This is a genomic window from Microbacterium saperdae (genome assembly GCF_006716345.1).
GTDB classification, from domain to species: Bacteria; Actinomycetota; Actinomycetes; order Actinomycetales; family Microbacteriaceae; genus Microbacterium; species Microbacterium saperdae.
Window position 1 is genome coordinate 452384 of the sequence record NZ_VFOX01000001.1, and the last position, 111864, is coordinate 564247.

Genomic DNA, 111864 nt, shown 5'->3' on the forward strand with positions numbered 1-111864 from the left:
GTTTGATGTCCATGATCTCGGCGTAATCGGGGCTCGTGATGAGTGTCGCCATCTGGCTGGCGAGCTGCGCGCCGGCCGAGTCTCCCGCGAGCACGATCTGGGTGGGGTCGACGCCCAGTTCCGCGGCGTGCGCATCGATGTAGGCGAGGGCGTCGTTGAGCTGGTGCACCGCGAGCGGGTACACGCCCTCCGGTCCGATCGTGTAGTTGACCCCGATCGTCGTGTAGCCCTCGGCGGCGAGGATGCGCAGGTAGGGGTCGACGTTCTCCTTCGCACCGGAGATCCATGCACCGCCGTGGATCCACACGATCGTGGGCAGGGGGCCGGTGGCGGATGCCGGGGAGAAGACGTCCATCGTCGTGTCCGCGCCGTCGTCCCGATACGCGACGTCGAGCTTCTCGGTCAGTTTCGTGTCGGGCACATGCTTGTCCATCTCGGCGGCGGTCTCGTCGCCGCCCTTCGTGAAGACCGCACGGATCAGCATGGCCGAGGGCCAGGGGGTGATCGAGCCGACGATCGCGACCACCGCGGCGACTCCGACGACGCAGGCGATGGCGACCTTGGCGCGGTGCCAGGGACGGCGGACCTTCTTCGTCCGGTCCGGTTCTGCCTCGTTCTCGCGCGCGGTCATGCAACCCCTCTCCGCGCCTCAGTGTGCCAGTATTCCGGTCGCCGGGGGGAAGCCCTGCTCCTGGTCGGCCGACGAATCGCTGAGGCGATGACGGATCGCGGAGTCATCGCTGGGGTTTCCTCCGCAGATCGTCATCGGCTCCGTGATCCGTCGCCCCGACGGTCGCGGTCGCACCCTCTGAACCGTGGTGACCGGAAACGTCAGCCCTCGATCGCGACGTTCGTCGCCGGTGCCGTGCGCATCAGCCCGCGCGTGGCACCCGTGCGGTCGAGACGCTTCGCGACGATACGGGCGATCCAGGTGGTGGCCACGGCGCTCGCCGCCGCCATCGGGTAGACCGCGAGGCGGATGCCGTCCGGGGTGTCTGCGGCGAAGATCGCCTGCGCCGGGAAGGCATAGGCGAGGCCGATCAGCCCGTTCGCGACGTAGAAGAGCCAGGTCGGCCACTTCCGGTACAGGGTCGCGAGGAACGGCAGCTCCTGACACAGCCCGACGGTGGCGGTCGACAGCACGGTCGAGAAGCCGTACGGCGTGAACGGGCCGATCACGAGTCCGGCGATGAACGTGGTCAGCAGGGCGACACCCGGCCGGTGCGTGAGCGTCTGCATGAGCACTCCGCCGAAGAACCAGAAGCCCAGGAGCACGGTGTAGAGGAGGGGAGCGGCGGCGATCGCGGCACCGGAGAAGATGCCGAAGACCGGCAGCAGGAGGATGCCGTTCGCGACGCCGATCGCGGCGCAGGTGAGCAGGATGCGGGTACTGGTGTTCTTCATGTGTGGTGCCTGAGGCCTCAGCCCGTGGCCTTCCCTTCGATCCAGTAGAACTGCGTGAAATGGTGGCCCCGGTCGAGGCCGAGATGCTCGCGGAGGACGCCGCGCACGTTCTTGACGAGTGTCTTCTCGCCGGCGCCCCACGCGTAGAGCCCGTCCTGCGCCGTGACGGATGAGCGGATGGCGCGGGCGAGAGCGGTGCCGCGGTCGCCCTCCCGCACCACCCATTCCCAGGTGCCTCGTTCGCGCTCGACTCGGGGCAGCCCCTCGCGGTCGGGGTGCTCCTCCTCCAGGAACACCCGCGTCTCGATCTCCGCCGGCACGGCCTCGAGCCAGGTGTTGATGGCGGGCAGGGCCGTCGCGTCTCCCGCGAGTACCAGGGTCGTCGTCCCCGCGGGGATGTCGATGCGCGCGGGTGTCAACGCGACCTCGAGTCGGTCGCCGACGGCCGCGCGCTTCGCCCAGTCCCCGGCTGGTCCGGAGACTTCGTGCAGCACGAAGTCGAGGCTGAACGTCTGCGCGGCGGCATCCACGTGCACGAACGTGTATCCGCGCTGCACGAGGAAGCCCTCGCCCTTTGCCGGATGCGGCACCCACAGGCGCAGCCAGAGCGTGGGGAACACGTCGAGGGATGATGTCAGGCTCGGTGCGCGGAACACGATGCGCCGGTACCAGGGGGTGAAGTCGCGGACCTCCACGACCTCGGTCGGATGATTCGCGATGCGCATCAGGCGCATCATTCCGCGCTGCCAGTTGGCGGCCATCAGCGTGCGCCCTCTCCGGCGGGCACGAGGTGCCAACCCGACGCCCGGGAGCGCTCGTTCCAGAAGTCGGCGTAGCGACCGTCGGCGGCGAGCAGCTCATCGTGCGTGCCGCGCTCGACGATGCGACCCTGGTCGAGGAACAGGATCTGATCGGCGTGCTGGATCGTGGACAGGCGATGCGCGACCACCATGACGGTCTTGTCGCGCGTGAGTTCGTGGATGCCGCGGACGACTGCCGCCTCGTTCTGCGGGTCGAGCGCGCTGGTGGCCTCGTCGAGCAGCACGATGGGGGCATCCTTCAGCAGTGCACGGGCGATCGAGACGCGCTGGCGCTCGCCGCCGGACAGCGAGGTGCCGCCTTCGCCGACGTTCGTATCCCAGCCGTCGGGGAGCCGGTCGACGATCTCGTCGACGCGGGCGACCTCTGCCGCACGGGCGAGATCGTCTGCGGAGGCATCGGGCCGCCCGATCCGCACGTTCTCGGCGATCGACTGGTGGAACAGGTAGACGTCCTGGAACACGAGGGAGAACTGCTCCATCAGAGTGGTCGAAGAGTACGCCGAGATGGCGTGGCCGCCGACCTCGATCCGGCCGTGGTCGACGTCGTAGAAGCGCGAGGCGAGACGCAGGAGCGTGGTCTTGCCGCTGCCGCTCGGGCCGACCAGCGCGGTCGTCGTGCCCGCCGGCACCGTGAAGGAGACGCCATCGATCACGGGCTCTCCGGTGTCGTAGGCGAAGCGGACGTCGTCGAAGCGGACCCCCGCGTCTGCCGGCTGTAGCGGGCTGTCCGATTCGGGCAGGGGCGGAGTGTCGAGCAGCTCGGTGATGCGGTCGGCCGCGTTGGCGGCACCGCGCACCGCGGTGGACAGCTCGGCCGCCTGGTTCAGCGGATCGATGAAGCGCGAGCTCACCGCGATCAGGGCGATCGCGGCCGGGGCCGAGAGCGTGCCGCCCGAGGCGAACGAGACCACGAGGTACGCCAGCACGATGAACGTGAGCTGCACCAGGAAGGAGAAGACGACGAGGCCGGGCACGGAAGCGTAGACGAGTCCGCGTCCGACCCGCCGCTGCGCCGTGAGCGCGTTCTGCAGGCCGCGGTTCCCTGTGGTCGCGGCGCCGAAGGCACGCAGCACGGGTTGAGCCTGGGCGAACTCGATCACTCGGGAGTTCGACTCCTCGGCCGCGGTGTGCGCGTTCGTCTCGGCACGCGAGTACAGACCCTGGCCCCAACGGTTCACGAGGTACAGCAACGGGGCGCTCACGAGCATCGCGAGCGAGACCCGGGCATCGAGGAACAACATTCCGACAGCGACCCCCGCCGGTACCAGCACGCCGGTCAGGAGCGGGCTCAGCAGGTGGGCGAACACCCCCATCGCATCCTTCACGCTGCTGCTGATGAGGCGTGAGACCCGTCCGGCCGTGGCAGTGCCGAACCACCCCAGCGGCAGGGTCGCGATGTGGTCGCCGAGTCGCGTCTGCAGCGAGTGCATCATGCCCGTGCCGATGCGCAGACCCAGCACCGACTGTCGGTATCCGCAGACGAAGACCACGATGACGGCGCCGGCCACGCCGGCCGTCCAGCCCCAGGCCGCGCCGAGGTCGCCGCGGAACAGCGCTTCCAGCAACGGCATGAGCAGCACGTACGCGGTGGACTGCGCGAGCGCGAACACCACGATCGCGGCGAGGTAGAGCGGGATCATCCCGCGGTAGGGATCGGGCACCAGGCGCAGCACCTTGCAGATCATGCGCGCACCTCCAGGTTCTGAGTAGGTACGGATGCGGTCTCCGCGGTCCGTTCAAGCCGGTCGACCTCGGTGAGGGCGCGTTCGTTCGCGGCCCAGAGGCGAGAGAAGAGTCCGTCAGCGGAGCGGAGCTCGTCGGGGGTGCCGCGTTCGACGATGCGCCCGTCGTCGAGCACGACGATCTGATCCACGTCGATGATGGTGTGCAGGCGATGTGCGATCACCAGCACGGTCCGATCGGCGACCAGTACGGCCAGCGCGTCCTGGATCGCCGCTTCGGACTCCGGATCAGCGAACGCCGTCGCCTCGTCGAGGACGAGCACCGGCGCATCGGCGAGCAGCGCGCGGGCGATTGAGAGGCGCTGCGCCTCTCCGCCGGAGAGCCGGGCATCCCTGCCGATCTCGGAGTCATAGCCGCGGGGGAGTTCGAGGATGCGCTCGTGGATCTGCGCCGCTCGGCACACCCGCTCCAGTGCGGCGTCATCTGCGTCGGGCCGTGCGAGCAGCAGGTTCTCGCGCACTGTTTCGGCGATCAACTGCACATCCTGCAGCACGAATCCGACAGCACGGTAGAGGTCCGCCGACCGCAGCGAGCGGATGTCGTCTCCATCCAGCGTGATGCGCCCGCCGGTCACGTCGTAGAACCGGGGGACCAGGCGGGCGAGTGTCGACTTGCCCGATCCGCTCGGTCCCACCAGTGCCGTGATCGTGCCGGGGTGCAGCTCCAGATCGACGCCGTGGAGCACAGGGTGGCCCTCCCGGTAGCCGAACGTCACGTTCTCGAAGCGCACGAGTCCGGATACCGGCACCGGGCCCTCGGCCGGATCCACCAGCTCGGGGGTCTCGACCAGATCGAGCAGTCGGACGGATGCCGACGACGCCTGCCGAAGGGCTTGGAGGCCGTAGCCGAACGTGAGCACTGTGCTGCCGATACCGAGCCCGAGCAGGATGAAGGGCACCAGAGCCGAGGGCTCCATGGCGTCACCGCCGATCAGGCCGAGCGCGGCGAGGAGTACGAGCAGCAGCACGACGACCGGGTTCAGCAGTTGGCTGCCGATCCCCTCCAGACGGGTGATCGGACCGACCCAGGCGGTGAAGAAGGTGGCGTAGCCGTCGATCGCCTCCTGGTAGCGGTGGTGTCCCTTGCGGGGTTGGCCGAACGCGCGCACGACCTGGATGCCGTCGACGAACTCGATCGTGGTCTCGCTGACCCTGCTCCGCCAGGACTCGAAGGTCGTGAGCTTCGCGGCGTATCCGGGGCCCATGATGCGCGACATCACGAAGCCGTACAGTGCGATCGGCACGAGCAGCAGGAGTCCGAGGCGCCAGTCGACCAGCAGCAGGTAGACGAAGGTCGCGAGCGGTAGCGTGAGGGCGCCGACGAACTCGAGTCTGGCGTGCGCGACGAGGTAGTGCAGCGCGTCGACGTCGTTCTGCAGCAGCTTCTTGACCTCGCCGGAGCTGCGCTCGGTGAACCAGCCCAGAGGGACGCGTGAGAGCTTCGCGGCCAGCAGCTGGCGCAGCGTGTACTGGTGCTCGGCGTCGATCAGGTGCGACCAGAGCATCGCGCCCGACTGCAGCAGACCGCGGACGCCCAGGATGCCGAGGGCCGTGAGAAGCAGCGTCCAGACGCGGTTCCAGTCGGGCGTCGTGGCGAGCAGTTCACGGCAGACCTCGGCGATCAGGATGAACGGCACCACCGCGCAGAGGGAGGCGATCGCGACGATGATGCTCGCGATGGTGAGGCGGGAGGCGACAGGACCGAGGATCTGCCGGTCCGCGAGGCGCTGTCGTTCTTTGGCGGTGCGACGCGCGCTCTTCGCAGCGGCGCGCTCGACAGTATCTGGCATCGGGACCTCTCTTTTGCAATCATCTATTGCAAAACAGGTCGAGCGTATACCGTGGAGATCCTTTTAGGCAAGGCTAGCCTTAGTGGATGGTGTTTCCGAGGGAGATCTTGGCCGATCGGTACGATGGGGCGATGGCCGATCGACCCCGCCGAGGACGCCCTCCGCTCACCTCCCGGGAGGCCATCCTCGACGCCGTCCTCGAGCTCGGCCTCGACCGCGCGACCACCACTTCGGTCGCCGCGCATCTCGGCGTCGATCAGTCCACGCTCTACCGGCACATCGGCGGCGTGGAGGACATGCTCGACGGTGCCGCCGCTGTCGCCATCACTCGGGGGGACTGGCCGGAGCCCGACGACGACTGGGCAGAATACCTGCGCGCCTGTGCCCGGGCGATGTGGGCGATGTTCCGCGCAAACCCGGGACTCGCGCAGCGTCTGCGGCTGATGTCGACCGTGCCCGCTGAGCTCGTGACGCAGTCGTACCTGGTCGTGGAGCATCTGACGGCCCGTCTCGGCTTCGAGCTGCGCGAGGCGGCGCTCATCGTCGACACGATCGGCGACATGACGGCGGATTCCTACCTGACGCTCGAGGCGCTGCATCGGCCGACCGCAGAAGGGGGCAGTTACAGCGAGCGGGTGCTCGAGCGGATGGCCGAGGCCGGCGAGGTGCTCGGCGACCCGGTTGTCTCGAGGGAGTACCTCGATGCGATGCGCTACGCGATGGGCGAGCCGGGAGCGCCGAGCTCCTGGTGGCTCGACAAGGTGGATCTCGTGATCGACGGGGTGCGGCACCGGCTCGATCGGCGCACCACGTGAGTGCCGCGGCTCTCGACGCCGACGCGCCGCGGGTGCCGCCCGGCTATCTGCTCACCACGTTCGAATACGACGTCGACGATCCGATCGTCTGGCCGGAGCACGTGCACGACGAGCACGAACTCCTGTGGTCGGCCGGGGGGATGGCGCGGCTCGAGGCGGAGGGACGGGTGTGGGCGATCCCGCCGGCGCTCGCGGTGTGGGTGCCGTCGCGCGTCGCTCATCAGGCGTCCGCGGAACGTGGTGCTCGCGTGCGGGCGACCTACTTCCTCGGAGGGGGACCGCACACCGAGGCGATGCCGGGAATCGTCACCGGAGTCGCGATGACCGAGCCGCTGCGCGTGCTGCTCGACCACAATCTGCAGGGCACGCTGGATGAGGCCGCGCGACGCCGGCTGCAGCGCGTGATCCTCGACCTGCTCGTGCCGGCGCCGCGGGAGTCGTTCGAGCTCGTGATGCCGCGCAGCCCGCACCTGCATATGGTCGCGAGCGCGATCCTCGCGGATCCGGGAGACAAGCGCACGACCGCGGATTGGGCCTACGAGTGCGGCCTGCACGGGCGCACCCTCGCCAGGCAGTTCGAGGCCGAGACCGGCATGTCCTTCACACAGTGGCGCATCCTCGCCCGGTTGCAGCTGGCGATCCGCGAGCTTACGCACGGCCGCTCGATCGTGTCGGTCGCCCGCCGGGTCGGGTACCGCAACCCCTCGACCTTCATCGGCCATTTCCGATCGCTCACCGGGCAGACCCCGGCCGAGTACGTGCGGGGATCCCGGGCGGATCGACCCACGAGCGACTGACGCGGTGTACCGAAACCGGTACAAGTCGTCCCCTCTTCAGCATGGGTGATCAGTTAGCTTAGGTCAGGCAACCCTTACCAACGCCGGGCGGTCATCTCGCCCGGCGTTTTCGCTGCGAATCACAGGAGTCCCATGTCCCTCTTCGCCTCCGCGCACCCGAACCGCAGAGCGCGCCGTCTCGTCGGCATCCTCACCGCCTCCACCGCCGTGTTCGCGCTCGCCGCCTGCGGCACCCCGGCCGACGGCGACACCGCGAGCGCGACCCGCGTCTACGAGAACGCGTTCGGCACGGTCGAGCTGCCCGAGAAGATCGAGCGCATCGTGTCGATCGACTTCTACACCCCCGCCGCGCTGGTCGACCTCGGCATCATGCCGGTCGGCGTCGTGAACAGCTACTTCACAGACACGGAGGGGATGGCCATCCCCACCCAGTACTCCGCCGCGGTGGCCGAGTCCGGTGCCGAGTCGATCGGCGAGTACTACGAGCTCAACCTCGAAGCGGTGGCCAAGGCCGACCCCGACCTCATCATCGCGACCAGCGACTTCCTGCCGATGGACGACCCGCTGCGTGCGGAGCTCGAGAAGGTCGCCCCGATCATCACCTTCGAGGCGCGTGACGGCGAGAGCTGGCGCACGCGTGCGACCGACCTCGCCGAGATCCTCGACAAGGAGGACGAGCTGCAGCCGCTCATCGACGAGTACGACGCCCGCCGCGACGCGATCAAGGAGGAGTACGCCGACATCCTCGCCGATCAGGCGGTCACGGTGTTCGTCCCCGTGGCCGACGAATGGGGCACGTACGCCGACACGCACTTCTCGACCCCGATCCTGCGCGATCTCGGCGCGACCTTCCGCGAGCAGGCGGACGACGAGGTCAACGAGGCGAAGTTCCCGAACTGGTTCTCCTACGAGAACCTGGACCGGCTCTCCAATGCGGATGCCGTGTTCGTGATGCCCGGCACCGACGAGGGCCGCGCGGCGCTCGACACCAACACGATCTGGCAGAACCTGCCCGCCGTGCAGAACGACATGGTCTTCGACTACATCCCGCTGTCGCCGACGGGCTCCTTCGGCTGGGCGCTGGAGAACCTCGACGACCTCGAGGATCTGCTCGCCCAGGTGCAGGCGAAGGTCGACGCGCAGGGCTGATGAACGCCTTGCATGTCGCAGAGGTGAGGCGCACCACCCGGCTGACGCCGGGCATGGTGCGCGTCACCTTCGGTGGTGCGGGACTGGAGGAGTTCCGCACCACCGGAATCGGTGATGAGTTCGTGCGCGTGCACTTCCCTGCATCGGATGGCGTGCTGCATCTGCCCCGCGTCGATGACGAGGGCGTCTGGCACTACCCGGAGGGCGTCGACGATCACGTCGAGCCGTACACGATCCGTCGACACGATGCGGTGACCGGGGAGGTCGACATCGACCTGGTCGTGCACGGCCACGGTCGCGCCGGCACCTGGGCGGCGGGCGCGCAGCCGGGGGATCGGGTCGCCTTCGGTGATCCGCGGGGTCTCTACGAGCCACCAGCCGGCGCTGTCGAGCAGATCTTCGTGACGGACGCCACGGGCCTCCCCGCACTTGCGCGACTGAGCGAACAGCTCCCCGCCGGGGTGCGCGCGGTCGCCGCCGTCGAGGTCGCGGAGGATTCGCATCGCCTGGAGATCGGCGACGGATCGCTCTCGGTGCGCTGGATCGTCGGGCGCGGCAACGGCGTCGGTCCAAGCGCGATCACAGAGGTGCTCCGGGCGTTGCCGATCACGGATCAGTCCTACGTCTGGGTCGCCGGGGAAGCCGGCGAGCTCAGGGACGCGCGCCGGTATCTGCGGCACGAACGCGGACTCTCCGCCGATCGCTACGCCGTGATCGGCTACTGGCGCGAGCGTCAGGAGGAGTGGCTGGAACGCTACGACAGCCTCGACGACGAGACGGTGGCCGGACTCCAGGCCATCTGGGAATCGACGGATGCCGACCACGAGGTGCTCCGCGACCGCTACGACGCCCGCCTCGCGCAGCTCGGACTCTGATCGCATGACCGTCACCGACACCGCTGCCTCCGCGGCAACATCCGCCTCCGCCGCCGATGCGATCTCCGCCGACACGGGCGCCGACGACGCGTCGGCGCGACCTCCGCGCGTCGCGCTGACGCGCACGCTGTTCCTCGGGGGTGCTGCCGTGCTGCTCGCCGGTGTCTTCCTGCTGAGTCTGTGGGTCGGCGCCCGCGGCATCGCGTTCGCGGAGATCTGGGAGGCGCTCTGGCATGCGGACGGCGGCGAGACCTCGTACATCGTCCACGAGATGCGCCTGCCACGGGCCGGTCTCGCGCTGCTCGTCGGCGCCGCCCTGGGTGTCGCCGGCGCGCTGATCCAGGCGCTCACGCGCAACCCGCTCGCCGACACCGGCATCCTCGGAGTGGGGGCGGGAGCGAATGTGGCGGTCGTGGTCGCGATCGGCCTGTTCGGCATCACCGCGATCTCGCAGTACATGTGGTTCGCGTTCTTCGGTGCCGTGGTCGTCACCGTGATCGTCTACGCGCTCGGGTCGATCGGCGCAGCGGGCGCGACCCCGGTGCGGCTCACGCTCGTGGGTATCGCGGTCGGCGCGGTGCTCGGCGGCTTCGCCTCGGCGATCACCATGCTCCATCCCACGTCCTTCGACGACATGCTGCGCTGGAGCGCCGGCTCGCTCGCCGGACGCGGATGGTCGACGCTCGCGACCGTCGCGATCCCCATCGTGATCGGACTGCTGATCGGTGCGATCGCCGGACGCCCGCTCAATGCGATCTCGCTCGGCGACGATGTCGCGCGCTCCCTGGGGGCGAACGTGATGCGCACGCGCGTGCTGGTCATCATCGCTGTGACCCTGCTCGCGGGGGCGGCGACGGCGGCGGCCGGTCCCATCGGCTTCGTGGGGCTCATGGTGCCGCACGTCGTGCGCTGGTTCACGGGACCGGATCAGCGCTGGATCATCCCGTTCTCGGCGGTCGGTGCCGCACTGCTGCTGCTCGCATCCGATGTCGTGGGTCGCGTCATCCTCGCGCCCCAGGAGCTCGAGGTGGGCATCGTGACCGCCTTCGTCGGAGCTCCCGTGCTGATCATCCTCGCGCGCCGGAGAAAGGTGAGCACGCTGTGACCTCGACTTCCTCGACCTCTCCGATCGTCGCGGTCGCCCGGGCATCCTCGGCCGTCGACTTCGGCTACCGTCGCGTGGAACTCCAGCGGCCGCGATGGTCGGGTGCCGCCTCGCTGCGCGCGATCCTCGTGACACTCGTGCTCGCCGTCGTCACGATCGCCGGGGTGATCCTGTCGATCTCGACCGGCACCTACGACATCCCGATCGGCGAGGTGATCGGCGGTCTGCTCGGCACGGCTGACGGCGGCACCGTGCTGGTCGTGCGGGAGTGGCGGATGCCGCGAGCGCTCCTCGCCGCCCTGTTCGGCATCGCGCTGGGCATGTCGGGGGCGATCTTCCAGTCGCTCACCCGCAACCCGCTCGGCTCTCCCGACATCATCGGGTTCTCCTCCGGTTCGTACACGGGGGCACTGGTCGTGCTGCTCGTGACCGGTGGCGGCTACTACGCCGTCGCCGTCGGAGCGCTGGCGGGCGGCATCGTCACCGCGCTCGTCGTCTTCGTGCTCGCGTACCGGCGCGGGGTGCAGGGCTTCCGCCTCATCATCGTCGGCATCGGCGTCTCGGCTCTGCTGGCGGCGCTGAACACCTATCTGATGCTGAAGGCGTCCCCGGAGCAGCAGCTCACCGCCGGCGTGTGGGGGAGTGGCTCGCTCAACGGCGTCTCGGTCGACCAGCTCGTGCCCGTGGTGGTCGTGCTCGCGGTGCTGGTGCCGTCCGTGCTCGCCCTCTCGCCGGCGCTGCGCGTGCTGGAGCTCGGCGACGACGCGGCGGGGTCGCTCGGATCACGGCCCACCGGCATCCGTTTCGCCACGATCGTGCTCGGCGTCGCGCTGGTCGCCCTCGTCACCGCGGCGGCCGGACCCATCGCGTTCATCGCGCTGGTCGCTCCGCAGATCGCCCGCCGCCTGACCCGCTCCGCCGGAGTGGGCCTCGTCGCCGCCGGCATCACGGGCGCTCTGCTGCTGGTGCTCAGCGACTTCCTCGCCCAGCGCTTGTTCGCACCGCTCCAGCTCCCCGTCGGCATCGTGACGGTGTCGGTCGGTGGCCTCTACTTCGTCTGGCTCCTGATCCGCGAGACCCGACGCCGATGACCGCCTCGTCCAAGGAACCGCCCGCCATGACCGCATCCGCTCTTCCTGCATCCTCCGCTCCCGCATCCGCCGCTCCTGAGCCCACCCGGCTGCACGCCGCGGATGTCACGATCGGCTACGACCGCCGGGTCATCTCCGAAGGGCTCGACGTGCGCATTCCCGACGGTTCGTTCACAGTGATCGTCGGCCCCAACGCGTGCGGCAAGTCGACGCTTCTGCGCAGTCTTGCCCGACTGCTCAAGCCCGCGCACGGTGAGGTGCTGCTCGACGGCCGATCCATCGCGGGGATGCCGGCCAAGGCCCTCGCGCGTGAGGTCGGGCTCCTACCGCAGACCTCGCTCGCCCCCGACGGCATCGTCGTCGCCGACCTGGTCTCGCGCGGACGCTATCCGCATCAGAAGCTCATCAAGCAGTGGTCGGCGGAGGATGCCCGCGCCGTGGCCGATGCGCTCGCCGCGACCAACACGACCGCGTTGTCGACCCGCCTGGTCGATGAGCTCTCCGGAGGTCAGCGCCAGCGCGTGTGGGTGGCGATGGCGCTCGCGCAGGAGACGCCGATCGTGCTGCTCGACGAGCCGACGACCTTCCTCGACATCGCGCACCAGATCGAGCTGCTCGAGCTGTTCCGGCGTCTGCACCACGAAGGCCGTACGCTCGTTGCTGTGTTGCACGACCTGAACCACGCCGCCCGCTACGCCACGCATATCATCGCGATGAAGGACGGCCAGGTCGTCGCCGAGGGCGCGCCGCGCGAGATCGTGACGGCCGAGCTCGTGCAGGAGGTCTTCGGACTGGAGTGCCTGGTGATCGTGGATCCCGTCGCGGGGAGCCCGCTGGTCGTGCCGCTGGGCTCGGCGACGCTCCCGTGACGACCGCCGGCGGGGTGTTCCGCGAAGGCGTCTGGGGTGCGGGCCGCCGCGCCAGGGCCGCGTTGTCGATCGTGGGCTTCTGCGGCCACCAGCTCGCCGAGGTGATGGTGCCGGTCGCGGTCGGCGTCGTGATCGATCGTGCCATCGCACCGGGGGATCCGGTCGCGCTCGCGTGGGCTCTGGCGTTCCTGGTGGTGGTGTTCGCGGTGCTCATCGTCGCCTGGCAGCTGGGCGACCGGGCGGGGACGCGGGTCTATGCGCAGGGCGAGCATGCGCTGCGCCAGAGCGTGCTCGGACTCGCTCTGCGTCGGCGCACGCGTCGTCCGGCCGGAGAGGTGCTCACGATCTCGTCGTCGGATGCCGGGGAGACGGCCGGGTTCTTCTGGGTCATCGCCGAACAGGCGGCCGCGGCGACCGCCGTTCTGGTCGCCTGCATCACGCTGCTGCTGATCGCCTGGCCGCTCGCCCTCGCAGTCGTGATCGGCACGCTCGCGCAGGCGCTCGTGGTGCACGCGGTCAGCGGCGGCCTGCGTCGGCGCGGCTACGAGGCGCAGCGTCACGCCGCGCGACTGGATGCAGTCAGCACCGACTTCGCAACCGGCATCCGGGTGCTCGGCGCCCTCGGCGGTGCCTCGCGCGCGGCCGATCGCTATGTCGCCGAGAGCACGGTCGCCGCCGACGCCGCCTACCGCGCCGAGAAGGCGGCGGCCGGGCTGACCGCCCTGAACCTGCTGGTCAGCGGCCTCGCCTTCACCGGTGTCGCCGTGCTCGGCGGCTGGCTCGCGCTCGAGGGCGCGATCACGGTCGGGGGCTTCGTCACCGCGATGGGACTCGCCCAGACGATCCGCGGTCCGCTGCAGTCGCTCGGCTATCTGCCCGCGCAGATCGCGGCGAAGCACGGCTCGGCGACCCGCATCGCGGAGTTCGCGACCGAGGCGGCAGGAGCCGGAGTTGCGGCAGCAGCCGTGATCCCCACCCTCTCCGCGGAAGGGATCGTGGCGCGCGTGCGCGTCGGAGGGCGGCGGCTCGACATCGCGCACGGCGAGGTCACCGGCATCCGGGCCGACCCCGAGCACATCGTCGACCTCGCGCACCTGTTCGGCGGACGGCGGGAGGCCGTGCCGGGTGAACTGCTCGTCGACGACATCGACGCCGTGCACCTGGGGCGTGAGGGGCTGCGCGCCACGGTGTTCGCACCGCTGCACGACGCGGCCGTGTTCAGCGGGACGGCGGCCGAGAACATCGCCGAGACGATCGAGGACGCGCACCTGACGGCATCCGCCTTCGACGAGGTCGTGCGGCGACTGCCCGCAGGACTCGATGAGCGCGTGGGCGAGCGCGGGCTCCGGCTGTCCGGCGGGCAGCGACAGCGGCTGCTGCTCGCCAGGGCGCTGCATCAGCCGCAGCGGCTGATCGTGCTGCATGAGCCGACCACGGCGATCGACCCCATCACCGAGGCGCAGGTCGCGGCGGGGCTCGCCGAGGAGGGACGCACGATCCTGCTGCTTACCGATCGCCCATCGCTGCTCTCTGCCTGCCACCGGGTGCACGATCTGCGGGAGGCGACTCGTGACTGACGTCCACGCGACGGGCCTGAAGCTGCCGATCGCCTCGCGCCGCGACACGGTCCGCGGTCTTCTGGCGACCCTGCGCCGTCGCCGCGGTCTGGTGGTGCTCGCCCTGCTCACCCTCTGCGCGGGGGTCGGCGCGGCGCTGGCGGCTCCATGGATCATCGGTCGGATGGTCGACGACATCGTCGCCGGCGGGGGATCCCTGCTCGGCTCCGGGCTCGCCCTCGCCGGCTCCCTCACCCTCGGCGCTCTGCTCACCTGGGGCGGACGTGTGCTCCTCGCCCGACTCGGACAGGCGACGGTCCGCGAAGTGCGCGAATCGGCGTTCCGCACTGCGCTCGCTCAGCCGACCGCGCGGATCGAGGCGGCGGGCACCGGAGATCTCGTGGCGCGACTCTCGGGAGACGTCCGCGCGGTCGGGCAGGTCGTCGAAGAGGCGCTGCCCGCGTTCCTCACCGCGCTCTTCGGCATCGCCCTGAGCCTCGCCGGGATGGGGCTGCTGGACTGGCGGTTCGCGGTCGCGGCGCTGGTCGCGGCGCCGCTGCAGTCCTTCTCGCTCCGGTGGTTCCTGCGTCGATCCGCCCCGGTCTACCGTGCGCACCGGGTCGTCGTGGCTGAACGCAGCCAGCGGACGATCGAGGCCGTGCGGGGTGTCGACACGGTGCTGGCACTTCGCACCGAGGAGAAGCACCTGGAGCGCATCGCCGAGGCGAGCGAGGAGGGCATCGCGCTCGAAGTGCGGGCGACGCAGGTGCGCAACGACTTCAACGTGTTCCTCAACGCCGCCGAACTGCTCGGTCTCGCCGCCGTCCTGATGGTCGGCTATGTACTCGTGACCCGGGGCGACGTCGAGCTGGGAGCCGCGTCGGCGGCCGCCCTGTACTTCCTCGGGCTGTTCGGCCCGATGGGGACCTTGCTGTTCCGCATCGACGATCTGCAGGATGCCGGGGCGAGCCTCGCCCGCCTGTTCGGAGTGATCGGGATGCCCTCGCCGCAGGAGCGGGAGCATGTCGCGACGCCTCGGCGTGGGGCGATCGACGTGCACGGTCTCGGCTTCAGCCACCGACCGGCGCAGCGCGACCTCGACGCGGTGTCGCTGTCGGCCGCGCCGGGGGAGAAGATCGCGGTGGTAGGTGCCAGTGGGGCGGGCAAGACCACGCTCGCCCGCGTGCTCGCCGGGGCGCTGCCCGTGCAGGAGGGGCTCGTGCGGCACGACGGGGTCGGCATCGAGGACTGGCATCCGCACGACCTGCGCGACACCGTGGCGATGCTGAGCCAGGAACCGCACGTGTTCGCCGGTACGGTGCGTGACGACCTGTGCCTGTTCAGCGACGCGGATGATGACCGCCTCCAGCTCGCGATCGAGCAGGTCGGCGCCGGCTGGATTCTGCGCCTGCCCGACGGTCTCGACACTGTGATCGGCGAGGCGGGGCATCCGCTCACTCCGGGGCAGGCGCAGCATCTGGCCCTCGTGCGGGTCGCCCTGTCGGAGGCATCGGTCGTGATCCTCGACGAGGCCACGGCCGAAGCCGGGTCGGTAGACGCCGCGTTGCTCGACGGGGCGGCGCTCGCCGCGATCGGTGCGCGGACGGGTGTCGTGATCGCCCACCGGCTGAGCCAGGCCGTCACGGCGGACCGGATCCTCGTGATGCGCGACGGCCGGGTCGTGCAGTCCGGCACGCACGAAGGACTCGCCGCGATGCCGGGGCCGTATGCCGAGCTGTGGGCCGCCTGGACCAGGTGGTGAGCGGCGGTCGCGGTTGATGGAGTCGTCGCCGGCTGACGGATCGCGGAGTTCGTGACGGATCGCGGCGTGCGTGACGGGAATCCCTCCGTAGAGTGTCACCGCCTCCGTGATCTCTCGCCTCGTCGCGCCTCCGGTTTCAGCGTGTCAGCCCGGCGATGAGGCGCTGCAGCCCGTAGTCGAAGGCGCGGTCGACGTCGCCGCCGAGACGGAAGGCACCGGAGAGCTCCATCTGCAGGAACCCGGTCGCCCACGCCGTGAAGAGGCGCGCGGCATCGAGCGCCTCCTCTTCGCCGACCAGAGCGGATGCCGCGCGGATGAGCGGTGCCGCCGAGCGTTCGAGGGCATCGTGCGGGGAGGCCGCCGTGAACATGATCCGGAAGCCTTCCGGATGGTCCTGCGCGAAGGACCGGTAGGTGTGCGCCAGGTCGGTGAGGTCATCGCCCGCCGCCTCGAGCCGGGCGGTGAGTGCGTCGATGGATGCCGTGGCGACGGCGGCATGCAGGGCATCGCGGTCGCGCACGCGCTTGTACAGCGAGGGTGCGCGCACGCCGACGCGGTCGGCTACCGCCTGCATCGTGAGTCCGGCGGGGCCGGTGGCCTCGAGGATCTCGCGCCCTGCCGCGACGATCGCTGCGGTGGATGTGCGTTCGGGTGTCGGCATGCGGTGCTCCTCGAAGGCTATTGACAATAGCCATGATAGCTACGTAACGTAGCCATCGCAATCATCCTGAGAGGATCCGCCATGAAGCTCGCACCGCATCTGCACCGGCTCGGCAACGACATCGTTGCCTCCTACCTGGTCGACCTGCCGGACGGCATCACCCTGATCGACGCCGGCCTGCCGGGTCACTGGCACGATCTGCAGCGCGAGCTCGAGGAGATCGGACGTCCGCTGTCCGACATCCGTGGACTCGTGTTGACCCACGGCGACGGCGACCATATCGGCTTCGCGGAGCGCCTGCGCAAAGAGGCCGGGGTCCCGGTGTTCATCCACGCCGCGGACGCCCATCGGGTGCGCACAGGGGAGAAGCCCAAGACCCCGATGGGACCCGCGCGCCTGGGCCCGACGCTCGGCTTCTTCGCCTACGGCATCCGCAAGAACGCCCTGCGCACCCACCACGTGACCTCGGTGACGGAGGTGACGGACGGGACCGTGCTCGATCTGCCCGGAGCGCCGGTCGTGATCGGGATGCCTGGCCACTCCCCGGGAAGCATCGCGGTGCACGTGCCCGCCGCCGACGCGGTGTTCGTGGGTGACGCGCTCACCACGCGGCATGTGCTCACCGGACGGACCGGAGCACAGCCCGCGCCGTTCACGGACGAACCGGACGAGGCGCTGGCATCGCTCGACCGGTTGGCCGGAGTATCGGCATCGTGGGTGCTGCCAGGGCACGGGGCGCCCTGGCACGGATCACCCGCCGACATCGCCGCGGCCGTGCGCGCGGCGGGCTGAGCGGAGTACGCCGCTCAGCGGGTGGCGAGCACCGTCGCCGAGTCGCTGATCGTGATCTGCGGCGGGTAGAGGCCCATGACCTGCATGGCTGCCGCATGGTTCTCCGCCGTCGACCCCGCGCACGCATCCGTGGCGACGGTCACGTGCGCGCCGGCATCCGCGGCCGCCAGGGCGGTCGAGATCACGCAGCAGTCGGTGGAGACCCCGGTGAGCACGACGTGCGCGCCGCGTCCGACGATCGCCTCGATCTCGGCACCCCACTTGCCGAAGGTCGGCAGGTCCAGTGTCGGATGCTCGGACAGCTCTGCGGCCTCGGGCACGAGGGCGAACAGCGCGTCGCTCGGCGGCTGGTCGGCGAAGGGCCAGGCGGCGAAGTAGTCACCCCACGAGGTCGAGCGGTCGGCGGTCGGCATCCAGCGCGTCACGAGCACGCGCTGGCCGAAGGATGCCGCCAGCTCCCGGATGCGCGGCATCGCCTCGGCGAAGAATGGAGAGCCCCACGCGGAGTCGGGCGACGCGAAGATCGCCTGCGGGTCGATCACGATCAGCCAGGCGGCATCCGGCGCCTGCTCTTCTCGGATCCCCGAACTCGTCGAAGGAACCGTCACGCCCGCTCCTGCCGACGGATCTTCCCCGCCCGGGCGAAGTAGGTCACGAGGAACGACAGCACGAGTGCGAAGAAGACGCCGAGGTTCGCGTAGGCCCATTCGCCGTCCTTGCCGCCGATCAGGAACAGCAGGTAGCCCTGCCAGTTGTTCCACGCCGCATCCTCGGCGAAGTTGTTCACGACCAGGCCCCAGCCGATCACGCTGGTGATGACCATGGTGCCGATCGAGGTCCAGTCCCAGGCGCCGTAGCGGCCGTTGGCGTCGAACAGCGCGTCGTCGTCGTAGTCCTTCTTGCGGCGCAGGATGTCGGCGATCAGGATGCCGGCCCACGACGCGAGCGGGACGCCGAGGGTGATCAGGAAGCTCTGGAACGGGCCGAGGAAGTCCGTCGCGAAGAACACGACGAAGATCGTGCCGATCGTGAGGATGACGCCGTCGATCGCGGCCGCGGAGGGCCGGGGGATGCGGATGCCGAGGCTGAGCAGCGTCAGGCCCGAGGAGTAGATGCCCAGAACCGCGCCGGAGACCAGTGCGAGCACGGCGGTCAGCAGGAAGGGCACGAGCACCCACACCGGCAGGATGGTCGCGAGGGCACCGACAGGGTCGGCCTGCACCGCGTTGAAGAGGTCTTCGTTGGAGCCGGCGAGCAGCAGACCGAACACGACCAGGATGATCGGGGCGACCGACCCGCCGATCGTGTTCCACGCGACGATCGCTCCGTCGGACGCGGTGCGCTTCTGGTAGCGGGACCAGTCGGCGGCGATGTTGATCCACCCGAGACCGAAGCCGGTCATCACCATGACGAGGGCGCCGATGACCTGACCGATGCCGCCGTTCGGCCGTGCCAGGACGGCCGCGATGTCGATGCTCGGCGCGGCGAGGATGATGTACAGCACCGTGACGACACCGGTGACCCAGGTGAGCACCGACTGCAGCTTCATGATCGTGTGATATCCGAGCACGGAGGCCGCGACGATGAGGGCCGCGACGATCACGGTTGCGATGATCTTCAGGGCGATGCTGTCTCCGTCGCCGCCGAGCTGCGTGATGACGGTCGCGGTGGCGAGCACGGCGAGGATCGCGAGGAAGGTCTCCCATCCGATCGAGGTCAGCCAGGAGACGATGCCCGGCACTTTCTGCCCGTGCACGCCGAATGCGGCGCGCGACAGGACCATGGTCGGTGCGGAACCGCGTTTGCCGGCGATGGCGATCAGTCCGCACAGCAGGAACGACACCACGATGCCGATGACGGACACGATGGTCGCCTGCCAGAACGAGATGCCGAAGCCCAGCACGAAGGACCCGTACGACATGCCGAACACCGACACGTTCGCCGCGAACCACGGCCAGAAGAGGTCGCGCGGCTTCGCGGTGCGGTCGGATTCAGGGATGATCTCGATGCCGACGCGCTCGATCAGAGCCGGCTTGATGTCCGTCATGGCAACATCCTGGCACTGCCGGGGGCCTCTGCGGCGCGTGAGGCGCCAGAAATCACCGGTGGATCGTGGGCAGTGTCGGCGTGCGGTCCGGTGCTTCGGTCGGAGCCGCCCGGGCTCCCACTCCGGTTGCTCGCCTCCGCTGCCCGTGTGCGTTGCGGGTCAGCCTGCGAAGAACGCCTGTGCCGTGCGGGTCAGGTCGTGCAGGTCGGAGACACCGGCGAGCTCCCGTGCGGAGTGCATCGAGAGGATCGGGATGCCCACGTCGACCGTGCGGATGCCGAGACGCGTGGCCGTGATCGGGCCGATCGTCGATCCGCACGGGACCGCGTTGTTCGACACGAACTCCTGCGTGCGCACCCCGGCGCGCTCGCACCATGCCTGCCAGGACGCGCTGCCGACGGCATCCGTCGCGTAGCGCTGGTTGGCGTTGAGCTTGAGGATGGGTCCGGAGCCGAGCACCGGCTGGACGACCGGGTCGTGCTTGGCGACATAGTTGGGGTGCACCGAGTGCCCGACGTCGCTGGAGAGGCACCACGACGAGGCATAGGCCTGGCGTCGTGCGGAGGAGTCGGCGCCGAGCTCGGCGTAGACGCGCTCGAGGACGTCTTCGAGGAACGGGCCAGCGGCGCCCGAGCGGGATGCCGACCCGAGCTCTTCGTGATCGAAGGCGGCGAGCACGGCGATCGGAGCCCCGGCGGCCGGGTCGTACGTCTCGAGGGCGACGAGTCCGGCGTGCACAGAAGCGAGGTCATCGAGTCGCCCTGCGGCGAAGAACGCGTCGTCCTTGCCGAACACGGCGCCGCGTGCCGTGTCGGCGATCAGGACGTCGTAGCCGCGGATATCGGATGCCGCGACGTCGGCCGAGCGTGCGAGCTCGGCGAGGATGTCGGCCTGGGTCGGATCCCCGAGGCCCCACACGGGCTGCGTCTCGACCTGCTTGTCGAGCGCGAGCCCGGAGTTCGCGGAGCGGTCGAGATGGATCGCGAGCTGAGGCAGTCGCAGCAGCGCCCCGGTGGCGGCGAGCACGACCCGGCCGTCGGCGAGGGCCAGGCGTCCGGCGAGGCGCAGCTCCCGGTCGAGCCAGGAGTTCAGCAGCGGGCCGCCGTACACTTCGACGGCTGCCTGCAGCCATCCACGTGTTCCGGTCGTGGGCTGCGGCTTGAGCTTGAAACCGGGGGAGTCGGTGTGTGCGCCGAAGATCTGCGCGGGCGCGGTCGCGGCGGCGTCGGTGGGGACGACCCAGGCGATCGCCGCACCATCGCGCACGACCACGTAACGTCCGCCGGGCTGAGACGGCCAGGCATCCTCCTCGTTCAGACGCGTGAAGCCGATGGCTTCGAGGCGGCGAGCGACCTCGGCAGCGGCGTGGTAGCTCGACGGCGAGGCGGCGATGAAGTCGGCGAGATCCTCGGCGTGAGAGAGGGCGACCGGGGTGACGGGCATGTTGTGCCTTCCTGAAGACGGGCGTGCTTCGAGCGTAGTCGCGGTGGCGACGTGGTCCTCGCCCGCGGCGCTTCGAGGGGGCCCACCGGGGTCGAGAGGTGCGTTGTTTGCCGGCCGTTCATCCGGTGGGGTTAACGTGAACGCGATAGCGCCTAGGGTTCCGGGGTTCGCGCCCGTCTGGTCCGAGCGGCGCCACGGTTCCCCTCCGCAGGGGAGCCGTCATCTGACAGGACAAAAGCCCGGAGGACCCTGTTCGTCGCGCCCGCGCCGGACGGAAGGGTCTCGTCATGTCCCCCCTCGCCTTCTTGCTGGTGATCGGCGCCGCCGTGTCGCACGCTGCGTGGAACATCGTCGCCCACGGGGTCAGTCGTGCAGGCGCACCATTCCTGTGGTGGGGTGCCGTCGGCAGCACCGTGGTGTGGATGGGAGCCGTCCCTTTCACCGGAGGTCTCGGGACGGACGACCTCGGATCCTTCGCACTCGGAGTGAGCGTCTCGGCGCTGTTGCACGTCGGATACATGGCAGTGCTGCAGCGCGGGTATCAGGAGGGGAACCTCTCGACCGTCTACGCCACCGCTCGCGGCACCGGCCCCTTCCTGTCGGTCATCATCGCGATGGTCGTGCTGGGGGAGCGGCCCTCGCCGCTCGCGCTCGTCGGCGTCGCCGCGGTGATCGCTGGCGTGGTCGCGATCGGATTTGTCGACCGTGGGCGCGGTGTGGCCGGCGTGCGACGCGGGGTCGACCTCGGACTCGTCTTCGGGTTGCTGACCGGTGTGATGATCGCGATCTACACGATCTGGGATGCGCATGTCATCCGCACGTGGAACCTGTCCCCGGTCGCCTTCATGGTCGGCACGACGCTGCTGCAGGTGCCCTTCTACTCGGTGGCGGTGCGTCGCCGATGGCAGGCGGTCTGGGCGTTGGGGCGCGCGCAGTGGCGTCGCATCGTCGCTTTCGGGGTCCTCTCTCCGCTGTCGTACATCCTCGTGCTGACGGCGATCCAGATCGCACCGGTCGCGCTCGTGGCGCCGCTGCGTGAGGTGAGCGTCGTGCTCGTGAGCTTGTTCGGGGTGTTCGTGCTGCGGGAGTCGCGGCCGGGATGGCGGATCGCGGCGTCGCTCGTCGTGGTCGGGGGGATCGTGCTGCTGGCGGTGTGAGGCGGGAAGAGGGCGCTGTCTCGAGGTGCATGCAGACGACTGTGGACCCTTCTCGCGGGGCGCATGTCCGCGTTCGTCCGGAATCTTCGATGCCTGTGGAGAAGTCCGTCTCGCATACCTCCGTGGAGGGGAAGCGCGCGGAGAGTATGCTGGAATATTGCTCTTGACCTGGGGTAAACAGTCGGCCAATGTCGGTGGCCCCGAGTTGAATGAGCGGTATGAAGAACGCCGAGGAGTTCCTGGAGCAGGTCGTCAGCGACCTGAAACAGGTGCTCGGCGCGTACTCCTTCGAAACGCTGTCCGACGACGCCAAGATGCAGTTGCTGCGGCTCGTGGGAGAGGTGCAACGCACGGCCGATGCCATCGCGGTAGAGACCGTGGCCTCGGTGCCCGCTCGGTCGGCGGGGGCGGGTGATCCGGCGTTCTGCGGCTTGTTCGGATGCCGCACGATGCAGGAGCTTCTGCAGCGAGTGCTGCAGGTCGACGCAGCCGGCGCGACCCGTGTGATCCAGGCCTCGAAGGCGATCCGCCGTGAGATCAGCATCTCGTCGGGCGGGATGCAGCCCGCGCGCTGGCCCGCCTTGAGAGAGGCACTACTCGACGGCTCGATCGGTATCGCCGGCTTGCTCGCGGCGACCGGGCCTATCGAGAAGGCAAAGGGCCGGATCCCGGATGAGGCACGGCGGCACGCGGATGCGCAGCTCGCTCGATTGGCGCGCGGCGTCGACGTTGCCGACGATGAGGGCGAGGCGGGCGGTGCTGTGGAATCTGCTGATGCCGCACCGGTGGTGACGCCGGAGGACCTCCGAGTGTTCGCCCGCGTGATCCTGACGTATCTCGACCCGGATGGGGCGGAGCCGGCGGAGGAGATCGCGATGCGCGGCCGTGGAGTGATTCTCGGGCGGGTGAGGAACGGGCTCATCCCGATCCATGGGGACTTGTTGCCGGAGACGGCGGGGCAGTTGCAGCGCATCTGGGATGCGTATCTGAACCCGAAGGTGGACGGGTCCCCGGTACTGGGGGTGCGGTTCGTGCTGTCCGAAGAGGGTGAGGGGTGTGACACCCGACAGGGGCAGGGTTCCCCGGATGCCCACGACGCCCGTGACGCGCAGGACCAGGCGGATCGGGATGGTGGTGTGTTGCCGTCGGGGGATCCGGGTGGGCAGGTTGACCCGCGGTCGCGTGCGCAGAAGCAGCATGATGCGTTCGCGGCGATGCTCGGGATCGCGGCCCGGCATGAGGAGATGCCGAAACTGGGTGGGGCGGCGCCGACGCTGATCGTGTCCGTCGCGGCGCAGGACTATGCGACCGGGCGCGGGTGGGCGCACATCGACGGGATCGACACTCCCACCACGATCGCCGCCGCCCGCCACACCGCCTGCGGCGGGACGATCCAACGGGTGCTGTTCGACCCCGAAGGCCGCATCATCGGCATCGGGAACACCGACCGCATCTTCACCACCCACCAACGCCGTGCGATCACCCTCCGCGACACGGAGTGCCTGATCCCGGGATGTCACGTCCCCGCAGCCTGGTGCGAGATCCACCACGTGCAGGAACACTCCCGCGGCGGGCCGACGCATACCGACAACGGCGTCACCCTGTGCTGGCACCACCACCGCACCCTGGAAACCTCGGGGTGGGAGATCCGCATGGACAACGGCACGCCCACCGTCCGCGGACCCGCGTGGTGGGACCCCGCACGACGCTGGCGCACACCACGACCACCGCTCCCCGGGTCGGCTGCCGTCGGGCGCAGGCGGGACGTGCAGCGGGTGTGAGCGCAGTGCATGTGAGTGCAGTGCATGTGAGTGCAGAGCTGAAAGCTCGGCGGGTGCGAGTGGAGCGCGCGTGCAGGGGATCTGAATGCAGCAGTGCACGTGCAGTGGATCTGAACGCAGAGGCGCTGCGTGCAGGAGCGCGACGTCCAGGGGTGGCACATGCGGCCCCGCCAGCGAGGTCCTCGCGTGAGTGGGGGAGTGGTTCGTTGTGTCAGAAGATGCTGATCACCAGGTGGTGACCCTCATCGGCTGCTCTGCGGTGCACGGACGCCACGGCGTCCCACGCATCGGTGAGCTCACGGCGAAGGATCTCGGGGTCGTCGTCCCAGATGTTCGGATAGATTCCGGCCTTCGCGAACGCCGTGAAGTCGGCGGCACCGATCACCTCGTCGCGATCCAGCGAATCCAGCGCCTCGATGATCGTCTGCAGCTCGTCGTTCTCGGTGCAACCCACGAAGTCCTCGCCGCCGAAGACATGCACGCCCACGACCGACTCGCTCAGGGGATCATCATCGCGCGGGGAAGCGGCCGAGACACCGGTCAGCAGGAAGTGCAGGCCGTCCCACATCTTGTCGAGATAGACCGTGGGAGAGCCGCCCGATTCGAGATCCTCCAGCGTCGACACGAGCACCTCGGGTGCCAACGACACCAGTCGGTCGAGCGTCAGTTCATCCACGAGTGTGTAGGCGGCGCGCATCCCCATCAGAGTCCCTCCGAATGCGTATCGAGTCCTTCGACTCTACGTCGAGGAGCCCACGCCGACGCGCCAGCTGTGGAGAAACGGCATCCGCGTACGACCGGAACGCCTCAAGCATGCCCAGCCGCTCACGCCCGTGCCCCGCCGACTTGCGCCGACGCCCGCCCGCTCACGCCCGCGCCCAGCCGCTCACGCCCGCGCCCAGCCGCCTCCCGCCCGCTCACGCTCACGCCCGACCGCATCGAGCGCGCCTACCCGCCCACCGCGCGCATGTAGTGACCGTCGGTCGAGATGCCGGATGCGGCGACCGTGAACCGCACGACCTCGCTGAGGTACCGATCCTCAGACGCCTCGAAGATCCGTCCCTCCGCATCGCGGGAGGTGCGGCTGAGCCGCAGGATCGGCGTGCCCTGCGGCACGCGCAGCAGCGCAGCATCCTGGTCATCCGCCGCCACGGCGTCGATCACGTGCTGCAGCCCCACGATCGGATGCCCCTGTGAGGCGAGGTGCTCGGTGATCGACACCTCGTCGAGATCGACCTCGAACAGCCGTCGCCCTGCAGCCTCGGTGTAGAACAGTCGCTCCAGCATCGTCGGCCGCCCGTCGAGCAACCGGAGGCGCACGACGCTCACGATCGTGTCATCCGCCTCCACGCCCAGTGCTGCCGCGTGGGCGCCCGCTCGGCGCAGGCTCAGCTCCTGTGTCTGCGCGCCGGGCGTGACGCCCAGATCCCGCGCCCACCGCGTGAACGGCACCGAGACGTCGACGGCCTGATTCGCCTTGCGGGCGACCACGCGCGCCGGGCGCCCACGACTCGTCTCTATGAGGCCCTCGCCGCGCAGGGCGGCCAGGGCGTTGCGGATCGGCCCCCGCGATGTGCTCCACCGCGCGGCGAGCTCCGCCTCGGTCGGCACGTCGTCTCCAGGGCGCAAAGCGCCGGCGGCGATCTGCGCGCGCAGCTCCTCGGCGATCTGGGTGTACACAGCTTCGGTCACATAGGTACATTACTTGACCATGTCCGCGCGCCCGCCGGCATTCGTGCAGAGTTCACCCAGGGAAATGCTCGGTGAACGCGGACTGAACTCTTCCGAGATAGGTATATTTCTCTGCGCTCGGGCTGAGAGAGTCTTCCGTGGATCACCCCTCCCACCCCTGAAAGGTCCTCATGAAGCTTCGTGCTCTCCCCGCCCTCGTCGGTGTCGCGGCACTCGCGCTCGGTCTCGCCGCCTGCTCCGGTTCGGCCGAGGCGACCGGCACCCCCGGCGCTGACGAGACGTCTGCCGGCAGCGGATTCGCCGTCGACGAGAACACTCTCGTCTTCGGTGTCGTGCCCGACTCGGTCGACACCGAGACCAACTACCAGCCGCTCATGGACTACATCGCCGAGATCACCGGCAAGACCGTCGATTACCACGAGTCCACGGACTACGCCGCGCTGATCGAGGCCGCCGTCGCCGGCAAGGTCGACGTCGCCTCGTTCTCCGGCTTCACCTACGTGACCGCCACCAACAACGGCGCCAAGCTCACCCCGATCTCCTCGATCGTCACGGAGGAGGGTCAGGAGCCCGGGTACTTCTCGCAGGCGATCGTCCCGGTCGACAGTGACATCTCGAGCATCGACGACTTCAAGGGCAAGAAGGTCTGCTTCGTCGACCCGTCGTCGACCTCGGGCTACCTGTTCCCGTCGTACAACCTGCTCGAGGCGGGCATCGACCCCAAGACCGATATCACCCCGGTCTTCGCGGGCAAGCACGACGTGAGCGTGCAGAAGGTCGGCGAAGGCGTCGAGTGCGAGGTCGGCTTCGCGGAGGACTCCGAGGTCGAGAAGTCCGACAAGGTGAAGGTCATCGCCGAGACGATGGTCCCCGGTGCACCGCTGGTCTACTCGTCGACCCTTCCGGATGACGTCTCGAAGAAGCTCATCGACGGTCTGTCCGAGATCACGATCGACGACATCATCGCCGCCGGCATCGACGGTGCGGACACCGACGCCTTCCGCAGCGTCTTCTACGCCACGAAGCCCGTGGATGACGCGTACTACGACCTGATCCGCGACATCTGCAAGGAAACCGAAGCGGAGCAGTGCAAGGCCTGACCGCCTGACCGCCCGTCGCGCCCTTCGTCTCGCTGCGCTCGCTCAGGAACCGGGAACCTCCGGCCCTGGGCGGGTGCGGCGGGACGAAGGGCGACACCCACATCCACGACCCCGATATCGACATGCAGGAGCCCCGCGCCATGACCGCCCCCGCCACGACCGGCCCCGCCCCCGACGCCCTCATCCGCCTGTCCGGTGTGACGAAGACCTTCGGGTCGACCACCGCGCTGAAGGATGCCTCCCTCCAGGTCTCGCGCGGCGAGATCGTCGTGCTGCTCGGACTCTCCGGGTCCGGCAAGTCGACGCTGCTGCGGCACCTCGACGGCCTCGAGATCCCCACCTCCGGCGACGTCGAGGTTCTCGGCGCTGCGGTGCCGAGTCTGCGCGGCAAGGCGCTGCGCGCGCTGCGCAGCCGGGTGGGCTTCATCTTCCAGCAGTTCGAGCTGGTGCCTTCGCTCACGGTCCTCGAGAACGTGCTCACCGGATCCCTCTCACGCGTGCGCGGACCGCGCCTCGGACTGTGGGGGTACGCCAAGACCGCCAAGATCCAGGCTCTCGAGCACCTCGATCGGGTCGGCCTCCTCGACCGTGCGTACCAGCGCAGCGACACGCTCTCGGGCGGACAGCAGCAGCGCGTGGCCATCGCGCGCGCCCTCATGCAGAAGCCCGACATCCTGCTCGCCGACGAGCCGGTCGCGTCCCTCGACCCGGAATCCAGTGACCAGGTCATGGCGCTGATCCGCGAGATCGCCGCCGACGAGGGCCTCACGGTCGTCTGCAGCCTGCACCAGGTCGATCTGGCGATCAACTGGGCCGATCGCATCGTCGGCCTGCGCCATGGCGAGATCGTGCTCGACACCCCCACGACCGACCTCACCAAGTCCGAGGTCATGGAGATCTACGGCCGCGTCGCCACCACGACGGCCGAGCTCAGGGCCGTGCAGGTGGAGCTGACGGATGCCGCGATCGATGCGGCATCGGCCGCGACGGATGCGCCGGCGAAGGCGCCCGTCGCATGACCCTGCTCGCTGCGCGCGCGGCGACTCCGGGCGGTCCGGCATCGCCCGTCTCCGAACGCGCTCCGAAAGCCCCGATCTCTCCGGAGCGGATCGCCGCCTCGCTGACGCTGCTCGCCCTCGTGGTGCTCGGCGTGCTCGCGGTGAACGAGGTCGGCATCTCGATCCCCGCGATGGTGCAGAGCTGGGGCAACGCCGAGAACTTCCTGGCGCGCGTCGGCGGACTCTCGTTCCCGGAACCGGGCGATCTCGTCTGGCTGATCGCACTGACCGTCGGCCTCGTGCTGGTCGGCACCCTGCTGGCCGCCGTGCTCTCCGTCCCGATCGCCTACCTCGCCGCCTCCAACACGACGCCGGGCAACGGATGGCGGGCCGCGGCGCGTTTCATCGGCGTGCTCACCCGCGCGCTGCCCGATGTGGTGCTCGCGATGGCGTTCGTGCTGATGTTCTCCCTGGGCACGCTGCCGGGAATCCTCGCGATCGGCATCCACTCGATCGGCATGATCTCGAAGATGTTCGCGGATGCGATCGAGCAGATCGACGAAGGTCCCCGCCTGGCGATCCGCGCCGCAGGCGGTTCGAAGATGCAGGAGTTCAGCGCCGGCATCCTGCCGCAGGTGCTGCCGAGCTGGGTCGCCACGGCGCTGCACCGCAATGACATCAACCTGCGGGGCAGCGTCGTGCTCGGCTACGTCGGCGTCGCGGGCCTGGGGCTCGAGATGTCGTACGCCTTCAAGGCGCTCAACTACGGCAAGGGCCTCGGCATCGCGCTGGTCATCTTCCTGCTGTGTGTCGCGATGGAGATCATCTCCAGCCTGGTCCGCGGGGCGATGCTCGGCCAGGAGCGCCAGACCCGTTCCTGGATCGACCGACTCCTCCACCCGCGTCTCGGCGCGACGACGACGGCGGCATCCACCGGCCGTCCCGCGTGGGCGGCGAACCCGCGCACGGCGGTGCGTCGGCCCTGGACGCCGGAGCGCGCGCGGAACACCATCGCGGGAGTCCTGGCCGTCCTTGTCGTGCTCGGCAGCGTGATCGTCAGCGACATCAACTGGCTCGACTTCGTCACGTTCTGGGCGAAGCTGCCCGAGGTCGCGGCGAAGTTCTGGCCGCCGTCCTTCGGCAACTACGACGCCTCCGCCATGATCGACGCGATGCGCGACACCGTGGCGATCGCGCTCGCCGCGACCGTGCTGACGCTGCTGCCCTCGCTCGTGCTGGGGTCGCTCGCCGCCCGCAACGTCGCCCCGGGGGCGGGTGTGCGCGGCACCGCGCGTTTCCTGCTCGTGGGCATCCGCGGCATCCCCGAGCTGATCCTCGCGATCGTGCTGGTCGTGATCACGGGACTCGGCCCGCAGGCCGGTGTGATCGCGCTCGCGATCGGCGGCATCGGTCTGCTCGGCAAGCTGATCGCCGACTCGTTCGAAGAGGTCGATCGCGGCCCCGAGCGCGCGCTGCGTGCGGTCGGCGCCACCCGGCTGCAGACGTACACCTCTGCCACGGTGCCCCAGGGGATGCAGGCGTTGATCGGGCACAGCTTCTACATGCTCGACACCAACATCCGCGCCGCGACCATCCTCGGCATCGTCGGAGGCGGTGGGGTGGGCTACTACCTGCTCAATGCCAGTCAGGGGTCGCGCTACGAGACCGTGACGGCGATCGTGCTGATGATCCTGGTCACCGTGCTGGTGGTCGAAGGACTCGCGATGTGGATGCGGAAGGTGTTCCGATGAACGGTCGGGCGATGACTCCCGGGAACAGCGGTGCGGATGTCGTGGTCGTCGGCTCCGGCATCGTCGGACTCGGCGCCGCCTATGCCGCGGCACGGCGCGGTCTGCGCGTGCTCGTGGTCGACCGCACCGAATCACCGGTGGGGGCGACGATCCGCAACTTCGGTCACCTCTGCATCGGCGCGCAGAGCGGGGAGGCGCGTCGCTACGCGGATGCATCGCGCGACCTGTGGCTGCGCCTGTCCCGCGACGCCGGATTCTGGCTGCGGGAGTCGGGCACCCTCGTCGCGGCGCGCAACGACGAGGAGATCGCGGTGCTCGCCGCTGCCGCGAACGATGACGACGGCATCCGGATGCTCGAGGCGGAGGAACTCCTGCGCTATGCGCCGCTGCGCCCCGGCGCGATCCTCGGCGGCGCGCACATCGAGACCGATCTGCAGACCGACCCGCGCGCGGCGGCCGAGGCGATCGTCCGCCACCTGGCCGCCCTCGGGGTGGAGTTCCGGTTCCGCACCGCGGTGACCGGGCTCGGCGCCGGGCGCGTCGACACGAGCCGGGGCGCGATCACCGCCGGGCACGTGGTCGTCGCCGTGAACCACGACCTCGACCAGCTGCTGCCCGAGGTCGCCGAGCGGAACGGCATCGTCCGCTGTGCTCTCGACATGATGCGCGCGGCCGTGTCGGTGCCGCGTCCGCTCGCGGCGCCGCTCCTGACCGGGTGGTCGCTCGTGCGGTACGGCCGGTTCGCGGGGACTCCGCAGGCGGATCGGCTCCGCGAACGCCTGCACGCCGAACGCCCGGACCTCGCGGCGCTCGACCTGAACCAGATGTACACGCAGCTGCCCGACGGCACGCTGATCATCGGCGACTCGCACGCCTCGGCCGTGCAGCCTGCGCCGTTCCAGCCCGAGGTCGCGTTCTCGGCGTTCCTCGCCGAGGCCGAAGCGCTGTTCGACATGCCGGCGCCGCGTGTGGTGGAGCGCTGGCAGGGCGTCTACGCCAAGGGGCCGACCGAGTTCCTGATCGAACGCGGCGACCAGGGAGCACTCGTGCTCGCTGCGACGACCGGCATCGGCATGACCACGGGTCTGGGGCTCGCTGAAGAGAATCTCGCCGCCGCCTTCGGGTGGGCACCCGCAATGGAAGGAACATCATGACCACTCCTCTCGAACTCGTCGTCCTCGACATGGCCGGAACCACAGTGCTCGACGACGGCGTCGTCGAGCAGGCGTTCCAACGTGCAGCCGAACGCACCGGCGTCGCCGACCGGATGCCGTGGGCCGAGGCCCTCGACTACGTGCGGGTGACGATGGGGCAATCGAAGCTCGACGTCTTCACGCACCTCGCCGCGGGAGACGTCGCCGCCGCGCGCGCCACCGCCGCCTTCGAGGGTGCCTACGCCGAGATCCTCGAGGAGCAGGGGGTCACCGAGATCCCGGGCGCCGCGGATGCGATCCGATCGCTCAAGGATGCGGGACTGCGGGTGGTGCTGACCACCGGTTTCGCCCCCGTCACGCGGGACGCACTGCTCGACGGCCTCGGCTGGCACGGCCTGGTCGACCTCGCCCTCTCGCCCGTGGATGCGGGGCGCGGACGTCCCGCTCCCGACCTGGTGCTCACGGCGCTGCTGCGTACGCAGACCTCCTCCGTCGCGGCGGTGGCCGTGGCGGGCGACACCGTGAGCGATGTCGAATCCGGGCGCCGGGCCGGAGCGGGTTTCGTCGCGGGTGTGCTCACGGGCGCGCACGACCGCGGGGCGCTCGACGCCGCGGGCGCGGATGCGGTGCTGCGCGATGTCACCGGACTCCGCGGAGCGCTCGCCGAGCGCGGTCTGCTGCCCCTCGTCGCGACCTCGTGAGCGGGAGCACCCCATGGGCACGCTGCTGATCAGACCACCCGGCCACCACAGGGATGTCGCACTGCGCCCCGCCGCCACCGCGATGGTGTGGATCGGCGAGGGGCATCCGCACGAGATGATCGCGGTCCCCGGTGTCTCCCTCGGTGATGCCGACGTGCTGGTCGCGGTGGAGATGTCGACGATCTGCGGATCCGATGTGCACACCGTGCAGGGCCGACGTTCCGCACCGACACCGCTGGTACTCGGTCATGAGAGCGTTGGGCGGGTGATCGCGATCGGCGACGACGGCGCGCTCGCCGTCGACGGCACGCCGCTGCGCATCGGGGACCGCGTGGTGTGGTCGGTGACCGTCTCCTGCGCGCGCTGCGACCGGTGCCTGCGAGGACTCCCGCAGAAGTGTCGGGACCTCGGCAAGTACGGCCACGACCGCATCGGCGTGCACGGCGACCTCACTGGGGCGTTCGGCAGCCACGTGCAGCTGCGGGCGGGGACCGCGATCGTGCGGGTGCCGGAAGCGCTGCCTGCTGCCGTGCTCGCCCCGGCCGGGTGCGCGACCGCGACCGCCTGGGCTGCGGTCGCCAGGGCGGCGCAGGGCAGGGACCTCGAGGGAGTGACCGTGCGGATCCACGGCGCCGGGCTGGTCGGCCTCTCGGCGGCGGCGATCGCCGCGGATCAGGGGGCGCTGGTCGAGGTGCTCGACCCGAATCCCGAACGCCGCGCGCTCGCCGCACGGTTCGGCGCGACGGCTCTCGACCGGGAACCGGATGTCGTGATCGAAGCTTCGGGTCATGCTGTGGCAGAAGCGCTCGCCGGCGTCACGGTCGGCGGCATCGTGGTGCTGGTCGGCAGCGTCTTCCCGGCCGATCCGGTGCCGCTGGATGCCGAGAGCATCGTGCGTCGTCTGGTGACGGTCGCGGGTGTCCACAACTACACCGGGGCCGAGCTGGCCGCGGCGGTCGGATTCCTCGCCGGACGCGGCCGCGCCTATCCGTTCGCTGATGCGGTGGGAGCGGTGCGGGCCCTGGCCGAGATCGATGAGGCACTCCTCGCCGCGGCGGCACCGGGGGCACCCCTGCGGATCGCGCTCGTCCCCGGTCGTTGAGCGCGGGCGTTCTCCGACGTCGGCAGAGCCGCGATATGGTCGCATCGACCCGGAAGTCGCGGTCGGCTGTGTGTGGTTGTCACATATCCCTCCGGCAGCCGCGCTGAGAAGCTGGGCGGACGGCCGTACCCGCCGCTCCACCGTCGACGCCGGAGCGCGCGTCGCAGAAGGGACCACACGATGATCGACGACGAGCTCCGCGCACGACTGGAATCTCTCGGAGGACTGGATGCCGGTCCCGGCTCCCTGGCCGGGGTGGTCGTGATCGACGTGACTCGTGTCGTCGCCGGCCCGTACTGCTCCATGATCCTCGCCGACCTCGGCGCCACCGTGATCAAGGTCGAGCATCCGGACGACCCCGACTACACGCGCACCTTCCCGCCGATGCTGGAACGGGATGGTGCCGATGCCTTCAGCGGCTTCTTCGCCCAGTACAACCGCAACAAGCTCGGCGTCACGCTGAACCTGCGCCATCCGGAGGGCAAGGTCGCTCTGGAGCGGCTGGTCGCGCAGGCCGACGTGCTGGTCGAGAACTTCCGCCCCGGCACGATGGATCGCCTCGGGCTGGGCCATGAGCGGCTGCGCGAGGTCAATCCGCGTCTCGTCTACGCGGCGCTCAGCGGTTACGGCCAGTCCGGTCCCTATCGCGGCCGCCCCGCCTACGACAACAGCGCGCAGGCCACCGGCGGCCTCTGGTCGATGAACGGCCCGGCGGGGGGCCCGCCCACCCGCGTCGGCACGATCATCGGCGACCTCGCCGCGAGCCTGTACGGCGTCATCGGGGTGCTCGCCGCGGTGCGGCATGCCGAGCGCACCGGCGAGGGTCAGCTCGTCGACGTGTCCCAGCAGGACTCCGTGCTCACCCTCACCGAGAACGCCGTCGTCTCGTACACGACCGAGGGGATCGTGCCGGAGCCTCTGGGCAACCAGCATCCGTTCGTGCGCCCCTACGAGCTGTTCGCGTGCCAGGACGGGTTCGTCTTCTTCGGGGGCTACACCGACAAGTTCTGGAAGATCTCCTGCGAGATCTTCGGCGCCCCCGGCGAGTTCGACGACAATCCCGACCTGCAGACGATGGGTGCGCGGTTCGACGACGCCGTCTATGCGGAACGGGTCAAGCCCATGGTCGAGCGCTGGTTCTCCGGCCGCACCAAGGCGGAGCTCGAGGCGCTCGCGGGAGATCTCGTGCCGTTGAGCGGGGTCAAGGACATCGCCGAGGTGGTGGCCGACCCGCAGATCGCGGCGCGCGACATGGTGGTGGATGCCGAGTACGCGGGGTACGGGTCGCTGCGCACCTTCGGCTCCCCGGTCAAGCTCGACCGCACGCCGCCACGCGCCCGCGGCATCGCCCCGGACACCGGCGAGCACACCGCCGCGATCTTCCGCGACCTCCTGGGCTACACGCCCGAGGAGATCGAGGAGCTCCGCGCCGCCGGGACGATCTGATGGGCCGCGTCCGCCTCGACCGTGACGGCGCGCTCGCCGTCATCACGATCGATCGCCCCGAGAAGCTCAACGCCCTCACCCTCGCGATGTACGAGCAGCTGGGGGAGGCGTTCTCCGAGGTGCGCGACGACGACCGCATCGGCGCGGCGATCCTCACGGGGGCGGGAGAGCGGGCCTTCTGCGTCGGCGCCGATCTCGGCGAATCGATTCCCGCCCTCACGGAGGGGCGTTTCGACATCAGCGAGTGGGACGCCGCGCATCAGAAGCACACGACGCTCGACAAGCCGGTGATCGCCGCCGTCAACGGACTGTGCCTCGGAGGGGGGTTCGAGATCCTGCTCTCGACCGACATCCGGCTCGCATCGGAGGACGCGCAGTTCGCGCTGCCGGAGACCGGCGTCGGCGTCGTCCCCGCGGGCGGAACGCTCGTGCGGCTGATCCGTCAGATCCCCTACGCCTGGGCCATGGACCTGATGCTCCGCGGCACGAAGATCGATGCCGCGACGGCTCTGCGCTACGGCATCCTCAACCAGGTCGTCCCGGCAGGCGACCTGCAGTCCTCGGCACTCGCCGTGGCCGAGGATCTGCTCTCGCGCAGCCGCACCGCGGTCGCGACGATCAAGAGTGCCGTGCGTGCGCTCGCCGACCTCCCCGAGGACGAGGCATTCCGTCAGGAAGCCGTGCTCGGGCAGGCGGCGTTCACGAGCGCGGATGCGCGTGAGGGCCTCGCCGCGTTCGCCGAGCGCCGTCCCGCCGCATTCCCGTCGCACGAGGCGTAGGCCGACGGAAGACCGCCGAGCCCGGCTCAGGTCGTGCGGTCGTCCGCTGCGCTCGCGTCATCGCTGTAGTCGGGACGCGGCGGCTGCAGCTCCTGGTCGTCGTACTCGCCGCCCTTGCGTCCGCCGAACGGGCGTCCGTGGTCGGCGAACTCCTCGCGGGCGAACACGAAGGTCCAGGGGCCGGCGCTGAACTGCGCTCCGGTGCGCAGCGTCTGCGAATCCTCGCCCTGGTGCGTGCCGTCCGTGCCGGCGCTCGCGCTCGTGTCGCCTTCGCCGTGCAGCGTCAGCACGTACTCGTCGCGGTCGTCGTGCGTGATGGTCGCGTGCACCGGGTCGGTGTCGGCGAGCCGCAGCTCGTTCCCCTCGGCGGAACCGATGCGCACGACATCCGCGTCGAGCAGATATTCGGTGCGCTCCTCGTCGCGGGTGATGCGCAGGCGCGGCTCTCCCGCGCCCCACTCCGCGTGGGTCGTGGTCGGGGTGTATCCCTGTTCGGGTGTCTGCGGGTCGCTCATCCTCGTGGCCTCCTCGGCTGGTGGATCACCGACTCTAGGCGCGAACGCCACGAGGATGGAGGGGGTTGACTTCGCGCCACGAGGGCTCCACTGTCGATCGAGTGCAGCGCGCTACCGCGCGGACACAGCGCGGGCGCGACGCGCGCGATTCCCCGCGCGTAGTGCAGCAGGGCCCGACAGGACTTACGCTACGCATAAGGGGAAAGTGTCCGACCGGCCGAAACCGCCCTGGCAGAGAAAGAGATCATTCCGCATGGGCAAGTTCATCTACGAAGGCGGCGTGAAGACCGAGATCGAGGATCGCGCTCTCACGCATCTGCAGCTCGTGATCACGGCAAAGCTCCGCCGCGGTGAGCCGTTCCCGTTCAGCTGGCGCGAAGACGCGAGCGTCGGCGGTGGGCGCACCACGGTGTGGATCCAGCCGGGAAGCTCGCTGGTGTTCAAGTACTTCGGCAGCCGCCAGCCCTCGATCAACCGTGCCTGGATCGAGGCGCTGGCGTTCACCGCGAACGCCCCCTCCGGTCTCTACCTCGTGCCCGAGCCGTCCGAGGCGGGTGAAGCGCCGGGAACCGGCGAGACTCCGGTCACGACTCCGCTCTGACCGCGGACCGCCGGTGGCGGGACGACACGTCGCGAAGGAGCCGGGAGGCTGTCAACCCCCTGGGCGGTGACGGCGACCTCGTCGAGAGTCGGAGGACACCTCGATCAAGGAGATCCCGATGACCGACACCCCCATCGACCCCCGCCACGCACATCGCGAGGACGGATTCCCGGACCAGCAGCAGTCGCAGCCGGGGCTCACCGAGCAGACCAGTCCCACCCCGGATCACGGCGAATCCAGCTATCGCGGCCATGAGCGGCTGAGCGGTCGTCGCGCGCTGATCACCGGGGGAGACTCGGGCATCGGACGGGCGGTCGCGATCGCGTTCGCCCGAGAAGGCGCCGATGTCGCGATCGCGCACATGCCGGAGGAGCAGGGCGACGCCGACCAGACGATCGCGCACATCCGCGACGCCGGCCGAACCGGGCTCAGCCTGTCGGGCGACCTCCGCGACGAGGACTTCGCGACCGGCATCGTGGCGCAGACCAGGGCCGCGCTCGGCGGGCTCGACGTCCTCGTGCTCAACGCCGGCTACCAGCACGACATCGACGGCTTCGGCACGCTGAGGACCGAGGACATGCGCCGGGTCTTCGACACCAACCTCACCGGCCTCGTGCAGACCGCCCGTGCCGCCTATCCGGATCTCGCGGCGGGGGCGAGCATCATCGTCACGGCATCCGTCCAGGCCTACAACCCCTCGCCAGGACTCATCGACTACGCCATGACGAAGGCCGCGCAGGTGGCCTTCGTGAAGGCCCTCGCCGAAGAGGCAGGTCCTCGGGGCATCCGGGTCAACGCGGTCGCTCCCGGTCCCATCTGGACTCCGCTGATCCCGGCCACCGGGTGGGATGCCGAGCGGCTGGCGACCTTCGGACAGGACACGCCGCTCGGGCGTGCGGGCCAACCCGCCGAGCTCGCCGGTGCGTACGTCTACCTCGCCTCGGATGAATCGATGTACGTCTCCGGCGCGGTGCTCCCGGTGACCGGAGGCAAGCACCTCTGAGTGTCGAGTGGACGGGGGCGGCGCTGATGCCCCACGCTGGAGTACGTGCAGCAGTCAGCGTCGTCCCGTCCTCTCGTCGGCGTCGCTCTCGTCATCGGTTCATGCCTGTCGCTGCCCTTCGGCGCGGCCGTCGCCGCACAGCTCTTCCCGGTGCTCGGCCCGTGGGGTGTGACCTCGCTGCGCGTCGCGATCGCCGCGCTCCTCCTGCTCGTCATCGTTCGTCCGCGTCCGCGGCGGTGGACCCGCCAGCAGTGGATCGCGGCCGTGCTCTTCGGCGTCTCGCTCGCCGCGATGAACGGCTTCTTCTACGCGGCGATCGACCGCATCCCGCTGGGGCCCGCGGTCGCGATCGAGTTCCTCGGACCGCTCGTCCTCGCCGCCGTGCTCACCCGTCGGCTCGCCGACGCCGCGTGGGTCGGTGTCGCGCTGATCGGGATGGTGCTGCTGGGCGTCGACGGGCTGATCGGCGCGGAGCCGCTCGACCCGCTCGGCGTCGTGTTCATCCTGATCGCCGCCGGATTCTGGGCCATGTACATCCGGATGAGCGCGCGGGTGGGATCCCTGATCCCCGGCAGCGGCGGCCTGGCGATGGGACTGCTCGTCGCAGCGCTGCTGCTCATGCCGGTGGGGGTGCCCGCCGCGGTCACGGTGTCGGGCGACATGCAACTGCTGCTGCTCGCCGCGGTCACGGCGGTGCTCTCCTCGGTGATCCCGTACAGCTTCGAGCTCGCTGCGCTGCGCCGCCTGCCGCAGCGCGTGTTCGGGGTGCTGCTCAGCCTAGAGCCGGCTTTCGCGACGCTCGCCGGCTGGCTGATCCTCGGTCAGAGCGCGACGCCGCTGCGGATGCTCGCGATCGCGCTCGTCGTCGCCGCGAGTGCCGGGGCGACCCTCGGCATCCGACGACGTACGCGCGCGGATGCCGAGAAGTCGCCGCAGAAGTCCCCGGACGAGGACGATCCGCCCGCCGTCTTCACCGGGCCGATCCCCCTGCCGGAATGAATCTTCGTCACCGCTCGACTCCGGGGCACCTCCGGTCGCACCGACGCACCCTGGATCGCCCCGGAAGGTGCCTGAGTGCGACCGGAGAAGTCGTCAGGCGGAGACCCGCGCCGGTGTCGACACCGGGAGAGGGTAGCGACGACGCAGGATCACCCGCTGCGCGAGGGTCCACACCACCGTGACCGTGAGATACAGCGCGGCGGCCAGTGGCACGAACGCCGCGAACACCGCGGTCAGGTAGTGCAGCGCGCTCATCATCCGCAGCATCGTCGGCGAGTTGAGTGGTGAATCGCCCTCGACCGGCACCGGACGGAAGACCCGTCTGGTGACCTCGGCGACCGCGATCATGATCGCCAGCAGCACGCCGAACACGAGGAAGGTCGCAGGAGTCGCGGTACCGCCGAAGATCGCGGAGACCAGGCTCGTGCCGAGCGGGGCTCCGAGGAGGTCGTGCGTCAGGAGCTCGTTGGGGTGCCCGGCGATCTCGGGACGGATGAACAGCGTGTACAGGATGCCGACCACCGGGGCCTGCGCCAGGACGGGGAGCATCCCCGCGAACGGCGAGGTGTTCTCGGCGCGGTAGAGCGCGAGCGTCTCGCGCTGCAGCCGTTCCGGGTTCTTCTTGTGACGGCGTTGGATCTCACGCAGCTTCGGCGCGAGACGCGCCCTGGTCTGCTCGGCCTTGGCCTGCGAGATGCCGACGGGGATGAGCAGGGCGCGCACCAGGAGCGTGACGAGGATCACGGCGGCAGCGGATGCGGCGCCGCCGGCGAAGGGTTCGAGCAGGGAGGAGAGCCCGACGAGGGCGCCGTAGGCGGCGTCCAGGAGGGCAGCGAGGGGTGGGAAGGCGAAGAAGTCCATGAGGTGTCCGTTCGAGAGGTCGGGAAGGGTCGGCGAAAGCCGCGCGGTCCCGGTCGGAACGGACTACGCGGCGGTCGCGACTCCCGGCGCTCGCGGACGCGGGTGCCCTGCGGCATCCGGATCGCTCTGTGAGAGGAGGGTGGAGACGTCGATGGCGCGCCAGGGATGCGGCGCGGTGCCGCCCGTGGCCTGGTGCAGGCTCAGCACGAGGGCGAGCGTGAGTGCGGTCACCGCGATGAGGGCGATCGCGAGGCCGAGAGCGGTGGCATCCGGCACGGAGACCAGGCCGAGCGCAGTGAGGACGATGCTCAGCATCTGTCCGAACCACTCGCTCATGTGCGCTCTCCCCTCTGCAGCGAGGGTAGCACCGGGCGCGGGGCACCGGCGTGATCGAGCCCGTCTTGAGAGCGGCGTCACAGTCGGCGCCGGGCTGCGCAGCGCGGCGTAGCCTCGAAGCATGAGTGATCTGCGTGCGCTGGTCGGCATCGAGCATCCGATCGTCCTCGGCCCCTTCGGAGGCCTGTCCTCCGTGCCGCTGACCGCGGCCGTGAGCGAGGCCGGCGGCCTGGGCTCCTTCGGGCTCTACGGGTACGACGGAGAGCGGATCCTGCAGACCGGCGCGCAGCTGCGGGCGGCCACCTCGAAGCCCTTCGCGCTCAACATCTGGCTCCCTCTGGGCGACGAGGTGGTGCCGAACGCACAGCATGCGATCTTCGCCCAGGCGCTGCAGCCGTTCTTCGAGGCGGTCGGGGAGGAGCTTCCCGCGCGACCGGATGCCTATCTGCCGTCGCTCGACGAGCAGCTCGAGGCGATCTGGGACGTTGCGCCCGCCGTGCTCAGCGTGGTGTTCGGCGTGCCGTCCGAGGCGCTGATCGAGGAAGCGCATCGCCGCGGCATCACCGTCGTGGGCACAGCGACCACCGTCGCAGAGGCCGTGGCGCTCGCCGAGGGGGGCGTCGATGCCATCGTCGCGACGGGCTCGGAGGCCGCCGGTCACCGGGTCTCGTTCCTCCGCGCCGCCGAGGAGTCGTTGGTCGGCACCTTCCCTCTCGTGCCGCAGGTGGTGGACGCGGTCGATGTGCCGGTGATCGCCGCCGGAGGCATCTCCGACCGCCGCGGCGTGGCCGCCGCGTTCGCGCTCGGCGCGCAGGGGGCGCAGGTCGGCACCGCGTTCCTGGCCACCGCGGAATCCGCGATCAACGATGCGCACCGTGAGGCGATCCGCCGCACGGCGGCCGACGAGACGGTGCTCACCCGGGCGATGAGCGGACGACTGGCCCGTGGAGCCCGCAACCGCACCGTGCGCGCGATCGAGGCGAGCGGCACGATCGCACCGTTCCCGCTGCAGAACTGGCTCACCGGCAGGTTCCGCGCGGCCGCGGGGCAGCAGAACCTCGGTGAGCTGCAGTCGCTGTGGATGGGGCAGGCCGCGCCGCTCGCGCGCTACGGCACGGCGGCCGAGGCGTTCGCCGAGCTGGTGCAGGGCGTCCCCGCCCGGTGACGCCGCGGCGGCGCCGCCGCTAGAGGATGACGGTCGACTTGCCGTGCACGATCACGCGGTCCTCCGCATGCCACTGCACGGCACGAGCGAGCACCAGACGCTCGACATCGGCACCGCGGCTCTGCAATTGAGCGGCCGAGTCGGAGTGCGTGACCCGCGTCACATCCTGCTCGATGATCGGCCCTTCGTCGAGGTCGGCGGTCGCGTAGTGCGCGGTCGCGCCGATCAGCTTCACACCGCGCTCCTTCGCCCGCGCGTACGGGTTCGCCCCGATGAAGGCGGGGAGGAAGGAGTGGTGGATGTTGATCACCGGGGCATCGAGCTCACGGATGAAGTCGTCGGTGAGGATCTGCATGTAGCGCGCGAGCACCACGAGATCGACGTTGCCGCGCAGGAGTTCGAGCTGACGCTGCTCCATGGACTGCTTGTCGCCGGAGGGGATGTGCACGAACGGCACACCGAACGACCGCACGGATTCGGCGAGGTCGGGGTGGTTCGACACCACCATCGTGATGTCGATGTCGAGCTGGCCGCGCTGCGTGCGCCACAGCAGCTCCATCAGGCAGTGGTCGTACTTCGAGACGAAGATCGCCACGCGCTTGCGGCGTGCGGTGTCGTGCAGCGACCACTCCATGCCGAACCGCTCGGCGACCTGCCCGAGATCGGCCTCGAGCGCGGGGCGTGCCGCGGAGAGACCGTCGAGGTGGATCACGGTGCGCTGGAAGAAGCGGCCGCCCTCGGAGTCGGTCGAGTGCTGGTCGAGCGAGATGATGTTCGCGCCGTGCGCGGAGAGCACGCCGGCGACGGCGGCGACGATGCCGGGCTGGTCGTCGCACGCGATCAGGAGGCGGGCGGTATCGGGCTGTGACATGAACGCTCCTCGGGGGTGTCCCTCGATTCTGCCGTGCCTGCGCACCACCGGACGAATCGCGACCGACTCGATACTCTGAGTCCGTGAACGCGGGCGACGTAGGACTGGTGCTGATTCCCCTGCTCGCGGTCGCCGCACCCCTGCTGGCGCGCGGCGTCCGACCGATCGTGCGGGTCCCGATCATCGTGTTCGAGCTCGTGCTCGGCATCCTCGTCGGTCCCGCCGTGCTCGGATGGGTCGAGCCGCATGCACTGCTCGAGAAGCTCAGCGACTTCGGCCTGGCGATGCTGTTCTTCATCGCCGGCTCCGAGATCGACTTCCGGGCCGTGGCAGGACGACCCGTCGTGCGCGCGTCGCTCGGCTGGGTGATGAGCGTCGCGCTCGGCATCGGCGTCGGCTTCTTCTTCGCTCCCGGCGAGGGCATGGTGGTGATCGGCATCGCGCTCAGTTCCACCGCACTGGGCACGCTGATGCCGATCCTGCGGGATGCCCGCGAGCTCGACACGCCCTTCGGCAAGGCGCTCACCGCGGTCGGAGCGGTCGGGGAGTTCCTGCCACTGATCGCGATCTCGATCTTCCTCAGCACGCGCACGACGCCGATCGCCGCGGCCGTCCTCCTCGCGTTCGTGCTGCTCGCGGTGCTGGCGGTGGTGGCGGCCCATCGGGTCTCGCACGGCCGCCTGCACACGATCGTGCGTGCCACGCTGCACACCTCGGATCAGTTCGGTGTGCGATTCGTGCTGCTGCTGATCGCGGCGCTCGTGGGCCTCAGCGTGATGCTCGATCTCGACATGCTGCTCGGCGCCTTCGTCGCCGGCGCCGTATGGCGCATCATCATGGCCCGCGCGCCGAAGAAGGATGCGGAAGCGGTGGAGAGCAAACTCGAGGGGATCGCGTTCGGGTTCCTCGTGCCGATCTTCTTCCTCTACACCGGTGTGAACTTCGACCTGCAGGCGCTGCTGACCTCGCCGGCCGCGATGGCGCTCGTGCCGCTGTTCCTGGTCGCACTGCTGGTCATCCGCGGTTCCGCCGCGCAACTGTCGGCGCCGGCGGGTGCGACCGTACGCGACCGCACCGCCCTCGGGCTGCTCACGGCCACCGGCCTGCCGATCATCGTCGCGGTCACCGCGATCGGCGTGGATGAGAAGATGATCGATACGGGTACCGCAGCCGCGCTCGTCGGTGCCGGGATGCTGTCGGTGCTGTTCTTCCCGGTTCTCGGGATGCTGCTGCGCGGAGACCGCGACCGGATCGCCGGCCCGCGTCCCGCCGATGAACTTCCGCAAGGAGAACTGTGATGACGGCATCCGCTCTGCTGACCCAGGCTGCCCACGACCTCGTCGGCGCGCCGCAGGAGGGGCTGGGCGAGGAACGAGAGTCCCGGTGGCGCGGGCGGCGCATCGTGCGCGTCGGGGCGGCGTGGCACCTGGGTGTGCTGCTGCTCACCGAGACGCATGCTCTGGCGACTGCCGAGGTGCTGCGTGCGGCGGATCCGGGTCGTCGGGGCTACACCGCCGAGTCCGCGCGGGAGCGTGCCGTGCGTCGCGAGGAGGCGCTACGGGGAGGGTTCGACGAGGGCGAGGTCGTGCACGTCGGCTGGAGCATCATCGACGTCGATGCCGTGGACGCCGGAGGATCGTCCGGGCCGCTCGCCCTGATCGACGGGGTGCCGATGGTGCGGTGGAGCGCCGCCGGAGGGTACATGCCGCTGGAGGCATACCTGCGCGAGCGCGTCGAACTGCTGCGGGGTTCCGCGGGCTGAGCGCGGATTCGGGCCCGGCCGCCCACGGCGGTCTCAGGCGAAGGTGTCGGCGAACCGGCGCAGGAGCGCGGCACCCTCGGTCACGGATGCGGAGAGCACCTGGTCCTGCACGCGATCGAACTCCTCGGGGTCGAAGTAGCCGGTCGTGCGGTAGAACGTCATCCGATCGGCGAAGTCGCGCGGGGTGGGTTCGGGGTGGAACTGCGCCGTGTACAGGTGCGTCCCCACACGGTAGGCCTGCACGGGGCAGGACTCGTTCGTCGCGAGCAGGGTGGCGCCGGCGGGCAGCGCGACCGCGCTCTCCTTGTGCGCCGTGAAGACGGTGAGTGCGGGGGAGCTGGGGCCGAAGACCGGATCGACCGCGCCGTCCGCCGTCGTGCGGATGACCGTGGCGCTCGCGGCCTCCGGAGTCGCGGTGGTCACCTCGCCGCCGAGCATCTGCGTCACGACACCGATGCTGAAGCACGTGAAGAAGACGGCGATGTCGCCGTCGATCGCCCGATGCGCGATGCGCCGCAGATCGGCCTCGACGCGCAGCTGCACCACGTCCTTCTCGGGGTCGGTGACGTTGAACGGGGAGCCGCCGACGACGACGCCCCGGTAGCGCGCGAGACGCGCGGGGTCGAGGGGTTCTTCGAGCAGATCGAGCCGATCCACCACCTCGGCGCCGAGCGCACGACGGAAGGACGCATGTTCGGCATCCGCCGCCCCGCGCTCCGGACGCACGCAGACGTAGAGAAGCGAAGCCATCCGGCGATTCTAACGATCAGAGACCGCGGCCGAGAACGCGGTGACGTCCGTGCGGTCTCCATAACTCCGGAAGAACCGAGCGCTCGGGGCGCTTTTCGGGCGTGCGGACACTGATCCGGCGCGGATCTCCGGAGTTGTGGAGGACCGGTCAGCGCGAGGAGTTCGCGGTGCGGCCGCGGACGATGCCCACGAACGTCTCGACGTCGTCGGTCGTGCGGTCCCGGGGCCAGACCAGCGCCACGGTCGACGACGGTCCGTCGATCAGCGGCCGATGATCGGCGTCCTTGCGGTGGTGCAGGCGTGCGAGCGACATCGGCACGACCACGATCCCCGCTCCCGAGGCGGCGGTCGCGATGGCGTCGGCCGTGGTCTTGAGTGCGGGGAAGTTCGGGCTGACGGTGCCCGGCAGCTCCCGCAGGCCGAGCACATCGTCATCCGGGACGATCACGACCTCGCCGACGAGGTCGGATGTGGAGAGCTCGTCGACCGCCAGCAGGTGCGAGTCCGTTCCTGCGACCACGACCGGAACCTCGTCGTAGAGCGGGATGATGTGCAGCGTCGGATCGACGAGCGGGAGCCGGATGAGTGCGGCATCGAGCTCGGCCAGTGCGTCCCGCTGCCCGGCGGCGGAGATCGCCACGAGTTCGAGGCGCACGTGGGGCATCCGCTGCTTCCAGGCGTCGATCCATCGCCCGGGAGTCGCGCCGGGCACGGCCCCGAGACGGAAGATCCGCGGCTCCTCCGGGGTGCTGCGGGGAGCGTCGAACACGACCTTGTCCTGCGCCTTCGTGCGGGACTTCGCGGCGGGCTTCTGTGCGGTCCCCGCCTTGCCGCGACGCGCGGGCGTCGCTCCGCCGGTGCGCCGCGCCGGTCGCCGTCCCTGAGTCGCCATGCGATCCAGAGTATCGGGCGCCGGGCGGCGCGCCCGCGTCATCGTTGTGGAGCGGCCCGGCGCTGGGCGTGGCGAATCAGTCCGACCGCGCCGCCCACCAGTATCAGCACGCCGATCGTGAGCAGCACGAGGGAGAGGACGGTGTTCGGCGTCAGTGTCGTGATCCACCCCGCCGCCCCCTCGCGACGATCGTCATCCGTGAGGGTCCAGATACCGAACGCGGCGATCACGGCGAACAGCAGTCCCCACACGATCGCGGCGCCGCGGGTCCGGGGAACCGTCGGCTCGGGCGCGGCGCCCGTGGACACGGGGCTCGCGGTGGAGGCGGTGGATGACACCGCCGCCGTGGCGGCGACGGGGGCGGCGTGTGCCGAGACGTCATCGGGGAGGGGCGGCGCGTACTCCGCCTCCTCCTCGACCGACGAGGAGGACGGCGAGTCCGCAGCGCTCTCGATCGCCTCGGGCGCTGCCGCCGTCGCATCGTCCAGCGGGCTCGTCGGGGTGTTGTCGGCGCTCATCGCTCTTCCTCCGTGCTGTCGTAGATGGTGACCTGCACGTCGCCGGAGGTCTGGGTGATCGTGACGGGCTGTCGCGTGACGACGGAGGTGTTCTCGGCCGCGGCGGTCGCGACCGCGGTGCGGCTGCCGTCCGCGGCTGTCACCAGCGGCCAGCTGCCGGAGTCGAGCACCACGCCCTCCTCGGCATCCACGCGCACCCAGGTCACCTGACCGGATCCGATGGTCGCGGTGAGATCGAGCTCCACTCCGGGCTGCACGTCGATCCAGGTCTGCCCGGTGCCCTTGTCGATCACGATCGGGCGCGGGGCGTCGTCATGCGGCAGGAGCGTGACGTTCAGGTCGCCGAACGGCTGCTGCACATGCTGCGCCGTGTTGTTCGACACCGACGCCCAGCCATAGGTGAGGTCGTCGAAGGTGGCGACGTATCCGGCTGCGACGCCGCCGGCCAGCGCGATCGCGGTGAGGAAGGCGAGGAAGCCGCTCCGACGACGGAACAGGCCGGCGACGATCATTCCCACCGCGAGCACGAGTGCGGCGGACAGCAAGCCCAGCGCGCCGGCCGTCGGGCCGCCCGTGAGACCGACGGCCGCGCCGACCGCCAGTGCGAGCCCCATCACCGAGGCGACGAACGCGAAGCTCGCTCGCGGGTTCGAGGCGCGACGGACGCGGCGGCGCTCAGACGCTTCGGTCGCGAAGGTCGCGGCGGCGGCCTGACGCTCCCGGCGCATCTGGTCGCGGGCGGCGCGCTCGGCATCCTGCTGCTGCCGACGCCAGGCCTGATCCTGTTCGCGCCAGGCCGCATGCTGCGCACGCCAGGCGGCGAGCTCTTCCGGGTTCTGCGCGTTCTCGGCGAGGAGGACGGGGGCGACGGGACGCTCGGTGGTGGGGATCGCGTGTCCTCCGGCGGCGTCGCCCGCGGGAGGCGCGACGAGAGGGAGCGGTGGTGTCGCACCCGCGCCCTCGGCGGTACCCGAATCGCCGAGGGTCGCGGATGCTCCCGGAGCCGCGGAGTCGGGCGAAGCCTGCCCACTCGACACGGAGACATCCGGGGTGCGGCTCGCAGCACGCACGATCAGGAAGAGCAGGCCACCGACCAGGATCAGTCCGGCGATCCAGCCGAAGATCGACAGGGCCGACCAGCTCTCGTAGCCGAGGCCGAACAGGCGGCCGCTCAGCGGAGCCGTCGGGATGAGGCCGACGACGGCCATGCCCAGGATGCCGAGCTGCACCGGCTGGAAGTCCCGGTTGAGCAGATCGCGAGCATGGATCCGTCCGTCGGCATCCGGCAGCAACGCCCAGGCGAGGGCGTACAGGAAGATCACCGGCAGCCCGAACAGCGCGGCGATCACGAGCACGCCTCGGACGATCAGCGGATCGATGCGCAGGCGTGCCGCGATGCCCGCAGCGATGCCGCCGAGCCAGCCGTCGGAGCGCGCGATACCGAGGCCGGCGCACCAGAGGAAGAAGCGTTCGGCGGAGGGGGATGCGGCGTGCGTCGTGCTGCTGCCGGCGGCCGGGTCGGTCGCGTCGGCGGCAGGCGGGGGCGCTGTCGGAATCGTCATGCTTCGATACTGTCCGCCGTGAGGGTGCTCCGACCATGGGGTGAACCCCTGAGCGACCCCTGATCTTGTCCGCGGGAATCCCCTCAGGGCGGCGCTGGGTGATTGGATGGGCGACATGTCCTCTTCCGCGCCGCCGGCCTCCGCGCGCCCTCCCCGTGTCGCCGCGCCCCCGCGCCCGGCGCTCACCCGGGACCGCGACTGCCTGGTGTCGGGTGTCAGCGCGGGGCTCGCACGACACCTCGGTGCGCCGGTGTGGATGATCCGTGCGCTGTTCGTCGCCCTGACACTGTGCGGTGGGGCGGGCGTGCTCCTGTACGCGTGGTGCTGGGTCTTCACACCGTGGACCGAGGCCCCGACGGAGGAGGCGACCGAAGCCGGGTCCGCTCCGTCGCGACGCGTGCCGGTGGCATGGATCCTGCTCGTCCCGGCCGCGCTCGGCGTGCTGATCCTCGCGTCGTGGTCCGTGGGCGGGAGCGCGGGCGGGAGCGTGCTCTCGCAGGCCCCGGCCGTGCTGATGGCGACGACGTCGGTCGTGCTCGCCACGGCCGCCGGACTGTGGGCGACGCTGATCGATCGCACCGACACGGCCCGCGGCCCGCGGCACACCACCGTCGTGCGGATCCTCTCCGTCGCCGTGCTCGGGGTGCTCTTCTTCGTGCTGCTGTCGCGCGCCACCGGCGGCATCCAGTTCCTGATCGCGCTGCTGCCGCTGGCGGGCGTCCTGGCGGTCGCGTCGTCGACGCTCATCCACCGCTGGCGGGACCTCGCGGGGGAGCGCACCCGCCGCATCCGCGAGGAGCAGCGCAGCGAGATGGCCGCGCACCTGCACGATTCGGTGCTGCAGACGCTCGCGCTGATCCAGAACAGGGCCGGTGCCTCGAGCGAGGCGGCACGCCTGGCCAGGGCGCAGGAACGGGAGTTGCGCGCCTGGCTGTACGACGGCGATGCACCGGCCGACAGCGACCTGCCCACGGACCTGCGCGACTACGCGGGCGCGCTGGAACTCGACTATCCGGTGCGGATCGACGTGGTCTCGGCCGGGTTGTCGGCGGAGCGTGCGAGCGGGGAGCTCGCCGCCGCCGCGCGCGAGGCCATGGTCAACGCGGCGCGGCACGCGGGCGGTGAGATCTCGGTCTACATCGAGGGCAGCGTCTCGGGCGTCGACGTGTTCATCCGCGATCGCGGCACCGGTTTCGACCTCGACGTCGTCCCGAGCGATCGGCTCGGCGTGAGGCAGTCGATCATCGGTCGCATGCGTCGCGCGGGCGGAAGCGCCACGGTGCGCAGCACCGACGGCGGCACCGAGGTGCATCTGACCTTCACGACGACGGGGGAGAACCGTGGCTGACCGCGTGCGAGTGGTGATCGTCGATGATCACTCGATCTTCCGTTCCGGCCTCCGCGCCGACCTCGACGAGAGCGTCGATGTGGTGGGGGAGGCGGATGATGTGCCGTCGGCGATCGCCGTGATCCGCGAGACGGTCCCCGACATCGTGCTGCTCGACGTGCACCTTCCCGGTGGGAGCGGTGATGATGCGAGCGGCGGCGAGGCCGTGATCCGTGGCAGCGCGCCCACGACGTCGAAGTTCCTGGCGCTGAGCGTCTCGGACGCGGCATCCGACGTGGTGAGGGTCATCCGCGCCGGGGCGCGCGGCTACATCACGAAGGGATCCTCGGGCATCGAGGTCAGCAGCGCCGTGCACGCGGTCGCGGGGGGAGATGCGGTGTTCTCGCCGCGTCTGGCAGGTTTCGTCCTCGATGCGTTCGGTGCGGTGTCAGGCGAGACCGCGACCGCGAACGACGAGCTCGACAGGCTCTCGGCGCGTGAGCAGGAGGTCATGCGCCTCATCGCCCGCGGCTACGCCTACAAGGAGGTCGCCGCGGAGCTCTTCATCTCGATCAAGACGGTCGAGACGCACGTCTCCGCAGTCCTGCGAAAGCTGCAGCTCTCCTCACGGCATGAGCTGACGGTGTGGGCCACGGAGCGACGGCTGCTCTGAAGCGCCGCGCCCGTGTGGCGATCGTGGCAGTGCCCGAGCGGATCAGGCGGCGAGCCAGAGGCCCTTGGGGTTCGTGGCCACCGTGAGACCGGCCGCGACCGTCTCGTCGTCGCCGATGCGGGCGCCGCGCACGATGCGTGCTCCTGCGCCGACCTCGGTGCGGACTCCGACATACGCGTTGTCGCCGATCGCCGCGCCCTGACCGATGTGGGCGTGCGCCTCGATGTGCGCCCCTTCGCCGATCACGGCATCCGGTTCGATCCACGCACCCCGTGCGATCGTCGCCCCGGCGCCGATACGCGCGCCCGGTTCGATGTAGGCGCCGGCTTCGATGTGCGCCTTGGGGTGCACCTTCGCGCCGTGCGCGACGAGACCGCGACCGTTCGCGTGCTTGCGGTACCGCAGCGTCGCGCCCTGGTCGTTCTCGATGTCGATGTAGTTCTTGCCCACGATTCCTCCCGTGCTCCGGAGATTCCCCGGATATATGCACAACCATGGGAGTGGGGAATTCATTCCCTCGCAGGGATGCTGTTCACCGCTGGCACGAGGGGCACCAGAAGGTGATCCTCTCCCGGGTCGGATCGGCGCCCTGCTCACCTCTGCGGATGCGGGTACCGCAGCGTCGGCAGGGCCTCCCCGCGCGGCCGTAGACCCAGGTGGCCTGACCCGGACGATCGATGCCGGTGAACGTGCGACCGGAGCGATCGCGGTTCGCTCTGATCGTGCGCACGCCCAGATCGATCAGGGCCGCAGTGTCGACCTCCGGCGTTGGGGTGGTGGGCAGGATTCCGCGGAGGAACAGGAGTTCTGCGGCGTACTCGTTGCCGAAACCGGCGACGTTGCGCTGGTCGAGGAGCGCTACGTGGATGCTGCGCGTGTCGGCGCTCAGCCGACGCACGGCTTCGGCGGCGTCCCAGTCCTCCGCGAGCGGATCGGGGCCCAGATGGCCGACGAGCTGACCCTCGTCGTGCGTCGGGACGACCTCGATCTCGGCGATGTCGACACCGACGGCTTCCCGCTCGGCGGTGCCCACGATCGCGCGGACCTTGAACGCCGGATGCCGCCACTTCTCGCCCGGTCGGTAGACGAGCCAGGCGCCGTCCATGCGCAGGTGCGAATGCAGCGTGCTGTCGCCGATCCGCAGCAGCAGGTGCTTGCCGCGCGAGACCGCGCCATGGATCGGCTGGCCCGTCAGATCGATCGTCGCCGCCTGCGGAACGCGCAGGTCGAAGCGGGTGGCCGTCGCGCCGGCCAGCGCTTCGTCGAGTCGCCGTGCCGTGCGGAAGACGGTGTCGCCCTCGGGCATCAGCGGATCCCCGTCGGCGGCGGGGGCGGAGGGGGGATTCGGGTCTCTGAGCCTGGGGTCCTGAGCTCGACGAAGGGCGAAGGGGCAGGCGCCTGCGTCGGCGTGCGCTCCGTCATGCTGCGGGCGAGGAGCGTGGCACCGGCCACGGCCGCCGGCATCACGGCGACCGCGCCGCCGGGGATGAGGAAGCAGAGCTGGGTCGCGACGCCGAAGCCGAGTACCCGTGCCCTGCTGCCGCCGAACAGGGCGGCGCGCTCGGCGGGGCTGAGGTCGCGGGCGTCGAAGGCGCGACCGGTGAGTTCGCGCGCCAGCATCCGTCCGGAGAGCACGATGCCGGCCACGGGGCCGAGGAAACCGCCGACCAGCGGGATCAGCCCGAGGATGAGCACGAGGATCGCGATCAGCAGTCCCAGGAGCACGAGGCGGAGACCCTCGCCCACGGTCGTCCAGAAGCTGCCGCCGTCGGCCGGCGGGGCATCACCGAGGTCGCGCTCCACGGCGTGCCAGATGCGCTGATAGAACGGGTCGCCGATCGTGAGGGTGAGCGCGGTGAAGACGGCGCCCGCGAGAGCGAGTCCGGCGGCGATGATGACGAGGCTGACCGCTCCGCGCAGCAGCCCGCGCCACGGTTCGATCCAGCCGTCCGCGAAGGGGGTGAGCCACGTGGAGATCGACCCGGTGCCGATCACCAGGGGCACCAGCACAGCGGCGAGCACGATGACCGCGATGACCGCGGGGAGCAGGCCGAGGGCCATCAACCCCGGCCGGGTACGCCACAGTCCGAAGCCGCGCAGCAGGAGTCGCAGGCCGGTGCTGAACTCTCGGATCATGGATCTCAGCGTAGGAGACGCGGCGCGGTCTGTCGTGGCGACCGCGGCCTCCGGCAGGATCGGAGCGCGCAGGGTCAGACCGCCTTGCGCAGGGTGTAGCCGCGGGGAGTGACCACGAAACCGGCCTCCTGCAGGGCCAGGGCGAGTTCGGTGCCGTAGACGCCCTCGCCGTTGACCTTCTCGACCGTGAGCGTGTCCAGGCGCCGGCCCCGTACCGTCGCAGCGAGGTCGGATGCCGCGGCGCGCAGCACCTCGCCGTCGTCGCTGAACGACAGCACGGTGCGTCCGCCGCGCTCGAGGTAGAGCACGAGGGAGCCGTCGACCAGCACGACGAGTCCCCCCGCCTTGCGGCCGGGGCGATGCGACACCTCGTCGAGCTTGGGCCAGCCGAGCGCGGCTCCGTAAGGGTTCGCGGGGTCGGTGGCCGCCAGCGTCACGGCCTTGCGGGGAGCGGGATCGGCGAGTCCGGCGAACGTGCGCAGACGGTCCACCGTGGCCGAGGCCGCGAACTGCGCGGCGCCCAGCTTCTCGATCACGTAGCCGCGGCGACAGTGCCCGGCTTCTTCGAAGCCCGCGAGCACACGGTAGGCCTGCGCGAATCCGCCCGGGACGCCCTCGGCCTGCACCGCACCGCGGGTGACGACGCCGTAGCGGTCGAGCAGCAGTCCCGCGGTGACCGTGGCCCGACGGGCGGCATCGGTCTCGACGGTCGGCAGCAGCGACCAGCGACCGCCGATCGAGGTGGGACGCGGGGCCGTACGCGTCAACGACATGCCCCGGTACGTGCGCGTGCGCGGCGCCTTGCGGGTCACACGATGCGCCTGCGAGCCGCCCGCGAGCAGCGAACGGATCGGCGCGAACGTGTCGTTCGTGACATGACCCGACCAGGTCAGCGACCAGAGGGCCTCGAGCACGGATTGCGGGTCCTGAGCCTGACGAAGGGCGTCGTCCGACTCGACCATCTCCTTCAGCTGGGCGGCGAAGTAGGCGCCTCCCGCCTGCAGCGCGGTGAGGAGCCGCGCCTCGAGCGAATCCACGGCGATCTCGGCATCCGGCTCGGGGAGCGTGAAGGGCGCGAGGTCGGCGGGGTGCAGTGACACCCAGCCGTCCCGGCCCGGCAGCGTGCCGTGCCCCGACCAGATGACCTCGCCCGCGGCCGTGAGCTCGTCGAGCATCGCGGGCGAGTAGTCGCGCACCCGCGACGGGAGGACGAGCGACTCCCACGCGCTGGCCGGGATCGGCACACCGGCGAACTGCTCGATCACGCTGATCACACCGTCGAGACCTTCGAGGGGACGAGCCAGATGCTGCCAGTCAGGCAGGAACCGCGCGTACGCCTCAGGCGACACCGGCTCGACGCTGCCCCGGATCGCCGCGAGCGACCGCATGCGCAGCCGCCGCAGCACCTCGGTATCGCACCATTCGATGTCGTTCCCTGAACCGCTCCCTGAGCCCGACGAAGGGTCGGGCAGGAAGTACCCGCTGGTCAGGCGGCCCGCGGCTTCCAGCCGCTGCAGGGTGTGCCGGGCGACCGCGGCGCCGATGCCGAACCGGCTGGCCACCGCATCCGTGGTGAAGGGGCCGTGGGTGCGGGCGTGGCGGGCGACCAGATCGCCCAGCGGGTCGGAGAGCGGTTCGAGGAACGCGACCGGGATGCCGGTGGGCAGCGCCGCACCGAGGGCGTCGCGCAGACGACCGGCATCCTCGATCGCCGCGACGCGGGTCGTGCCCGCGATCGTGACGGGAATCGCCCGGCGCGCGGTGACGAGCGCATCCAGATGCGCGGCGGCGGTCTCGATGCGGACGACTTCGGCATCGGTCTCGTTCTCGGGCGCGAGCCGGGCGGCGACCTCGACCGCGTCGAGAGGTCCGAGCATGCGCAGCAGGTCGGCGACGCCTTCCAGGCCGCGTGCCCGACGCTCGGGGTCGAGTCGCTGGGCCTCGCGCTCGAACTGGGCGATCACCTCGGGGTCGAGCAGCTCCCGGAGCTCGACGGTCCCCAGCAGCTCGCCCAGCAGGGCGGGGTCGACGGAGAGCGCCGCCGCCCGGCGCTCGGCCAGCGGAGAGTCGCCCTCGTACATGAATGCGCCGACGTAGCCGAACAGCAGGTCGCGCGCATAGGGCGAGGGCTGGGCAGGCTGCGTCTCGACCAGGCGCACTCGACGATCGGCGATCGAGGTGGCGAGGCGCCGCAGCGAGGGGAGGTCGTAGACGTCCTGCAGCACTTCGCGCAGTGTCTCGAGGATCACCGGGAAGGTGGGATGCCGGCGGGCCACTTCGAGCAGCTGTGCGGAACGCTGGCGCTGCTGCCAGAGCGGGGAGCGTCGGTTCGGGTTGGTGCGCGGCATCAGCAGCGCGCGGGCGGCGCACTCGCGGAACCGCGAGGCGAACAGCGCAGAGCCGCCGACCTCCTCTGTCACGAGGTGCTCGAGCTCATCCGGGTCGAACACGAACAGCTCCGCGCCCGGAGGTTCGGCCTCGGCATCCGGGATGCGCACGATGATGCCGTCGTCGCTGGCGACCGCGGACCCTTCGACGCCGAGGCGCTCGCGGACGCGCGCGTTGATGGCCAGCGCCCACGGGGCATGCACCTTCATGCCGTAGGGGGAATGCAGGATCACACGCCAGTCGCCGACCTCGTCGCGACCGCGCTCGACCGTGAGCGTGCGGTCGGTCGGCAGCGTGCCCGTCGCCTCGCGCTGCTCGGTCAGATGGGCCATGAGGTTCGTGCGGGCCTGCTCGTCGAGACCGGCCTCGATCAGGCGCTGCGCCGCCTTCTCCGGGGTGGCCGTCGACACCTCGCGCGAGAACTTCCCGAGCGCTTCTCCGAGCTCGAACGGGCGGCCGATGCCGTCGCCGTGCCAGAAGGGCACCTTGCCCGGCTGGCCGTACGCGGGGATCACGTTGACGCGGTCGTGCGTGATCTCGGCGATCCGCCAGCTCGTGGTGCCGAGCGTGAACACATCGCCCACGCGTGATTCGTAGACCATCTCCTCGTCGAGCTCACCGACCCTGGCGCCGGTCGTCTCGCCCGCCACGAAGACGCCGAAGAGACCGCGGTCGGGGATCGTGCCTCCGCTGGTCACGGCGATGCGCTGCGCGCCGGGGCGACCGGTGAGCGTTCCGGCGTCGCGGTCCCAGACCAGGCGGGGCCGCAGCTCGGCGAACTCATCGGAGGGGAAGCGCCCGGCCAGCAGGTCGAGCGTCGCCTCGTAGGCGGAGCGGGGCAGAGACTGGAACGGCGCGGAGCGGCGCACGGTCTCGAACCACTCCTCGACGCTGATCGCTCCGAGTGCGCTGGCGGCGACGGTCTGCTGGGCGAGGATGTCGAGCGGATTGCGCGGCACCTGGATCGCCTCGATCTTGCCCGCCAGCATCCGCTCGGTGACGATCGCGGTGTGCAGCACGTCGCCGCGATGCTTGGGGAACAGGGCGGCGCGGCTGATCTCGCCCACCTGGTGGCCGGCACGTCCCACGCGCTGCAGCCCCGATGCGGCCGAGGGTGGTGCCTCGACCTGGATCACGAGGTCGACCGCGCCCATGTCGATGCCCAGCTCGAGGCTGCTGGTCGCGACCACGCACCGCAGCACGCCCGACTTCAGCTCCTCCTCGACGAGTGCGCGCTGTTCCTTCGACACCGAGCCGTGGTGGGCCTTCGCCAGCACGGGGTCGGCGCCGGCCGTGGCCCCCGCCTGCGCCATCATCTGCGCAGGCACGGTGGTCTCGGGGAGCGGGGCGCCGATGCGCTCGGAGTAGATCTCGTTCAGGCGACCGGTCAGCCGCTCCGCCAGACGCCGCGAGTTCGAGAACACGATCGTCGAGTTGTTCTGGAGGATGCGGTCGACGATCGCCTCCTCGACGTGCGGCCACACCGAGCCGGTGACCTCGGTGTACTCCGCGTCGACGCCCGACGCCTCGGGCGGAGCACCGGGAGGCGGCGGCGGATTGGTCATGTCGTCCATCGGGACGACGACCGAGAGCTCGAAGGTCTTGGACGCGGGAGGCGCGACGATCTCGACCGGCGCCGACCCGCCGAGGAACCGGGCGACCTCGTCGATCGGGCGCACCGTCGCCGACAGCCCGATGCGCTGGGCGGCCGTCTCCACGCCGTACGAACGACGCAACGCGTCGAGGCGCTCCAGGCTCACGGCCAGGTGTGCGCCGCGCTTGGTGGCCGCCACCGCGTGCACCTCGTCGATGATGACGGTGTGCACGCCGCGCAGGGTCTCGCCGGCGCGGCTGGTCAGCATCAGGTACAGCGACTCGGGGGTCGTGATCAGGATGTCCGGCGGATCGGAGACGAGCTTGCGGCGATCGCTCGATGTCGTGTCGCCCGAGCGCACGCCCACCGTGACGGCGGGCGCCGGAATGCCCAGGCGCCGCGCGGACTGCCCGATGCCGATGAGTGGCGAGCGGAGGTTGCGCTCGACGTCGACGCCCAGAGCCTTCAGCGGCGAGATGTACAGGATGCGCGTGCGGGGCTCGCCCTTCGCCGGGGCTTCCGTCGCGGACGTGCGCTCGCGGAACACGCTGTCGATCGCCCACAGGAACGCCGAGAGCGTCTTGCCCGACCCGGTCGGAGCGACCACGAGGGCGTGCTTGCCCGCCGAGATCGCCGTCCACGCTCCTGCCTGCGCGGGGGTGGGCGCGGGGAACGCCCCCCGGAACCAGTCCTGCGTGGCGGGGGTGAAGCGGTCGAGCACGTCGCTCATCCCTCCATCATCACGCCTGCCACCGACATCCGGCGTGCCGCGGGGTCAGTCCCGGCGGATGCTCGGGAACGTCCAGGAGCCGTCGAGCACTTCGGGATGCGGTCGATACAGCCGCACCAGGTAGTTCCATCCGTCCGTGATCGGCAGCGCGTTGGGTGCGGCCGGATCGCCGCCGAAGCGCACCGTGATCGTGCCGTCGTCGTCGCGCTGCGCGGTGATGTCGTTGACGCTGTAGGCGCCGGACGGGTTCTCTTCGAAGTAGCCGTCGGCGTTGTACAGCGAGATCGACCAGAATCCGTCGACCGGGACGTCTCCCACGGTCAGCGAGTACTCGCCGAGCGGCAGTCCCGGGTTCACGTTGATGTAGAACGCCTCGCTCTCGGGCAGGCCGCCCCATCCGGCCGCGGCTCCGAGAAGGTGACGGATCGGGTCGACGTCCTCCTTCCTGCCGAAGGCGCGGTCGAATCCGTCCAGCCCCTTCGCGAGCTCCAGCACCGCACCGCGCGTCGCCGTGAACGACTCCTCGTCGTACGCGGTCGGTGCGAACTGCCGTCCGGCGACGGAGGACAGGGCGAACTGATCCTGCAGCCCGTTCACCGCGGCGACATCCGCCGAGTCCTCCGGATCGACGAGCACCCGCGCGGCGGCGAGCACGAAGTCGCTGCCGAGCGCATCGGCGGTCAGGTCGTACGTCCCGCCGGAGTGCAGCACGAGGTTGATGTAGTGGTCCTCGTTCACGAACATGACCGAGATGTAGCGTTCCCCGGCATCCGGGATCGTGATGGTCGCGCCCTGCGACACGTCGATGATCGCGGCGCTGTAGAGCGTGTCGCGATTCATGCGGATGACGGTCTGCTGATCGATCGGCGTGGGCGTCCGGTAGTGGTTCCAGATGTTCGAGCCGCCCGCTGCGGCGGCGATGCCGGCGAACATGCGGGCACTCTCGATACGGACGAAATTCTCGAACGTGACGTGGACGGGGGAGTCGACCATGGTCTGCCCTTCTTCGGAGATACGCCCATACTGGGGCATCCGCACTGGCGCGCGCATCCCCGAGCGAGGAAGATCTCGATCACGGACACTCGCAGACGCTCTCTCCAGGACGGCGTCGTGCGGGACGCGAACGAAAGGCACATCGACACGATGACGAATCTCACCATCGGGAGCGCGCTGGGCGACCCCGACATCGCGGTGCATCTCGACGCACGCCGGTTCAACCGCCACACGTTCTGGTGCGGTCAGAGCGGCAGCGGCAAGACCTATGCGCTCGGAGTCGTGCTGGAGCAGCTGCTGCTGAACACCGAGCTGCCGCTGCTGATCCTCGATCCGAACGGCGACTACACCCGACTCCGTGAGACACGCTCGTCTGCGCACGGTGGTGACGCATCGAAGATCACCGCCCGCGACATCCGGGTGTTCCGTAGCGGTGCGACCGAGGGTGAGCCGCTGCGCGTGCGCTACACGGAACTCTCCACAGCGTCGAAGGCGGCCGTCCTCCAGCTGGATCCCATCGCCGATGCCGACGAGTACAACGTCCTCCTGCACGCCGGGGCGGACGCCAGGGATTTCGATGCGGAGCATCTCCTCGGACGCCTGCGTGCGTCGGGAGACCCGGGCGAGACGCGGTTGGCGAACCGCATGGAGAACCTCCAGGTGCTGGAATGGGACCTGTGGTCCCGTGGCGCGTCGACCGTGCTCGAGACCATCGACGAACGCCCTCACGCGACCGTGCTCGATCTGGGCGGATTCGCGCACCCCGTCGAGCCGAAGGTCGCGGCCCTCGCGGTGCTCGAGCACCTGTGGGCGCATCGGGAAGAACGTCGACCGGTGCTCATCGTGATCGACGAGGCGCACAACCTGTGCTCCCCGACCCCGCAGACGGCGGTCGAGCGGGCGCTCACCGAGCAGCTCGTGCAGATCGCCGCCGAGGGGCGGAAGTTCGGGCTGTGGCTGCTGCTGTCGACGCAGCGGCCGACCAAGATCCACCCGAACGTGCTCTCGCAGTGCGACAACCTCGCCCTGATGCGGGTGAATGCCCCGCGCGACCTCGCCGAGATCGCGGATGTGTTCGGATTCGCGCCGGAGGATGACATCCGCCGCTCCTCGGGATTCGCGCAGGGGCAGGCGCTGTTCGCCGGCGGATTCATCGCGCAGCCGACTTTCGTGCAGATGGGCGAGCGGATCACCGAGGAGGCCGGTGGTGACGTGAAGGTCCCCCTGCGCCCTGCCGAGTGACGCAGGAGGACCCCCGGAGCGGGCGCCCTCAGGTCACGTCGACCTCCCGCAGTGCACCCTCGGCATCGATCTCGAGCCGGAGGTCGAGATCGAGCCGCGCGAGGAACGCATCGTCGTGGCTGACGATGAGCACGGCTCCGCGATAGGCGCGCAGCGCCTCGACGAGCTGGTCGACCGTGTCGATGTCGAGGTTGTTCGTCGGTTCGTCGAGCACCACCAGGTGCGGTGCCGGATCGGTGAGCAGCAGCGTGGCCAGAGCCACCCGGAACCGCTCCCCGCCCGAGAGCGAGTCGATCGGCCGATCGGCGGTCGCGCCGCGGATCAGGAAACGAGCGAGCCGATTGCGCAGCTCCTTCTCCGGCACGTGCGGCGCCGCCGCGGCGATGTTCTCGAACACCGAGCGCCCCTCCTCGAGCCCGTCGACGCGCTGCGGCAGGTAGCCGACCAGCGCGGTGTGCGCGTGCGCGTGCAGCGGTGGGCGTTCACAACTCAGGAGATCCGCGTCGTCTTCGGCGGAATCGGGCGCCACAGGGGTACTGCGCTCCGTTGCCCCTGAGTCATGGACGGACACGTCGTCGGAGACGGCGCCGGCGCTGGCCACGAGTCGTTCGAGCAGCGTGGTCTTCCCGGCGCCGTTGCGCCCGACCAGCGCGACCCGCTCCGGCCCCTGGACCACCCAGGACCGCTCGTCGTCGCCGATCGTCGCGATGCGCCGGGCGCGGGACACCAGTGGATCCGGCAGCTCGATCTTCATCGACGCGTCGGAGCGGATGCGTCGACCGGCTTCGTCGTGCGCGGCACGTGCGGCCTCCTCCTTCGCTCCGACCTCGGTACGGAGCTTGCCGGCGGACACCTCGGCGGCCATCTTCCGACCGTGCGCCACGATCTTCGGCACGCGCTTCTCCCGCTCGGCCTTCTTCGCCGTGCGGGTCCGATGAGCGAGTTTGGTCTCGGCCTCGATGCGCTGCCGCTTCTCCTTGCGCACGGACTGCGCCGCATCGCGTTCGGCCTGCTTCGCGGCATCCTGCTCGGCATCCAACCAGGCGCGCCACTGCGAGTAGGGGCCTCCGAACACGCTCAGCGTGTGCGCGTACAGCTCGGCGGTGTCGTCCATCAGCTCCAGCAGCGAGACATCGTGACTGACCACGATGAGTGTGCCCTTCCAGGCCGCGACCATGGCGGCGAGCTTCGCACGCGCGTCCCGGTCGAGGTTGTTGGTCGGCTCATCGAGCAGGGTGACAGGTGCGCGGCGCAAGCGGATGCCGGCGATCGCGACCAGCACGGCCTCGCCACCCGAGAGCTCGCCGACCCGGCGGTCGAGGAAGTCCGGGGCGAGGCCGGCCTCCGCGAGCGACACCTCCGCGCGCGCCTCGATGTCCCAGTCGTCGCCGACCGCGTCGAAGTGCGCGGGGTCGACGTCGCCCGCGGTGATCGCGCGCACGGCGTCGAGTGCCGGCGCGACGCCGAGGAGGTCGGCGACGCGACGGTCGACGTCGAGCGTAAGCCGTTGCGGGAGGTAGGCGACCTCGCCGGTGCTGTTGACCGTGCCGGAGGTCGGCGTCAGCTCGCCCGCCATCAGCCGCAGCAGCGTGGACTTGCCCGAGCCGTTGCGGCCGACGAGCCCGGTGCGGCCGGTGCCGAACGATCCGGACACCTGGTCCAGTGCGGTCGAGCCGTCGGGCCAGGTGAACGTGAGTCGGTCCAGAGTGACCGATGCGTGAAGGGTGGGGGTGGACATGGAGTCTCCTGTCGAGTGCGAGGGTGCACTGACACCGGAGCACCGGCGGGGTCGTCGAGAATCGACGCCCTCGAAGGGCGGTGCGGGCCGTGTGAGTCGGCGATCGTCGGGTCAGCGCGCGGAAAGAGAGGCGCGGAGGCGACGGATCAGATCAAAGGACTTCCAGACACGGCGGACAGGACTCCACGACGATACCCGGGCGTGTCGCGCATCGCAACCTCCGGGCGTGTCGCGAGGGCGGATGCGCTCGTCGCCGAGGTCAGGGAGTGATGCCGTCGACCCATCTGGTCAGGAACAGCCGCACGTCGGCGAGCTCCTCCTCGGAGATGCTGTGGGTGAGGCCGATGTAGACGCGTCCGGACAGCTCGGAATGCTCGGGCAGCCACTGCGCGGTGTGGTCGATCAGCGCCGGAGGGATCACGTCATCGTGCGAACCGCGCCCCCAGAACACCGGTGGGCGGAGTTCTTTCAGGTCGTCGTCGTGCGGAAGATCGCCCGGTGCCGCGTAGCCGCTGAGGGCAGCCACGGCGCCGAAGCGCTCCGGTGCCAGGCGCAGCGCCTGCAATGCCACGGCGGCGCCCTGCGAGAATCCCAGCAGAGCAACGGATGACGCCCCCGCGGCCGCGGTGTCGAGCCACCGGAGGAAGGCGTCGGCAGCGGCCGTCACGGCATCGGCGCTGCGTCCGTCGAGGCCCTCGATCGGGTACCAGGAGCGGCCGGGCATGGGCCACGGCGGGGAGAGGGGCGCGGCGACGGATGCGGCGGCGATGCCCGCGGGCAGGTGGGGCACGAGTCCGAACAGGTCGTGCTCGTCGGCGCCGTAGCCGTGCAGCAGCACCACCAGCGGCATCCCGGCGCGGTCGGTGGTCGACCAGCGTGTCGCGGTGTCGTCGATCGTCAGATTCTCGCTCACTCCTTCATCCTGCCAGGGGCCGCCGACGTCCACGCTGTGTCGGCGGAGAGGTGCGGCTGGTAGAAAGGACGCATGGCCGTTCGCACACCTGATCCCGATCCCGAGCCCGACGACGGCCTCGGCGGTTTCGGCGACGGGCAGCAGCCCTCCCGAGACTCCAACCCCGGCTGGCTGAGCGAGTTCGAACTCGCGGAGGCGCGTCGGCACCTGCCGATGCTCTACGTCGAGGCGATCCCGGTGCGCACCGACGGCTCGGGCCAGGTGATCGAGATCGGCATCCTGCTGCGGTCCACACCGATGGGCGAGATGACCCGCACGATCGTGTCCGGCCGCGTCCGTTTCGGCGAGACCATCCGCGACGCCCTGTTCCGTCACGTCGAGAACGATCTCGGACCGATGGCTTTCCCCCTGCTCCCGCCGCAGCCGCTCCCGTTCACGGTGGCCGAGTACTTCCCGATCCCCGGTGTGAGCGCGTACCACGACGACCGTCAGCACGCGGTCTCCCTGGCCTTCGTCGTGCCCGTCACCGGCACCTGCGAGCCGCGTCAGGACGCTCTCGAGGTGACCTGGTTCTCGCCCGAGGCGGCAGGATCCGACGCGGTCGCCGCCGAGATGGAGGGCGGCCGAGGCACCCTGATCCGTCTGGCACTCGCGAACCTCGGTCTGCTGCGCTGACATCCCGGGTGGGATCTCGCCGTGAGATCCCACGACCGCCGCGACGCGCAGGCCGCGTCGCGCGTCAGCGGGAGGTGAGGCGCGACAGCTCGGCCACGAACGCGTCGACGTCGGACTCGTGCGTGTCGAAGCTGCACATCCACCGCACCTCGTTGCGCGCCGCGTCCCAGTCGTAGAAGCGGAACGACTCGCGCAGCGCGTCGGCGACGCCGTCGGGGAGCGTCGCGAAGACGCCGTTGGACTGCGTCGGCTGCGTGAAAGAGACGCCGTTGATGGAGCCTGCGGCGATGCCGTCCTCGATCTCGCCGCGCAGACGGGCGGCCATGGCGTTCGCGTGCCGCGCGTTGCGCAGCCACAGGTCACCCTCGAGCAGGGCGATCAGCTGCGCCGAGACGAAGCGCATCTTGGACGACAGCTGCATGTTGAACTTGCGCGAGAAGACGAGTCCGTCGGATGCAGCCGGGTCGAGCACCACGATCGCCTCGCCGAGCATGGCACCGTTCTTGGTGCCGCCGAAGCTGAGCACGTCGACGCCGGCATCGCGGGTGAAGGCGCGCAGCGGCAGATCGAGCGCTGCGGCCGCGTTCGACAGCCGTGCGCCGTCGAGGTGCAGCTTCATGCCGCGCTCGTGGGCGTGGTCGGCGATCGCGCGGATCTCCTCCGCGGTGTACAGCGTGCCGAGCTCGGTCGACTGCGTGATCGAGACGACCAGCGGCTGTGCGCGGTGCTCGTCGCCCCAGCCCCAGGCCTCGCGGTCGATCAGCTCGGGGGTGAGCTTGCCGTCGTCGGTGGGGACGGTGAGCAGCTTGAAGCCGCCGATCTTCTCGGGGGCACCACCCTCGTCGACGTTGATGTGCGCGGTGGACGCCGCTACCACGGCGCCCCAGCGCGGCAGCATCGACTGGAGGCCGGTGACGTTCGCGCCCGTTCCGTTGAACACGGGGAACGCCTCGACGCCGTCGCCGAACTGCTCCTGGAAGACCTCCTGCAGGCGTGCCGTGTAGGCGTCGCTGCCGTACGCACCCTGGTGCCCGTCGTTGGCCTCCGAGATGGCCGCGAGGACCTCGGGGTGGATGCCGGAATAGTTGTCGCTGGCGAAGCCCCGGATCGCGGGGTCATGCTGGATGGTCACCGATACAGCCTACGGCCCCGGTCCGTCGCGACCGGCGGACGGGGCCCCTTTTCCCCCGTGCCCGGGGGAGCGGTCCGCGGATCGTCCGCTCCCAGGGGGGGTTCCGGATGTCGGAGGGGCGCTCTACCCTCGGATCATGCAGCGCACCGCAGCGAAGACGGCCTTCGCGAACGTCCTCGTCAACACGTTGATCGCCAACGTCACGACGAGCTTCCTGTGGTTCGCGCTGACCTTCTGGGTGTACATCGAGACGCAGTCCGTGCTGGCCACCGGAATCATCGGCGGCGCGTACATGCTGATGGTCGCGTTCTTCGCGATGCTCTTCGGCACGATCGTCGATCGCCACCGCAAGCACACGGTCATGCTGCTCTCGAGCGTCATCTCGGCCATCGCGTTCCTGCTCGCCGGCGTCCTGTACGTCGCGCAGCCCGAGAGCGCCCTGCTCGACCTCGGCGGTCCGTGGTTCTGGTTGTTCTCTGCCGTCATCCTGTTCGGCGGCGTGATCGAGCAGCTGCGCAACATCGCCCTGTCGACCACGGTCACGCTGCTCGTGCCCGAAGACAAGCGCGCGAACGCCAACGGCCTCGTCGGCACCGTGCAGGGACTGGCCTTCCTGGTCACGAGCGTGTTCTCCGGTCTCTCGATCGGATTCCTCGGCATGGGATGGACCCTCGCGATCGCGATCGTCGCGATGGCGTTGACCTTCGTGCACCTGCTCCTCATCCGCATTCCCGAGGGCACCCCCGAGGCCGATCCCGAGGCGAAGAGCGCGCTGGACTTCCGAGGGAGCGTGCGAGCGATCCGGCTGGCACCGGGCCTGTTCGCGCTGATCATCTTCTCGACGTTCAACAACCTCATCGGCGGCGTCTACATGGCGCTCATGGATCCGTACGGGCTCACGTTGTTCGACGCGCAGATGTGGGGCTTCGCCCTGGCCTTCGCCTCGACGGGGTTCCTGATCGGCGGACTGGTGGTCGCGAAGTTCGGCCTGGGCGAGAAGCCGATGCGCACGATGCTCCTCGTCGTGATCGCGATGGGGCTCCTGGGCTCCGTGTTCATGCTGCGCGAGTGGTGGCCGTTGTACGTGCTGGGCATGTGGGTCTACATGGCGCTCGTGCCCCCGGTGGAGGCGGCAGAGCAGACCGTGATCCAGAAGGTCGTGCCGTTCGAGCGTCAGGGGCGGGTGTTCGGCGTCGCCGCGGCGATGGAGGCGGCTGCCGCCCCGATCACCGCATTCCTGATCGCGCCGATCGCCGAGTTCCTGATCATCCCGTACATGAAGACACGGGAAGGGCAGCAGCAGTGGGGATGGCTCCTCGGCGAGGGGGATGCCCGCGGCATCGCGCTGATCTGCCTGTTCGCCGGTCTGATCATGGTCGTGGTCGGCACGCTCGCGTTCTTCACGAAGTCGTATCGGAAGCTCACCGAGCTGTATGCGAACGCCCCGGATCCCGCTCCCGCGCAGGAGGGCGAGGGGGATGCCGGAAACGACGCGGAGGCCGACGCCGCAGAGGGCGAGCGGCCGGATGTCGTGCCATCGGGGCGGGAGTCGCGAGAGAGTGCCCGGAGAGTCGACGCCCCTCCGATCGTCCCGGGGATGCCGCCGGAACCACGGTGACGTCCTGTTGCTGCGGGACGGTCAGTCCAGGTCGATCAGGCGGTCGTTGAGGTCCGTGGCATCCGCATCCCAGAGGGCGACGATCCGCGTGGCGAGAGCCTCCGGGGCGAGGGTCTTCGCCCGGAACACGACGGATGCCGCGCGCAACGGTTCGCCCGACTCGCGTGCCGCCTTGGCGAAGCCCTGTGCGACCGCGCGTGCCCACGCTTCGCTGGCGGCCTTGACAGCGGCATAGTTCGCGCCGCCGGCGAGCGGGCGGGCGACGGCGGTGGACGACACGATCGCGAAGCGTCCGGCATCCGATGCCTGCAGGGCCGCATCGAAGGCGCGACTGGTCGCGCGCACCGCCTCGAGTGCGGGAAGCAGAGCGGCGAAGTCCTCGTCGCTCTGGCCGGCGAGGCCACCGCCCCCACGCCATCCGCCGACCAGCGGCACGACCGCGTCCAGCTGGCCGAGGCGGGCGGCCAGAGCCGTCATCTCGGCGAGGGACGTCGCGTCGGCGACCTCGATCTGCGCACCCGCAGCCGCGAGGTCCTGCAGTCGCTCGGTCGAGCGCCCCGTCGCGATGACCTGCGCGCCCACGGAGCGCAGCGCACGCGTCACCGCGAGGCCCGCCGCACTCGTCGCTCCCGCGAGCAGAACCGTGCGGCCGGAGAGATCCGTGGCTCCGGTGTCCTGATGATCAGTCATGTCTCTCACTTTCGCGGATGGAGGACACTTCTGCGGCCGGAACCGGCGGAATGATCCGCAGGAAGTGGTTCCGGCCGCAGAAGTGGTGCGCCCCAGCGCCGCATCTCTCGCGCGCGCTGCGCGCGGATGTCAGTCGTCGGTGCCGCGGATGCCGACCGTCGATTCGATGACGGGCTTCATCTTCTTGTCGAGGGTCTCGAAGAACATCGACAGCGGGAACTCGTCGTCCATCACGGCGTCCGTGTAGCCCTTGGGTGCGCCGGCGAGGATCTCGTCGGACAGACCACGTGCCCACTGCGACGCCGGGTGCGGTGTGAGCGTGCCGCGGACGAGTTCGTAGGCGGCGAGCCAGTGCGCGACCTTTGGACGGTCGATCGAGTGCCAGTACAGGTCGTCGATCGCGTCGCCCAGTGCCACCACGGCATCCGGCACGTTCTCCCAGTCGAAGGCGAGAGCGGTGTCGGTCCAGTGCAGCACGCCGCGCTGGTGCAACCATGCGAACAACAGCTGCCCGCCGACCGCGTCGTAGTTGCGCGTACGGGTGCCCGTGATCGAGAAGCGGAAGATCCGGTCGAAGATCACCGCGTACTGCACGAGGTGCGCGTAGTCGTGCATCTCCTGCTCGGTCGCGGTCAGCTCTTCGCCGGCGGCGATGCGTGCGGCGAGGGCACGCTCGATCTTCACGGACTCGCGGAACGCCGTCATGTCGCAGCGCATCTCCTCCAGCGAGTACAGGAAGAACGGCATCCGCTGCTTGATCATGAACGGGTCGAAGGGCAGATCGCCGCGCATGTGGGTGCGGTCGTGGATGATGTCCCACATCACGAAGGTCTTCTCGGCCACCTGCTGGTCGTCGAGCATTGCGGCAGCGCGCTCGGGCAGGTCGAGGTTGGTGATCTCGGCGGCGGCGCGGGTGACGCGACGGTAGCGGGCGGCTTCGCGGTCCTGGAAGATCGCGCCCCACGTGAACGTCGGGATCTCGCGCATCGCGACGGTCTCGGGGAAGAGCACGGCGGAGTTGGTGTCGTAACCGGGCGTGAAGTCCACCAGGCGCAGCGAGACGAACAGCTTGTTGCCGTAGTCGCCGGCCTCGAGCGCGGCGATGAACTCCGGCCAGATCGTCTCGACGATCAGGGCCTCGACCAGACGATCGCTCGAACCGTTCTGCGTGTACATCGGGAAGACCACGAGGTGGCGGATGCCGTCGACGCGGTGCTGCTGCGGCTGGAACGCCACGAGCGAGTCGAGGAAGTCCGGCACGCCGAAGTCCTCGGATACCCAGCGGTCGAAGTCGACGATCGAGGCGGCCAGGTACTCCGCGTCGTGCGGGAAGGCCGGGGCGAGAGAGCGGATGGCTCCGGTGATGGCAGCCACGAGGTCGCGCGCGGTGGCGTGGTGGGCGGCATCCGGGATCGAGCCGTCCTTGATCTGGAACTCGCGGATCGCGATCGCGGCATCCTTGAGCTGGGCCCAGGCGCTCGACTGCTCGGCGATCAGGGCATCCTCGACGACCTCGGGTTCGCCGACGATGGCCTGTGCAGCAGAGCTGTTGGCGGAAATGATGGACATCGAGACCTCCGATCGTGCGGCATGCCGGAAACTTTCCGGTCATAACGGGATACTGACGATAATCTTACATCCATGGATGATTCTGTCGACCGCGCGATCGTCGCGGAGATCGCGCGTGACGGACGCGCCACGCTCTCCCAGCTCTCGGATGCCGTCGGCCTCTCGGTATCGGCCGTGCAGTCCCGACTCCGCCGACTCGAGACCCGCGGAGTGATCACGGGCTACCGTGCGATCCTCGACCCCGAGCTCGTGGGCACCCCGCTCTCGGCCTTCATCGAGATCACCCCGCTCGACCCCGCGCAGCCGGACAACGCCCCCGAGCTGCTGGAGCACCTCGACGCGATCGAGGCCTGCCACTCCATCGCGGGTGATGCCAGCTACATGCTCTTCGTCCGTGTGGCCTCGCCGCGAGCCCTGGAGGAGCTGGTCCGCGACATCCGCACCGCGGCATCCGTCAGCACCCGCACGACCGTCGTTCTGCAGACCTACTACGAGCACCGGCCCATCCTCCCGCTCGGCGCCGAGCACGCGACAGAGGACTGACGAGCCCTCATCGTCATCCGGCGCCATTGTCATCCGGCGCGCGCTCGGCCATGATGGCTCTCGCCCCGCTGAACACAGGAGACCTCATGTCCTTCCAGGCTTACCTCGACAACATCGAGACCAAGACCGGCCTCACGCCGCGCCAGTTCATCGAACTCGCGAAGGAGAAGGGGTTCGACGAGACGACCAAGGCCACGCCGATCGTCGCGTGGCTGAAGGAGGACTATCAGCTCGGCCAGGGGCACGCGATGGCACTGGTGCATGTCATCACCAAGGGACCGAAGATCGGCGACAAGCACGTCGGCAAGCCCGGTGCGCACGGTGACAAGAGCGACACGCTCTGGCTCGACGGCAAGGATTCGAACCCCGACGCCTGAGGCCCCTCGCCAGGACCGCATGAGAATCCCCGACCCCTTCGAGGGTCGTCATCGGCGCGCCCAGTAGGATTCCGAGCGTGGCAGCATCGTCGAAGCGCAAGAGTTCTGCGCGCACCAAGAGCACCCCGCGTACCCCGAGTCGCACCAGCGGCAACCCGGCTCGACGCCCCATCGTCGAGGCCGGACCGGTCACGGTCGGGGACTGGATCGGCGCTGCGCGGCTGCGCACGCTCCCGCTCGCCGCGGCCCCGGTCATCATCGGCTCCGGCGCCGCGCGCAGCACCGGCCCCGAGTTCCACTGGGTGATCGCCCTCGCCTGCCTCGCGGTCGCTGTGCTGCTGCAGGTCGGCGTGAACTTCACGAACGACTACAGCGACGGCATCCGCGGCACCGACGCCGTGCGTGTGGGGCCGGCGCGGCTGACCGCTTCGGGACGCGTGCGGCCACGCACCGTGCTGATCATCGGGCTGAGCTTCTTCGCCCTCGCCGCTCTCGTCGGCCTCGCGATCGTGGTGCGCACCGAGCAGTGGTGGATGCTGGCCGTCGGCGCTGCGTGCATCGTCGCCGCGTGGTTCTACACGGGAGGCAAGCGACCGTACGGCTACGCGGGCCTCGGCGAGGTCTTCGTCTTCGTCTTCTTCGGCCTCGTCGCCACACTCGGCACGACGTGGGTGCAGGTGTTCCAGCTGCCGCAGCAGGCCTGGCTCGGGGCGATCGCCGCCGGCCTGTTCGCCTGCGCCGTGCTGTTGGCGAACAACCTGCGCGACATCGATCAGGACCGCGAGGTCGGCAAGCGCACGCTGACCGTCCTGGTCGGCCGCCGCGCGACCCAGGTCCTGTTCACGCTGTTCATCCTGCTGCCGTTCGGAATCGCGGTGTTCCTCGCCCTGGTGTTCCCGATCGCCTGGATCTCGCTCCTGGCGCTGCTGGCCGGACTGCCCGCGGTCCTGATCGTCTGGACCTACCGCCAGCCGCGCGAGCTCGTGATCGCCCTCGCGCTCACGTCGCTGACTTCCCTGCTCTACGCCGGCGCGCTGTTCTGGGCGTTCGCCGGCTGAGCGGTCCCTGACTCACCCGCGTCAGTCGCGGGCGGTGGTGCCATCCTCGACAGCGGCGTCTTCCGCAGCGGCATCTTCGACAGCGGCGTCTTCCGCATCGGCGTCGACCTGACGGCCGGAGGTGCGTCCCTCGCGGCGCTCGTGCAGCTCGGCGGATGCCTTCGAGAGCGGCGTGCGCAGGAACAGCATCGAGATGCTCGTGCCGATGAGCGCGGCGAAGATCGCGGCGAGCCACCAGAACTCCCGGAAGATCGGGAAGAAGAACCACATGATCGCGAGGGGGACGAGGAACGCCAGCAGCCGCAGCACGGTGTAGACGAGGAGGGGTGCAGGCTTCACTCCACCAGTCTAAACGTGCCGCTGCAGCTCAGCTTTCGAGCCCGATCCGCGCGAACGGGATGCCGCGCACCACGCGCTTGCGCGGATGCTCGCCGAGCGACCACAGCATCCTCGCCTCGGGGTCGAGCGCCAGATCCTCGCAGCCGACGGGCAGCCGGTACGGGTGCGGTGCGAGGGCTCCGGCCGTTCCGGACCACAGCGTGCCGGGCCGCATGCCGTCGGACTGCGACACGAGGATGCGGTCGCCCCAGCGCACGGCGCCCTGCATGTGGCCGATACCCGGCACGAACCGGCCTTCCTCCTGGAAGCGGCCGTCTTCGCCCTCGGGAAGGGCGAACTCGCCGATGCGGCCGCGGTCGTCGGCGCGGAACTCGCCGATCAGCACCCGCGCCAGGGAGGTGCCGTCGTCGTCGTACAGCCGGCCGAGGAAGGAGCACCGCAGGGCGACAGGATGCACGTGGGTCCGCACGGCGACGAGCGATCGCGCACCCGGGCGACGCCCGGAGATGCCGCGGACGCGTCGCGCGACGGCGCCGCGCACCTCACGGATCTCACTGAGGTCGAACTCCCAGATGCCCTGCCCTGTCGCCGCGACGAACAGTCGATCGCCGAACCAGGCGATCCCGCCGGTGTGGATGCGGGCGGGCTGCAGTTCGCCGTCCTCCTCGATCGCGAGGGCGATGTCGATGTGACGGGAGCGCTGCAGATCGATCAGCACGACGCGGGACGCGAGGTGACTGCCGGTCCGATCCTGCCGGAACCAGCTCACCGCGAGCGTGCGCCGCCCCCGCCAGGATCCGACATCCACCCCCTGCGGGTACCACCGGGTGGTCCAGGCTCGTGCGGTGAACCAACGGAACTCGTCCGTCTCGCGGATGCGTCGGCGCATCGGGCGTCCGTGCGAGTGCCGAGACCAGAACATCTGTCCATCGTCGCCGATCGGCGCAGGTCCTGTAGGCAGGACACCCCGCGTTCACCCCGTCGTCGGCATCCGGCAATGCGCAGCTGAGAGCATGCGGACACCGTCCACCCCCGGGAGCCCCGTGCGCAGACCGCTCGTCACCGTCATCCTGCCCGCGAAGGACGCCGGCGCGTACATCGCTACGACGCTGGAGACCCTGTTGCGGCAGTTCGACGACCCCTCGGCGCTCCAGCTCGTCGCGATCGATGACGGCTCCCGCGACGGGACCGGCGATCTGATGCGCCGCTACGCCGCCCGCTTCCCGAATGCGGAGGTGATCGTGAATCCCTCACCGCGCGGACTCGCGAGCGCGCGCAACCAGGGGCTCGCCCTCGTCGAGGCGGAGACGTTCTGCTTCGTGGACGGCGACGACTGGATGCAGCCGGGCCGTCTGTCCGTGCTGTCGTCGCGCGTGCACGAGCTGGGCGCCGACTTCCTCCGCACCGATCATGTGACGGTGCGCGAAGGTGTGCGCACCCTCGTGCGGGCCCCGCATCCGTGGCGCGAGCAGCTCGTGCCGCCGCGCGAGGGGATCCTCCCCGACTCCGCGTCGACGATGGTCGACTACCCCTTCGCGTGGGCGGGCATCTTCCATCGGCGGATGATCGACCAGGGTCTGGCCGCCTTCCCTCCGGGACTCTTCACGGCTGAGGATCGACCCTGGATCTGGCGATTGCACCTGCAGGCCGCGTCGTTCGCCGTGGTCGACGCGCCGGCCCTGCTCTATCGCCGCGGAGTCTCGACCTCGCTCACCCAGGTGCGTGATCGGCGGCAGCTGGACTTCGCGCGGGCCATGTCGGAGGTCGTCGACCTCGTCGAGATCGATCCGGAGGCGGAACGGTTCCTCCCCAAGGCGGTGTGGACGGCGCTCGCGCTCAGCTCTCATCACCTGGTGAGGTCGCGCCGGATGCCGCGCGCGCTGCGTATCGAGATGCGTGCAGCCATCCGGGGTCTGCTCGAAAGGCTGCCGCACGCGGAGGTGGTCGCGGCGGTGGCCCGGCTCGAGGGATCGCGTCGCCGCGTGCTCGCCTCCAGCCTGCGACGGTCGGGGCACGTGCGATGACCCAGATGTTCGCGCTGCACAGCGCCTATGGACTCGCGACCGCCGCCGCGGCGATCGACGAGGGCCTCCTCGGCGATGCCGCAGACCGCGTACTCGTGCCGTTCGTGTCGGCGCAGGTGCCCGAGACCGTCGTCGGCATCGGTGCGGATCCGTTGCTGGAGTCGCTGCGCGGACGATTCGACCGCGTCGAAGACCTCGGGGCGCTGCTCGGCGCGCGGCATCCGAGCGACTGGCAGCCGACCGACGCGGACCTGCCCCTGTGGGAGAAGCTGTTCACGCGCGCGTGGGGACTGGACCCCGACGACCTGGAGCTGTTCGTGCAGAGTCCGCAGGTCGCCCCCGCGCGCACACTGTTGTCGATCTTCCCGCGGGCGCGGCTGTCGATCATCGGCGACGGGCTGATGACCTATTCGCCGATGCGGGTCGCGCTCGGCCGTTCCATCGCCGCGCGGATCGGACAGGTCGTGTACGCCGACGTGGTGCCCGGGGTGCGACCACTGGTCGGAACGCCGACCGCGACCCCCATCCCGGTACCGCCGGCGCGCTTCCGACAGGTGCTGAGCGAGACCGACTCCGGCGAACCGGTGCTCGACGTCGCGGGCGCGGCGCTGGACGATGCCGTCCCCACGGTGCTCGTGCTGGGCCAGTATCTGTCGGCCCTCGGGCTGCTGACCACCCGCGAGGAGACGGCCCTGCACCGGGATCTGATCGATCGTGCGAGCAGCTGGTCGCCGCAGCGGGTGGTGTTCAAGCCGCACCCCGCCGCGCCGCCTCTGCAGACCGACGCCGTCAGGGAACGGGCGCTCTCGCGGGGCCTCGAGTTCGCCGAGTATCGCGGCGCGCTGCCGGCCGAGGTGCTCGCCGAGAGGATCGATGCGGTCGCGGTGGTGGCGGGGTTCTCGACGGCGTTGCCCACGGTGCGGGCGACGCTCGGCATCCCGGTCGGGTCGGCAGGGACCGTAAGGCTCCTCGCCGGTCTGGAGCCGTTCGAGAACAGCAACCGTGTGCCCCTGGTCCTGGTCGATGCGCTCACCCGCGAGGACTCTCCGCATGGAGATCCCGCACGCCTGCAGCTGCTGATCGATGCGGTCGGTCACGCGATGCAACCGGAGATCGCGGGACACCTGCGACCCCGCGCCGAACTGCTGCTGCGCACGCTGGACGCGTCGGAGCGCGACCGCTACTTCGCCCCCGAGCGGCTGTCGCTGCTGCGTCTGCCGGGGGCGCCCGCGGAAGGCCCGGTGCGAAGGATGCTGCGCTCCGCCGGGGGAGCGGGGCGGGTGGAGCAGTGGCGCCTGACGGTGCGCGGGGCGCGCAACCGGGCAGGACGAGTGTGGCGAGTGATGCGAGGACGATGATGACCGAGAACGCCGAGCACGTGACGGACGAGGCGCCGACGAAGGCTGCCGCGCCTCTGCGCACGGTGGCGATCATCCCGGCCCGCGGCGGCTCGAAGGGAGTGCCGCGCAAGAACCTGCAGCGCGTGGGCGGCGTGGCACTCGTCGCGCGCGCCGTCAGAGCTGCGGTGGCGGCCGGAGTCGAGCGGGTGGTCGTGTCGACCGACGACGATGAGATCGCGGCCGTCGCGGCATCCGCGGGGGCACGCGTGATCCGCCGTCCGGCCGAGCTCTCGGGTGACACGGCGTCGTCCGAGAGCGCGATCCTGCACGCGCTCGACGAGCTGGAGAGCGGCGGCGAGGCCTACGAGGTCGTGGCCTTCCTCCAGGCGACGTCTCCGTTCATCCCGAGCGACGCGCTCGCCGCCGCCGTCGCTGATGTCGCGGCGGATCGCGCCGACAGCGTGTTCTCGGCGCATGAGACCTATGGATTCCTGTGGCGACGGAATGCCGCCAGCGCGGCGGTCGCGGTCAACCACGAAGCCGCGCATCGTCCCCGGCGCCAGGATCGCGAGCCCCATCACCTCGAGACCGGCGCGTTCTACGTGTTCCGGGCGGCGGGTTTCCGGGAGAGCCGGCATCGCTTCTTCGGCCGGATCCGCATCGCCGAGGTGCCGGAGTGGACGGCGATCGAGATCGATGACGAGCAGCAGCTCGGGATCGCCAGGGCGCTCGCGGTGCGGCATGACGGGGTCGAGCCGATCGCCGCGCACGCGGTCGTGACCGACTTCGACGGTGTGCACACCGACGACACGGCGCTGGTCGATGCGGACGGGCGCGAACGCGTGCGGGTGAGCCGAGAGGACGGGATGGGCGTCGCGCTCCTGCGCCGGGCCGGGCTACCGATGCTCATCCTCTCCACGGAGGTGAACCCGGTCGTGCGGTCGCGCGCCGAGAAGCTGCGGGTGCCGGTGCTGCACGGCATCGACGACAAGGAGTCCGCGCTGCGGGGATGGGCGGAGGAGGTCGGCGTCGCGTTGACCGATATCGCCTACCTCGGAAACGACGTCAACGACCTGCCGGCGATGCGGATCGTGGGATGGCCGGTGGCCGTCGCCGACGCGCATCCGCTCGTGCTCGAGGAGGCGCGTGTGGTGCTCACCCGACGGGGAGGGCACGGGGCTGTGCGGGAGCTGATCGAACGGGTGTTGTCGAGCTGACCGGTGCCGGTAACTCCCCGGACTCCCGGCGTTCACCCCCGAGGCGTAGCCAGGAGGGGCGGGGATCTCAGACCGCTCGACGACCGGAGGAATCATGACTGTCAGCATCGGATCGCGCGTCATCGGAGGCGGTCATCCCGCCTACGTCATCGCCGAGATCGGCCTGAATCACAACGGTGATGTCGACATCGCCAAGCGTCTGATCGACGTGGCGGCGCGCGCCGGAGCCGATGCGGTGAAGTTCCAGAAGCGCACCCCGGAGATCTCCACCCCGGAGCACATGCGCGACGTGCCCCGCGAGACCCCGTGGGGCACCATGAGCTACCTGGACTACCGCCGCCGGGTGGAGTTCGGGCGCGAGGAGTACGTCGCGATCGGCGACCACGCGACGCTGCAGGGCCTCGACTGGTTCGCCTCGCCGTGGGATGTCCCGAGCGTCGAGTTCCTGGAAAACCTGAACGTCGTGGCGCACAAGGTCGCCTCCGCCAGCCTCACCGACACCGAGCTGCTGCAGGCACTGCGGGCCACGGGAAAGCCCGTGATCCTCTCCACCGGCATGTCGACGATCGCCCAGATCGACCGCGCGCTCGACACGCTCGGCACCGACCGGGTCGTGCTCATGCACGCCACCTCCACGTATCCGCTGGAGCCGGAGGAGGCCAACCTCCGCGCGATCGCCACGCTGCGCGACCGCTACCCCGGCATCCCGGTCGGCTACTCGGGCCATGAGCGCGGACTGCAGATCTCGCTGGCCGCCGTGGCGATCGGCGCGGTCGCGGTCGAGCGTCACATCACGCTCGACCGCACGATGTGGGGTTCTGATCATGCGGCCTCGCTCGAGCCGACGGGCCTCGAGCACCTCGTGCGCGACATCCGCGTGATCGAGATGGCTCTGGGCGACGGCGTCAAGCGCGTCTTCGACAGCGAGCGCGCTCCCATGGCGAAGCTGCGTCGCGTCACCGCATGAACGGAGACCGCAGGAACCGCGACGGTCTGCGGGTCGTCGCGATCGCCGACGCCGACTCGTTCGTGAAGTGGTCGGCCTCGCTGCTCGGCGCGGTGCCGGGTATCCGTCCGCACCTGCTGCTGGTGCGCACCCCGTTGACGGCGAGTGTCGCGCAGCAGCGCACGGCGCTCGCCGGCACCGGGATGGCGGCCGAGGCGGTCACGCGGGTGCGCTTCGCCGAAGTGCAGGCCTGGTTGGAAGGGCAGCGCCCTGACGTCGTGCTGCTCGCCGGACGGGGGCCGTTCGTGCGACTGCTGGGCCGTGTGATCGATACGCTCACACACCGCCCCGTCACGGTCTCGGGGCTGCCGGGCATGGCCGTTCCCGCACAGCGGGGTGCCCTGGATTATCGACGGCACACCGACCTGCTCATCCTGCACTCCCACCGTGAGGAGCGTGCTTTCGCGGAGCTCGGACGACGGATCGGCGTCTCGCTTCCGACAGCGCTCGCGACGCTGCCCTTCGCCCGACGGCGACAGCGGATGCTGAAGCCGGAGCAGGTTCGCGTGGATGCCGTGGTACGGAGCCAGGGCGGGGTCGTGGTGGCCGAGCGTCCGCCGACACCCGTCGCGGTGCGGCCCCGGGCCACCGACATCGTGTTCGCGGCACAGGCCCTCGTCCCGGTCGAGCGCGAGGAACGTGCGGAGATCGCGGCCATGCTGGTGCGCGCCGCCGAAGCGGACCTCGGGCGACGCGTGGTCGTGAAACTGCGCTCACGACCAGGCGAGGCCGAGGCGCATCTCGAGCGCACGCTGTACGCGGACCTGCTGCCGGAGCGGCTCCCGGACAATCTCGTCTTCTCCTACGAGTCGATGGCGTCTGCGCTCGACAGCGCGGCCGGGCTCGTGACGGTGAGCTCCACGGCGGCGATCGAAGCGACGGCGCTCGGCATCCCGGTGATCGCGCTCGACTCGTTCGGGGTGAGCAAGAGCCTGCTCAACACGGTGTTCATCGGGAGCGGGCTCCTGGGTGGGCGGAGCGAGGTGGTCGCGGGGCGGTTCCGTCATCCGCATCCGGACTGGCTGCGCGACAACTACTTCCATCCCGCGTCCGACTCGACATGGTGGGAGCGGGTCGAGCAGCTGGTCGCTCTGCGGCGGGCCGGGGCGCTGCCTCCGAAGCGCGTGCCGGCAGCGCGGGGTGGCGCGATGCATGACGCCTGGCATCGCGCGAGCGTGCTCGGCGCCGAGGATCGCACCGTGAGGGGAGCGGCCGCGCTCGCGGTCGGCGTACCGATCACGGGTGCGCTCGCCGCGATGCACCGGAGACGTCAGCCGGCGGACGGCGGAACCTGGTCCGATCCCTCCACCGACTACACACTCGAGCCGAACCCGTTCCAGGACTCGCTCCGGCGGTAGGTGACGGTCGGGCTAACGGTCGAGCAGGGTGCCGATCTGTCGCCGCACGTCCAGTTCGAGCTCGTCGACGCTGAGGCCGACGTTGATGCTCGCACTCATCGTCAGGAACATGATGGCCGAGACGATCCGGGCGAGCGACGCGGCGTCGTCCTCGGTGACTGCAGGGCCGCGGCGGAGGATGGCGGCAGTCGCTTCCTCCGTCGCCGCGACGATCTGCAGCGCCGCGGCGTGCTGCGCGTCCGATGCATCCCCGAACACCATCTCGCGCAGGTAGACGCGCCCGTTGTCGATCTGCACGCGGTTGCATTCGATGATCGGGCGCAGCAACGCCATGAGCGCATCGAGGGTGTCGGAGATGCGTGCGGCCATCGCGATGCCGGACTCGAGCGCGTCGGCGTAGTGGGCGTTCTGCACGAGGAGCAGCAGCTCGCCCTTGGTCTTGGCGTAGAGGAACAGCGTGCCGGTGCCGACATCCGCGCGCTCGGCGATCTGCTGCGTCGTGACCTCGTCGATGCCGTGTTCCGCGAAGAGCTCGGCGGCGGCCGCCGTGATCCGTTCGAGCTTCTGCTGCTTGTTCCGCTCGCGGCGCGTGACGGAGGCGTCGGTCGACATGGCACCTCCGCGGGAATAGAAAATGAGTACAGTCAGTTATGAGTGGAGTCGCTAACGTGCGCGCTCAGTATCCATTGTCGCAAAGAAGAGAGATCAGTCCATGCCTTCACTCACCGGAGCCGTCGTCCTCATCACCGGAGCGAACGGAGGCATCGGCACGCAGTTCGTCGCCGAAGCGCTCGCGCGGGGTGCTGCCAAGGTCTACGCCACGGCTCGCACGCCGCGGACCTGGGACGACGAGCGTGTGGTCCCGCTCGTGCTCGACGTCACCGACCCCGCATCGATCACGGCCGCCGTGGAGGCCGCGCCCGACGTGACCGTGCTGATCAACAACGCGGGAGCATCCGTGCCCACGTTCGGCATCCTGACCCATTCGGATGACGACATCCGCCGCAACGTCGAGACCAACTTCCTCGGACCGCTGTTCCTCGCACGCGCCTATGCGCCTCTCCTCGCCGGACGCCCCGGTGCCACGATCATCGACATCCACTCCGCGCTCTCGTGGTTCGCGGTCGCCGGGATCTACAGCGCCACCAAGGCAGCACTCTGGTCGGTGACCAACTCGCTGCGTCTCGAGCTTGCTCCGGCCGGCGTGCATGTCGTCGGGGTGCACGTCGGATACGTCGACACCGCGATGGCCGCGCATGTCGAGGACCCGAAGACCGATCCCGCCGAGCTGGTGCGCGCCGTCCTGGATGCCACAGAGCGCGGCGAGTACGAGGTGCTCGCCGATGAGACCTCGGTGCAGGTCAAGGCGGGTCTCAGTGCGCCGCTGGAGGCCCTCTACCCGCAGCTCCGGGGCGCGACGGTCTGACCCGCGACCGGCTGATCAGGAGAAGCAGGAAGACATGCGCGCATTCGTCGTCGAGAAGTACCGCCAACCGCTCGTCCTCAGAGACGTCCCCGAACCCGTCGTCGGCGATCGGGATGTCCTGGTGCGAGTCGAGGCAGCGGGCCTCAACCAACTGGACGAGAAGATCCGCAGCGGCGAGTTCGCGCAGATCCTGCCCTATGAGCTGCCGGTGATCCTGGGCAACGACGTGGCCGGGACGGTGATCCGGGTCGGTCGGCTGGTGCGGCGGTTCCAAGTCGGCGATCGTGTCTTCGCACGGCCACACGACTCGCGCATCGGAACGTTCGCCGAGCGGATCGCGATCACGGAGGCCGACCTCGCCCTCGTGCCGGCACGCCTCTCGATGGTCGAGGCGGGCTCATTGCCCCTGGTCGCGCTCACCGCGTGGCAGGCGCTGGTGGAGCGGGGCAAAGTGGGACCGGGCCAGAAGGTGCTCATCCACGCGGGTGCAGGGGGAGTCGGAGCGATCGCGATCCAGCTCGCCGCGCACCTGGGCGCGACGGTCGCCACCACGGCGAGTGCCGCGAACGCCGATTTCGTGCGGTCACTCGGTGCCGACACCGTGATCGACTACCGAGCCCAGGACTTCGCGGAGGAGCTCTCGGGGTACGACCTCGTGCTCGACAGCCTCGGCGGCGACAACCTCGAGAGGTCGCTGCGTGCGCTGAAGCCGGGCGGCAGAGCGATCGGCATCTCCGGTCCACCCGATCCTGCTTTCGCCGCGGAGCGCGGGATGAACCCGCTCCTGCGCCTGGCGATCACAGCCCTCAGCCGGAAGATCCGGCGTCAGGCGAAGAAGCTCGGCGTGAGCTACGAGTTCCTGTTCATGCACGCGGACGGTGCGCAGCTCGGCGAGATCGCCGCGCTCGTCGACGCCGGAGTGCTGAGACCGGTGGTCACGAAGACCTCTCCGTTCGCACAGGTACCTGAGGCGCTCGCCGCGCTCGCCGGAGGAGGAGGCCGCGGCAAGTCCGTGATCACCTTCGCGGAGTGAGGTCCACCGTGCCCCGCCGCGTCGGAGTCATCCGCGCGGCGGGGTACGAGGGGCGGGTCTCAGCTGCTCCGGCGGATCGCCCGGACACCCACCACGAGGCCGACGATCGCGACCGCCAGCGCCGAGACCCAGCCCCACAGCACGGTGACATCGCCGAGGTCGCCGGCGAACAGCGCCCGTTCCGCCTGCACGACCCAGTTGACCGGGTTCACCGAGGCGACGGCGCGCATCCACGCCGGTCCGTCGTCGAGCGGCAGCAGCATCCCCGACAGGATCAGCAGCGGGAAGATCAGCGACTGCTGCACACCCCAGAACAGCCATTCGCGGTCCTTGGTCGCGAGGGCCAGCGAGTACGACAGCGAGCCGAGGCCGACGCCGAACACCGCGAGCAGGGCGAGCCCGATCAGCAGGCCGGGAACGTTGATCTGGAACCCGAACGGCCAGGCGATCAGCACGATCACCAGCGCCTGCACGACGATCGGCGCGATCTCCTTCAGCGCACGTCCGACGAGCAGCGATGAGCGGGCGAGCGGGGCGACGAGTGTGCGCTCGTGCGAGCCCGTCATCATCTCGTACTGGAGGTTCGACCCGGTCGCGCCGGTGCCGAACAGCACGATCATCACCAGCACTCCCGGCACGAACCAGGCCAGGGTCTCACCGACCGGCTGCCCGGATCCGCCGACCAGCAGAGGAGCGAACAGTCCGAGGAAGACCAGGGGCTGCAGCAGGCTGAAGATCAGCGTGAAAGGATCGCGCAGCACGGGCTTGAGCTCGCGGGTGAGCACATTGCGGGTGTCTCGGGCGAGGCTCGGTCGCACGAGGGTGTCGATGGCGGTCATGAGCGGGCTCCTGTCGTGGTGGCGCGGGTGTCGGTGGCGTCGGATGCTGCGCTGCTGTCGCCCTCGCCGGCCTCGCGGAGCGTGCGCCCGGTGAGTGCGAGGAAGACGTCGTCGAGCGTGGGCGGCACGCCGGTCGCGCGCTGCACGGTGATGCCTGCGGCATCCAGCTCCCGCACGATCACGGGAAGCAGATGGTCACCGTCAGGGACAGCGAGCGAGAGCGATTCCTGGGCGACCGTGACGGCGGCCGGGCTGAGCCGGGCGACGACGGAGCGTGCGTTCGCCGCGGTGGCGGCATCCGCGAAGCCGAACGTCAGCACGTCTCCGGCCAGCGTCGCCTTGAGCGCGGTGGCGTCGTCATCCGCGATGATCCGCCCCTTGTCCATGACCATCACCCGCTCGGCGTAGCGGTCCGCCTCTTCCAGATAGTGGGTGGTGAGGAACACCGTGGTGCCGTGTTGGGTGCGGAGGTCGAGGATGTGCTCCCAGAGGTTCGCACGGCTCTGCGGATCGAGTCCCGTCGACGGCTCGTCCAGGAAGATCAGGGGAGGAGCATGCATGAGCCCGAGCGCGATGTCGAGCCGTCGTTTCTGGCCGCCGCTGAGCTGCTGCACGGTGCGCGTCGCGAACGACGACAGATCGAGCGACTCGATCAGCTCATCGGCCCGACGGATGCTGTCGCGCCGCGACATCCCGTAGAAGGCGCCCTGGCTCAGCAGTTCGTCGCGCACGCGCTGCGAGAAGCTGCCGCTGGTGAGCTGGCCGACGTAACCGATGCGGGCGCGGACGCCCGCGGGATCGGTGCGGATGTCATGGCCGACCACGCGTGCTGTTCCTGTGGTGGGAGGGATGAGTGTGGTGAGCATACGGAGGCTCGTGGATTTGCCGGCCCCGTTCGGCCCGAGGAAGGCGACGAGCTCGCCGCGGGTGGCTGTGAAGGTGAGGTCCGTGACCGCGGGGACCGAGGCCTTCTTGACGGTGAAGACCTTGGTGAGGCCCTCGGCTTCGATGATGGATTCGTTCGTCATGGCTCGAAGGTAGAACCCAACCAGGACAGATCCTGTCCGCAATCGGTGCCAATCTGGAGACATGTCCGACACCACCACCCGCGCCCTCTCGCTGCTCAACCTGCTGCAGACGCATCGGCACTGGCCCGGGACCGAGCTGGCGGCCCGGCTCGGCGTCACCGAGCGCACGGTGCGCCGAGACGTCGACCGTCTGCGCGAACTCGGCTACCGGGTCGAATCCACCCCGGGTGCTGCGGGCGGATACCGGCTGGAGGCGGGAAGCGCGGTGCCGCCGCTGCTGCTCACCGACGACGAGGCCGTGACGATGGCGATCGGACTGCGGGTGGCCGCGACCCAGCAGCTCGTCGGCGGCTCCGAGGTCACGCTCACCGCACTCGCCAAGCTCGAGCAGGTGCTCCCGTCCGCGCTCCGTCAGCGGGTCAACGCGCTCGCCGCGTCGGTGCAGGCGCCGCGCATCGGAGAAGGGCCTGTCGTGTCGCCCGTGGCGCTCGGCGAGCTCGCGCTGGCCACGCGCGACACCGAGAGGCTGCGCCTGCGCTACATCGACGGTGCGGGGATCGAGAGCATCCGTCGGGTGGAACCGCACGCGCTGGCCCCGGCCGGGCGCAAGTGGTTCCTGCTCTGTTGGGATCTGGATCGCGACGACTGGCGCACATTCCGCGTGGATCGGATCGACACCGTCGAGCACACCAGGGTGATCTTCGCCCGGCGCGAGATCACGGCGGAGCAGATCGAGGAGCGCGTGCTCATCGCCTCGTCGTGGACGCCGCAGAAGATCGAGGCGGATGCCGTGATGGAGCTGCCGCTGGCGCCGATGCAGGAGTGGTTCGGGCCCTGGGGGCAGGGCGCGACGGCCGAGGACGACGCGCACACGCGCTGGCCGTTCGGCGGCTCGGACTGGCGCGAGGCCATGTACGCGATGCTCTGGATCCCGGAAGGCGTCGAGTACACCACGACCTTCCCCGAGCCGGATCGGTCAGCGCTGCGGGAGTCGTTGCAGCGGATGCTGCGCGCCCTCGACGCCCCGGACCCGGGCCCCCGTGCGTGACACCCGGTGTCATCCGTCGACTCATGGCGTTATCTCAGGTGCCTTCCCTGGCGCAGAAGATCACGGCCCGGTAACGTCGTTCTCATCGCGGCGATCCGGGCGGTCCCGGGCCTCAGTTCATACCTGTGGGCGTTGCGGGTTCGACTCCCGCCGTCGCGTCCACTTCGGAAGCCCCGTCTGGCCCTGGAATATCAGGGCTGGCGGGGATTCCCCTTGGCCTTCGAGGCCTGCCGTGACAACAGATTGGCAACATTCGCTGCAGCACGTGCGTGATCGAGGGCATCCGAAACCGCGTTCAGATCATCGTCGAAGAGATCCGCATACACGTCGAGCGTCATCGCAGCCGACTTGTGGCCGAGCATCCGCTGCACCGCCTTGACGTTGGCGCCGGCCGAGATTGCGAGCGACGCAGCCGTGTGCCTCAGATCGTGAATCGTCATCCGTGGGAGACCAGCCATCTCGAGCGCTGTGACGAACCAGGACCGAGAGCCCTCACTCGTCCGTGGCCGCGGGGCGTGCACCAGGCCCTCACCGAAGAGCAGCGCATCACGAGTCTTGCCCTCGCACGCTCGAGCGATCGGCAACGATAGGAACGCCGGGTAGGGCACCGATCGGCGCTCATGGGTCTTCGGAGTCCCCACGTGGATCACGGCGCCCACTTTGACGGCGTTCTCCTGGACGCTGAGGCGCCGATTGAGCGCGTCGACGTCCCGCACCCGCAGGCCCGTCAACTCGCCCCACCTGAGCCCGGTGTACGCCGCGACGTGCACGAGCGTGCCATACTCCCCGGACGCGTCCGCCAGAGCGCCGACCTGCACGTGCGATAGGTACACGTGAGGCTTGGACACCTTCCGCGGCAGATTGTCCAGCCCTCGAGCTGCATTCCGAGACACCCGCTTATCGCGCAGCGCCACATCGAGGATCGCAGCGAGCACGCCATGCGCCCGCAGGACGACCGTCGCACTCTTCGGCTTCACCGCCAGGCCGGCAGTCCGCCTCGATTCCCGACGAGCGCTCACAGCAGTACCCTCAGACAACTGGCGCACCCACTCACTCACCGCGGAGCTCTGTACCGCCGACACGGGCGTCTCGCCCCATCGCGGCTCGACATACACTCGCCACGCATCCGACAGGGCCCGATACGTCGACGGCTTCAAACTCGTGCGCTTGTTCCGCAACCACTCCACACCCAGAGCCCCCACAGTCACACGCGCGCTCGCCGGATCTACGTACTCCCCTCGGTGCTTCGACACCTCGACGTCATTCAGCCGGTCCTGAGCGGCCCGCTTCGTGGTGAAGCCCCGCTCCGTCGTCTGTGTGTGGTCAGGGCGCCGATAGACAATCCTGTAGCGGCGATCCTTGGCCTTTGGATCTCCGCTACGGCTGAGCTCGCCCTTGATGAAGTACTCGTGAATGCTACCCACTGACGATCAGCCCCGATTCTCGGCACTGGTTGATCCAACGGTGCGCAGTCGATCGAGAAATACCGAACGCGTCGGTAACCGCCTTGATCGGGTGCAAGCGCAGTGCGAGAGCGACGTTGTAGGTGCGTGCGACCTCGCCCATCGCTCCGGGTGACGGCCACTGGTCACGTATCGCTGATGAGAAGGTCTCGCTAGCCAGCGCGTGCGAGGTGAACGGCGTCCATCCCGCAAGCGGTGGCAGATGCTGCCGGAGCAAGTCGATCACTCGCACATTCCGGAGGTCCTCAGAGTTGACCTCCTCGGCCCCGTAGCTCTCGATCGCGACAGACAGGATTCTCAGCCAGAACGAACCTGACGCGGACACGCGGATGCGAGTCTCTAGGCCTATCCGCGGGTGGTGGTCGACGACGAGCGTCCCAGGCGACCGCAGGGTGAGTGCCGGTCCGCCGATCTCGATAGGGCGTGCATCGTCATCCGGCAGGTACTCAACCGTCGCAGTGAACGTTTCAACCCCTGAATCAGAGTCCTTGCCGCCGCTATCCCCAGTCATCTAAGACCCTCCCCGTGATACATGCTTGCGGAAAGTGTAGCAACGTGATGTAACCTATCGCCTGACACACTTACCGAACAGCTGTGTCACGAAAGGAGAACCGTGACAGTTCAACTCGCAGCCGAGCATCCTGAGGCGCCGAGAGCGGCCGAGCAGAAGTACCTGACGCCGGCACAAACGTGTGACCTCATCCCTGGCATGACGGTCGGCCACCTGGCCCAGCTTCGATTCACCGGCAAGGGGCCGAAGTTCCTGAAGCCAACCCCTCGGACCGTGCTCTATCGGACTGCCGACATCATCGCGTGGCTCGAAAACTCCGAGCAGACCAGCACTGCGGTCTGACCGATGAGCGTCAACGAAAAAGGCCCCGGATATGAGCCGGGGCCAACGACCAAATGCCCTTCGAAAGGAATCAGATCAACCATGAAGATACCAGCCGCCGCCCAGCTTGTCACCGAGGACGACTACGCCACTTGGGCTCACACCACGCGGGAATGGATTGAGCGGCAGATCAGCACACCCGAAGCCTCCGCAGCGCTCGCCGCAGCGGAGGAACGGGACGGCCTCACGATCAGCGAGCACCCATTCGACCGCTTCGTCGCCCTGAACCTTTTGGTGCGTCGAGGCTGCGCGCCTGAGGTCTCCCCTGAGTGGATTCCGGACTTCCCCAAGCCGCCCGCATGGGCAACCGAATCCGCATACGACATCGCGGCCGGTTGCGGGGCAGCTGAGATCACCTTCTACGGCCGGAATCACGGGGAGGAAGTCACCGTGACTGTCGAGGAGTATCACGAGATCGTCTTGTGGCCAGACCTCTATGACAACGGCTCTGAGGTGGGCTCGCACTACACCGATGGCCCCTCGCTGACTTGGGATCCGGCCGCCGCCGAGCGCCTCGCGACCAAGTCGGCCAGCGCCGCGATGCGCTTCGCCGCAGCGCTCGCCGCGGCCGCGGAAGAACTCGCCGACATCAACGCCCGCGATCTCACCCGCTTCGACCAGGCAGGGGACGCACGATGAGCTCTATCAGCCCGATCGCCGACGCCCGAGCACGTCTCATCGCCGCCGCCCTGAGCGTCGCCGACGCAATCAGCAACGCCACACTGTCCAAGCCCTTCGACGCGCAGCTGCTCGACGAACTCCGAGCCGCCGAGTCAGCGCTCGCCGAAGCCACGAAGAGCCGGCCGCGCCAGTATCCGTCTGCCGCGCTGATCGTCGCGCACTTCGACGTCGAGCTGAGTGAGGACGGCGCCGCGGTGATGCTTGCGAACGCTCACACCCGGGCGCGACTCGAACCAGATAGGGCCCGTGCCATCGCCGCCGCACTCACGGCCACCGCTGGACACATCGACCGACCCCGAGTGCTTCGTCGCCGCAGCGATGTCAACGATGCTCTCCTCGAGCGGGAGGTCTGAAGCGATGATGAGCGACACCGATGCCCTCGACGCGTTCGCCGACTACCAGCGGTCGGCCGGGCAGTCTCCCGCCACAATCCGCAAGCGCCGCAGCCTCCTCATGGGCCTCGTCAAGTACGACAACCCTCTCGTGGAGTGCGACGTGTTCACCCTCCGGCGCCACCTCGGCCGGGACGATGTCATGCTCGCCACCCGCAGCGCCGAAAGGTACGCCTTCATCGCGTTCTACCGGTTCCTGCAGGAGGAGGGCATCCGCCTCGATAACCCGTCGACCAGGTTGCCGAGCATCCGCGTCCCGCGCGGTGAGCCGCGACCCTTCTCGCCCGAGCAGTTCGACACGTTGCTGTCATCCGGCGCCTATCGCCGCACGCGGCACATGATCTGCCTCGGCTACTACCAGGGATTCCGCGTCTCCTCGATCGCCCGCGTCCACGGCTCCGACATCGACCTGGTTACCAACACCATCACCACGATCGGGAAGGGCCGCAAACACGGCCGTCTCCCACTGCACCCAGCCATCCGCGAGATCGCCGCCTCCATGCCGACAGACGACTGGTGGTTCCCCTCCCCGAAAGATCCATCGCAACCGATCAAGCCCGGCGCCGTGAGCGACCTCATCCACGACGCGATCCGCCGCTCAGGGATCACCGACCGCAAGCTCACCCCGCACTCCCTTCGACACTCATTCGGCAGCAACCTCGTCGACGCCGGCGTCGATATCCGCGTAGTCAAAGAGCTCATGATGCACGAGAGCTTGTCGACGACGCAGATCTACACGCGGGTCAGTGAGTCCAAGAAGCAAGAAGGGATCGCGGCCCTGCGGAGCCGCGACATCCCCGCGCATTCAGGGCGACCAATCGCCGGCCGACACGTGTACGCGCAAGGCGTGAGGGTGGCGAGCTCATGACCTACGCAGGACGCCCCGAGAACGTCGTCCGCCCGATCGAACCGTGGCCCCACGGATGGGAGGAACCAGTGCGACTCTTCACCAGCACCCTCAACGCATCGAACCTCGCACAGCGCACCGTCGACGGCTACCTGTCGATCATCCGGCGTCTCGCGATCGAGACACAGAAGCCACCATGTGACGTCACCCGCAACGATCTCCTCGCCCGACAGACCCGGGGCATCGCCGCCAGCAGCATGGCCACCGAACGCATCGCCTACCGCCGGTTCTTCGGACTCCTCCACGACGACGACCTGATCGCCACAGATCCCGCGGCCAAGCTCCCCAGGGTCAAAGTGCGCAAGGGCCAACCGCGCCCCATGACCGACCAGCAGATCGCAGCACTCTTCGTCGGCGCTCGCCGGCGCACCCAAGCGCTGCTCATACTCCTCGCGTACGTCGGCATGCGCTGCCACGAAGCCGCACGAGTCCGCGGCGAGATGTTCGACCTGGTCGACAACACCGTCCGCTACATCACCAAGGGAGGCTACGAACGAGTGCAACCCCTCCACCCGATTGTCCGCGCACTCGCCGAGCAGATGCCTCCCCGCGGCTACTGGTTCCCCAGCCCTAACGGCACAGGCCCGATCCTCGCCAAGACCGTCTCCACCAGAGTCGGCATCCGCATCAAGGCCGCAGGGATCGACGACCCCAAGATCACCGCACACAGCATCAGGCACTGGTTCGGCACATCCCTCGCACGCGGAGGCGCCGACATCCGCGTCATCCAAACGCTCATGGGGCACGAGCTCATCAGCAGCACGCAGATCTACGTGCAGGTCGACCAAGCGCCCAAGATCACCGCCCTCGACGGACTGCCCCTCATCGCCGCACCCGCAATCACCGCGCTCGCCGGAGCGCCGCGGCTCCCGCAAATCGAGGACCAAAGGCGTCAACGCGATGCCGCGATCGCTCACGGTACCCGCCGCAAGTACGGGCAGGGCTGCCGATGCGACGAGTGCCGGGCCGATCACCGAGAGCGGGCAGCACGCTGGCGCGAGAACCGCACATCCATGGAGGCCGTATGACTGACGCGAGACTCAAGGGGGAGTGGCTGACCGCCCCTGCCCACGACGGTCTATCTGACCAGGCGTACCGCGTGCTGCACAACGCGCTCATGCACTGCGCCGAGCAAGGCAGTGACGGCGCGATCAGCAACCGTGAACTTCGCTTCCTCTACCCCGGCGTGATCGGGTCCGAGACCCTGGCCGAGCTCCAAGAGGCCGGCTTCTGGTCGCCCACCCTCGACGGCTACCAGCTCATCGGCTGGTCGACGACGCTCGGACAGAACACCGCTTCCGAGATCGAGGGCTATCGGGAAATGAACCGAATCCGTCAGCGGAAGTGGAGAGAGGAACGATCACGGAAGGCCGCAGAGAGCGCCGCCCAGCAGGCTCAGGCGCTCGATATCCCCGTCGCCCAGGGCGGAGTGGCAGGAGAAAAAAAAGAGGCCCTCAAATCGATGGGAGAGACGCGTGACATAACGCGTGACATAACACGTGACGTAACGGTCACTGTGCAGGCTCGGACAGGCACGGCTAAAGCCGTACCTGCCCGAGCCCAGGACTTAAATGGTCCAGTCCCTGAAAACTCTCGCCAAGAGCCTGTGGATAACTTCGAAGGGACTGGACCCGAGCCACCCCGCGCACCACCCAGAACCAGCCCCACCTACGGAGCTCCTCTCGACACCACCGCCGTCATCCGAGCTGTCAGCGACCACCTCCCCGACAACTTCGACGACACCGCACTCCAGACCCTCGCCAACGAGATCCTCAGCCGCGCCGCCTCCCACGTCCACGACCCCACCGCCTACGTCATCGCCACCATCCGCAGCTGGCGCCAACCCAACATGACCGGCGCCGACCTGGTCGACGCCGGCGAATGGCTCGAACGCGTCGAGAGCATCGATCGCGAACGGCGCTACCAGCACGACCTGGTCACCACGCGAGGAACCTGATGCCCACCAGCGAGCTCCCCCCGACCTTCGACTGCCGACGCGGCCGCCACTGCGTGCTCACCCTCGACCGCATCTGCGTCATCTGCGGCGCCCAAGGCGTCACCGACGCCCGACGCCTCCCACCCCTCACCAACCACGAGACCCCCACAACACCAGCCACACCGCTCGCCACCCTTGAACCAACGCGCTCGCCGCAGGACCTCGACGGGACGTGATGCACCGCCACCCCGAGCTCTACATCACGCCCTCCGGTGACGTCCTGGTGCCACCGGAGATCGCCCGCATCCTCTGGCGCCAAGCCGGCGTCGAAGCCTTCCGCGATCGCACCCGAGACAGCATTAGCGGAACCGAGCTCGCGGCCGTCCTAGAGGCGCTACGCCAATCGGGAGAACGGTGGGCGAGCAGAGCGGTTCCCAACAGCGGAACCAACTCGACGGAACCGGGCACGTCTATGCCACAGTCACTCAGCACAACCGAAGTCGCCAACCACCTCGGCATCACACCCCGAGCAGTCACCAAAGCAATCCACGCCGGCCGCCTCCCCGCAACACGCACCGGACGCCGCTGGACCATAGACCGCGAAGACCTCGCACTGCACCAGGCCACACGAACGGAGCACATCTGACATGACCACCACCGCCGTGGCCGCCACCGACCTCAACGCCGAAGCCCTCGGCCGCATCCGCGACTACACCGACCCCGCCGGCGTCAACAAGCGAACCAACCGCCTCTCCGCCGAAAACACCACCACCGCAGACCCATACCGCCGCGCCTACGCCGACTTCCAACACGCAGTCCAGCTCTCCGACGACTACGACGAAATCCTCGCCTCCGCGCTCGCCGTGGTCGACACTGCCCGCCTGTACACCGCGGAGCAGATGATCAGTACTGAGCTCCGCGAGCACGTCCGTTTCCAGACGGCCATGGAGATCAACTATGGAGGCGATGCGACCCGGCCAGCGTTCAAGTTCCTCGACGAGCAGCTGCGCGACCTCATGCGTACCGTGCGGGAGCAGGAACCGGCTCTGCAGGGCATCAGCAACGCCAGCCATGCACTCCGTGGCGGTGGGGCGTCACAGGACGCCTGGCAGGTGATCGAGGACCAGATTGAGCGATACCGCGAGCTCCGCCGCGTCCAGCGCCACATCTTCGTCGTCCTCGGCGACGCCGGCGCCCGACCATACCGCATCGATGTCCTCAATCGATCAGGACAGCTGCGAGCGGCATTCGACCATGAGAGCAGCTACACCGCCCGCCGCCGGTTCTGGAGAACCGCACGCGACGAGCAAGGATCGGCCGGGTTCAACGATTGGCTCACGACCCCACCCCGCCCCCAGTTCGACCGCGACGGTGCCGACGTATTCCCCGACGATGCGGCAGCGTACCTCCGCTGGATCTCCGCTGACGACAAGGCGTGGATTCCCGACGAAGCGACACTACTCAGCGTGCACGAAACCGCCGAGACGATGCTCACCAGCGCGGCCGTCAAGAACCGGATCAAAGCCAAGGAGAAGTACTACGACGACCGCGACCTCACGCCGACCAAGGGCGTGAAGGTGAGCATCCTGTGAGCGCCGGCAGCCTGGACAACGGCCGCAAGCGGTTTGCCGAGCATGACACCCCGGACGGTCGAAAGCAGCGCCGAGAGCGCGAGCGAGAGGACGGCGGCAGCCTCGCAGCAGGACGCGCCCTGTATGCCGAGCAGCACAGCCACAGCGGCGACGACAAGCCCGCAGGTCTCCAGGCCGGCGCCGACCGATTCAACGCACAGAAGGGCACCAAGTGACACCCACACAGCACGGCACAGCCGTCACCACCTTCCTCACCCGTGAAGCCGATACCAGCTTGACCGCACCCCTCGACGACGAGCACCTGGCCGCCGAGATCCATGCCACCCTCAGCGTGGCGGCCGGCACAGGCACGGCGTACACCACCGCTGACGCGCTGCTCGCTGAGGCTGAGGCCAAGCCCGCGGGTCTGCGTCGGCGCCTGCTCCGCCTCGCCCGACTGCACGCACTGCGAGCAGACCGGTGAGCGTCCGGACCGGGAGAGGCGCACGGGTGTCCTCCGTTCGCTCGCACTCGCCCTCGCGGTCCATCATCGGGGCGACGTCGGTGACGGCCGCGTCGCCCCTTCCTACCCCCTGGGGGGTTGCCCCTCTCAGCCCGGCGGCGTCGTACCGTCGGGGAGGTGGCTGTCCCGCGCGCCGGAATCAAAGGTTTTGGCGGAGGGGCCCGCGATGAGCCGCGGAGGCAGCCGCCCAGACGCTCCGCGCCTTGCACGATGCGGTCACCTGACCCCCTACAACGGCGGACCGCAGCGGCATCTCTGCAACGACTGCGCACAGCCACCCAAGCGCGCGTGTGCTAGCTGCTCGACGGACATCACCACCAGCAGGGGCAACCGCAAGTACTGCTCCGAACACTGCGCCAACGTCGCCCGCGGCAAAGCGATCGCCGCACCACTTGCCCCACGAACGTGCGCGCTCGCCGAGTGCGATGCAGTATTCCGCCCGCGGCGTGACGAGCAGCGGTGCTGCTCAGAACGCCACGGCAAGACCCTCTGGAATCGGCGTGCTCGGAGGCACGGCGCCGATTCTCAGCACCACGACTGACGCCCCTGACCGCCCCAAAACCCACGGGATCGATGTGAAGAGAGTTGACTGACAGAAGCGTAAAAGTAAGCCTGCTACTCCAGGCCCAGGGCTATATGCAGGGCATGAGAGAGGTCGGCAAAGCGACCGAAGAGACCGCGACCAAGGCGGAGAAACTCGCAGCCCAGAAGCAGGGCTTCGAGCAGCTCGGCCGAGCAGCTCTCGGCTTCGGCGCCGTCGCGGCTCTCGGCGTCGGACTGGCAATCAGCAAGTGGGCTGAGTTCGACCAGCAGATGTCCTATGTGCAGGCGGCCACGCACGAGACCGCCGGCAACATGGACCTCCTCAAGGAGGCCGCGCTCGACGCCGGCGCCCGCACCGTGTTCAGCGCCACTGAAGCGGCCGGCGCGATCGAAGAGCTCGCCCGCGCCGGCGTCTCCACCGCCGACATTCTCGGCGGTGGCCTCGACGCCTCCCTCGACCTGGCAGCAGCCGGCGGCCTCGACGTCGCCCAGGCGGCCGGCATCGCCGCCGTCGCACTCAAGACCTTCAACCTGCAGGGCCAGGACATGGCCCACGTCGCGGATCTGCTCGCCGCTGGCGCCGGCAAAGCCATGGGTGACGTGTCCGACCTCTCCCAGGCTCTCGCGCAGGGCGGCATGGTCGCCAAGCAGACCGGGCTCTCGATCGAGGAAACGACCGCAGGGCTCGCCGCCTTCGCCTCTCAGGGCCTCATCGGCTCCGACGCCGGCACGAGCTTCAAGAGCATGCTGCAGCGCCTCACCCCGCAGTCCGCCGAAGCGCAACGCAAGATGGACGAGCTCGGGATCTCCGCCTACGACGCCGGCGGCAACTTCGTCGGTCTCGCCCAGTTCGCTGGCAACCTCCAGACCTCGCTGCAGAAGCTCACCCCAGAGCAGCGCAACGCGGCCATGGCGACCATCTTCGGGTCCGACGCCGTCCGCGCCGCCAGTGTCCTCTACTCGGAAGGCGAGCAGGGGATCCGTGAGTGGACCGAAGCCGTCAACGACCAGGGCTACGCCGCGGAAACCGCGCGGCTGCGCCTGGACAACCTCGCCGGCGACGTCGAGGCACTCGGTGGGGCCTTCGACACCGCACTCATCACCAGCGGTTCTGGTGCCAACGACGCACTCCGCGCCCTCGTCCAGTCCGCCACCGGTGTGCTCGACATCTTCGGCGAGCTCCCCGAAGAGGTTCAGGGCGCCGGCGTGATCTTCGCCCTCGCGGCGGCCGGCGTCTCCCTCATGGCCGGCGCCTTCCTCACCGGCGTCCCCCGGGTCGCGGCGTTCAAGGAGGCCGTGTCTGACCTCAAACTGTCGATGTCGGGCGTGAGCATCGCCGCCGGCGCCGTGACAGTCGGGCTCGGCATCGTCATCGGCGTCATCGGCGCTGTCGCGGCCGCACACGCCGAAGCGCAGGCCCAGGCCCGCGCCTACGCCGACACCCTGGAGCGCGGTACGCAGCGAGTGACGCAGGCCACCCGTGACCTGGCAGCGGAGAACCTCACCGCGGAGAAGTCATTCCTCTGGATCTCCCGCGGATCCGCCGCCGACGCCGCCGAGGAACTCGGCCTCGGCGTCGACACCGTCACAGACGCCGTGCTCGGCAACGCGGAGGCACTCACCAAGGTCTACACCGCCGTGCAGAAAGGCCTCGATCGCGGATCCAAGGCCATGGTCGACCAGACCGACGCCGATATCCGCGCCTCTCGCGCCGCCGAGCTCCTCACCGAAAGCCTGGAAGGCGAGATCGGAGCTCTCGACGAGGCCCGGAAGGTCGCCGAGCAGAAGAGCGCCGCAGACAAGACCGCCGCAGCCGCGGCCGAGCAGCACGAGAGCGCACTCCGCGAGCTCGAGGGCGGGGCAGCCGGCGCCATGCAGGGCATCGATGAGCTCTCCGACGCCATCCGCGGCTTCGGGTCCACCGAGCTCGACGCCCGCGCCGCAGTCCGGGAGCTCGAGGCCGCATACGACGACCTGGCAGCCTCGGTCGCTGAGAACGGCGCCAGCCTCGACATCACCACCGAAGCAGGCCGGTCCAACGAAGCCGCACTCGACGCGATCGCCCGCAAAACACTCGAGGTCACCGCGTCCACGCTCAGCCAGACCGGCAGCCAGCAGGCGGCGAACGAGGCCATGGCCGCCGGCCGCCAGCAACTCATCGATATGCTCGCCCAGTTCGGCATCACCGGCGCCGAAGCCGACGCCTACGCCGACAGGCTCGGACTCATCCCCGGCAACATCCCCACCACAGTGCAGCTGCTCGGCGTCGGGGAAGCCAGCACCGCGATTCAGCAACTCATCAGCGCCTACGACGGGCGCAAGATCCGGCTCAACGTCGCGATCAACCGCGGAGCGAGTGACGCTGAGCTCGCCGGTATTGCCGGCATCGGCTACACGCCTCCGCAGAACGCCGCCGGCAACCTGTACAGCAATGGCAAGCAGGTCGCCGCGTTCGCCGCAGGCGGGGTTGTTGGCTTTGGTAGCAACGGGACTCCGCCGCACATCGCTTCGGCCACCAACGGGGGACTACTCAAGTACGCTGAAGCAGGGTGGGACGAAGCGTTCATCACGATGAACCCCGCCTACGGCGACCGGTCCCGCGACATCTGGGTAGAGACGGGGCGGAGACTCGGGGCGTGGCAACCCGCACCCCCGTCGTACGCTGCCGCGGCGCCCCAGCGAACGACGGGTGGCAACCAGTACACATTCACAGGTGACATCGTCAGAGCCGACGAGGGCGAGCTCGTGCGGGCGATGAACAAAGAGGTGAGGCGCGCAATGGCCATGACTGGAGTCAACGAGGGGGTGAGCGACTAATGCGCCTCATCGAGTTCCCCGGCGCTGAACCCTTCACCGCCGATGAGGTGGCCGTAGAACGCCACACCTTCGCTCTTGCCGATCAGATGCTCACGGGCGGAGACGTCACAGAAGCAATCCAGCAGATCACGACCGAAACAGGAAACCCGAGCTACGCGGTATTCATCGCCACCGAAGCAGCCGCCGAGGTCCTCGTGAGGCTCATGACCGAAGCGCCTCCGGCGCAAGTCTTGGACGTCATGGCACGCATAGCCGCCGTCGCTCTTGCCGTCAGGACCCTCGCGGCTCGGCACTGCCTGCCCCCAGGATCGCCCCGAGTCCAACATCTCACCTGATGGTGCTCGCCGTGCCGTTGCCGACGAATGGGGTGCCAGAGCCCGCGTGTTCAGACGGCCTGTTATCTCAAGGCTGACGCGGGGAGCACCCCATTCGCTCGCCAGCGTACTCGCGCGGTCGCTGACACTCAACCGGTCGCCGTATGGTGACAACATGGTGACAACAAAACCCGTAACTGGGTGCATGGTTCGGTGATCCCAATAAACCAGAACTGCCGTAATCCCGGGGGTGGAGCTTGCGCTCGCCGTAGTTCCGGCCGCGTGCGTAGGGTTCGACTCCCGCCGTCGCGTCCAAAAGCAGAAACTCAGCTCGTCCTTAATCTCTCGGATGATCACCGTGCGAAGCAAACGACCCCACCTGGTGGGCCAGGTGGGGTCGTACGTCGACACTATGGGGACAGAGCCGACGATCTAGGGGTGGGGTGCGTCAGCGAGCGCGACATTCGTGTTCACGATTGCGGACGGGTTGCGAATGAGGCTGACCGCCGTCGAGTCGACGGTCATGAACCGCCTTGTCTGGACAGTCTGGCCAGGGTAGAACGGGCTGCTGGATCGGAAGTAGAAGTCGATCGGGATGTTGGTGACGGTACCTGTCGCGATGACGGGGGGGCGAGTAGCTCGAGAGGTACACGCGGTACGTGACGCCGTTAACAACCTCGGTGGTGCCGGTGTCGGCCAACGTCGACCAGTCAGCGTTGCTGCCAGGAAGCGGAGTGAACGCGGGCGCCGGCCAGCCGCTCGAGATCAACACGTTGACATGGACTCCGGCGATGACGTCGCCAGCCGTGGTACCAGTGACGCGGAGGTACTTGTCCGCCCCGTCTGAGTCGAACTGCAGAGCGCCGGTGGAAGCGTTGTCGGGAGTCGTCGGGTACCAGCCGCTTCCGAAGTTGGACTCGATGGCGTAGTCGGCGGCTGGGGCGGACGCTGCCGCGAGCGGGGTCGCGATGGTCGCGGCGACGACGGGCACCGACCATGCTGCCGTCCGGATGATGGTGCGCCGGGTGGTGCCGTCGGTACTCGTTGAATCCTGGTCGCGCAAATCCATGTGCATGCCCCTACATCTGTTGTCGGGTGGACACGCTCGAGCGTCGGCTGCGGTCGCCTCCGGTGCATCGCTGAGATACCTGCCTTCCCCGTGGACACAGGTAAGTCCATCCCCTGGACGAAAGCTAACAGCCGGAGCGTCACCAGCCTTGGAAGCGAGCACGCACCCCCCATTAGTGGGGTGTACCCGCCCTGGTCGTTCAGGCCGTCGACGCCAACGGGGGGAGGTGGCGGATCGGGCGAGGACGTTGTGCGCGGCGCGGAAGGTGCAACCGGCTGACGTCTTCGAGTACGTCCATCGGAGACGTGTAGTAGGTCGTCAAGGGAAGATCCCTCAACCAGACGACTTCCACTTCGCACTCGTCCAGCTGGTATACGCAGGCGACAGTCCGGCGCGCGTCTGTCGGCCCGTAACGATGATCGAGGATCACCCACTCGGTGTCGGTGATCTTCTTCAGCTCGAACTGAGGATCGGACATCGGGGACATCTCAACACTCCAATCAGTCAGCCTTGGCTACTGAGGAGCGCACCACATCCGAGTGACACAGAATCCCGTACCACTTGGTCAACGGGCGCCCTTCAGCCCGCCAGAATTCACCAGAATTATACGTCGCACCAATCGCCCCCGCCAGCGCGGCCAAATCGACTCGAAACCAGTCGGCGCACGACGTCTGCAGCGCCTGATTCAACGTCACCTCACGGGCCGCGTAATAGATCCGGTGAAATCGAGTCTCTTGAGATATGGACTGGATGCCGTTGGCTGTTGCTCTGCTCGTCGTATCGACGGCGATGATCGTTGTGACGATACTCACCGCAGCGGTGGGATCGGTTGATCGCCGCCCTTCGAGGCGGAGCTGACTCGCGTCTTGGAAGCGGGAGGCCTGTCCTCCACGCGGCGAGGAGCGGTACACGCCCGGGACGGTGACGTCGCACACACGCTGGCCTTCCTCACTGGCCTCGGTGGCCTGGGTCCGCTTCATCTGGCAGTTGCTCGGCGGGCACGATGACCACGTCCTGCACCTTCCAGTCCAGGGCCGCAATTCCTTCTGCGACGGTGGTGACCTGACGGGTGGTGACTCTGCCGCGTCTGGGAATGACGAAGGCTTCCACGTGGAACACCTGTCCCTGGTCACGGAGACGGACAGCAGCGTCGCGTACCCAGGGCTGTGAGCGCAGGTGTGCGACGATGTCGCTCGCGAGGGGATGGGGATTCTTGCTGTCGTATGTTCGGGCGCGTTGATCCATGAGATCGACGACTGCGGCCTTGGTGTTGCGGACACCGTCCCAGATGATCCCGAGTGAGATGAACACGGCTGCCGCTCCGTCGAGCCACCACACCCCGACACCCACGCCGAGGACGCCGACGATGGACGCGACGGTCGTTTGCCAGTCCGCTTTTGCCATATCCGCGTCGGCGTAGAGAAGCTTGTTGTGCAGGACGGGTGCGAGCTTCGCTTTCGCGGGGCCGTAGAAGAAGATCGGGCCGACGACGATGACAGCCATCACCGCGATCATCAACCAGCCCAGCCAGATCGTCTGGCCCCAGATCTGCACCGTGCCGATCGTGGGATGTTCACCGGCGATCAGTCCCAAGGTCGACTCCACAGCAAGGTTTGCACCCACGACGAAGAGGGCGACGCCGGCGACGAGGTGCCCGATACCCATCGCCCGATGCATGCCGTAGGGGTGGGTGCGGTTGGGTCTGCGGCGGACGAATATCAGGGCGATCAGGAACGCGAACTGGGGAATCAGCGACAACATGTCTTCGATCCATGCCGTCCGCATCGCCTGCGAGTTCCCGACGACCACAGCGATGACGGCGATCGTCACGCTCGTGTAGGCGATGGTGATCCACTCCCAGCGGACGGCCTTACGCAGCGCCTGCGCCTGCTCAGGGGGCAGATCCGTGCGTCCGAACTCATGATTCCTGCTCACGACCCGACCTCGGCGTCGAGGAAACGCTCGAGCGTCGACAAGAAGTCGTTCTCACCCAGCGGCACCAGCATCACGAGCTCACGGCCATCGGCGCCGGAGATATCCGTGAACCCGCGACTGACGCCAGCACGTTCCAGCCACGGAGTGTCAGCCGTGATGCCCCCCGCTATCAGGTCAAGGTCGCCTTCTTCCAGCATTCCCACGAGCGTCTCTTCCGTCGCGACGGTCCACACCGGTGTGGCGTCGAGTGCTGCCGCAAAGCGATCGACGAGTGCGACGACGCTTCCGGAGGGCACGCCAGCGCTGTCGACCACCAGGGGAGGATCTGGGGACACGCCGACGCGAAGCTCACCATCGCGAACCGTTTCGAGCGTGCCGTTCGGGTCGGTGGGGATCGTCAGACCACACCCGCTGAGCAGCAGGGCAACCACGCCGGAGGCAATCAGAGCAGAGCAGGAGCGAGATCGACGCGCGTTCACGTGACCCATCCTCGCGACCGAAAGCGGGGCGATGAAGGCGATTGACGCGAACCAAGCCCAGGAGTATGGGTTGAGGGAACGTGCGATCAGACTTCAGCTGCCTCACGGTGATGCTCACCATGTGCCCGATCGCACTTCCCGGCACGCTCGCGCGGCACCTCTGCTCCGCCGCGACCGTCCCACGCATCTCCGAACGGCCTCAATTCAGTATGGTGGCTGGTGTGGGCACACTGAACTACGGCGTCGCGACGGAGCCCATCCACATTGAGGATCGTGCGCTCGCACACCTGAAGATCGTCATCGCGACCAAGCTGCGCCGCAATGAGAGCTTCACGCTCTCCTGGAAGCACCCGGATGGCGATGCCCCCGGACGATCGACGATTTGGTTGCACCCGTCGATCCCGCTTCGGTTTACCTTCGACGATGCCGAGGCGCCGATGATCAACGTGAAGTGGATCGAGGACCTGATGCTATCGGCGAACTCCACCGGCGGAATCCTGCTCATCGACGAAGTACTCGACGCCGCGGACGAAGTTGATCCGTCGGACGAATAGCCGACCGTCTGCATCAGAATCCGGAATTCGTCAACGGTCTTGTCGCTCCGCTCCTTCGGGGTGACGGTTGTTCTAGACCGTTGAAGGGAACGGTCTCTGTCGAACGTTGGAGGGTGAGATGTCAGACGTTCCCGATGCCCGCTTTGAACTCCGGAAAGTCGCCGAACGCGAGTGGCTGATTCTGGATCATCGGTACGCGGAAAACGATCCGCGTAGAACAGTGGGCTGCGTCTATCACGTCGACGTCAGCGAGGTCGAAGTCATGTGGATCCGCGAAATCCCGGTCGCAATCCGATACATGTCAGCCATCGAAGCACTCGACGAGGTGCGCCGCTTCTACGAGACGAGCCGCGCGACGCGCCCGATCGAGATCCCGCACCTGCCGCCGCTGATCTCGAAGTAGCGTGCCGTGAGGGTCAGGGCTCATCGCTGCGGCGGAGGACGACCCCGAACACGGATGAGCGCGACCCTGTCCAGGTGGTCGTCGCTCGCATCGACCGTCGTTCGCTTCGGCGGGGCAGCGGCCGTCAGCGGATGAGGGTCAGCAGATGCGTGGCCTGGGCTTCCGTGGTGCCGGGAGGGTTGCGCCGAAACGCTCCATTCCCCGGCAGGAGCATCACGAGCCAGAACGCCGCCCAGAGCGGGCGATAGGCAGCCATCCGTTTCCGCTCCTCCTCGGACAGCCCGGCGGCGGCGGAGAGCGTCACGGAGTCGAACACGCCGGTGAGGCGTCCGGCGAGATGCTCGACGTGATCAGCCAGATCGTACGCCGGATCCGTGAGGCCCCCGTCCTCGAAGTCGACGAGTCGGCAGGTCCGGCCGTCCCAGAGGATGTTCGCGGGGTTGAGGTCTGCGATCCCGAGTGCGGTGAGTCGCGTCGCCGGGAGCACATCGGGCCGAGACAACCACTCCCTCGCCGTGTCGATCCCGTCCCGCACGTGCGCGGGGTCCTCGCAGAGGGACAGGTCGTGCGTTTCGTCCAGCCAGCCGCTCAGAGCGCCAGGAAGCGTCGACGGGCCGAGACGGCGCTCGCCGATCCCGGCTGCGGTGACGTGCGCGAGGGGGATGCCGTAGAGGCGTCGCAGCGCGCGGCCGAGGGATGCCGTCTGCGCAGCGGTGAGCGGCCTGTCGCCGAGGGGCTTGCCCGGGAGCCGCTCCATGACCACGACAGGATGACCGTCTGCGCTCTCCTGCCGCAGCGGTCGCGGTGCGATCTCCGGGGCGTGTTCTGCGATGACGCGGAGGCAGCCCCACTCGCGGTCGGCTTCTCCGTCTGACCAGCTGAGGAACCTCTTCCTCACCTCCGTGTCGGTGAATCCGAGGTCGTGGGTCTGGGACGGCATGCACACAGCCTAGGAGCAGCATCGGCGGACGCTGTGCAGCCTCCTAGACTCGCAGCATGAGGATCCGGGCATGAGAGACGTCACACGTCGCGGCCTGCTGCTGTCGTTGCTGCTCGGCGGTGTCGCCGGATATGTCGACGCCATCGGCTTCATCGAGACCGGAGGTCTGTTCGTCTCCTTCATGAGCGGCAACTCCACCCAGTCCGGTGTCGAGGTCATCGAGCAGGGAGCGACGGCGGTGATCCTGCCGCTGTCGCTCGTCGCGGCGTTCGTCGTCGGAGTCACCGCAGGGGCGCTCATCGGGCGGCAGGGGCAACGGCGGGCGTGGGCGGTGGCCGCATCCGCCGCCGCCGTCGCGATCAGCGCGGTGCTCTCGTTCCTGCTGCCCGACGGGCCGTGGCGTTTCCTGCTGCTCGCGGCGGCGATGGGTGCCCTGAACACCCTGTACCTCGCGGAGGGGCGCGCGCGGGTCGCGATCACCTACGCCACCGGCACGCTGGTGAGTCTCGGATTGGCGCTCGCAGCCCTGGTGACAGGACGCTCGCGCTCCGAATGGCAGCGGCCTCTGCTGTTGTGGGGCGCGCTCGCGGGCGGAGCGGTGGTGGGGGCTGCCGCTCATCGGCTCGGTGGCGAGGTGGCTCTCCTGATCGCCGCCGTGGTGCTGGGCGTCGTGGCGGTCGCGCTGGCTGCGCGACGCCGGTTGCCCATCCGGCCCTGACGAATCGGCCCTACCGTCTCCGGTCTTCGCGTCCGGGCGCCGGGTCTTCCTTCTCGAACGCGTCGAGACCGGGACTGCGGCGATCGAGCGTCGCCCTGAGCTGCGCGTTCTCGTCCTCCAGGCCCATGACCGTCCTGATGCCGGCCAGATTGATGCCGTCGGTCTGGTGATCAGCGATGCGGCGCATGCGATCGATGTCATCCGCGCTGTATCGCCGGGTCCCGCCGTCGGTGCGCGCGGGGAGGACCAGGCCCTTCCGCTCGTACAGCCGCAGTGTCGCCGGGGGCAGGTCGAGCAGTTCCGCCGCAACGCTCATTGTGTACACCGGCACGGAGCGGGAAGTCGGGTCCATGGAGAGAGCTTCCCGCACGGACTTGCACTTCGTCAAACTTCGGTGTACAAAATATGCATCAGTTGATCCAGATCTTTCCGGGTCTCGGTGCCAGGACATGCGGGCACCGAGACAGCAGGCGACGACAGGTATGGAGGTGATCCTGTATGGCGATGACGAGCCAGGCGGATGTCCTGCAGACGGCTGTGATGCAGACGGAGTTCGCGGACATCATCTCCGCGGATGCGGAGTTGGTCCAGTCGGAGTTCGCGCAGATCATGGCGGTCCTCGTGGCCGAGTCCACCACCACTGCCACCGCACCCCGCCCCGCGGGAGAGCACGGCGTTCTCCGAGACCGCCGGACCGTTCCCGTCGTGGACCTGTGGATCCGAGCGCTTTCCGAACGTGTGCGGGCGCCTCCGCGTGAGGCCGCCGCGCGCGGCCGCTCTCATCACTCGCTACGACCGGACGGCTCCGGACGCCGTCCTCCATTGGAAGGAGAATCTCTCACCATGTCGATGTCATTTGATCCTTTCAGCCAGCTGGACCGAATCGCCCAGAGCGTCTTCGACACCAGCCGGCAACCGCGCCTGATGCCTGTGGATCTGTTCCGCGAAGGCGACCGCTACGTCCTCAACGCCGACCTTCCGGGAGTGGACCCTGGATCGGTGGATGTCGACGTCGACGGTCACCTCTTGACGATCCGCGCGGAACGCACCGAGGCGAACCGTGACAACTCGCGATGGCTGGCACAGGAGCGCCCGTTCGGGTCCTACGTCCGCCGCTTCACGATCGGTGACGACGTGGACGCGCAGGGCATCAGCGCCGCATATGACAACGGCGTGCTCAGCGTGGTGATCCCGATCGCTGAGCGTGCCAAGCCGCGCAAGATCCAGATCGATTCGGTCGGCTCCCACAGCTCCAAGGCTGTGACGGCCTGACCGCCGCCGTGGGTGGTCGCCGCATCGACGCGACCACCCACGGGTGGCCCCCCGCTTCGCGAAGGACGACCTCATCGCGGTCGTCAGGTCGTCAGGCCGTCCGGTCGTCAGGCCGTCACGGCGTGGCGCGTCGGGTGAACACCAGGTGCACCACGCCGGACGGCGACGGCGTCGCCTCGATCTCGAAGCGCTCCTCGAGCCCCTCCAGCCCGTCCCACAGGCGCTCGCCACGGCCGAGCACGATCGGCACGAGGACGATGTGCATGTGGTCGATCAGGTCGGCCGCGAGGAACTGCCGCACTGTGTCCACACCGCCGCCGATGCGGATGTCGCCATCGCCGGCCAGCGAGCGCGCCCGTGCCAGGGCATCGACGGGGTCGGCATCGACGAAGTGGAATGTGGTGCCTCCCTCCATCTCCAGGGTCGGTCGCGGGTGATGCGTCAGCACCACGACCGGGGTGCGGAAGACGGGCTCATCGCCCCACCACCCCTTCCACTCCTCGTCCTCCCAGGCACCGCGCTGCGGGCCGAACTTGTTGCGCCCCATGATCTCCGCGCCGATGCCGGGTCCCCACTGGCGTGCGAAGGCATCGTCGACGCCGGTGGAACCGGGGGTCGGACCCGGCAGCCCCATCTGGCGGAACGTGCGGGTGCCGAACGCCCACTGCATCAGGTGCGAGTCGGCGTGACCGAACGGCGCCTCGAGGGTCTGCCCCTCGCCGGCACCGAAGCCGTCGAGCGAGACCGAGAAGTTGTGCACGCGGACGAGGGACATGTGATCTCCAGGGGGTTGTCGAGTGTGCGACAACCGTACGGCGAAGGCACCGCGCGCGGCAACAGATGCCCGCGCGGCGCCGTGCAGTCCTCAGAGTCCGAGCTGGTCGAGCCTCTCCTCGAAGCGCACCTGCACATCCTCCGGCTCGTCGTCTTCGATCTCGGTCCAGATCGCGTCGAGCTCCTTCTGCACCGACTCCGGAAGTGCCGCGAACTTCTCGTCCCAGGCGGCGATCGGGGTCCAGTAGCCCACGACCTTGAACCGCGTCGCAGGCAGTCCCAGCTCCTTGCGCAGGTACTTGCGCACATCGCGCAGCGCGACGGTCTCGCCCGCCACCCAGACGTACCCCTCATCGAGGGCGAGGCGCTCGTCGACGATGCCGCGCACCAGCTGACCCAGCGCGCTCGGACCATGGCCGTTCCCGCCGACGACCCAGGTGACCTCGACGTCGGAGCTGACCTCGAAGGCGACCCTGTCGGCGTCGCTGGGCACTTCGAGCACGACCCGGGTGCGCACGCCTTCCGGTGCCTCCGCGGCGATGCGGGCGACGGCGGGCAGACCGGTGAGGTCGGCCACCAGCACCTGCCAGGTGATGTCGGCCGGGGGTGAGTACAGACCCGTCGGTGCGTTCAGTCCGAGCACGTGACCGGGCTCGGCACGGGCGGCCCAGGGGCCGGCGACGCCCGCCTCATGAGTGACGAAGTCGATGTCGAGCTCGCCGGCATCCGGGCGTACGCCGCTGATCGTGTACGTGCGCATCGGAGCCTCCGGCGCACCCTCCGGCGTCTCCCACCAGTCGCCCGCGGGCACGGGCAGCGAGACGTCGGTGGGGTCTTCGCCGTGCGGGAAGAACACACGCACGTACTCGTCGCCGATGCCGGTGCTGAGGAAGTCGGCGACGCCGTCGCCGGCGAGGGTGATGCGGATCAGGTTCGGGGTGAGGGTGGCCGTGCTGCTGACGATGCCGCGGTGGATGTTCACGGAGTCTCCGTCTCTTCGTTCGGGGTCGGGGAGTGAGTGGGGGTGCGGGGGTGAAGGGTGTTCGACGTCTGGGCGAGCCAGGAGTCGCGGTACAGGCCGTCGATGTCGAGGAGCTCCTCGTGCGTGCCACGCTGTGTGGGGCGTCCGTCGGCGAAGACGACGATCTGCTCAGCGGTGGTGGCCTGCTGCAGCCGATGTGCGATGAGCAGCGCCGTACGGCCCTTGCGCAGCGCGGCGATCGCCTCTTCCACCGCGTCGCGGTGATGCAGTCCGACGTCGGCCGTCGCCTCGTCGAGGATCACGACGGCGGGGTCCGCCAGGAACGCTCGCGCGACGGCGAGCTGCTGGATGCGGCCTTCGTCCATCGGCACGACGGGTTCATCCGAGGGGTCCGCGCCGCCGGACTCCCGGTTCAGGGCGTCGACCGCCCAGCCGGCCCCGACCGCCTGCAGTGCGGCGATCATGTCGTCGTGACTCGCGTCCGGCGCGACGAGTCGCAGGTTGTCGGCGATCGTGCCGCGGAACTGATGCAGCTCCTGCGACAGATAGTAGGGCGCATCCGCGTTCGCGGCGAGGTGCACGCTCCCGGACGTCGGCGGGTGGTGTCCGGCGATCACCCGGGCGAGGGTGCTCTTGCCCGACCCGGACGTGCCGACCAGTGCGGCGGTCGTGCCGGACGAGACCTGCAGGTTCACGTCGCTGATGCCGCGACCGGTGGTCGGGTAGTGGAACGTCAGGTCGCGCACCTCGATGCCCGCGGATGCCGCCGTCGCCGCATCCGATCCGCCGGTCGTCACGCCCGAGGCTGCAGGGGCCAGGTCGATGACGCCCACGAGGCGCGCGAGTCCGATCGCCGCGCGCTGGATGTCGTTGAGGCCGAAGATCAGCTGACCGACCGGACCGAACAGGCGGTGGAAGAGCAGCGCGGCGGTGGTGACCATGCCGACGGTGATCGCGCCGGCGGACTGCAGCAGGAAGCCGGTGCCGAGGATCGCGGCCAGACCGACCAGTTCGCCGCCGTTGATCCACCGGAACAGCCGGTTCGTCACGCGTACGCCTTCGATCTGCATCCGGATCGAGGCCTCGGCACGCTCGGAGACACGGGCGAGGGCGTGGTCCTGTTCGTTGAACGCGGTGAGCGTGTCGATGCCCTCGACCGCGTCGAGCACGGCCTGACTCCGCGCGGCTTCGCGCACGCGCACCTCGCGGAACACGACGCGCGACCTCCGCAGGAACGCCCGGGTTCCGAGCACGTAGAACGGCGCGGACGCGATGCCGGCGAGCGCCAGCCAGGGGTCGAGCGCGGTCAGCGCGACCACCGAGACGGCGATCGCGAAGGCGGCGGACAGGAGGGTGGGCGCGACGTTTCCACCGGCCTCAGCCACGGCGTCGACGTCGCCCGTCACGCGGGAGAGCAGATCGGCGCTCTCTCCGTCGTCGACCGCGCTGACCGGGAGGCGCATGGCGGAGGTGAACACGTCTTCGCGCAGGCTGGCGAGCATGTCCTGCACCAGGCCGGTGAGCACCCGCACCGCCCACAGCATCACCACGGCAGCGCCGATCGCACCGGCACCCGCGCCGACCACCCAGCCGGCGATGGTCGCGAATCCGGCATCCGATGACACGGCGTCGACGATGCGGCCCAGGCACGCGGGCATCACGATGCCGAGGGCGGATGCCGCGAGGAAGAGCAGAGCGACGCCCGCGGCCCTCCGCGGATGCTGTCGCAGCAGGGCGGCGACCACGGCGCGCACGCGGGCGCTCGAGGCGATCGGGAGCAGCGGTGTGGTGGAGTTCGTGGAGTCACTCATGCCCAGCATCCGATCCGTGTGAGGGGAGTTCGACGACCCGGTCGCAGGCGCCGAGCAGGACGGGGGACGTGGTGATCACGATGACGGTGTCGCTGTGCCCGGCGAGCGAACGCGCGATGTGCGCCTCGGTGACGGCGTCCACGGCCGAGGTCGGCTCATCCAGCACGAGCACCTCGGCATCCGCGTGCAGCGCCCGTGCGATCCCGATGCGCTGCCGCTGCCCGCCCGAGAGTCGTCGACCGGCCTCGCCCACCTGCGACTCCCAGCCGCCCACCTGCACCACGGTGTCCTGCAGAGCGGCCATGTCGACGAGGGCGGGATGCGGCGATCCGTCGTTGCCGTGTCCGCGCACGGACTCGCGCAGCGTGCCGCTCACGATCGTCTGGCCGTGCGGCGGGGCGACGACCCGGCGGCGGTACTCGACCGGATCCCATTCCGTCAGATCACGCCGTTCACCATCGACCGAGAGCTGGACCCGGCCGTGCTCCGGTGGCGTGCGCAGGCCGAGCAACCGGGAGAGCGCCCGTGCGGTATCGCTGTCAGCCGGACGGATGCCGAGCAGCTCACCCTCTCTCACCTCCACGAGGGGCCCATCCGCCGTGCCCACGCGGAAGGTCAGCACGATGTCATCCGCCGGGGCGGCATGACCCGCGCGCGCGACCGGCCCGTCGAGCAGGTCTTCGGCGTCGATGACCTCGGCCAGTCTCTTGGCCGAGGCGAGCTTGTGGATCCAGTTGGAAGGGAACGATCCCGCGTAGGCGAGGTAGCCGCTGATGAACTGGGCGAGTCCGAGCACGGTGACCAGCTCGCCGATGCTGATGCGGCCCTCAGCGGCGAACCAGGCCGACATGCCCGCGAGAGCGGTCGTCGCGACCGCGGCGAGCGTGCTGCTGACCGCTTCGTACGAGGCGAGGGATCGACCGGCCGCGGTCGCGGCGCGGCGGGAGGTGTCGCTCGCGGCGATGTAACGCCGCACGGCCTCCTCGCGCGCGCCGATGCCGACGAGCACGCGGAAACCGCTCATGAAGTCCGCGGCGACGGCCCCGGCCTCGGTGGCCGCATGCTGCTCGGCGAAGCCCCGACGCTCGAGCGGACGCGACACGACCTGCATCACGAACATCATCGTGATGGTCGAGCCGAAGACGACGAGGGTCGCGACGGGCGAGATCACCAGCATCGCGAGTCCGGCCCCGATGATCGCGGCGATCGTGGAGCACTGCTGCGCCACGGACCACGCCACACCGGCGACCCGATAGGTGTCGGACGTGACGAAGGTCAGCGCCTCGCCGGGCGTCACGGTGCGGCGCGAGAGTCGGGGGCGCAGCATCCGCGACAGCGTCAGGTGGCGCAGCGCCTGCTCTCCGTAACCGTAGATCGAGACCATCAGGCGGGAGGCCGACTGATAGCTCACGGTCAGCACGAGGAATGTCGCCACCAGCACGGCGATCCAGAGCGCGAGCGCTGCCGGGTCGGCGGGGAGCACGGCGCGGTCGATCGTCGCCCCGATGATGACGGGGATCGTGGCCTCGGCCAGCGCATGCACGATGAGCAGCGCCGTCGCTCCGGCCAGGGCGATGCCCCGTCCCTCCGCGCTCAGGGCGATGCCGAAGAGCCGTCGCGGAGTGTTCGTCACGGTGTCCGCCGGCCGAGCGGGAGCACGAGGGGCGTACCCGACACGGGATCGGTGATCACCTTGCACGGGAGGTCGTACACGGCCTGCACGAGCTCGGCGGTGATGATCTCTCGAGGGTCACCCTGCGCGACGACGGCCCCATCGCGCATCGCCACGAGGTGGGTCGCGTAGCGCGCGGCGTGGTTGAGGTCATGCAGGACGGCCACCAGGGTGGTCCCGCTGCGGTGCAGATCGGCGAACAACTCCATCAGGTCGATCTGGTGCGCGATGTCGAGGAACGTCGTCGGCTCGTCGAGCAGCAGATGCTTGGTCTGCTGTGCGAGCGCCATCGCCACCCACACGCGCTGGCGCTGGCCGCCGGACAGCTCGTCGACGAGTCGGCGGGACAGGTCGGTGACCCCGGTCGCCGCCATCGCCGCGGAGACCGCGCGCTCATCGGCACTGCTCCAGGTGCGCATCGCGCTCTGGTGCGGGAACCGACCGCGACCGACCAAGTCGGCGACCGTGATCCCGTCGGGGGCGATGGACGACTGGGGGAGGAGCCCCAGCTTGCGGGCCGCCTCTTTCGGCTTGAGGGTGCGCAGCTCGGCGCCGTCCAGCAGCACGGCGCCGGTGATGGGGCGCAGCAGCCGGGCGAACCCGCGCAGCAGGGTCGACTTGCCGCACGCGTTCGGTCCGATGATGATCGTGAACGAGTCGTCCGGCACCTCCAGCGACAGGTCGGAGATGATCGGGGTCTCCCCGTAGCCCAGCGTGATGTCGCGGGCCAGCAGCGAAGCGGTCATGCGTGTTCCTTTCAGGTGCGGCGCGCGTACTGGGCGGCCAGCAGCCAGGCGAGATAGAGGCCGCCGACCGACACCGTCACGACGCCGACGGGGACGGCGACGAGCTGGGCGACCGCGTCGGAGACCACGACGAGGGCGGCGCCGGTCAGCATCACGGGTACGGTGCCCATCGGCGTGTTCGAGCGGGTGAGGCGCTGCGAGATCTGCGGTGCCGCGAGCGCGATGAACGAGATGGGGCCGGCCGCGGCCGTGACCAGCGCGACCAGGGCGACGCCGAATACCATCGCCGTGAGGCGCGTGCGTCCGGGGCTGATGCCCAGCGCGGTCGCCGCGTCGTCGCCCATCTCGAGCACGGGCAGCGTGCGGCCCAGCGGGAGCGAGAGCAGCGTGACGATCGCGAAGACGATCGACGCGGGGATCAGCTGGTCGAAACCGAGCGAGGCGAGGGAGCCCGCACCCCAGGTCGCGGCCATCATCGCCTTCTCGACGCTCACCGAGATCAGGATCCAGGAGGTGAGCGAGCCGAGCCCCGCTGAGACGCCGATGCCGACGATGATCAGACGGAAGGATGACATGGTGTTCTTGTTCGCCAGCACGTACACGAGCAGTGCGGTGATCAGCCCGCCGATGAGCGCACCCACCGCCTTGAACATGTAGGTGTTGAGTTCCAGCACCACCATCATGAGCGTCACGCCGAACTGGGCGCCGATGCCGAACCCGATGATGTCGGGCGAGCCGAGCGGATTGCGCGTGAGCGACTGGAAGATGCCGCCCGCGAGTGCCAGCGCCGCGCCGCACAGCACCGCGAACAGCACGCGCGGCAGTCGCCACTCGAAGACCACCTGGCGGATGTCGGGGTCGGAGGACGGGTCGACGATCGCGCGGACGACCGAGCCGAAGTCCACCTCATAGGCGCCGATCGTCATCGAGGCGAGACCGGCCGCGATGATCACGACGGTCAGCGCCAGGCAGACCACGATCGAGCGCACCGGGATGAGCGTCGCGATGCGCGCGGTCTCGATCCGGATCTGGCGGCGTCCGTGATCGACCGGAGTGAATTCGTCGTCGTCGTGCGTGACGGCCCCGGCGGGGGCGGTGGGGCGCTGGTCGATGCTCACAGTCCACTCACCCGCTTGCGGCGCACGAGCGCGATCAGGATGGGCGCGCCCAGGAGAGCGGTGACGATCCCGACGCGCAGCTCGCCGCTGGGGAGCACGATGCGGCCCAGGATGTCGGCGAACAGCAGGAAGGACGGACCGATGATCATCGAGTACGTCAGCACCCAGCGCTGATCGGGACCCGTGAACCAGCGGACGACGTGGGGGATCATCAGCCCGACGAAGGCGATGGGGCCGGCGGCGGCGACGCTCGTGCCGGCCAGCAGGGTGACCGCGATGATCACGAGCACACGGGTGACGCGCACCCGGGCGCCGAGCGCCTGGGCCAGGTCGTCGCCGAGCGCCAGTGCGTTCAGGGAGCGGGCGCAGAGCAGCCCGATCAGGAGACCCGCGATGATCAGCGGCGCGGCCCAGGCGAGCTGGTCGAGGGTGCGTCCGCCGATCGAGCCGACGCCCCAGAAGCGCATGACCTGAAGGGTGCCCAGGTCGCGCAGCACGATCGCGGTGGTGAGGCCGGTGAAGGCGGCGCCGAGGGCGACACCGGCGAGCGTCAGCTTCATGGGGGTCGCACCGGAGGCGCCGAACGAGCCCAGTGCGTACACGAGGATCGTGAGCAGGAAGGCGCCGGCCAGCGCGAAGGGCACGTACGCGCCGGGCGTGGTCAGCCCGAGCACGCCGACCGCGAAGGTGACCGCGAAGGATGCCCCCGCGTTCACGCCGAGGATGCCGGGGTCGGCCAGCGGGTTGCGGGTGAAGGCCTGGATGAGGCCGCCGCACACGGCCAGGGCGGCGCCGACGACGATGCCGAGCAGCGTGCGGGGAACCCGCAACTCCATGACCATGAGGTGCAGCGCGTTGTCGTCGTCGTAGGCGAAGAGGGACTGCAGCACGGTGAGGGGATCGATCGCGCGGTTGCCGACCGCGAGTGAGGCGATGGTGGCGATCACCAGCACCACCGCCGAGACGATCAGTCCCAGCACGAGCGTCGCGCCCCGGTGCGGGGAGCCGTCTGCACGACTCCCCGCACCTGTGTTCGAGACGTCCGTGCCGTCTTTCGTCGCCAGGGACATCTCTGCGATCACTCTCCGGCGATGGTCGGCTCGCCCTGCAGCGCGGCTGCGAGGTCGTCGACGTACTTCGGGAGGATGTACTTCAGCGACAGCACGGTCGGCGCGCTGATCGCGGAGGCGTCTGTGGCGTCCGCGTAGATCACGTAGGAACCCTTGGCGATCGGGTTCCAGCGCGACACGACCTTGTTCTCGACCGTGTACTCGCCCTCGGCGGCGGCGCCGCCCCAGGCGGCGAACAGGTCGGCCTGCACGTCGTAGAGCTTCTCGAGGCTGACACCGGTGTACCAGTTGTCGCCCTCGGCGCTGGCGAGGAAGCTGTCCATGGCCGAGGTGGAGGTGAAGCCGAGCGCCTCGGTGATGCGCACGCGGGGGTCGTACTCCAGGTAGACGCCCAGGTCGGTGCCGCCCTCGTTCAGGGTCAGGCCCCACACGAAGGTCTTGTCCTGGAACTCGGGGTGCTCGTCGGCGAGGGTCGTGATCTGCTCCTCGGTCTCGGCGATCAGCTCCTCGGCCTTGGCGTCCTCCGACAGCGCCTTGCCGACGGTGCGCGTCATGCCCTCCCAGGTGCCCGGGTTCCAGGGGCCCTCGACGTAGGGCACGGTCGGCGCGATCTCGCTGAGCCGCTCGTACTCGATGTCGCTCACGCCCGAGTACAGGCTGAGGATCAGGTCGGGCTTGAGGGCCTTGATCGCCTCGTAGTTGGGGCCGTCCTCCGTGAACGGGATGATCTCGGGGGTCTCGCCGTACTCCTCGGTGACGAAGTCCTCGAACCAGGGCTGGTAGCCGCTCTCGCCGGCGCCCCAGACCTCTTCGATGCCCACGGGGTTGGTGCCGAGGGCGGCGACGATGTCGGGCGTCATCCAGCCGAGGGCGACGACGCGCTGAGGCTTCTCCGGGATCACGGTCTCGCCGTGGCCGTGCTCGATGACCACGCCGTCGACGGAGGCAGAGGAGGGCGCGGATTCGGCGTTTTCGCCGCCGGTCGTGCACCCGGCCAGGGTGAGGGCGGCGGCGATGGCCGCGGCGACGAGAGCGGAGCCTCGCCGGATCTTCGGGCGCGCAGGAGCGTGCGACATGGTTCTCCTTCAGAGAGATGGGGAGGGGAGTGCCGCACCAACGCGGCGAGAAGTTAGGTAAGCATGCCCTAACAGATCGATGTTAGAACGCGGATAGCGCGGCCAGTGTCGATCGACGGACGACTTGTGTCGCTAAACAGACAGATCGGGTCGGATCGAGCGCGGGGCTCAGCGCCAGTAGAGGTGGTGCGCGGAGTCGGCCTGCACGCGAGCGACGTGTTGACGCGGCGTGAGACCGAACCTCTCCTTGAAGCTCGCGGAGAAGGCGCTGGTCGTCGCGTAGCCGCACCGGTGGGCCGCGGCGCCGATCGGGGTGCCGTCGACGATCAGGCGTGCGCCCAGGGTCATCCGCACTCCGGTGCGCCAGCGGCCGAACGTCATCCCGACGTCGTTCTGGAAGATGCGCAGCACGGTGCGCTCATGCAGCCCGTGGGCGAGGAAGAGCTCTCCGGCGCTGCGCGGGTCGCCGGGATCGTCCAGCACCGCCTGGACGAGGGCTCGCACGCGCTCGTCGGCGGGCAGCGGGACTTCTCCCCACCCGTCGAGGGCCTCTGGAGCCGGCTGCTGCAGCATCTCGATCAGCGTGGACTGGATGCGCACGCGCAGACCGGTGGGCATGTCGTTGATGCCGAGGTGCAGCAGCATCTCCTGCACGGCGCGCGGCACCAGCACCCGGGTGATGTCGTCGATCGGCGCGATCGCCGAGGCTGCAGGCAGGTAGGTGTAGCAGCCGACGGAGTCCCGCTCGTGATGCGCCGTGTGCGGCGTCCGTGCGGGGATCCACACGCCCTGCCCGGGGGCGAGACGCCACATCGCGTCCTTCAGATGTATCCACACGGTGCCGCGGTAGCACCACGCGAGCATCGCGTCGGCGTGGGAGTGCGGAGGGGAGAGCGGGCGGGTGCCGGTGTCGTCGCCGGTGACGACACCGGTCCCCATCAGGTACGGCTCCACCACGGTCGACGGATGCTCCGGGCTCGCGTCCCAGTCGTCCTGCCGGTAGGAGTTCATCGGCTGTCGTCGGCCGCGCCCGCCAGCCGCGCCTCGATCGGCGACCATCCGTCGTCCAGGATCGCGAAACCGGCGTCGAGCGTGGCGAGCTGGTCGTCGGTGTCGTTGACGAGCAGCTGCATCTGCAGGACGAAGCGGGAGTAGACCCTGATCTCGGCGGTGGGGTCCGAGAGTCCGAGTTCGTCGGCGATCGCCTCCGACAGGGCATCCTCGTGCCGGAGCCACATCCGCCCTGCGTACTCGCGCAGCGCCGGGGTCTCGTTCAGGAAGGTCATGAAGATGCGCGTGACGTCGTTGCCGTGCTCGTCGACATTGGCGCGGATCTCCGTGGAATAGAAGTCGTGGATCGCGCGATTGATCGTGCTGCCGGAAGGGCGGTCGCGCACGGCGGAGACGAGTCGGTCCCGCTGCTCGTCGTCCTCGTCGAAGACCAGCGCCTCCTTCTGGGGGAAGTGTGCGAAGACCGTGGTGGGGGAGACATCGGCGGCGTCCGCGACCTCTCGGATGCTCACGTTGTCGAAGCCGCGCTCGAGGAACATCATCGTCGCGACATCGGAGATCGCCTTGCGGGTCGCTGCCTTCTTCCGCTCGCGGCGTCCCATCGGCTCGGTGTTCGTCATGGGGCGAGTCTATCGCGAACTCGATACAAAACTGGCTTGACACCAAAACTGGTATCGGTACACTTTCGGTATGACTTCACTCATTCCCTCCGTGCGCGGCGTGAACCGCGCCTGGATCATGCTCGTCGTGCTGACGATGCTCACCGTCATCGGGATGACCGTCGTCCTCCCGGTGCTTCCCTTCGTCGTGCTCCAGTACGTCTCGGAGGAGAAGGACCTCGCGGTCTGGGTCGGCATCCTCGAAGCGGTCAACGGGCTCTGCGCCTTCCTCGTCGCGCCGTTCCTCGGGCGACTCTCCGACCGCTTCGGTCGCCGCCCGGTCATCATCGGGGCGGCATTCGGCGCCGCGTTCTCGATGGCGCTCTTCGGTATCGGCGGTGCACTGTGGGTGCTGGTGCTCGCCCGTGTGATCCAGGGGCTGACCGCCGGGGACATGCCGGCGCTGTTCGCCTACCTCGCCGACATCACACCGCCGGAGCAGCGGGCCAAGCGGTTCGGCCTGCTCGGAGCGCTCACCGGCATCGGCATGATGATCGGTCCGGCCGTGGGCGGTCTCCTCGCAGCGGTGAGCATCCAGTTGCCGGTCTTCGTGACCGCCGGCGTGGGGCTCGTGATCGCGATCCTCAGCATCTTCCTGCTCCCCGAGAGCCTCAAGCGGGAGAACCGCATCCCGCGGATCGCCCTGCGCGAGATCCAGCCGTTCGGCGTCTTCAAGGAGGCGTTCGGGCGCAAGGAGCTGCGGGGTCTGATGATCGCCTTCGGCGTGCTCGCGCTGCCGTTCGGCTTCTTCGTGAACAACTTCAGCGTGCTCGCCTTCGACGCGATCCAGTGGGGCCCGACGCAGATCGGTCTGCTGACGGCCGCCGTCGGCATCATCGACATCCTGATCCAGGGCGTGCTGCTGGGCATCCTGCTGCCCCGCATCGGGGAGCGCGGTGTGATCGTGAGCGCCATCATCGCGCAGATGATCGGTCTCATCGGTCTCGCCGTCGTCGCCTCGGTCTTCGCCCAGCCGTGGGTGTTCATCGTCGGCGCTCTCATGCTCGCCGCCGGCCAGGGCGCGTCGACCGCCGCGATGGACGGGGCGATGTCGAACGCGGTCGGTGATGACGAGCAGGGCTGGCTCGGCGGTGCGACGCAGTCGTTGGCCGCGGCGATGAACACCGCGGCCCCGCTCATCGCCGGTGCGCTGTACGTCACCGTCAGCCACGCGGCTCCGTACTGGCTCGGTGCGGCGCTCATGGTGGTCGCCGCGATCGTGGTCGCCCGCGCGCACATCGCCAACACGGCGAAGGTCGCGACGGAC

Annotated in this window: 112 protein-coding genes, 1 tRNA gene and 1 pseudogene (2 of these 114 only partly in view); 61 read left to right on the forward strand and 53 right to left on the reverse strand. The window is 69.3% G+C overall.

Features of this window, described 5'->3' with window-relative positions:
- The 5 genes from FB560_RS02005 to FB560_RS02025 form a co-directional block, all read right to left on the reverse strand.
- Positions 1 to 631 carry the 5' portion of an alpha/beta hydrolase gene (locus FB560_RS02005; RefSeq protein WP_141870829.1) on the reverse strand. Its footprint begins 425 nt before the window's first position, so 631 of the gene's 1056 nt are visible here — the first part of the coding sequence; it begins with the start codon at positions 629 to 631; its stop codon lies off the left edge, out of view.
- A gap of 200 nt (positions 632 to 831) precedes the next feature.
- The gene (locus tag FB560_RS02010) at positions 832 to 1404 is read right to left on the reverse strand and encodes an ECF transporter S component (RefSeq protein ID WP_141870830.1); all 573 of its coding nucleotides are present in this window, start codon (positions 1402 to 1404) and stop codon (positions 832 to 834) included.
- 17 nt (positions 1405 to 1421) lie between these two features.
- The gene (locus FB560_RS02015; protein WP_141870831.1) at positions 1422 to 2165 is read right to left on the reverse strand and encodes a siderophore-interacting protein; all 744 of its coding nucleotides are present in this window, start codon (positions 2163 to 2165) and stop codon (positions 1422 to 1424) included.
- Positions 2165 to 3910 (reverse strand): ABC transporter ATP-binding protein, encoded by a 1746-nt coding sequence (locus tag FB560_RS02020; protein ID WP_141870832.1) that lies wholly within the window; start codon positions 3908 to 3910, stop codon positions 2165 to 2167. The genes FB560_RS02015 and FB560_RS02020 overlap by 1 nt, the downstream gene beginning before the upstream one ends.
- On the reverse strand, positions 3907 to 5757 hold the full coding sequence (locus FB560_RS02025; protein WP_141870833.1) for an ABC transporter ATP-binding protein: 1851 nt from the start codon (positions 5755 to 5757) through the stop codon (positions 3907 to 3909). The genes FB560_RS02020 and FB560_RS02025 overlap by 4 nt, the downstream gene beginning before the upstream one ends.
- A 131-nt stretch (positions 5758 to 5888) precedes the next feature.
- Here FB560_RS02025 and FB560_RS02030 point away from each other — a divergent pair, with 131 nt between their 5' ends.
- From FB560_RS02030 to FB560_RS02070, 9 genes are all read left to right on the forward strand, one after another.
- Complete coding sequence (locus FB560_RS02030; RefSeq protein ID WP_141870834.1) at positions 5889 to 6572, forward strand: TetR/AcrR family transcriptional regulator; 684 nt, start codon at positions 5889 to 5891, stop codon at positions 6570 to 6572.
- Positions 6569 to 7369, forward strand: a complete 801-nt coding sequence (locus FB560_RS02035) for a helix-turn-helix domain-containing protein (protein WP_141870835.1) — start codon at positions 6569 to 6571, stop codon at positions 7367 to 7369. The genes FB560_RS02030 and FB560_RS02035 overlap by 4 nt, the downstream gene beginning before the upstream one ends.
- A gap of 132 nt (positions 7370 to 7501) precedes the next feature.
- Positions 7502 to 8518, forward strand: coding sequence for an ABC transporter substrate-binding protein (locus FB560_RS02040; protein WP_141870836.1), 1017 nt, complete (start codon positions 7502 to 7504; stop codon positions 8516 to 8518).
- On the forward strand, positions 8518 to 9393 hold the full coding sequence (locus FB560_RS02045) for a siderophore-interacting protein (protein ID WP_141870837.1): 876 nt from the start codon (positions 8518 to 8520) through the stop codon (positions 9391 to 9393). The genes FB560_RS02040 and FB560_RS02045 overlap by 1 nt, the downstream gene beginning before the upstream one ends.
- Positions 9394 to 9397: 4 nt before the next feature.
- Positions 9398 to 10498: a FecCD family ABC transporter permease gene (locus FB560_RS02050; RefSeq protein ID WP_141870838.1), complete on the forward strand. Its 1101-nt coding sequence runs from the start codon at positions 9398 to 9400 to the stop codon at positions 10496 to 10498.
- Complete coding sequence (locus FB560_RS02055) at positions 10495 to 11589, forward strand: FecCD family ABC transporter permease (RefSeq protein WP_229673422.1); 1095 nt, start codon at positions 10495 to 10497, stop codon at positions 11587 to 11589. Before FB560_RS02050 ends, FB560_RS02055 begins: the two co-directional genes overlap by 4 nt.
- Positions 11590 to 11615: 26 nt before the next feature.
- Positions 11616 to 12458, forward strand: a complete 843-nt coding sequence (locus tag FB560_RS02060) for an ABC transporter ATP-binding protein (protein ID WP_141870839.1) — start codon at positions 11616 to 11618, stop codon at positions 12456 to 12458.
- A complete protein-coding gene (locus FB560_RS02065; protein ID WP_141870840.1) occupies positions 12455 to 14035 on the forward strand; it encodes an ABC transporter transmembrane domain-containing protein in 1581 nt (526 codons plus the stop codon). The genes FB560_RS02060 and FB560_RS02065 overlap by 4 nt, the downstream gene beginning before the upstream one ends.
- Positions 14028 to 15776: an ABC transporter ATP-binding protein gene (locus FB560_RS02070; protein WP_170197989.1), complete on the forward strand. Its 1749-nt coding sequence runs from the start codon at positions 14028 to 14030 to the stop codon at positions 15774 to 15776. The genes FB560_RS02065 and FB560_RS02070 overlap by 8 nt, the downstream gene beginning before the upstream one ends.
- Positions 15777 to 15912: 136 nt before the next feature.
- Here FB560_RS02070 and FB560_RS02075 read toward each other — a convergent pair whose 3' ends face one another.
- Positions 15913 to 16437, reverse strand: a complete 525-nt coding sequence (locus FB560_RS02075) for a TetR/AcrR family transcriptional regulator (protein WP_141870842.1) — start codon at positions 16435 to 16437, stop codon at positions 15913 to 15915.
- An 81-nt stretch (positions 16438 to 16518) separates the two neighbouring features.
- On the opposite strand from FB560_RS02075, the gene FB560_RS02080 reads away from it, so the two are divergent.
- Complete coding sequence (locus tag FB560_RS02080; RefSeq protein ID WP_141870843.1) at positions 16519 to 17229, forward strand: MBL fold metallo-hydrolase; 711 nt, start codon at positions 16519 to 16521, stop codon at positions 17227 to 17229.
- A gap of 14 nt (positions 17230 to 17243) precedes the next feature.
- Here FB560_RS02080 and FB560_RS02085 read toward each other — a convergent pair whose 3' ends face one another.
- The 3 genes from FB560_RS02085 to FB560_RS02095 form a co-directional block, all read right to left on the reverse strand.
- On the reverse strand, positions 17244 to 17837 hold the full coding sequence (locus tag FB560_RS02085) for a cysteine hydrolase family protein (protein WP_229673420.1): 594 nt from the start codon (positions 17835 to 17837) through the stop codon (positions 17244 to 17246).
- A complete protein-coding gene (locus tag FB560_RS02090; protein ID WP_141870845.1) occupies positions 17834 to 19276 on the reverse strand; it encodes a purine-cytosine permease family protein in 1443 nt (480 codons plus the stop codon). Before FB560_RS02090 ends, FB560_RS02085 begins: the two co-directional genes overlap by 4 nt.
- A 159-nt stretch (positions 19277 to 19435) precedes the next feature.
- Positions 19436 to 20719 (reverse strand): M18 family aminopeptidase, encoded by a 1284-nt coding sequence (locus FB560_RS02095; protein ID WP_141870846.1) that lies wholly within the window; start codon positions 20717 to 20719, stop codon positions 19436 to 19438.
- 287 nt (positions 20720 to 21006) lie between these two features.
- On the opposite strand from FB560_RS02095, the gene FB560_RS02100 reads away from it, so the two are divergent.
- Together FB560_RS02100 and FB560_RS02105 are read left to right on the forward strand one after the other, a co-directional pair.
- Complete coding sequence (locus FB560_RS02100; RefSeq protein WP_141870847.1) at positions 21007 to 21876, forward strand: EamA family transporter; 870 nt, start codon at positions 21007 to 21009, stop codon at positions 21874 to 21876.
- A gap of 218 nt (positions 21877 to 22094) precedes the next feature.
- Positions 22095 to 23657 (forward strand): HNH endonuclease signature motif containing protein, encoded by a 1563-nt coding sequence (locus tag FB560_RS02105; RefSeq protein ID WP_141870848.1) that lies wholly within the window; start codon positions 22095 to 22097, stop codon positions 23655 to 23657.
- Between the two features lie 211 nt (positions 23658 to 23868).
- Here FB560_RS02105 and FB560_RS02110 read toward each other — a convergent pair whose 3' ends face one another.
- Positions 23869 to 24354 carry a YfbM family protein gene (locus FB560_RS02110; RefSeq protein WP_170198022.1) on the reverse strand — a complete coding sequence of 162 codons (486 nt, stop codon included), beginning with the start codon at positions 24352 to 24354 and terminating at the stop codon, positions 23869 to 23871.
- 251 nt (positions 24355 to 24605) lie between these two features.
- Complete coding sequence (locus FB560_RS02115) at positions 24606 to 25349, reverse strand: GntR family transcriptional regulator (RefSeq protein ID WP_229673329.1); 744 nt, start codon at positions 25347 to 25349, stop codon at positions 24606 to 24608.
- A gap of 170 nt (positions 25350 to 25519) precedes the next feature.
- On the opposite strand from FB560_RS02115, the gene FB560_RS02120 reads away from it, so the two are divergent.
- The 8 genes from FB560_RS02120 to FB560_RS02155 all read left to right on the forward strand — a co-directional run bounded on the left by FB560_RS02120 (position 25520) and on the right by FB560_RS02155 (position 34380).
- Positions 25520 to 26449 carry a phosphate/phosphite/phosphonate ABC transporter substrate-binding protein gene (locus FB560_RS02120; protein WP_141870850.1) on the forward strand — a complete coding sequence of 310 codons (930 nt, stop codon included), beginning with the start codon at positions 25520 to 25522 and terminating at the stop codon, positions 26447 to 26449.
- Between the two features lie 140 nt (positions 26450 to 26589).
- Positions 26590 to 27468: a phosphonate ABC transporter ATP-binding protein gene (gene phnC / locus FB560_RS02125; RefSeq protein WP_141870851.1), complete on the forward strand. Its 879-nt coding sequence runs from the start codon at positions 26590 to 26592 to the stop codon at positions 27466 to 27468.
- Complete coding sequence (gene phnE, locus FB560_RS02130) at positions 27465 to 29198, forward strand: phosphonate ABC transporter, permease protein PhnE (protein ID WP_141870852.1); 1734 nt, start codon at positions 27465 to 27467, stop codon at positions 29196 to 29198. The genes phnC and phnE overlap by 4 nt, the downstream gene beginning before the upstream one ends.
- The gene (locus FB560_RS02135) at positions 29195 to 30352 is read left to right on the forward strand and encodes a TIGR03364 family FAD-dependent oxidoreductase (RefSeq protein ID WP_229673328.1); all 1158 of its coding nucleotides are present in this window, start codon (positions 29195 to 29197) and stop codon (positions 30350 to 30352) included. Before phnE ends, FB560_RS02135 begins: the two co-directional genes overlap by 4 nt.
- A complete protein-coding gene (locus FB560_RS02140) occupies positions 30349 to 31053 on the forward strand; it encodes an HAD family hydrolase (RefSeq protein ID WP_141870853.1) in 705 nt (234 codons plus the stop codon). The genes FB560_RS02135 and FB560_RS02140 overlap by 4 nt, the downstream gene beginning before the upstream one ends.
- Positions 31054 to 31066: 13 nt before the next feature.
- On the forward strand, positions 31067 to 32155 hold the full coding sequence (locus FB560_RS02145; protein WP_141870854.1) for an alcohol dehydrogenase catalytic domain-containing protein: 1089 nt from the start codon (positions 31067 to 31069) through the stop codon (positions 32153 to 32155).
- Positions 32156 to 32335: 180 nt separating this feature from the next.
- Positions 32336 to 33601, forward strand: a complete 1266-nt coding sequence (locus tag FB560_RS02150; RefSeq protein ID WP_141870855.1) for a CaiB/BaiF CoA transferase family protein — start codon at positions 32336 to 32338, stop codon at positions 33599 to 33601.
- Complete coding sequence (locus tag FB560_RS02155) at positions 33601 to 34380, forward strand: enoyl-CoA hydratase/isomerase family protein (RefSeq protein ID WP_141870856.1); 780 nt, start codon at positions 33601 to 33603, stop codon at positions 34378 to 34380. Before FB560_RS02150 ends, FB560_RS02155 begins: the two co-directional genes overlap by 1 nt.
- 26 nt (positions 34381 to 34406) lie before the next feature.
- Here the strand turns inward: FB560_RS02155 and FB560_RS02160 are convergent, their stop codons facing one another.
- The gene (locus FB560_RS02160) at positions 34407 to 34895 is read right to left on the reverse strand and encodes an FHA domain-containing protein (protein ID WP_141870857.1); all 489 of its coding nucleotides are present in this window, start codon (positions 34893 to 34895) and stop codon (positions 34407 to 34409) included.
- Between the two features lie 253 nt (positions 34896 to 35148).
- Here FB560_RS02160 and FB560_RS02170 point away from each other — a divergent pair, with 253 nt between their 5' ends.
- The 3 genes from FB560_RS02170 to FB560_RS02180 all read left to right on the forward strand — a co-directional run bounded on the left by FB560_RS02170 (position 35149) and on the right by FB560_RS02180 (position 37498).
- Positions 35149 to 35496, forward strand: a complete 348-nt coding sequence (locus FB560_RS02170; protein WP_141870858.1) for a DUF7882 family protein — start codon at positions 35149 to 35151, stop codon at positions 35494 to 35496.
- Positions 35497 to 35614: 118 nt separating this feature from the next.
- Positions 35615 to 36499 (forward strand): SDR family oxidoreductase, encoded by an 885-nt coding sequence (locus tag FB560_RS02175; RefSeq protein ID WP_141870859.1) that lies wholly within the window; start codon positions 35615 to 35617, stop codon positions 36497 to 36499.
- A gap of 45 nt (positions 36500 to 36544) precedes the next feature.
- Positions 36545 to 37498, forward strand: coding sequence for an EamA family transporter (locus FB560_RS02180; RefSeq protein ID WP_141870860.1), 954 nt, complete (start codon positions 36545 to 36547; stop codon positions 37496 to 37498).
- A gap of 93 nt (positions 37499 to 37591) precedes the next feature.
- On the opposite strand, the gene FB560_RS02185 is transcribed toward FB560_RS02180, so the two are convergent.
- Both FB560_RS02185 and FB560_RS02190 read right to left on the reverse strand, forming a co-directional pair.
- Positions 37592 to 38359 carry a YidC/Oxa1 family membrane protein insertase gene (locus FB560_RS02185; RefSeq protein ID WP_141870861.1) on the reverse strand — a complete coding sequence of 256 codons (768 nt, stop codon included), beginning with the start codon at positions 38357 to 38359 and terminating at the stop codon, positions 37592 to 37594.
- A gap of 63 nt (positions 38360 to 38422) precedes the next feature.
- Positions 38423 to 38695, reverse strand: coding sequence for a DUF6412 domain-containing protein (locus tag FB560_RS02190; RefSeq protein WP_141870862.1), 273 nt, complete (start codon positions 38693 to 38695; stop codon positions 38423 to 38425).
- A gap of 121 nt (positions 38696 to 38816) precedes the next feature.
- On the opposite strand from FB560_RS02190, the gene FB560_RS02195 reads away from it, so the two are divergent.
- The gene (locus tag FB560_RS02195; RefSeq protein WP_141870863.1) at positions 38817 to 39860 is read left to right on the forward strand and encodes an NAD(P)H-dependent flavin oxidoreductase; all 1044 of its coding nucleotides are present in this window, start codon (positions 38817 to 38819) and stop codon (positions 39858 to 39860) included.
- Positions 39861 to 39879: 19 nt separating this feature from the next.
- Here the strand turns inward: FB560_RS02195 and purU are convergent, their stop codons facing one another.
- On the reverse strand, positions 39880 to 40731 hold the full coding sequence (purU, locus tag FB560_RS02200; RefSeq protein WP_141870864.1) for a formyltetrahydrofolate deformylase: 852 nt from the start codon (positions 40729 to 40731) through the stop codon (positions 39880 to 39882).
- Positions 40732 to 40814: 83 nt separating this feature from the next.
- Between purU and FB560_RS02205 the strand changes: the two genes are divergently transcribed.
- The gene (locus tag FB560_RS02205; protein ID WP_141870865.1) at positions 40815 to 42029 is read left to right on the forward strand and encodes a cation:proton antiporter; all 1215 of its coding nucleotides are present in this window, start codon (positions 40815 to 40817) and stop codon (positions 42027 to 42029) included.
- Positions 42029 to 42493, forward strand: a complete 465-nt coding sequence (locus FB560_RS02210; RefSeq protein ID WP_229673326.1) for a glutaminase — start codon at positions 42029 to 42031, stop codon at positions 42491 to 42493. Before FB560_RS02205 ends, FB560_RS02210 begins: the two co-directional genes overlap by 1 nt.
- Before the next feature lie 33 nt (positions 42494 to 42526).
- On the opposite strand, the gene FB560_RS02215 is transcribed toward FB560_RS02210, so the two are convergent.
- The 4 genes from FB560_RS02215 to FB560_RS02230 all read right to left on the reverse strand — a co-directional run bounded on the left by FB560_RS02215 (position 42527) and on the right by FB560_RS02230 (position 46215).
- Complete coding sequence (locus FB560_RS02215) at positions 42527 to 43243, reverse strand: glutamine amidotransferase-related protein (RefSeq protein WP_141870867.1); 717 nt, start codon at positions 43241 to 43243, stop codon at positions 42527 to 42529.
- 148 nt (positions 43244 to 43391) lie between these two features.
- Entirely contained in the window at positions 43392 to 44135 is a 744-nt protein-coding gene (locus tag FB560_RS02220) for a LysR family transcriptional regulator substrate-binding protein (RefSeq protein WP_141870868.1), read from the reverse strand.
- 38 nt (positions 44136 to 44173) lie between these two features.
- Positions 44174 to 44653 carry a hypothetical protein gene (locus tag FB560_RS20840; RefSeq protein WP_229673324.1) on the reverse strand — a complete coding sequence of 160 codons (480 nt, stop codon included), beginning with the start codon at positions 44651 to 44653 and terminating at the stop codon, positions 44174 to 44176.
- A complete protein-coding gene (locus tag FB560_RS02230; RefSeq protein WP_141870870.1) occupies positions 44650 to 46215 on the reverse strand; it encodes a PspC domain-containing protein in 1566 nt (521 codons plus the stop codon). Before FB560_RS02230 ends, FB560_RS20840 begins: the two co-directional genes overlap by 4 nt.
- Positions 46216 to 46330: 115 nt before the next feature.
- On the opposite strand from FB560_RS02230, the gene FB560_RS02235 reads away from it, so the two are divergent.
- Entirely contained in the window at positions 46331 to 47563 is a 1233-nt protein-coding gene (locus FB560_RS02235; protein ID WP_141870871.1) for an ATP-binding protein, read from the forward strand.
- Entirely contained in the window at positions 47556 to 48215 is a 660-nt protein-coding gene (locus FB560_RS02240) for a LuxR C-terminal-related transcriptional regulator (RefSeq protein ID WP_141870872.1), read from the forward strand. The genes FB560_RS02235 and FB560_RS02240 overlap by 8 nt, the downstream gene beginning before the upstream one ends.
- A gap of 42 nt (positions 48216 to 48257) precedes the next feature.
- Here the strand turns inward: FB560_RS02240 and FB560_RS02245 are convergent, their stop codons facing one another.
- The 5 genes from FB560_RS02245 to FB560_RS02265 all read right to left on the reverse strand — a co-directional run bounded on the left by FB560_RS02245 (position 48258) and on the right by FB560_RS02265 (position 56056).
- Complete coding sequence (locus FB560_RS02245; protein ID WP_141870873.1) at positions 48258 to 48665, reverse strand: DapH/DapD/GlmU-related protein; 408 nt, start codon at positions 48663 to 48665, stop codon at positions 48258 to 48260.
- 82 nt (positions 48666 to 48747) lie between these two features.
- Positions 48748 to 49521 carry a DNA-formamidopyrimidine glycosylase family protein gene (locus FB560_RS02250; protein WP_141870874.1) on the reverse strand — a complete coding sequence of 258 codons (774 nt, stop codon included), beginning with the start codon at positions 49519 to 49521 and terminating at the stop codon, positions 48748 to 48750.
- Complete coding sequence (locus FB560_RS02255; RefSeq protein ID WP_141870875.1) at positions 49521 to 50351, reverse strand: EI24 domain-containing protein; 831 nt, start codon at positions 50349 to 50351, stop codon at positions 49521 to 49523. Before FB560_RS02255 ends, FB560_RS02250 begins: the two co-directional genes overlap by 1 nt.
- Positions 50352 to 50425: 74 nt before the next feature.
- Positions 50426 to 55063, reverse strand: a complete 4638-nt coding sequence (locus tag FB560_RS02260; RefSeq protein WP_141870876.1) for an ATP-dependent helicase — start codon at positions 55061 to 55063, stop codon at positions 50426 to 50428.
- A gap of 45 nt (positions 55064 to 55108) precedes the next feature.
- Positions 55109 to 56056, reverse strand: a complete 948-nt coding sequence (locus tag FB560_RS02265) for a DUF1214 domain-containing protein (protein ID WP_229673322.1) — start codon at positions 56054 to 56056, stop codon at positions 55109 to 55111.
- Between the two features lie 150 nt (positions 56057 to 56206).
- On the opposite strand from FB560_RS02265, the gene FB560_RS02270 reads away from it, so the two are divergent.
- Positions 56207 to 57298, forward strand: coding sequence for an ATP-binding protein (locus FB560_RS02270; protein WP_141870877.1), 1092 nt, complete (start codon positions 56207 to 56209; stop codon positions 57296 to 57298).
- A 28-nt stretch (positions 57299 to 57326) separates the two neighbouring features.
- Here the strand turns inward: FB560_RS02270 and FB560_RS02275 are convergent, their stop codons facing one another.
- Both FB560_RS02275 and FB560_RS02280 read right to left on the reverse strand, forming a co-directional pair.
- Positions 57327 to 59036, reverse strand: coding sequence for an ABC-F family ATP-binding cassette domain-containing protein (locus FB560_RS02275; protein ID WP_141870878.1), 1710 nt, complete (start codon positions 59034 to 59036; stop codon positions 57327 to 57329).
- Positions 59037 to 59295: 259 nt separating this feature from the next.
- Entirely contained in the window at positions 59296 to 59949 is a 654-nt protein-coding gene (locus FB560_RS02280) for an alpha/beta hydrolase (RefSeq protein WP_229673320.1), read from the reverse strand.
- 72 nt (positions 59950 to 60021) lie between these two features.
- On the opposite strand from FB560_RS02280, the gene FB560_RS02285 reads away from it, so the two are divergent.
- On the forward strand, positions 60022 to 60624 hold the full coding sequence (locus FB560_RS02285; RefSeq protein ID WP_141870879.1) for a DUF4916 domain-containing protein: 603 nt from the start codon (positions 60022 to 60024) through the stop codon (positions 60622 to 60624).
- 64 nt (positions 60625 to 60688) lie between these two features.
- Here FB560_RS02285 and FB560_RS02290 read toward each other — a convergent pair whose 3' ends face one another.
- The gene (locus FB560_RS02290; RefSeq protein WP_141870880.1) at positions 60689 to 61756 is read right to left on the reverse strand and encodes a threonine aldolase family protein; all 1068 of its coding nucleotides are present in this window, start codon (positions 61754 to 61756) and stop codon (positions 60689 to 60691) included.
- Positions 61757 to 61892: 136 nt separating this feature from the next.
- On the opposite strand from FB560_RS02290, the gene FB560_RS02295 reads away from it, so the two are divergent.
- The gene (locus tag FB560_RS02295; RefSeq protein WP_141870881.1) at positions 61893 to 63374 is read left to right on the forward strand and encodes an MFS transporter; all 1482 of its coding nucleotides are present in this window, start codon (positions 61893 to 61895) and stop codon (positions 63372 to 63374) included.
- Positions 63375 to 63395: 21 nt separating this feature from the next.
- Here the strand turns inward: FB560_RS02295 and FB560_RS02300 are convergent, their stop codons facing one another.
- Together FB560_RS02300 and FB560_RS02305 are read right to left on the reverse strand one after the other, a co-directional pair.
- Complete coding sequence (locus tag FB560_RS02300) at positions 63396 to 64064, reverse strand: SDR family NAD(P)-dependent oxidoreductase (protein WP_141870882.1); 669 nt, start codon at positions 64062 to 64064, stop codon at positions 63396 to 63398.
- Positions 64065 to 64193: 129 nt separating this feature from the next.
- Entirely contained in the window at positions 64194 to 65633 is a 1440-nt protein-coding gene (locus tag FB560_RS02305; protein ID WP_141870883.1) for a DUF6421 family protein, read from the reverse strand.
- A gap of 72 nt (positions 65634 to 65705) precedes the next feature.
- Between FB560_RS02305 and FB560_RS02310 the strand changes: the two genes are divergently transcribed.
- The 3 genes from FB560_RS02310 (at position 65706) to FB560_RS02320 (ending at position 67611) form a co-directional block, all read left to right on the forward strand.
- The gene (locus FB560_RS02310; protein WP_141870884.1) at positions 65706 to 66176 is read left to right on the forward strand and encodes an Lrp/AsnC family transcriptional regulator; all 471 of its coding nucleotides are present in this window, start codon (positions 65706 to 65708) and stop codon (positions 66174 to 66176) included.
- An 86-nt stretch (positions 66177 to 66262) separates the two neighbouring features.
- Positions 66263 to 66553: a DUF4287 domain-containing protein gene (locus FB560_RS02315; RefSeq protein WP_141870885.1), complete on the forward strand. Its 291-nt coding sequence runs from the start codon at positions 66263 to 66265 to the stop codon at positions 66551 to 66553.
- Between the two features lie 77 nt (positions 66554 to 66630).
- Positions 66631 to 67611 carry a 1,4-dihydroxy-2-naphthoate polyprenyltransferase gene (locus FB560_RS02320; protein WP_141870886.1) on the forward strand — a complete coding sequence of 327 codons (981 nt, stop codon included), beginning with the start codon at positions 66631 to 66633 and terminating at the stop codon, positions 67609 to 67611.
- A 21-nt stretch (positions 67612 to 67632) separates the two neighbouring features.
- Here the strand turns inward: FB560_RS02320 and FB560_RS02325 are convergent, their stop codons facing one another.
- Together FB560_RS02325 and FB560_RS02330 are read right to left on the reverse strand one after the other, a co-directional pair.
- A complete protein-coding gene (locus FB560_RS02325) occupies positions 67633 to 67950 on the reverse strand; it encodes a DUF4229 domain-containing protein (protein ID WP_141870887.1) in 318 nt (105 codons plus the stop codon).
- Positions 67951 to 67978: 28 nt separating this feature from the next.
- Complete coding sequence (locus tag FB560_RS02330; protein WP_141870888.1) at positions 67979 to 68839, reverse strand: hypothetical protein; 861 nt, start codon at positions 68837 to 68839, stop codon at positions 67979 to 67981.
- A 154-nt stretch (positions 68840 to 68993) separates the two neighbouring features.
- Here FB560_RS02330 and FB560_RS02335 point away from each other — a divergent pair, with 154 nt between their 5' ends.
- From FB560_RS02335 to FB560_RS02355, 6 genes and pseudogenes are all read left to right on the forward strand, one after another.
- Positions 68994 to 69974, forward strand: coding sequence for a glycosyltransferase family 2 protein (locus FB560_RS02335; RefSeq protein ID WP_188895260.1), 981 nt, complete (start codon positions 68994 to 68996; stop codon positions 69972 to 69974).
- Positions 69971 to 71332 (forward strand): polysialyltransferase family glycosyltransferase, encoded by a 1362-nt coding sequence (locus FB560_RS02340; RefSeq protein WP_141870890.1) that lies wholly within the window; start codon positions 69971 to 69973, stop codon positions 71330 to 71332. Before FB560_RS02335 ends, FB560_RS02340 begins: the two co-directional genes overlap by 4 nt.
- A pseudogene (locus FB560_RS21120) lies at positions 71332 to 71841 on the forward strand (acylneuraminate cytidylyltransferase family protein); the annotation flags it as partial. The gene FB560_RS02340 and the pseudogene FB560_RS21120, both read left to right, overlap by 1 nt.
- A gap of 375 nt (positions 71842 to 72216) precedes the next feature.
- On the forward strand, positions 72217 to 72531 hold the full coding sequence (locus FB560_RS21125) for a KdsC family phosphatase (RefSeq protein ID WP_407662557.1): 315 nt from the start codon (positions 72217 to 72219) through the stop codon (positions 72529 to 72531).
- 94 nt (positions 72532 to 72625) lie between these two features.
- Positions 72626 to 73498, forward strand: a complete 873-nt coding sequence (locus FB560_RS02350; protein ID WP_141870892.1) for an N-acetylneuraminate synthase family protein — start codon at positions 72626 to 72628, stop codon at positions 73496 to 73498.
- On the forward strand, positions 73495 to 74895 hold the full coding sequence (locus FB560_RS02355; RefSeq protein ID WP_141870893.1) for a DUF6716 putative glycosyltransferase: 1401 nt from the start codon (positions 73495 to 73497) through the stop codon (positions 74893 to 74895). The genes FB560_RS02350 and FB560_RS02355 overlap by 4 nt, the downstream gene beginning before the upstream one ends.
- A 12-nt stretch (positions 74896 to 74907) precedes the next feature.
- Here FB560_RS02355 and FB560_RS02360 read toward each other — a convergent pair whose 3' ends face one another.
- Positions 74908 to 75507, reverse strand: a complete 600-nt coding sequence (locus FB560_RS02360) for a TetR/AcrR family transcriptional regulator (RefSeq protein ID WP_141870894.1) — start codon at positions 75505 to 75507, stop codon at positions 74908 to 74910.
- A gap of 100 nt (positions 75508 to 75607) precedes the next feature.
- Here FB560_RS02360 and FB560_RS02365 point away from each other — a divergent pair, with 100 nt between their 5' ends.
- A complete protein-coding gene (locus tag FB560_RS02365) occupies positions 75608 to 76321 on the forward strand; it encodes an SDR family oxidoreductase (protein WP_141870895.1) in 714 nt (237 codons plus the stop codon).
- Between the two features lie 34 nt (positions 76322 to 76355).
- Positions 76356 to 77354, forward strand: coding sequence for an NADP-dependent oxidoreductase (locus tag FB560_RS02370; protein ID WP_141870896.1), 999 nt, complete (start codon positions 76356 to 76358; stop codon positions 77352 to 77354).
- A gap of 59 nt (positions 77355 to 77413) precedes the next feature.
- On the opposite strand, the gene FB560_RS02375 is transcribed toward FB560_RS02370, so the two are convergent.
- Entirely contained in the window at positions 77414 to 78193 is a 780-nt protein-coding gene (locus tag FB560_RS02375) for an ABC transporter permease (protein WP_141870897.1), read from the reverse strand.
- Positions 78190 to 79221, reverse strand: coding sequence for an ABC transporter ATP-binding protein (locus tag FB560_RS02380; RefSeq protein ID WP_141870898.1), 1032 nt, complete (start codon positions 79219 to 79221; stop codon positions 78190 to 78192). Before FB560_RS02380 ends, FB560_RS02375 begins: the two co-directional genes overlap by 4 nt.
- Positions 79222 to 79282: 61 nt before the next feature.
- Here FB560_RS02380 and FB560_RS02385 point away from each other — a divergent pair, with 61 nt between their 5' ends.
- Positions 79283 to 80269, forward strand: coding sequence for a helix-turn-helix transcriptional regulator (locus FB560_RS02385; protein WP_141870899.1), 987 nt, complete (start codon positions 79283 to 79285; stop codon positions 80267 to 80269).
- 86 nt (positions 80270 to 80355) lie between these two features.
- Positions 80356 to 80431, forward strand: a tRNA-Met gene (locus FB560_RS20630).
- A 29-nt stretch (positions 80432 to 80460) separates the two neighbouring features.
- On the opposite strand, the gene FB560_RS02390 is transcribed toward FB560_RS20630, so the two are convergent.
- Positions 80461 to 81684 (reverse strand): site-specific integrase, encoded by a 1224-nt coding sequence (locus FB560_RS02390; RefSeq protein WP_229673336.1) that lies wholly within the window; start codon positions 81682 to 81684, stop codon positions 80461 to 80463.
- Between the two features lies 1 nt (position 81685).
- Positions 81686 to 82243, reverse strand: coding sequence for a helix-turn-helix domain-containing protein (locus FB560_RS02395; protein ID WP_141870900.1), 558 nt, complete (start codon positions 82241 to 82243; stop codon positions 81686 to 81688).
- Positions 82244 to 82345: 102 nt separating this feature from the next.
- Between FB560_RS02395 and FB560_RS02400 the strand changes: the two genes are divergently transcribed.
- The 12 genes from FB560_RS02400 (at position 82346) to FB560_RS20635 (ending at position 92329) form a co-directional block, all read left to right on the forward strand.
- Positions 82346 to 82585 (forward strand): helix-turn-helix transcriptional regulator, encoded by a 240-nt coding sequence (locus FB560_RS02400; RefSeq protein ID WP_211349992.1) that lies wholly within the window; start codon positions 82346 to 82348, stop codon positions 82583 to 82585.
- Between the two features lie 81 nt (positions 82586 to 82666).
- A complete protein-coding gene (locus FB560_RS02405; RefSeq protein ID WP_141870901.1) occupies positions 82667 to 83263 on the forward strand; it encodes a hypothetical protein in 597 nt (198 codons plus the stop codon).
- A complete protein-coding gene (locus tag FB560_RS02410; protein WP_141870902.1) occupies positions 83260 to 83658 on the forward strand; it encodes a hypothetical protein in 399 nt (132 codons plus the stop codon). Before FB560_RS02405 ends, FB560_RS02410 begins: the two co-directional genes overlap by 4 nt.
- A gap of 7 nt (positions 83659 to 83665) precedes the next feature.
- The gene (locus FB560_RS02415) at positions 83666 to 84565 is read left to right on the forward strand and encodes a tyrosine-type recombinase/integrase (protein ID WP_170198023.1); all 900 of its coding nucleotides are present in this window, start codon (positions 83666 to 83668) and stop codon (positions 84563 to 84565) included.
- A complete protein-coding gene (locus tag FB560_RS02420) occupies positions 84562 to 85632 on the forward strand; it encodes a tyrosine-type recombinase/integrase (RefSeq protein WP_141870904.1) in 1071 nt (356 codons plus the stop codon). Before FB560_RS02415 ends, FB560_RS02420 begins: the two co-directional genes overlap by 4 nt.
- Positions 85633 to 85703: 71 nt before the next feature.
- A complete protein-coding gene (locus tag FB560_RS02425; RefSeq protein WP_141870905.1) occupies positions 85704 to 86561 on the forward strand; it encodes a hypothetical protein in 858 nt (285 codons plus the stop codon).
- A gap of 451 nt (positions 86562 to 87012) precedes the next feature.
- Positions 87013 to 87186: a helix-turn-helix domain-containing protein gene (locus tag FB560_RS21130; protein WP_407662558.1), complete on the forward strand. Its 174-nt coding sequence runs from the start codon at positions 87013 to 87015 to the stop codon at positions 87184 to 87186.
- 1 nt (position 87187) lies between these two features.
- Positions 87188 to 88132, forward strand: coding sequence for a hypothetical protein (locus tag FB560_RS02435; protein ID WP_141870907.1), 945 nt, complete (start codon positions 87188 to 87190; stop codon positions 88130 to 88132).
- Positions 88129 to 88347, forward strand: a complete 219-nt coding sequence (locus FB560_RS02440; protein ID WP_141870908.1) for a hypothetical protein — start codon at positions 88129 to 88131, stop codon at positions 88345 to 88347. The genes FB560_RS02435 and FB560_RS02440 overlap by 4 nt, the downstream gene beginning before the upstream one ends.
- Positions 88344 to 88595, forward strand: coding sequence for a hypothetical protein (locus tag FB560_RS02445; protein ID WP_141870909.1), 252 nt, complete (start codon positions 88344 to 88346; stop codon positions 88593 to 88595). Before FB560_RS02440 ends, FB560_RS02445 begins: the two co-directional genes overlap by 4 nt.
- Positions 88596 to 89279: 684 nt before the next feature.
- The gene (locus tag FB560_RS02450; RefSeq protein WP_170198024.1) at positions 89280 to 91994 is read left to right on the forward strand and encodes a phage tail tape measure protein; all 2715 of its coding nucleotides are present in this window, start codon (positions 89280 to 89282) and stop codon (positions 91992 to 91994) included.
- Entirely contained in the window at positions 91994 to 92329 is a 336-nt protein-coding gene (locus FB560_RS20635; protein WP_170198025.1) for a hypothetical protein, read from the forward strand. Before FB560_RS02450 ends, FB560_RS20635 begins: the two co-directional genes overlap by 1 nt.
- 427 nt (positions 92330 to 92756) lie before the next feature.
- Here FB560_RS20635 and FB560_RS02460 read toward each other — a convergent pair whose 3' ends face one another.
- From FB560_RS02460 to FB560_RS02480, 5 genes are all read right to left on the reverse strand, one after another.
- Positions 92757 to 93377 (reverse strand): hypothetical protein, encoded by a 621-nt coding sequence (locus FB560_RS02460; protein ID WP_141870912.1) that lies wholly within the window; start codon positions 93375 to 93377, stop codon positions 92757 to 92759.
- A 199-nt stretch (positions 93378 to 93576) separates the two neighbouring features.
- A complete protein-coding gene (locus FB560_RS02465) occupies positions 93577 to 93855 on the reverse strand; it encodes a hypothetical protein (RefSeq protein ID WP_229673318.1) in 279 nt (92 codons plus the stop codon).
- A gap of 22 nt (positions 93856 to 93877) precedes the next feature.
- Positions 93878 to 94357, reverse strand: a complete 480-nt coding sequence (locus tag FB560_RS02470) for a hypothetical protein (RefSeq protein WP_141870914.1) — start codon at positions 94355 to 94357, stop codon at positions 93878 to 93880.
- Complete coding sequence (locus FB560_RS02475) at positions 94326 to 95279, reverse strand: cation transporter (RefSeq protein ID WP_267901908.1); 954 nt, start codon at positions 95277 to 95279, stop codon at positions 94326 to 94328. The genes FB560_RS02470 and FB560_RS02475 overlap by 32 nt, the downstream gene beginning before the upstream one ends.
- A 29-nt stretch (positions 95280 to 95308) precedes the next feature.
- Positions 95309 to 95791 carry a transporter substrate-binding domain-containing protein gene (locus FB560_RS02480; RefSeq protein ID WP_229673314.1) on the reverse strand — a complete coding sequence of 161 codons (483 nt, stop codon included), beginning with the start codon at positions 95789 to 95791 and terminating at the stop codon, positions 95309 to 95311.
- Positions 95792 to 96012: 221 nt separating this feature from the next.
- On the opposite strand from FB560_RS02480, the gene FB560_RS02485 reads away from it, so the two are divergent.
- Together FB560_RS02485 and FB560_RS02490 are read left to right on the forward strand one after the other, a co-directional pair.
- Positions 96013 to 96345, forward strand: coding sequence for a DUF7882 family protein (locus FB560_RS02485; protein WP_141873092.1), 333 nt, complete (start codon positions 96013 to 96015; stop codon positions 96343 to 96345).
- Between the two features lie 118 nt (positions 96346 to 96463).
- Positions 96464 to 96748 carry a hypothetical protein gene (locus FB560_RS02490; RefSeq protein WP_141870916.1) on the forward strand — a complete coding sequence of 95 codons (285 nt, stop codon included), beginning with the start codon at positions 96464 to 96466 and terminating at the stop codon, positions 96746 to 96748.
- 124 nt (positions 96749 to 96872) lie between these two features.
- On the opposite strand, the gene FB560_RS02495 is transcribed toward FB560_RS02490, so the two are convergent.
- Positions 96873 to 97688 carry an aminoglycoside phosphotransferase family protein gene (locus FB560_RS02495; RefSeq protein ID WP_141870917.1) on the reverse strand — a complete coding sequence of 272 codons (816 nt, stop codon included), beginning with the start codon at positions 97686 to 97688 and terminating at the stop codon, positions 96873 to 96875.
- Positions 97689 to 97758: 70 nt separating this feature from the next.
- Here FB560_RS02495 and FB560_RS02500 point away from each other — a divergent pair, with 70 nt between their 5' ends.
- Positions 97759 to 98406: a YoaK family protein gene (locus tag FB560_RS02500; RefSeq protein WP_141870918.1), complete on the forward strand. Its 648-nt coding sequence runs from the start codon at positions 97759 to 97761 to the stop codon at positions 98404 to 98406.
- Positions 98407 to 98416: 10 nt separating this feature from the next.
- On the opposite strand, the gene FB560_RS02505 is transcribed toward FB560_RS02500, so the two are convergent.
- Entirely contained in the window at positions 98417 to 98758 is a 342-nt protein-coding gene (locus tag FB560_RS02505) for a MerR family transcriptional regulator (RefSeq protein ID WP_141870919.1), read from the reverse strand.
- Positions 98759 to 99249: 491 nt separating this feature from the next.
- Between FB560_RS02505 and FB560_RS02510 the strand changes: the two genes are divergently transcribed.
- On the forward strand, positions 99250 to 99678 hold the full coding sequence (locus tag FB560_RS02510; RefSeq protein ID WP_141873093.1) for an Hsp20/alpha crystallin family protein: 429 nt from the start codon (positions 99250 to 99252) through the stop codon (positions 99676 to 99678).
- Between the two features lie 115 nt (positions 99679 to 99793).
- Here FB560_RS02510 and FB560_RS02515 read toward each other — a convergent pair whose 3' ends face one another.
- The 10 genes from FB560_RS02515 to FB560_RS02560 form a co-directional block, all read right to left on the reverse strand.
- Positions 99794 to 100453 (reverse strand): dihydrofolate reductase family protein, encoded by a 660-nt coding sequence (locus tag FB560_RS02515; protein ID WP_141870920.1) that lies wholly within the window; start codon positions 100451 to 100453, stop codon positions 99794 to 99796.
- Between the two features lie 90 nt (positions 100454 to 100543).
- The gene (locus FB560_RS02520; protein ID WP_141870921.1) at positions 100544 to 101434 is read right to left on the reverse strand and encodes a siderophore-interacting protein; all 891 of its coding nucleotides are present in this window, start codon (positions 101432 to 101434) and stop codon (positions 100544 to 100546) included.
- Positions 101431 to 103245, reverse strand: coding sequence for an ABC transporter ATP-binding protein (locus FB560_RS02525; protein ID WP_170198026.1), 1815 nt, complete (start codon positions 103243 to 103245; stop codon positions 101431 to 101433). Before FB560_RS02525 ends, FB560_RS02520 begins: the two co-directional genes overlap by 4 nt.
- Positions 103238 to 104878 (reverse strand): ABC transporter transmembrane domain-containing protein, encoded by a 1641-nt coding sequence (locus FB560_RS02530; protein WP_141870923.1) that lies wholly within the window; start codon positions 104876 to 104878, stop codon positions 103238 to 103240. Before FB560_RS02530 ends, FB560_RS02525 begins: the two co-directional genes overlap by 8 nt.
- Entirely contained in the window at positions 104875 to 105663 is a 789-nt protein-coding gene (locus FB560_RS02535) for an ABC transporter ATP-binding protein (protein WP_141870924.1), read from the reverse strand. The genes FB560_RS02530 and FB560_RS02535 overlap by 4 nt, the downstream gene beginning before the upstream one ends.
- A gap of 11 nt (positions 105664 to 105674) precedes the next feature.
- Entirely contained in the window at positions 105675 to 106781 is a 1107-nt protein-coding gene (locus FB560_RS02540; protein WP_141870925.1) for a FecCD family ABC transporter permease, read from the reverse strand.
- Positions 106778 to 107851, reverse strand: a complete 1074-nt coding sequence (locus FB560_RS02545) for a FecCD family ABC transporter permease (RefSeq protein ID WP_170198027.1) — start codon at positions 107849 to 107851, stop codon at positions 106778 to 106780. Before FB560_RS02545 ends, FB560_RS02540 begins: the two co-directional genes overlap by 4 nt.
- A gap of 8 nt (positions 107852 to 107859) precedes the next feature.
- On the reverse strand, positions 107860 to 108927 hold the full coding sequence (locus FB560_RS02550; protein WP_141870927.1) for an ABC transporter substrate-binding protein: 1068 nt from the start codon (positions 108925 to 108927) through the stop codon (positions 107860 to 107862).
- Positions 108928 to 109095: 168 nt separating this feature from the next.
- Positions 109096 to 109938 carry a helix-turn-helix transcriptional regulator gene (locus FB560_RS02555; protein ID WP_141870928.1) on the reverse strand — a complete coding sequence of 281 codons (843 nt, stop codon included), beginning with the start codon at positions 109936 to 109938 and terminating at the stop codon, positions 109096 to 109098.
- Positions 109935 to 110558 (reverse strand): TetR/AcrR family transcriptional regulator, encoded by a 624-nt coding sequence (locus FB560_RS02560; protein ID WP_141870929.1) that lies wholly within the window; start codon positions 110556 to 110558, stop codon positions 109935 to 109937. The genes FB560_RS02555 and FB560_RS02560 overlap by 4 nt, the downstream gene beginning before the upstream one ends.
- 70 nt (positions 110559 to 110628) lie before the next feature.
- Here FB560_RS02560 and FB560_RS02565 point away from each other — a divergent pair, with 70 nt between their 5' ends.
- A protein-coding gene (locus tag FB560_RS02565) for an MFS transporter (RefSeq protein ID WP_229673312.1) crosses the window boundary here: on the forward strand, positions 110629 to 111864 show its 5' portion. Its footprint extends 36 nt past the window's final position; the window shows 1236 of its 1272 coding nt (coding positions 1–1236); its start codon is at positions 110629 to 110631; its stop codon lies beyond the right edge, outside the window.

What these genes read in the sequence shown, in the direction of transcription:
- FB560_RS02010 (WP_141870830.1), bottom strand. Translation starts at nt 1,404, where the DNA reads ATGAAGAACACCAGTACCCGCATCCTGCTCACCTGCGCCGCGATCGGC.
- FB560_RS02015 (WP_141870831.1), bottom strand. Translation starts at nt 2,165, where the DNA reads ATGGCCGCCAACTGGCAGCGCGGAATGATGCGCCTGATGCGCATCGCG.
- FB560_RS02020 (WP_141870832.1), bottom strand. Translation starts at nt 3,910, where the DNA reads ATGATCTGCAAGGTGCTGCGCCTGGTGCCCGATCCCTACCGCGGGATG.
- FB560_RS02025 (WP_141870833.1), bottom strand. Translation starts at nt 5,757, where the DNA reads ATGCCAGATACTGTCGAGCGCGCCGCTGCGAAGAGCGCGCGTCGCACC.
- FB560_RS02030 (WP_141870834.1), top strand. Translation starts at nt 5,889, where the DNA reads ATGGCCGATCGACCCCGCCGAGGACGCCCTCCGCTCACCTCCCGGGAG.
- FB560_RS02040 (WP_141870836.1), top strand. Translation starts at nt 7,502, where the DNA reads ATGTCCCTCTTCGCCTCCGCGCACCCGAACCGCAGAGCGCGCCGTCTC.
- FB560_RS02045 (WP_141870837.1), top strand. Translation starts at nt 8,518, where the DNA reads ATGAACGCCTTGCATGTCGCAGAGGTGAGGCGCACCACCCGGCTGACG.
- FB560_RS02050 (WP_141870838.1), top strand. Translation starts at nt 9,398, where the DNA reads ATGACCGTCACCGACACCGCTGCCTCCGCGGCAACATCCGCCTCCGCC.
- FB560_RS02060 (WP_141870839.1), top strand. Translation starts at nt 11,616, where the DNA reads ATGACCGCATCCGCTCTTCCTGCATCCTCCGCTCCCGCATCCGCCGCT.
- FB560_RS02075 (WP_141870842.1), bottom strand. Translation starts at nt 16,437, where the DNA reads ATGCCGACACCCGAACGCACATCCACCGCAGCGATCGTCGCGGCAGGG.
- FB560_RS02080 (WP_141870843.1), top strand. Translation starts at nt 16,519, where the DNA reads ATGAAGCTCGCACCGCATCTGCACCGGCTCGGCAACGACATCGTTGCC.
- FB560_RS02090 (WP_141870845.1), bottom strand. Translation starts at nt 19,276, where the DNA reads ATGACGGACATCAAGCCGGCTCTGATCGAGCGCGTCGGCATCGAGATC.
- FB560_RS02095 (WP_141870846.1), bottom strand. Translation starts at nt 20,719, where the DNA reads ATGCCCGTCACCCCGGTCGCCCTCTCTCACGCCGAGGATCTCGCCGAC.
- FB560_RS02100 (WP_141870847.1), top strand. Translation starts at nt 21,007, where the DNA reads ATGTCCCCCCTCGCCTTCTTGCTGGTGATCGGCGCCGCCGTGTCGCAC.
- FB560_RS02105 (WP_141870848.1), top strand. Translation starts at nt 22,095, where the DNA reads ATGAAGAACGCCGAGGAGTTCCTGGAGCAGGTCGTCAGCGACCTGAAA.
- FB560_RS02110 (WP_170198022.1), bottom strand. Translation starts at nt 24,354, where the DNA reads ATGCGCGCCGCCTACACACTCGTGGATGAACTGACGCTCGACCGACTG.
- FB560_RS02120 (WP_141870850.1), top strand. Translation starts at nt 25,520, where the DNA reads ATGAAGCTTCGTGCTCTCCCCGCCCTCGTCGGTGTCGCGGCACTCGCG.
- phnC (WP_141870851.1), top strand. Translation starts at nt 26,590, where the DNA reads ATGACCGCCCCCGCCACGACCGGCCCCGCCCCCGACGCCCTCATCCGC.
- phnE (WP_141870852.1), top strand. Translation starts at nt 27,465, where the DNA reads ATGACCCTGCTCGCTGCGCGCGCGGCGACTCCGGGCGGTCCGGCATCG.
- FB560_RS02135 (WP_229673328.1), top strand. Translation starts at nt 29,195, where the DNA reads ATGAACGGTCGGGCGATGACTCCCGGGAACAGCGGTGCGGATGTCGTG.
- FB560_RS02140 (WP_141870853.1), top strand. Translation starts at nt 30,349, where the DNA reads ATGACCACTCCTCTCGAACTCGTCGTCCTCGACATGGCCGGAACCACA.
- FB560_RS02145 (WP_141870854.1), top strand. Translation starts at nt 31,067, where the DNA reads ATGGGCACGCTGCTGATCAGACCACCCGGCCACCACAGGGATGTCGCA.
- FB560_RS02150 (WP_141870855.1), top strand. Translation starts at nt 32,336, where the DNA reads ATGATCGACGACGAGCTCCGCGCACGACTGGAATCTCTCGGAGGACTG.
- FB560_RS02155 (WP_141870856.1), top strand. Translation starts at nt 33,601, where the DNA reads ATGGGCCGCGTCCGCCTCGACCGTGACGGCGCGCTCGCCGTCATCACG.
- FB560_RS02160 (WP_141870857.1), bottom strand. Translation starts at nt 34,895, where the DNA reads ATGAGCGACCCGCAGACACCCGAACAGGGATACACCCCGACCACGACC.
- FB560_RS02170 (WP_141870858.1), top strand. Translation starts at nt 35,149, where the DNA reads ATGGGCAAGTTCATCTACGAAGGCGGCGTGAAGACCGAGATCGAGGAT.
- FB560_RS02175 (WP_141870859.1), top strand. Translation starts at nt 35,615, where the DNA reads ATGACCGACACCCCCATCGACCCCCGCCACGCACATCGCGAGGACGGA.
- FB560_RS02185 (WP_141870861.1), bottom strand. Translation starts at nt 38,359, where the DNA reads ATGGACTTCTTCGCCTTCCCACCCCTCGCTGCCCTCCTGGACGCCGCC.
- FB560_RS02190 (WP_141870862.1), bottom strand. Translation starts at nt 38,695, where the DNA reads ATGAGCGAGTGGTTCGGACAGATGCTGAGCATCGTCCTCACTGCGCTC.
- FB560_RS02195 (WP_141870863.1), top strand. Translation starts at nt 38,817, where the DNA reads ATGAGTGATCTGCGTGCGCTGGTCGGCATCGAGCATCCGATCGTCCTC.
- purU (WP_141870864.1), bottom strand. Translation starts at nt 40,731, where the DNA reads ATGTCACAGCCCGATACCGCCCGCCTCCTGATCGCGTGCGACGACCAG.
- FB560_RS02210 (WP_229673326.1), top strand. Translation starts at nt 42,029, where the DNA reads ATGACGGCATCCGCTCTGCTGACCCAGGCTGCCCACGACCTCGTCGGC.
- FB560_RS02215 (WP_141870867.1), bottom strand. Translation starts at nt 43,243, where the DNA reads ATGGCTTCGCTTCTCTACGTCTGCGTGCGTCCGGAGCGCGGGGCGGCG.
- FB560_RS02220 (WP_141870868.1), bottom strand. Translation starts at nt 44,135, where the DNA reads ATGGCGACTCAGGGACGGCGACCGGCGCGGCGCACCGGCGGAGCGACG.
- FB560_RS20840 (WP_229673324.1), bottom strand. Translation starts at nt 44,653, where the DNA reads ATGAGCGCCGACAACACCCCGACGAGCCCGCTGGACGATGCGACGGCG.
- FB560_RS02230 (WP_141870870.1), bottom strand. Translation starts at nt 46,215, where the DNA reads ATGACGATTCCGACAGCGCCCCCGCCTGCCGCCGACGCGACCGACCCG.
- FB560_RS02235 (WP_141870871.1), top strand. Translation starts at nt 46,331, where the DNA reads ATGTCCTCTTCCGCGCCGCCGGCCTCCGCGCGCCCTCCCCGTGTCGCC.
- FB560_RS02250 (WP_141870874.1), bottom strand. Translation starts at nt 49,521, where the DNA reads ATGCCCGAGGGCGACACCGTCTTCCGCACGGCACGGCGACTCGACGAA.
- FB560_RS02255 (WP_141870875.1), bottom strand. Translation starts at nt 50,351, where the DNA reads ATGATCCGAGAGTTCAGCACCGGCCTGCGACTCCTGCTGCGCGGCTTC.
- FB560_RS02260 (WP_141870876.1), bottom strand. Translation starts at nt 55,063, where the DNA reads ATGAGCGACGTGCTCGACCGCTTCACCCCCGCCACGCAGGACTGGTTC.
- FB560_RS02265 (WP_229673322.1), bottom strand. Translation starts at nt 56,056, where the DNA reads ATGGTCGACTCCCCCGTCCACGTCACGTTCGAGAATTTCGTCCGTATC.
- FB560_RS02270 (WP_141870877.1), top strand. Translation starts at nt 56,207, where the DNA reads ATGACGAATCTCACCATCGGGAGCGCGCTGGGCGACCCCGACATCGCG.
- FB560_RS02275 (WP_141870878.1), bottom strand. Translation starts at nt 59,036, where the DNA reads ATGTCCACCCCCACCCTTCACGCATCGGTCACTCTGGACCGACTCACG.
- FB560_RS02285 (WP_141870879.1), top strand. Translation starts at nt 60,022, where the DNA reads ATGGCCGTTCGCACACCTGATCCCGATCCCGAGCCCGACGACGGCCTC.
- FB560_RS02295 (WP_141870881.1), top strand. Translation starts at nt 61,893, where the DNA reads ATGCAGCGCACCGCAGCGAAGACGGCCTTCGCGAACGTCCTCGTCAAC.
- FB560_RS02300 (WP_141870882.1), bottom strand. Translation starts at nt 64,064, where the DNA reads ATGACTGATCATCAGGACACCGGAGCCACGGATCTCTCCGGCCGCACG.
- FB560_RS02305 (WP_141870883.1), bottom strand. Translation starts at nt 65,633, where the DNA reads ATGTCCATCATTTCCGCCAACAGCTCTGCTGCACAGGCCATCGTCGGC.
- FB560_RS02310 (WP_141870884.1), top strand. Translation starts at nt 65,706, where the DNA reads ATGGATGATTCTGTCGACCGCGCGATCGTCGCGGAGATCGCGCGTGAC.
- FB560_RS02315 (WP_141870885.1), top strand. Translation starts at nt 66,263, where the DNA reads ATGTCCTTCCAGGCTTACCTCGACAACATCGAGACCAAGACCGGCCTC.
- FB560_RS02330 (WP_141870888.1), bottom strand. Translation starts at nt 68,839, where the DNA reads ATGCGCCGACGCATCCGCGAGACGGACGAGTTCCGTTGGTTCACCGCA.
- FB560_RS02340 (WP_141870890.1), top strand. Translation starts at nt 69,971, where the DNA reads ATGACCCAGATGTTCGCGCTGCACAGCGCCTATGGACTCGCGACCGCC.
- FB560_RS21125 (WP_407662557.1), top strand. Translation starts at nt 72,217, where the DNA reads ATGCTCATCCTCTCCACGGAGGTGAACCCGGTCGTGCGGTCGCGCGCC.
- FB560_RS02350 (WP_141870892.1), top strand. Translation starts at nt 72,626, where the DNA reads ATGACTGTCAGCATCGGATCGCGCGTCATCGGAGGCGGTCATCCCGCC.
- FB560_RS02355 (WP_141870893.1), top strand. Translation starts at nt 73,495, where the DNA reads ATGAACGGAGACCGCAGGAACCGCGACGGTCTGCGGGTCGTCGCGATC.
- FB560_RS02360 (WP_141870894.1), bottom strand. Translation starts at nt 75,507, where the DNA reads ATGTCGACCGACGCCTCCGTCACGCGCCGCGAGCGGAACAAGCAGCAG.
- FB560_RS02365 (WP_141870895.1), top strand. Translation starts at nt 75,608, where the DNA reads ATGCCTTCACTCACCGGAGCCGTCGTCCTCATCACCGGAGCGAACGGA.
- FB560_RS02370 (WP_141870896.1), top strand. Translation starts at nt 76,356, where the DNA reads ATGCGCGCATTCGTCGTCGAGAAGTACCGCCAACCGCTCGTCCTCAGA.
- FB560_RS02375 (WP_141870897.1), bottom strand. Translation starts at nt 78,193, where the DNA reads ATGACCGCCATCGACACCCTCGTGCGACCGAGCCTCGCCCGAGACACC.
- FB560_RS02380 (WP_141870898.1), bottom strand. Translation starts at nt 79,221, where the DNA reads ATGACGAACGAATCCATCATCGAAGCCGAGGGCCTCACCAAGGTCTTC.
- FB560_RS02385 (WP_141870899.1), top strand. Translation starts at nt 79,283, where the DNA reads ATGTCCGACACCACCACCCGCGCCCTCTCGCTGCTCAACCTGCTGCAG.
- FB560_RS02395 (WP_141870900.1), bottom strand. Translation starts at nt 82,243, where the DNA reads ATGACTGGGGATAGCGGCGGCAAGGACTCTGATTCAGGGGTTGAAACG.
- FB560_RS02405 (WP_141870901.1), top strand. Translation starts at nt 82,667, where the DNA reads ATGAAGATACCAGCCGCCGCCCAGCTTGTCACCGAGGACGACTACGCC.
- FB560_RS02410 (WP_141870902.1), top strand. Translation starts at nt 83,260, where the DNA reads ATGAGCTCTATCAGCCCGATCGCCGACGCCCGAGCACGTCTCATCGCC.
- FB560_RS02415 (WP_170198023.1), top strand. Translation starts at nt 83,666, where the DNA reads ATGAGCGACACCGATGCCCTCGACGCGTTCGCCGACTACCAGCGGTCG.
- FB560_RS02420 (WP_141870904.1), top strand. Translation starts at nt 84,562, where the DNA reads ATGACCTACGCAGGACGCCCCGAGAACGTCGTCCGCCCGATCGAACCG.
- FB560_RS21130 (WP_407662558.1), top strand. Translation starts at nt 87,013, where the DNA reads ATGCCACAGTCACTCAGCACAACCGAAGTCGCCAACCACCTCGGCATC.
- FB560_RS02435 (WP_141870907.1), top strand. Translation starts at nt 87,188, where the DNA reads ATGACCACCACCGCCGTGGCCGCCACCGACCTCAACGCCGAAGCCCTC.
- FB560_RS02450 (WP_170198024.1), top strand. Translation starts at nt 89,280, where the DNA reads ATGAGAGAGGTCGGCAAAGCGACCGAAGAGACCGCGACCAAGGCGGAG.
- FB560_RS20635 (WP_170198025.1), top strand. Translation starts at nt 91,994, where the DNA reads ATGCGCCTCATCGAGTTCCCCGGCGCTGAACCCTTCACCGCCGATGAG.
- FB560_RS02460 (WP_141870912.1), bottom strand. Translation starts at nt 93,377, where the DNA reads ATGGATTTGCGCGACCAGGATTCAACGAGTACCGACGGCACCACCCGG.
- FB560_RS02465 (WP_229673318.1), bottom strand. Translation starts at nt 93,855, where the DNA reads ATGTCCGATCCTCAGTTCGAGCTGAAGAAGATCACCGACACCGAGTGG.
- FB560_RS02470 (WP_141870914.1), bottom strand. Translation starts at nt 94,357, where the DNA reads ATGAAGCGGACCCAGGCCACCGAGGCCAGTGAGGAAGGCCAGCGTGTG.
- FB560_RS02490 (WP_141870916.1), top strand. Translation starts at nt 96,464, where the DNA reads ATGTCAGACGTTCCCGATGCCCGCTTTGAACTCCGGAAAGTCGCCGAA.
- FB560_RS02495 (WP_141870917.1), bottom strand. Translation starts at nt 97,688, where the DNA reads ATGCCGTCCCAGACCCACGACCTCGGATTCACCGACACGGAGGTGAGG.
- FB560_RS02500 (WP_141870918.1), top strand. Translation starts at nt 97,759, where the DNA reads ATGAGAGACGTCACACGTCGCGGCCTGCTGCTGTCGTTGCTGCTCGGC.
- FB560_RS02505 (WP_141870919.1), bottom strand. Translation starts at nt 98,758, where the DNA reads ATGGACCCGACTTCCCGCTCCGTGCCGGTGTACACAATGAGCGTTGCG.
- FB560_RS02510 (WP_141873093.1), top strand. Translation starts at nt 99,250, where the DNA reads ATGTCGATGTCATTTGATCCTTTCAGCCAGCTGGACCGAATCGCCCAG.
- FB560_RS02515 (WP_141870920.1), bottom strand. Translation starts at nt 100,453, where the DNA reads ATGTCCCTCGTCCGCGTGCACAACTTCTCGGTCTCGCTCGACGGCTTC.
- FB560_RS02525 (WP_170198026.1), bottom strand. Translation starts at nt 103,245, where the DNA reads ATGAGTGACTCCACGAACTCCACCACACCGCTGCTCCCGATCGCCTCG.
- FB560_RS02535 (WP_141870924.1), bottom strand. Translation starts at nt 105,663, where the DNA reads ATGACCGCTTCGCTGCTGGCCCGCGACATCACGCTGGGCTACGGGGAG.
- FB560_RS02545 (WP_170198027.1), bottom strand. Translation starts at nt 107,851, where the DNA reads ATGTCCCTGGCGACGAAAGACGGCACGGACGTCTCGAACACAGGTGCG.
- FB560_RS02550 (WP_141870927.1), bottom strand. Translation starts at nt 108,927, where the DNA reads ATGTCGCACGCTCCTGCGCGCCCGAAGATCCGGCGAGGCTCCGCTCTC.
- FB560_RS02555 (WP_141870928.1), bottom strand. Translation starts at nt 109,938, where the DNA reads ATGAACTCCTACCGGCAGGACGACTGGGACGCGAGCCCGGAGCATCCG.
- FB560_RS02560 (WP_141870929.1), bottom strand. Translation starts at nt 110,558, where the DNA reads ATGACGAACACCGAGCCGATGGGACGCCGCGAGCGGAAGAAGGCAGCG.